Below are 109,050 nucleotides of genomic sequence, written 5' to 3'. Positions count from 1 at the left end.
AAACAGGCGGCCCACATGCTCACCCAACAATTCACAGGTGAACTCTTGCCGGCCTTGCAAGGTGCTGATTTCGGCGATCCCCAAGTCGACTGCGCCGGTGGCGACCTGATGGGCGACTTCGCGCCAGCCGGCGACATGGGCAGTGACCTTGATCTGCGGATGCCGTGCATGCAAACGCGCGATGCTGGCGTATCCGCTGGTGACACTCGGATAGGGACCCAAGGCAACTTTCAGCGCGCCGATATCGCCTCCCGCCAGTAAGGCGATGTCGCGCCGCAGATCCTCCTCGGCCACCAACAGGCGTCGGCTTTTTTCCCGCAGCAACTGACCAAACGCCGTCAGTACGACGCCATCCGTGCGGCGATCAAACAGCGTGACCCCCAGTTCACTCTCCAGCAACTGGATGCTTTTGCTCAGCGCCGGCTGGGAAACCCCCAGCGCTTTGGCCGCTCGACCAAAGTGGGCATGTTCAATCAACGCCAGAAACTGACGTAAGCGACGCGGCGTCATGTCATAACCTTAATGTTATCGGAAGTGGTTGAAACGGAATTTTTCGGAATGAAGTGAATATGCTATTCATGGCCTGGCGGGTCAAGTTGACGCGTACCCAATAAATACAATCGAGCGCACGTTTGCGCATTGACGCTCATGTCACCCCCTTTAGCGCAGGAACCCTTAATGCACAACAAGACCCTTCATCTGGCACTGGCAATCACGCTTGGGAGCGGCATCAGCCCCATCCTCTTTGCTGCCGATGCAAACGGCGCAAGTACTGATCCGGCCGCGACACAACACGCGCACTTCGACAGCAAGGGCAAAGCGCCTTCGTCCTACACCATCGAAGCGCAGAATGCTGTACGCCAGTCACTTCCGTTCACAGACCAACGCGACTTTGAAGAAGCCAGGAAAGGCTTCATCGCTGCACCGTCCTACAACAAGATCATGGCCGATGCCGGGAATGTCGCCTGGAACATGGGCAGCTATGACTTCCTGCTCGGTGGCAAGGACTTTGACAGCATCAATCCTTCCTTGCAGCGCCAGGCAGTGCTCAACATGGCCTTCGGTCTGTATGAGGTCGTTCCGGAAAAGATTTACCAAGTGCGTGGGTTTGACCTGGCCAACATCACCTTCATCAAGGGCGATACGGGCTGGATCGTGTTCGACACCCTGATGTCGAAGGAAACCGCCAAGGCTGCCCTGGATTTCATCAATGAAAAACTTGGCAAGCGCCCGGTCGTGGCGATAGTGATCTCTCACTCCCATGCCGACCATTTCGGTGGTGTCCGCGGTCTGGTCGATGAAGCCGATGTGCGCAGCGGCAAGGTCCCGCTCATAGCACCAACCGGTTTCATGGAGCACGCCGTGGCTGAAAACGTCTATGCCGGCAACGCCATGACCCGCCGCGCCTTCTTCCAATACGGCGTGATGTTGCCGCACAGCCCCTATGGCCATGTCGACATGGCCATCGGAAAAAATGCCTCCATTGGCAACATGGGGCTGATCGAACCCAATCGCTACATCGCGAAAGATTTCGAAAGCCTGACCATCGACGGCGTGGAAATGGAGTTCCAAAGTACTCCCGGCACTGAAGCCCCCGCGGAGATGAACACTTGGTTCCCGCAATTCAAGGCCTTCTGGGCAGCCGAAAACATCGTCGGCACCATCCATAATATCTACACCTTGCGCGGAGCCCTGGTCCGAGATCCGCTGGTCTGGTCGAAGAACATCAACAACGCCTTGTATCGCTACGGACAACAGGCCGATGTCATGTTCGCCGCCCACAGTTGGCCGCGCTGGGGCAATGAGCGAATTCAAGACGTCATGCGCGCGCAACGCGATGCCTATGCCAACCTGAACAACGCCGTACTGCACGCCGCCAACCAGGGCGTCACCATCAACGAGATTCATAACGTCTACAAGTTGCCCGAAAGCCTGAAAAACAACTGGGCGACCCATAGCTATCACGGCTCCGAAGAGCACAACAGCCGTGCCGTGATCAACCGCTACCTGGGTTACTGGGATGCCAACCCGGCGACACTGATGCCGTTGTCGCCGAAAGATTCTGCACCGTTGTACGTGGACATGATGGGGGGCGCGGACAAGATCATGACAAAGGGCAAATCCTTGTTCGATCAGGGCAAATACCGCGAAGCCTATGAAATTCTCAATAAACTGGTGTACGCCGAACCCCAGAACACCCAGGCCAAGGATCTGCTTGCAGACGTCTACGAGCAGGTTGGCTATCAGAAGGAAAGTGCGGGCGTGCGCAACAGCTTTCTCACCGCAGCGAATGAATTGCGCCATGGCATGCCCAAGGGAGTGCCGCCAAAACCCACCGGGCCGGACATGATCCGCGCCATGAGCACCGAGTTGTGGCTGGAATACCTTGGCATCGCACTGGACGGCAGCAAGGTCGCGGACCAACACCTGGTCCTGAATCTCAAGACACCCGACAACGGTGAGCAGTTTGTGGTTGAGTTGAGCAATTCAACGCTGACCACCATCAAGGGGCAGCAAGCGAAAAAGGCTGACCTGACCATCACGCTCAACCGCTCGGATCTTGAAAGCGTGATGGCAAGGAAAACCAACTTCGCTCAACTGGTCGCGGCAGGTAAAGCCACCTTCGAAGGCGACCACAAGCCCTTCGAACGGTTGATGGCCGCCATGACCCCGTTTACACCTACCTTTGAACTGCTGCCCGGCACCCAGCAGTAATTCATCAGGGCCGGGTGCTGCCCTGTTTCAGTCTGAGGCTACCTTGCGCATCCAGTGACACTGTGTGCGCAAGGTGCCAGAAGCTTTCACAGCGGGCCTGTTGCCGACGCTGCCCCCCGTGAATAATGAAACCAGTTTTTCTCACACCACAGCTTTGGCGCCAGCCTTGATAGCTGATTTGCGATACGTCAGCAAAACGATGCCGGTGACCACAATCACCCCACCCAGGATCTGCCCCGCACTGAGCATTTGATCCAGCACAATCCAGCCCATCAGCAACGTCGCCAACGGCTCGATGTTCATGACCGGCGCATTGCGTGGCATGTCCAGGCGAGGCACCGAAATGAACAGCACGATAAAACCGGTGCCGTACAGCACAACCAAGGTGGCCAGCGCCAGCCATCCGGTCGAGGTTGCGGGCAGGTTTAGTCCGCCTGGCAGGGCGCCAGTCAGTCCCGCCAGATTGACGCTGCTGAAGACGATGAAAATGGTCAACAGACTGCGCACCGAACCACGTACCTGAGACAACTTGTGGTCGGTGATCCATAGCGCGCAGGCGAACACGCTGGCGGCGCAGAACGCGAGCGCGACGCCCAGCAGCCATTGCGGGCTGACGCTGGTCGTGGTCGAAAGGCGCCCGGGGACATCCAGCACAAACACCAGCCCCACCAGAATCAAACCCATCAACGTAGCGGTGCGCGCGGTCGGTCTCGGGCCACCCATCGCCCAAGTGAGCAACGCCAGCAGGATGGGAAACACGTTGGCCACCAACAGCGCCAGCGCCACCGGGACGCGAGCGACGGCGGAGTACAGACACAGGCTCTGCGCGGTAATCAGAAGGCCCAACAGTAATTGCCAGCGCCATGCACCGGCCGGCAGACGCAGACTTTGTCTTTGCCACAGTACCAGGCTTGCCAGCACCAGTAAGGTCCCGCCAGAACGCAACAAAATCGCCAGCAACACACCCGCGCCATCATCAAAGGCGACCCGTGCCGCCACATGGTTACCGGCGAACGCGCAACCCATGCACAAAAGAATGATTACGGCGAGATGGCGGGGGAAGGGCGGCGGTACGGTTTGCGCAAATGTAGGGCGGGGCATGGCAGATCTCGAAGGGTGATTGGCCCACTCGGGCATGGTGTGAGCGGTTTTATTATGTTGTCGTACAACTCTGTCGTTTTGTACCCTGTTCGGCTAGGTTGGGCAAGAGAGATTGGAAGGGCGACAGGCTTTAGTACGCGGCTGGAAGGCGATGTTCTGGCGTTTCGGGTGAAGGGTAGAGATCATATGACCTGATCGTTCAGGGCCAAATCATGCAATTTTGCGAGCCTTCTCGCCCAGGGTTGGAATCGGTGTCACCAGGTGAAACGCTCAATGGGTCGGGTGGGCATTCGGGCGTAATTACCCGAGGCGTCAAGAAAACCTGAACTAAGCTCTTCGGGGCCGCCGAGTATCGAGGCGGTTCAACCGCAGTGGTAGGGCACCCTCGATATCGAGAAGGAGCTACTGATGAGCAAAATCTTTCACCTTATGCCCGTCATAGCCCTGGCGATTCTTTGGCCCAGCATCGGTCGAACTGCCGACAGCCAGGCCGAGCTGGCCAAACAATCATTGAATCCGGTAGCGGCGCTCTACAGCGTGCCCATCCAGTACAACTGGAACCAGAAACTCGGCCCCAGTGGCGAGGGCTACCAAAGCGTCACCAATATCCAGCCGGTGCTGCCCTTTACCCTCAATGACGAGTGGAATCTCATATCCCGAACCATCCTGCCGGTTATCGATCAACACGGTCTGGTACCCGGGGGCGAGGCGGACAAATCCGGGGTCGGTGATGTTACCCAGAGTTTCTTTTTTTCACCCAAGCATCCAACCGCGAGCGGCTGGATCTGGGGGGCAGGGCCGGTAATCCTTGTGCCAACCGGCAGTGATGAGCTCTTGAGTGGTGAACAATGGGGGGCTGGACCTACCGTGGTGGCCCTCAAGCAAAGTAACGGCTGGACCCGCGGCATCCTGGCCAATCACATCTGGTCGCTGGACAACAGCCCGCCTGACGACAAAGACAAGATCAACCAGACTTTCCTGCAACCCTTCTTCAGCTACACCACCCATACCTATACGACCTTCGGCATCAACACCGAGTCCACCTACGACTGGCAGACCCGCGAATGGTCGGTGCCCATCAACCTGTTCGTCACCCAGTTGTTCAAGGTGGGGCATCAACCCATGAGCCTGCAAGTGGGGCCGCGCTATTGGGCTGACAGCCCGAAAGATGGCGCGCAGGGCTGGGGGTTTCGGGTGGCGTATACGCTGTTGTTTCCCAAGTAACTGTTCGCAAACCGCAACGGTTCGCACGACAACAGCGTACTGGCCGCAAAGTCGAATGACACATTGACTCCGCAGCCTGGGCCCGCATGCGCCGGCCAATCACGTCCATCAAATCGCAACCGTCGCGCAGCGGAACCTTTCACCTAACATCGCCGGGAAATTAAACACAGCGCCGAAATCATCATTGCCCCTGGCCCGTAACTCGCCGAAGCTATCCTCTTTGAGCCCTCACGCCGTCGAGATGGACCTCTACCCCCATGCAAACCCCAGCCCAACCGCAGCGCGCCCTTTGGAAAACCTACCTGCTTTTCCTCGCCCCCATGGTCCTGTCCAATTTCCTCCAGTCCATGTCCGGCACCGTAAACAGCATCTACATCGGCCAGATGCTCGGCACCCAGGCGCTGGCGGCGGTGTCGGGCATGTTCCCCATCGTATTCTTCTTCATCGCCCTGGTGATCGGCCTGGGCGCGGGGGCGGGGGTGTTGATCGGCCAGGCCTGGGGAGCGCGGGAGACGCATTTGGTGAAGGCCATCGCTGGGTCGACCTTGTTGTTGGGGTTGTTGATCGGGCTGGTGGCAGCGGTGGTGGGGAGTGTGTTTGCGCGGTCTTCCTTGGTGGGGTTGGGGACACCGGGGGATGTGCTGGACGATGCGGTGGCGTACGCGCATGTGATGTTGTGGTTCATGCCGACGCTGTTGGTGTTCGTGTTGTTCACTCAGTTGTTGCGCGGGGTGAGCGATACGTTGTCGCCGTTGTTGGCGCTGGTGGTGTCGACCTGTATCGGCCTGGCGCTGACGCCGGCGTTGATTCGCGGCTGGTTGGGGTTGCCGCCGATGGGGATTCAGAGTGCGGCGTTTGCCGGTTTGGCGGGCAATCTGGCGGCGATGGGTTGGCTGGCGTGGCGCTTGATTCGCAAGGGCCATCCGCTGGCGCCGGACCGGGAGTTTTTCGCGGCGATGAAGCTGGACATGGCGATCCTCGGCAAGGTGTTGCGCATCGGCTTGCCCACCGGCCTGCAGATGGTGGTGTTGTCGCTGTCGGAGCTGGTGATTTTGGCACTGGTGAATCAGCACGGTTCCCAAGCGACGGCGGCGTACGGTGCGGTGACGCAGATCGTCAACTATGTGCAATTCCCGGCGCTGTCGATTGCGATCACGGCGTCGATCCTCGGGGCGCAGGCGATCGGGGCAGGGCGTGTCGAGCGTATCGGGCCGATCCTGCGCACGGGGTTGATGATCAACGTGTGCCTGACCGGTGGCCTGGTGGTGCTGGGGTACCTGCTGTCGCACTGGTTGCTGGGCTCGTTCCTCACCGAGGACGCGACGCGCAGCATGGCCGAGCACCTGTTGCACATCATGCTCTGGAGCCTGTTGGTGTTCGGCTTCCAGGCGATCATCGGCGGCATCATGCGCGCCAGCGGCACGGTGATGGTGCCGGTGGCGATCTCGATTGTGTGCGTGGTGGGCGTGCAGTTGCCGGTGGCGTACGTGTTGGATGCGCGGTTTGGGTTGCAAGGCGTGTGGATGGCGTTTCCGGTGGCGTATCTGGGGATGCTGGCGTTGCAGACGCTGTATTACAAGCTGGTGTGGCAGCATCAGAAGATTGAGCGGTTGGTGTAGGGGGGAGCGCCAGGATCAGCCCAGAATGGATCGGGGGGCCTTGTTTTGGGGCTTGCTGACAGCCTCCGTCGAACCGACAATTGATGATGTGATGCGAACCGTCAGGCGTTGATCGCCTGGGGAGGTTTTCCAATGAATCACTCATCACAAACCATCCTGCAAGACCGCACTGCCGCCGGGCGACGCCTGGTGGAATCGCTGCTCCCGTATGCCCATCGCGCCGATGTAATCGTGTTGGCCTTGCCCCGGGGCGGCGTGCCGGTGGCCTATGAAGTGGCCACGGCGCTCGGCGTGCGCCTGGACCTGCTGCTGGTGCGCAAGCTGGGTGTACCGTCCCATCCGGAGTACGCCATGGGCGCGATTGCCAGTGGCGGAATCGAAATTCGCAATGAGCAGGCACTGCGGGCCCACCCCATTGACAAAGCGGCGTTCGAGGCCGTGGTTGCCCGGGAAACCCGGGAGCTGTTGCGACGTGAGCAGGTCTATCGGGGCGCGCGGGCGCCGGTGCAGCTCAGGGATCAGGTGGTGATTCTGATCGACGATGGCTTGGCGACAGGGGCCTCGATGCTGGCGGCGGTGCAGGCGGTACGTGCGCAGGAACCCGCGCGGATCGTGGTGGCGGTGCCGGTGGCACCGGTGGAAACGGCCGAGGCGTTGCGCAGGGAAGTGGATGAGTTGGTGTGTCCGCTGTGTCCTGAGTGGTTCACCTCGATCGGACATTGGTACATGGATTTTTCCCAGACGTCGGATGCCGAGGTCATCGAGTTGTTGCAGCGGGCGTGGGCAGCGTAGGCGCGGGTGGTCGCAAATCCGCGCGGCCAGTGGCATAACCGGCCGATCTTTGCTTTAGTCCTCCTGTCACTGGCTTGCGTGCGTTCGACACTTTCCCATGAGGGCGCCCGGGCCCGGAGTGTTCCATGAACTCTCGATTGCTGCGTTTTTCAACCCTGTTTGCCATGCTTGCGTTGGGTGTTTCTGCTCAGGCTGGTGCCGTTGAATACGCGGACGTGAATCTCAATGCCAGCACCATCAGTTTCACCTACAACCAGACGGGGTCGCGGGTCTATGGCACTTTCAGCAAGTTCGCCGGCGACCTTGATTTCGATACCGCCCACCCCGAGGCGGCCCACGCCAGCTTGACCATCGATCTGGCCAGCATCGATGCCGGTAGTGACGACGCCAATACCGAGCTGCAAAAGCCCGCCTGGTTCGACACCGCCAGCTATCCGCAGGCGACATTCGAATCGACTCGCGTCAAGGATCTCGCCAACGACCGCTACTTGATCAGCGGCAACCTCACGCTGCGAGGCCTGACACGGGGCGTGGATGTGCCGGTTCTGCTCAAGGCCGAGGACGGTATCGGGATCTTCGTGGGCGAGCTGACGCTCAACCGCAACGACTTCAGGATTGGTGAGGGGGAGTGGGCCGACAGTGTCGTTTCCAACGAAATCAATATCCAGTTCCGCATGGTCGCGCCACAGCGCTAGCGAGCGTGCAGGGTTTGTGAATAGACAGGAGATGAATATGCCAAAGAAAATCATCGTCGCCTTCGACGGCACCTGGAACCTGCCTGATCAGAAGCCTGAGATCGACGGCGACGCCAGCACCAACGTGGTCAAGCTGCATGACGCGATCCTCCCCAGCCAGAAAGACGGCACGCTGCAGAAGAAGATCTATGTCGCCGGCGTGGGCACCGACTGGTACGACAAACTCGAGGGCGGGGCATTTGGGGTGGGGTTGTCGAAGAAAATAAAGGATGGCTATATCGCCCTGGCCAAGCAGTACGAGGAGGGCGACCAGGTGTTCATTTTCGGCTTCAGTCGCGGGGCTTACTCCGCGCGTAGTCTGGTGGGGTTGATCCGCAACGTCGGGCTGCTGACGAAAAAGCACATCGACCGCATCGATGAGGCCTACACCCTGTACCGCACCCGCGATTCGAGCGCGGATACGGAAAACGCCAAGTTCTTTCGCCAGAGTTACTCCCGGGAAATCCAGATCCATTTCCTCGGCGTCTGGGACACGGTCGGCGCCTTGGGGGTGCCGTTCAAATCGGCTGAGTGGTTCAACCACAAGTACTATGAGTTTCACGACACCGAACTCAGCGGGATTGTGCGCAACGCCTTCCATGCCGTCGCCATCGACGAACACCGGGCCAATTACGAATGCACACTGTGGGACCCGATCGCCAAGCCCAATCAGGTGATGGAGCAGGTCTGGTTCTGTGGCGCGCATGCCAATGTGGGTGGCGGCTACGCCGACAACTCGCTGTCGGACATCCCGTTGCGCTGGATGGCGAACAAGGCGATGGAGTGCGGACTGGAGCTCAATTCAAAAAAAATCCCGCGGCTGCCGAGCGATCTGCCGGCGATCACCGACTCCTACCAGGACTTCCTCGGTGGCACTTATCGGTTGTTGAATGCACGTTATTTCCGCACGATCGGCAAGACGTCGTTCGGCCAGGAATGCATCGATGACACCGTGCAGCAACGGGTGATCACGGTGGCGAATTATCGCCCGAAAAATCATGTGGACGTCCATCTGAATGGCACTTATGTGCCGTTGAACAAGATCGGTTGATGGCAGGAGCGGGTGGCTTCGGTGGAGATGACGTACGACTGGTAATTCAGTGCCGTCGCGACGGACGCCATCGCCAGCACAACCGTCAACTGACTTACCAACTGCGATTAAATCATCGGCGGCAATTTATCGAGCATCTTGTCCAGGGTGATCGGGTATTCGCGCACCCGAATCCCGGTGGCGTTGTACACCGCGTTGGCGATGGCTGCACTGACGCCGCAAATTCCCAGCTCGCCAACGCCCTTGGCTTTCATCGGCGAGGAAACCGGGTCGGTTTCATCGAGGAAGATCACCTCCTGGTGAGGGATGTCGGCATGCACCGGCACCTCGTAGCCGGCCAGGTCATGATTGACGAAAAAGCCCAGGCGTTTGTCCACCACCAGGTCCTCCATCAGTGCCGCGCCGACGCCCATGGTCATCGCGCCAATGACTTGGCTGCGCGCCGAAGTCGGGTTGAGAATGCGCCCGGCTGCGCACACCGCCAGCATCCGGCGCACGCGGGTTTCCCCGGTAGCGCTGTCGACCGCGACTTCGACAAAGTGCGCGCCGAAGGTCGATTGCTGGTATTTCTTGCCCAGTTCACCGAATTCGATGCTGTCCTCGGCGACGATCTCGCCGCTTTGCGCCGCATTGCGCAACGGCCTGCTCTTGCCGCCAGCGCGTACCTCGCCACCCACGAACTCAGCCTCTTCGGCGTTCACACCGAGGCGTTGCGCAACGGCTTGGCGAAGTTTGACGCAGGCGGCATACACCCCCGCGGTCGAGCAGTTGCCGCCGAACTGGCCACCTGAGCCAGACGAGACTGGAAAGCTCGAATCGCCCAAGCGCACCACCACCTGGTCGAGGCTGACGCCGAGCATTTCCGCCGCCGTCTGCGCGATGATCGTATAGCTGCCGGTGCCGATGTCAGTCATGTCGGTTTCCACGGTCACGGTGCCCTGATCATTCAGGCGAACGCGGGCGCCGGACTTCACCAGCAGATTATTGCGAAAGGCTGCGGCGACGCCCATGCCGATCAGCCATCGGCCATCGCGCTGGGTGCCCGGTTGCGCAGGGCGCTGGCTCCAGCCAAATCGATCGGCCCCGGTGCGCAGGCATTCGACCAGATGGCGCTGGGAAAATGGTCGATCCGGTTTCGTCGGGTCGACCTGGGTGTCATTGATGATCCGAAACTCGATGGGGTCGAGCTTCAGCTTCTCCGCCATTTCATCCATGGCAATTTCCAGCGCCATCATGCCCGGGGTTTCGCCCGGAGCGCGCATGGCGTTGCCTTCCGGCAAGTCGAGCGTCGACAGGCGCATGGTCACCCGACGGTTTTCCCCGGCGTACAGCAATTTGCTCGGTTGCGCGGCGAGTTCCACTTTGCCGCCGGGCAAGTCGCCGGACCACCCTTCGTGGGCCATCGCGGTGATCTTGCCGTCGCTGCCGGCGCCAATGCGGATGCGTTGGATGGTCGCCGGGCGATGGGTGCAGTTGTTGAAGATCAGCGGCCGGGCCAGCGCCACTTTTACCGGCCTTCCAGCCATGCGTGCGCCCAGGGCGGCAAGGAGCGCGTCGGCGCGGATGAACAGTTTGCCGCCGAAGCCACCGCCGATGTACGGCGAGATCAGGCGCACGTTCTTTTTGGGTATGCCGAGGGTGGTGGCCAGGTCGGTGACCGACCAATCGATCATCTGGTTGGAGGTCCACAGGGTCAGGTGGTCGCCGTCCCAGGCGGCCAGCGAGGCCATGGGCTCCATCATGGCGTGGGCCTGGTCGGGCGTGGTGTAGGTGGCGTCGAGTTGCACCGGGGCCGCCGCGAATGCCGCTGCAAAATCTCCGTGCAGGGTGTCCTCCATCTGATCCTTGGGTTCTACCGCCGAGTCGCGGGAGCTGCCGAGGTCGAAAGCGCCTTCGGTGGTTGAGTACGTGATGTCCACCCGTTCCGCGGCGGCGCGCGCCTGTTCAAAGGTTTGCGCGACCACCAGGGCCACGGCCTGGTGGTAGTGCTGGATCTCCGGCCCGCCGAGCAGACGCGCGGTGTTGTATTTGCCTTTGCCGAGCTTGCCGGCATTGGCGGCGGTGACGATGGCGATTACCCCCGGTGCCGATTGAGCGGCTTGCAGGTTCATCGAGGCGATGCGTCCCTTGGCAATGGCCGAGCCGACCACCACGCCATAGGCCTGGTTCGGCACGGCGTCGTGGTGTTCATAGGCGTAGGGCGCCTGCCCGGTGGTTTTCAGAGGGCCTTCGATGCGCGTGGTGGGCTGGCCGATGACCTTGCCTTGGTCGATGGGGTTGGTGGTGGCCGGGGTTTCGAATTTCATGCCTGGGCCCTCGCGTGTGCCATCACCGAAGCCAGCGTGCGCTCGACCAGGGTCAGTTTGAAGGTGTTTTCAGGGGTGGGTGTGGCGCCGTCCAGCAGCTGTTCGCTGAACGCTTTGGCGCCTTTGGCCATGGCTGCTTCAGCGCTTTCCACGCGCCACGGTTTGTGCGCGACACCGCCCAGCGCAATGCGGCCGGTGCCGTCCGGCTGGATCACCGCGGCCACCGAGACCAGCGCAAATGCGTAGGAGGCACGATCACGGACTTTCTGGTAGAGGTGCGTGCCGCCAAGCGGCGCCGGCAAGGTCACGGCGGTGATCAGCTCGTGCGCGGCCAGGGTGGTTTCGATGTTCGGCGTATTGCCGGGCAAGCGATGCAGGTCGGCGATGGCGATCGCGCGCGTGCTGCCGTCGGGTCGAACCGTCTCGACCTGGGCATCGAGCACACGCATGGCCACGGCCATGTCGCTGGGATGAGTGGCGATGCAGGCATTGCTGACCCCGATAATGCCCAATTGCCGACTGAAGCCGCCGATGGCCGCGCAACCACTGCCAGGCTGGCGCTTGTTGCAGGCTTGATGGGTGTCATAGAAGTACGGGCAGCGCGTGCGTTGCAGCAGGTTGCCGGCGGTCGTCGCCCTGTTGCGCAACTGGCCGGAGGCACCGGCGAGGAGGGCGCGGGAAAGCACGCCGTAGTCCTTGCGGATGCGCGGGTCTGCGGCGAGGTCGGTGTTGCGCACCAGGGCGCCGATTCTCAAGCCGCCTTCGGGTGTGGCTTCGATTCGGTCCAGGGCCAGGTCGTTGACGTCGATCAGTTGCGTCGGCGTCTCGATGTCCAGCTTCATCAGGTCCAGCAGGTTGGTGCCGCCAGCGATGAAGCGCGAGCCATCGACCTGGGCGGCGAGCGAGGCGGCCTCGGCCGGCGACTTGGCGCGTAGATAGGTAAAGGGCCTCATGCGTTGGCCTCCGCGACTTCGGTGATCGCTTCGATGATGTTGGAGTACGCACCGCAGCGGCAGATGTTGCCGCTCATGCGTTCCTGGAGTTCGCTGGCGATCAGCCTGGGTGGTTCGGTTAGGCTCGGGCTTACGTGACTGGGAATGCCGTCGCGGATTTCCCCCAGCACCGCGACTGCCGAGCAGATTTGCCCCGGCGTGCAATAACCGCACTGATAGCCGTCATGCTTGATGAATGCCGCCTGCATCGGATGCAGCTTGTCCGGCGTGCCGAGCCCTTCAATGGTGGTGACCTTCGAGCCTTCGTGCATCACCGCCAGGGTCAGGCAGGAATTGATCCGCCGGCCGTCGACGATCACCGTGCAGGCGCCGCACTGGCCGTGGTCGCAACCCTTTTTGGTGCCGGTGAGCTGCAGGTGTTCGCGCAGCAGGTCGAGCAGGGTGGTGCGAGTGTCGAGCTCCATGGCCTGCTGTGTGCCGTTGACCCAGATCGACACTTTGCTCTTGACCGGCAGCGCGGTGTTGGCGGCCGCTGCCTGCGCAGATATGAACGGTGGCAGGATCACGGCCGCTGCTGTCACCACGCCCACGATCAGCAGTTCTCGTCGGGAAATCGTCATCACGTCGAGCATCGGTGCGCTTCCTATGGTTGATTGGCGATAACAGCCCTCATCCATTGACTGACCCCGGTGCCAAGGGAAATGTTCATGCGGATTTCGGCTATAGACTCATGTGTGTGGCTCATGAATCGATCAAGGCAGGCTCCGGCGCGGTATGATAGGCAGCCGCGCCCCATTCCCCGGAGTCAGTCCCCGCAATGCCCCAGATCACCCACTACAAAACCCCGTGCCCGGAGTCGGTCAACAGTCAGATCCTGCAGCTGGTGGTCGACAACCTGACCGACATCAGCATGGTCGCCATCCCGCCCAGTAACCTGCTGTACAACGTCTACCAGTACGCGATCGGCTACGAGGTGCACCTGTATCTGGAGGCTTTGAACGGGGCGAAAGGGATGGCGGTGGAGTTGATCGTTGCCACCGATCTGGACGATCCGGACAAGGTCGTCGGTTTCCTGCTGTACCTGCCGGTCAAGGACGATCCCGACGCCTGCAGTGTGGCCTACATGGCCGTGGATGGCGGGCATCGGCGCCAAGGCATTGCGCGCCGGATGCTGCGCGAGATGGTCGGCCGCTACCCGCATGCCGAGCTGGCCTGCGCCGTGGCCAAGGTGCCGTATTTCGAGTCGATGGGTTTTCAGGTGGTCGGTGCGCGCAGTACGCAAGTGCTGATGAACACCCGCGACCACGGCAGCGACGGCTTGATGGCGCTGCTGGATGTGGCGCCGATCTACAGCTCGCTGGAGGTGCGGCAGATTCATACCTACCTGCTGCAAAAGCACGGCAAGCGGGCGATGCTCGATGCGGAAAAGCAGCGTGACCGGCATCTGGACCAATTGACGCGCAAGGCCAGCGAATTCGTTCGCGAGCGATTGGGATAAAGACGATCCGGTGGGTTTGGAATGCACAATGCCCGGTCAAGTGTCGTAATGCTGTTCACTTAAGCATGGGGTTGTTAAGAACTGGATTGGGGGGATATCCATTGCTGCGGTAACGGCCACTTAGGGTTTCGCTCTTACAGCGAGTCCCTTTTCCAAACGCCGAAAAGGAACCAAAAGGCTTTGCCCCACCACTCGGTGCCTCGCTGTGGCTCGGCATGCCCTCTCTCCGGCATTGCTCCGTGGGTCGCCGCGATGGGCCATCCCTGGCCCAGCGCGGCTAAACCGGCGTCCTGCCGGTTTACCCACTACGCAATGCCTGCGTTCGGCCATCGTGGTTTAACGGGGCGCCCAAATCTAAAGCCAAAGCGAGGCTTTTGATTTTCTTGTCCCCTCACGCCCTGAGCCTGTCCGTCAACTTGTGAGTGCTTCCATCGGCGCCTCTACCAACGTTGATCCGCGCCGCGTTAAAGCCAGCAAGTAAGTCTTTTCGTCATAAACGGTTCCGTTTTTCCAAGTGACTCGCTGTAAGAGCGAAACCCTAGGTGGCCGTTACCGCAGGAATGGATATACACCTGATCCAAATATGCACCTGGAGCCCTCCAACCTAAAGTGAACAGCATTACGGCCAAGTGCCGGGTTTTTTCAGGTCTGTGTTTCGCGCAGTTAAAAAAGAGCCTCAAAGCTCTTTGATGGGGAGAAGTGGAGCCATTGAGGCTCAAGATGCGCATGAAGCAGGCGGTGAGCTTGATAGGGGTTCAGTGCACTCACCACCTGCGCAACGGCTTGGACAAGCAAGCGGCTGCGCAACTCCATCGTAGGAAGATGGGGGTTGCGCCTCAAGTACCGCTAGTCGAATCCCCCCACAACTGTCAGCTTCGGCGATTGCGCTCCCCCGGCCAACCGGCCTGATTCAGGGCCTTGAGCAGGGTTTCGGCATCCAGGCCCGGCACCGCGTGGCCGTTACCTTCGGTCGTTTCGGCGGCGAGCAGGGCGTTGATGATGGCTTCTTCAACGGCTTCGGTGGCCGCCAGGAACAATTCGCTGATGTGATCGTTGTTGACCATGCTCAGGTTGTCGCAGGTCGGCGCTTTTTTGCTCTCGTACGCCGCCGGTGGTACGTGCTGATTGCCGGTGGCGAACGCGATGAAGATGTCGCCGCTGTGGTCTTCATTGCCGCCGCCGGTGCGGGCCAGGCCGAGGCTGGCGCGCTGGGCCAGGCGCGTGCATTGGTGCGGCAGCAACGGCGCATCGGTGGCCAGGCAGACGACGATCGAGCCCATGCCCGGATGTGGTAGCGACGCCTTGAGAAACGGTGAGTCGACCTGCTCCATGTAGCGCCCGACCGGGTAGCCATCGACGCGCAACTCATTGCGAATGCCGTGGTTGGCCTGGACGATTGCGCCAACGGTCCAGCCGCCCTGGTCACTGCTCAAGCGTCGCGACGCGGTGCCGATACCGCCTTTGAATTCGTGGCAGATCATGCCGCTGCCACCGCCGACATTGCCTTCAGCTACCGGGCCGCCGACCGCCGAATGCATGGCTTCGGCCACATGCTCGACCTTGACGTGAAAGCCGTTGATGTCATTGAGCAAGCCATCGAAGGTCTCCAGCACCACCGGCATGTTCCAGTAGAGCCGTCCGTCATCCGGTTGCTGTTCACGGTCGAGCACGATCAAGGCGTCGCGCACCACGCCCAGGCTGTGGGTGTTGGTGAAGGCGATCGGGCTGGTCAACAGGCCCGCCTCGCGAACCCACTCCAGGCCCGTGGCATCGCCATTGCCGTTGAGCACATGGACGCCGGCGAAGCACGGCTGCTGGCTGGTGGAACCGGCACGCGGCTCGATCACGGTGACGCCGGTGAGTATGTCGCGACCCTTGGCGGTGCGACCGCGCACATTGCTGTGGCCGACGCGCACGCCGGGTACATCGGTGATGGCGTTGAGGGGGCCGGGTTGCAGGTGGCCGAACTGGATGTTGAGGTCGCGGGCACGTGGTTTCATGGTTTCTCTCATCTTCAAATTCAGCTGGAAAAAAGTGGACGCTGAACCTGTGGGAGCGGGCAAGCCCGCTCCCACAGGGGGTAGAGGTGGACTTACTGGCCGTTCTTGACCTTGCTCCAGATCCGCGTACGCACCCGTTCGGTCGCAGGCGGCAGTGGCTGCAAGGTGAACAGGGTGGCCAGGGCCTCGGCCGACGGGTAAACCGCAGGATTGGTCCGTGTCGCCTCGGCCACCAGCGCTGTCGCGTTGCGATTGCCGTTGGGGTAGTTGAGGTGATTGCTGACCGGGGCAATGACCTCGGCGCGCATCAGGTAGTCGATGAACGCCAGGCCTTGCTCGGGGTGCGGGGCGTCCTTGAGCAATACCAGCGTGTCGAACCACACCGGCGCGCCTTCCTTGGGCAGGCTGTAGGCGATCTTCACGCCATTGCCGGCCTGCTCGGCGGTGGTTTTGGCTTCGAGCATCGCGCCGGACCAACCGACGGCAACGCAGATGTTGCCGTTGGACAGGTCGCTGATGAACTTCGACGAGTTGAAGTAGGCAATATGCGGACGCAGCTTCAGCAGGAGCGCTTCGGCCTTCTTGTAGTCCTCGGGATGGGTACTGTTAGGCGGCAAGCCCAGGTAGTGCAGGGCGACCGGCAGCATTTCCGACGGCGAGTCGAGCATCGCCACGCCGCATTGGCCGAGCTTGGCCAGGTTCTCTTCCTTGAACACCAGGTCCCAGGAGTCCACCGGTGCCTTGTCGCCCAGTACGGCGCGTACCTTGTCGATGTTGTAGCCGATGCCGTTGGTGCCCCACAGGTACGGCACGGCGTACTGGTTGCCCGGATCGTTGTTGGCCAGTTTGGCCAACAGATCGGTGTCCATGTTCTTGAAGTCCGGCATCTGCGCGTGGGGCAGCGGGGCGAGAGCGCCCGCCTTGATCAGGGTTGGCAAACTGAAGTTGCTGGCCACCACCACGTCGTAGCCGCTGCCGCTGGTCAGCAACTTGCCTTCGAGCACTTCGGCGCTGTCGAAAGTGTCGTAGACCGGCTGGATACCAGTGTCACGCTTGAAGTCATGCAGGGTGTCCGGACCGATGTAGTCATACCAGTTGTACACGTGCACGGTCGGGCCATCGGCAGCTACCGCTGCCAGCGACACCGCCAGACAGGCGCCAAGCCCCAGATTGAAATACGAGCGGTGACCACTCATGATGCGGCACTCCTGGCCTGCTGCAGGCCGGTGATAATCAGGAGTTTGCAGCGTATCGACCGGGGTGGCCGTTACCCATTCCCATCATGGGTTACTCGAAAGGGGTAGTGCGTGGACGCGTTGTTGAAAGAGTTGCCGCTGCACCAGGGGCTGGCGCGGGTATTTGGCGTATTGGGCCAGGACGGGTTCTGGCGTGCACTGGTCGACACCCTGCGCCTGCTGGTGCCGCTGGACAACGCCTTGGTCGCGGTGATGCGACCGGGGAGGGTGCCGCGCTTGCTGATCGATTTCGACGCCAGGGGCCGCGGCGACGAGCCTGAAGATCTGGCCGACTACAGCGCCGGCATGTACCTGCTCGACCCGTTTTACCTGGCCGTCTGTGCCGGCATCGCCGATGGCTTGCACAGCCTGGAATCGGTGGCGCCCGATCAGTTCCAGCAGAGCGAGTACTACCTGAGCTACTTCCGCACGGTGGTGGGTGGCGACGAATTGCAGTTCATGCTCAACCTCGACGGCGCCGTCCTCGGTCTGTCCCTGGGCCGCTCGACCCGCTTCACCCTGGAAGAACAGGGCCGCTTGCTGTGCGTGCGCGACTGGGTGCTGGCGGCGATGCGTCGGCACCTGCAATTGCTTCCGCCAGAAGGCCCGGTCGCCGAAGCGGTAGCCGGGGATCTGGCGACCTTGCTGGATCGCTTCGACGCACGCCTGTCAGTGCGCGAAATCGAAACCGCGCGCCTGATTCTCCAGGGCTTCTCCAGCAAGGCCATCGCCCAACAGCTGGGCATTTCCCCGGAGACGGTGAAGGTGCACCGGCGCAATCTCTATCACAAGCTCAATGTGAATGGGCATGGTGAGTTGTTTGCGTTGGTGCTCAATCCCCCAGGGTGAACACCAACGCCTTCAACCCGCACTCGACATCGGCATCGGGAAACTCCGGTGGATTGTCCAGCCGCTGCTCAAACTGCAGGCCCGGTGCTTCGCGGGTGACGCCATCGATGAGGAAGTCCGCACCGAAAGCCGGGTCGTTCATGCAGGCCAGCACCGTGCCCTGGGGGGCGAGCAGTTCCGGCAGGCGACGCAGTACCCGCTGGTAGTCCTTGGTCAGCAGGAAGCTGCCTTTCTGGAACGACGGCGGGTCGATGATCACCAGGTCGTAAGGGCCCTTGCCGATCACCTTGCCCCAGGACTTGAACAGGTCGTGGCCGAGAAAGGTCACCTTGCCCAGGTCATGGCCGTTGAGCCGGTGATTGTCGCGGCCTCGGCTCAGGGCCGGGCTCGACATGTCCAGGTTGACTACGTGTGTTGCGCCGCCTTCGATGGCTGCCACCGAGAAGCCGCAGGTGTAGGCGAACAGGTTCAACACGCGTTTGCCTTGGGCGTTGGCCCGCACCCAATCGCGGCCATAGCGCATGTCGAGGAACAGCCCGGTGTTCTGTTTGCGCCCCAGGTCCACCCGGTACTTCAAGCCGCCTTCGACGATCGTCAGCTCGTCGATTTCTTCCCCGAGCAACCATTCGGTGGTGCTTTGCAGCAGGTAGCGATGTTGCAGCAGCAGGGTGTGGGCGCCGGATTGCGTCCATGCTGGTGATTCGGCGATTTCCAGCAGTAATGCTTTCAACGCCTCCAGCTGCGCCGCTTCCGGCTCCTTGAACAGCGCCACCAGCACCACGCCCTGCAACCAGTCGACGGTCACTTGCTCCAGCCCCGGCCAGCAGCGCCCACGCCCGTGGAACAGGCGACGGGTTTCGGTGGGGGCGGCCGCCAGGGCAGTCAGCAGGTGTTCGTTGAGGGTGGCGAGGGCTTCAGGGTTCATCGGTCTGGGTCGGCAATCTTTGGGGGGCGGCATTTAACCATAATTGCACCTGTGGCGGATCACCCAAACAGTGTGGGAGCGGGCTTGCTCGCGAAGGCGGAGTGTCGGTTGAGATCTGTATATCCTGACCCACCGCTTTCGCGAGCAAGCCCGCTCCCACAGTATTTTTGGGTGTAATCAGACGGCAGTTATCACGATTAATTTAACTTTACGTGAGGATTTGGCGATCTTGCGGCTCCCATAATCGGCTCCAACGAACATCAACCGGGAGCCGGACATGTCGCAGCCGACTGCTTCACCCAAGGCCAGCCATCCACGCTGGCTGCGGCTCACCCACTGGCTGAACGCCCTGGCGGTGCTGGTGATGGTCACCAGCGGCTGGCGCATCTACAACGCCTCGCCGCTCTACGAATTCAGCTTTCCCACGTCGATCACCCTCGGCGGCTGGCTCGGCGGCGCCCTGCAATGGCACTTCGCGGCGATGTGGTTCCTGGGCGTTAACGGTCTCATCTACCTGGCCTGCAACCTGTTCAGCGGGCGCCTGAAACGACGCTTTTTTCCGGTCTCGCCCAAAGGCGTGCTGCATGACCTGTGGGCAGCGCTGCGCGGCAAGTTGGGGCATGCGGACCTGAGTCACTACAACCAGGTTCAGCGTGTGGCGTACCTGTTCGTGATGGTCGATATCACGCTGCTGGTGCTCTCCGGGCTGGTGTTGTGGAAGTCAGTGCAGTTCCCGCTGCTGCGTGAATTGCTGTGGGGCTACGAAGGTGCGCGGCGTGTGCATTTCTTCGCCATGGCGCTGTTGGTGGCGTTCGTCGCGGTGCACCTGCTGATGGTCGCGCTGGTGCCAAAAACACTGTTGGCCATGATCGTTGGTCGCAAGGAGCGGGTATGAAAAAGCGCATTCAAGGGGCCGGGCTGGACGAGTCGTCCATCCTCACTGACGCCCGGAAAATCCTCGCCCCGCAGATCGAGGACCGCTCGCGTCGCTCGTTCCTGCTGCGTGGCCTGACCCTCGGCGGCGTGGCCATGTTGTCCGGTTGCAACCTTACCGACAACGACAGCGTCGAGACCGCGTTGTCGTCCATGTCGCGCTTCAACGACCGGGTGCAAGGCTGGCTGTTCAATCCCAACGCCATGGCCCCGACCTACCCGGCGTCGATGATCACCCGGCCATTTCCCTTCAATGCCTTTTATGGCATCGACGAGGCGCCGGCGGTGGAGGAGGAGGGCTATCGGCTGGAAGTCACCGGCCTGGTCGCGGACAAGCGCAGCTGGCGACTCGAAGAGCTGCGCGCGATGGCGCAGACGGAGCAGATCACCCGGCATATCTGCGTTGAAGGCTGGAGCGCGATCGGCCGATGGGGTGGCGTGCGCTTCAGCGAATTCCTCAAACGGGTTGGCGCCGACACCGACGCCAAATATGTCGGCTTCAAATGCGCCGACGATTACTACACCAGCATCGACATGGCCACCGCACTGCATGCGCAAACCTTGTTGACCCTGACCTATGACGGCGCCGTGCTGCCTCGCGAATACGGCTTCCCGATGAAGCTGCGCATGCCCACCAAGCTCGGCTACAAGAACCCCAAACACATCCAGGCGATTTTCGTCAGCAACACCTACAGCGGCGGCTACTGGGAAGACCAGGGCTACAACTGGTTCGGCGGCAGCTGACGAGCATCCGGCAATCCCCCTCGTTCACACCCCATGCATCAAGGAGTTTCATCATGAAAAAGTTGACCACTGTCGTTCTGTCCATGTGCCTGGCCATCGGCGCTGCCAGTGTTTTTGCGGCTGACACCATGAGCAACGATTCGATGTCCAAGGACGCCATGTCGAAAGACGCCATGAAAAAAGACGCGATGTCCAAGGATGCCATGAGCAAGGACGGCATGAAAAAAGACGCGATGGCCAAGGATGCCATGAGCAAGGACGGCATGAAAAAAGATGCCATGTCCAAGGACGCGATGAAAAAAGACGCCATGTCCCAGTAACGCCAATGCTTTCCTTGGGGGGCGCTGGAGTCTTGCCCCCCAAGCACAAAGCCTCGCAAAGACCGATTTCGTCGACCGCCAGTATCAAAAATGAATTTCCGCCGATACCGTTGCTCATACCTGTAGGTAGCGGATTTAAAGCCCGCGTATTTATTTGGTGCGATCAGGGAGCGGCAAGGTCATGAGTCGAGTATCGACGGCGGGCGAACACCTTCCTGGCGGGTTGATTCTGGTGGTTGAAGACGACCCGCTGATCCTGGAATTTCTCTGTGAAATTCTTCAGGAGGAAGGTTATGTGGTGCAGGCGCAATCGAGTGCGGATGAGGCGTGGGTGTACCTGCAGGGGCACGCCCAGGAGGTCGCGTTGTTGCTGACTGACATCACCATGCCGGGCACTCTCAACGGTGCCGAACTGGCGAATCTGTTCGGTGATCGCTGGCCTGGCAAACCCCTCATGATCATGTCCGGTTATGAAACTCCGGAAAGCTCAGGGGTTCGGCATCAAGTGTCGTTCATCAAGAAACCCTGGGCGATTGGGAAATTGCTTGATTGTGTTGATGGCGCCCTGAAATCCCGCCGCACCATGTGATCGTGTACATTGCAGCAAATGCGCTAACCCTTGAGATAGGAAGGCCCCTTTGCCTGCTCCCGAATCCATTTTCAATGTCCCGTACCGTGCCTTTCTGTTCGACATGGATGGCACCATCCTCACCTCGATAGCCGCCGCCGAGCGAGTCTGGGCAGGGTGGGCCGTTCGCCATGGCGTCGATGTCGAGACCTTCCTGCCCACCATCCACGGCGCCCGCGCCATCGATACCATCAATCGCCTGGCCTTGCCCGGCGTCGATGCCGAGGCGCAAGCGGCGTGGATCACCCAAGCGGAAATCGAAGATGTCGACGGGGTTGAGGAGGTGGCTGGCGCGGCGGGATTTCTACGCTCTTTGCCGGCTCATCAATGGGCCATCGTCACCTCTGCACCCAGAGAGTTGGCGTTGCGGCGCATGGCCGCCGCGGGGATACCCGAGCCGGCTGTGATGGTCACGGCTGAAGATGTCAGTGCCGGCAAACCCGACCCTTCCGGTTATCGATTGGCCGCGCAACGGCTGGGTGTCGAGATCAGCCATTGCCTGGTTTTCGAGGATGCGACGGTAGGCATTCTCGCGGCCGAGGCGGCGGGGGCGGATTTGTTGATCGTCACGGCGGCGCATGAACAGCCGATAGTGACGGCGCATGCGACGTTGGGCAGTTATGACAGGGTTGTTGCCCGGTCGGATGTGGACAGTTTCATCCGGCTGCAGAAAATCTAAATGTGGGAGCGGGCTTGCTCGCGAAAGCGCTGTATCCGTCGACCATTTTGTTGTTTGACACACCGCCTTCGCGAGCAAGCCCGCTCCCACAGTGGATGTGTGTGTCTCAGTAAACTCTGGGGATCAACCGCCAGCTGCGGGCGCAATAAGCCTCATACTCACCACCGAATTGTGCCCGTAGCAGCGCCTCTTCCGAGTGGATCCGTGCAATCAACGGAATCACCGTCAACGCCGCCAGCAACAGCCCCACCCCCGAGCGAAAGGCCAGGGCCCAACCCACGGCAATCACCAACATCCCCAGGTAGCTGGGGTTACGCAGCTTGCGATAAATGCCGTCGGTCACCAGGCGGTGGCCCGGCTGGATCGCCACCAGCCCGCTGAAGCGTTTGCCGAGCACGAACACTGGCCAAAGCCGCAGGGCGCCGCCGATGATGAACAGCAGCGCGCCGAGCCAACGTACGCCTTCGCCACCAAAGGTCCAGAAGTCGATCCGGTCGGTGTAGGCCGGCAAGAACCCGCTCAACAATCCGATCACCCCGAAGGCCGGCAGCACCCAGCGATTGGCCCTGTCCTCGCGCTCGCCGGAACTCAAGTTGACCTCGGTAAACAGCGAAGCGAGGACCATGGCGAGGGTCGCCAGTACAACCACCACCAAGGCGGCATGGGAGAAAAACGCTGCAAAACCACCCAGTCCCCAAATCGCCAGCCAAAGATAGGCGAGGGTAGAAACGATGGCGAAAAATGCCAGTTTGGCCGAGATTTTCATGATGTCTCCACCACTCAGAGCACATCTTTCATTGTACCTCTGACCGCGCATTGCGTCTGATCACCTGCGGCGGCTGCCCGAACGCTCGAAGAAAGGCTTCACGCATGCGCCGGGGATCAAGGAAACCGGTTTCCAGGGCGATCTGCTCGAGCGTCAGGCGCCCACGTTCGAGCATCTGCCGTGCCGCTTCCAGGCGCAGGTTTTCGATGGCTTTGGCTGGCGACTGGCCGGTTTCGGCGCGGAATGCCCGGCTGAACTGGCGCGGGCTCAGGCGCGCCACTTGCGCCAGTTGTTCAACCGACAACGTTTGGGCGAGGTGTTCCCTGGCGTAGCCGAGGACGGTCTGGATGCGATCGGATTTCGGCGCCAGCTCCAGCAGCGCCGAGTGTTGTGACTGGCCGCCAGCGCGGCGGTGGTACATCACCAGTTTCTGCGCCACGGCGCGCGCGAGTTCGGCGCCGTGGTCCTTTTCCACCATGGCCAGTGCCAGGTCGATACCGGCGGTCATGCCGGCGGAGGTCCAGATCGAACCGTCGGTCACGTAGATCCGGTCCGCTTCCACCTTGATCGCTGGAAAGCGTTCCTGCAGTTGCCGCGCATAGGCCCAGTGCGTGGTCGCCCGGCGGCCCTCGAGCAGTCCGGCCTGGGCCATGACAAAGGCCCCGGAGCAAATCGAGGCGGTGCGGCGCGCAGTCCTGGCACTGGCCCGCACGTAGTCAAGCACGCCCTCGGGTGCCTGTTCGAGGATGGCGTCGCCGCCCACCACGATCACGGTGTCGAACACCCGCTCACCGAACGCTTCGGTGCCGACACTCAGGCCACCGGAAGCGCGCAAGGTAGACCCGTCTTCGGACAGTACCCGCACGTCATACAAGGCTTCGCCAGCGCTGAAGTTGGCGTATTCGAACACCGGCATGGCCGCCAGCGCCATGGACTGGAAACCCTCGAAAACCACAAACGCCACGCTGATCATCGCCTGGTCCTCAGAACGCCATGTCCGAAAAACGTAGATTAAACGTCATTTGAGACTAGCGCGAGTCAATTTATAACGGTTCCTACCTGGCGATTGTCTCGCCTCACTGTGAAGGAAACTGAACATGGCTCTCTCTCCCAAAGGCACTGCACTGATCACTGGCGCCTCTTCGGGTATCGGCGCGGTGTACGCCGATCGTCTCGCCCGGCAGGGTTATGACCTGATCCTGGTCGCTCGCAGCCAGGCAAAACTCGACACCTTGGCCAATCGCCTGAGCGACCAGACCGGCCGCGCTGTGGAGGTGGTCGCTGCGGATCTGAAAGACAAGGCTGGCTTGCGGCGGGTCGAACAGATCCTGCGCAGCGACGCGAGCATCACGTTATTGGTCAACAACGCCGGCGTCGGCGCGGTCATGCCGTTGCTCGGCAGCCCCGTGGATGACATGGAGGACATGATCACCCTTAATATCACCGCGCTGACACGCCTGGCCTATGCGGTGGCGCCTGGCTTCGTTGCACGGGGCGCCGGCACAGTGATCAACATTTCCTCGATCGTCGCCATTGCCCCGGAAATCCTCAACGGCGTATACGGTGGGACCAAGGCATTTGTCCTCGGCCTGAGCCAATCGATGCACCGCGAACTGGCCGACAAAGGCGTGCGCATTCAGGCCGTACTGCCGGGCGCGACCGCCACCGATTTCTGGAGCGAAGCCGGCAACCCGGTGGAGAACCTGCCGCAGGAGATCGTGATGTCCGCCGAAGACATGGTCGATGCGGCGCTGGTGGGGCTGGAGCAGGGGGAAGTGGTCACCCTTCCGGGCTTGCACGATGGTGAGCAGTGGGCTCGTTATGAAGCCCAGCGCCAGGTGTTGTCCGGGTTGTTTGGCAACTCGACGCCGGCTGCGCGTTATCGTTGATTAAAAGATCGCAGCCTCGCTTCCAGAGGCTGCGATCTTTTGATCTCGGTTATTGGCCTTCCTGGACAAGGATGGCGCGGGCCAGTTCTTCGTCGCTGGCGCTGCTGAGGTCGGGATGTTCCTGGCGAACCCGCTGCAGAACCTGCTCCAGGTAAACGCCGCGAATCGCGCCATCACTGGCCACGAAGCTGGAGGCGTCATCCCGCGCGGGAATCATCAGCTTGTCATCCTTGAACGTCGAATACAGCGAGGCGGAAACCCCGGCCGAGGTGGCGACATCTTTTGCGTCCACATCGGCCATCGCGGAGCCGAACGGTAAGCACAGTGCAAGGGAAGAAATGATAATCAGACGGCGCATGACGGTGTCCTCTGAAGGCGTGATGCAAAAAGGAAGTACCACACCTGTAGGATGCATGACTGTCGTCAGGAGTTCCCGAGTCGATGCCTTGAGCCGTTTTATTAGCGCTACCGCAGTTGCTCGGTTGTCCGCAATTGAGGTGTTCATGGCATGTGGCCGGATAGCCTGAAGTTCGCCCAGTCGTGAAAATCCGGAACAATTGAATTGTCAGTACCTGTCTGTTTCCGAACAAGAGGGCTGTGTACCCTGATGGTTCGCTAGCGAACCTTTTGCCCGCGTCGACGGCGCTCGGCGTGGGCCTTGATGGATCTGCACATTGAATCGAGCACACACAGACAGGGTTCCGTCCCTTGGCAGCATCGCTTCGCGGCTACGCCTCAAACAATTGCGGTTGTTGATCGCGCTGGATGACCGCGGCTCGCTGCACAAGGCCGCCGAGCAGATTTCGATTTCCCAGTCCGGCGCCACCAAGGCCTTGCAGGAGGTCGAGTCGCTGCTTGGCATGCCGTTATTCGATCGCCAGCCCAAAGGCCTGGTGGCCAATGAAATGGGACGTTGCATGATTCGTTATGCGCGGCTGATCTACAGCGATGTGGAGCATCTGCGCGAGGAAATGGTCAGCATCATGCGCGGCCAGGGCGGACGGCTGTCGGTTGGAGTGATCATGGGCGCGGTGCCGTTGCTGACCCGGGCACTGACCGAGTTGCGGCTCAAGCAACCGGAGCTGTCGGTGGAGCTGGTGGAAAACACCAGCGCCACTTTGCTCGGATTACTGGATCAGGGGCGACTGGACCTGGCCATCTGTCGAACCAGTGTCGGCCAGCGTTCGGATGCCTATGATTGTATCGAATTGAGCGAAGAACCCCTGGCCGTGGTCGCCAGCAAGGATCACCCGCTGGCCCGCGCCGAGTCGTTGCAGTTGGCGCAATTGAGCGATTACCGTTGGGTGGTCTACCCCAAGGACATGCCGATGCGCCAGGCCCTGGAGCGGGAAATGAACGAGGCAGGGCTGGAGATACCGCGTTATCCACTGGAAACCTCGTCGACCTTCGCCACCATTTTGCTGGTGCAACAGGACCCGACGTTGCTCGCGGTGATCCCGGTGGAGGTGGCCCGGTTCTGCGAACAGTTCGACCTGCTGGTCAAGCTGCCGGTGTCCTTGCGTGCGCTGATCGAGCCTTATGGCGTGATCAGTCGGGCCGGTGCCAATCTGTCCCCGGCGGCGACCCTGCTGATCAATGAGCTGCAGCGGGACCCATGTCCTGAACGGAACCTGTAGGAGCTGGCTTGCCAGCGAAAGCGGATTGTCAGCCAACACTAGTGTCGACTGGCACGCTCTCTTCGCTGGCAAGCCAGCTCCTACAGGTTTTCGTTTTGCCTGTCAGGTCGGGGCAGGGATTATTGGATGGGTGAAAACGCTGCCGGCATCAGCAGCTTCGATTCCATTTTTTCCAGCATGGGGAAGGCGATGGGCACGAAGCCTTCGAGCCAGTCCGGGTCCTGGTACAGCGCGGCGCGCTTGTTGATTCGCTCGTCCAGGCTCTCGTAGGCCCATAGGTGGATCACCTGGTTCAGCTCGCCGAATTCGCTGTACCACCAGCCCACCAGCGTGGCGTAGCGGGAAATCACCGGCAGGCCGTTTTCCTCGAAGTGCTTGAGGTAGGTCTGCATCGTGCCGATCTTCAGGGTGTAGGTGCGCATCTCGTAGAACATGGGGTTTGTCTCTCAGGAATGAATGCCGTGGAAGGCGTTGCTGATGATTCGCTCGACATCGGCAGCGTTGGTCAGGCGCGGGTTGACCAGCACGTTGCCGCTGCGCATCGAGTCGCTGACCATTTGCGGCATGTAGTCCAGGTCCACGCCCAGGTCCTTGATGTTGTCCGGGATGCCAATGGCCTCGTTCAGCGCCATCACGTGCTCCACCACCTTGCGCCCGGCACTGGCAGTGCTCAGGCCATTGACGTCTTCGCCCATGGCGATGGCGATGTCGCGGAACAACTCCGGGCAGGCCGGCAGGTTGTATTCGATTACGTAAGGCAGCAGCGTGGCGTTGGCGATGCCGTGGGGGATGTTGAACACGCCGCCGAAGGTGTGGGAAATCGCATGGACGTTGCCCAGTTTCGATTGGGCGAACGCGACTCCGGCGAGGAACGAAGCGAGTAGCATCTGCTCCCGCGCGTGCAGGTCCGAGCCGCTGAAAAACGCCTTGGGCAGGTGCGTGCAAATCAACTTGATCGCATGCAGGGCCAAGGCCTGGCTGATCGGGTTGGCCTGCTTCGAAACGTAGGATTCGATGGCGTGAGTCAGGGCATCCATGCCGGTGGCGGCGGTGATCGACGGCGGCAGCTTGAGGGTCAGTTCGGCGTCGAGAATCGCCAGTTTGGGGAACAATGCCGGGCTGATGATCACCGTCTTGAACAGTGTCCTGGTGTTGGTGAACACCGTGGAAGCCGTACACTCGCTACCGGTGCCCGAGGTGGTTGGAATGGCAAAGATCGGCAGCGGCGGGTGCAGTAGTTTGTCGTAGCCTTCGTAGTCGAGAATGTTGCCTGGGTTGGTGGCCATGGCCGCGACACCCTTGGCGGTGTCGATGCTGCTGCCGCCACCGACGCCGATCACCGAGTCGCAATCGTGGTTCTTCAGGAAGGCGACGGCACGTTCCAGCACATCCGTGGTGGGATTCGGTTCGACCCCGGCGAACACTTCGTAGCCAATGTCACTGTCGGCCAGCGAGGCGAAAAAACTTTCCATGACGCCCGATGCCATCAGGCCTTCGTCGGTGACCACCAGCAGTTTTTTTCGAACATGGGGCTTGAGCAATGCGCCGGCCTGACGCACCAGGCCGTTGCCGCTCTTCAAGGTCGTGGGGAAATAAAACTGGAACGGGTTCATGTGGGCCTCCGGTTTTCTTGTTGGTCCCGCAACAGTAATGAGCCCCGCTGGCTGTCGATAATGAAAAGGCCTGATACACCGATCACTCTTTGTCATCCCCCGAACGATGGGGGCTGGGTGGTAACGTGGGCGCTTTGAACCGTCAGGAGCATCGTCATGGATTTGGGTATTTCGGGGCGCTGGGCCATTGTTTGTGCCGCCAGCAAGGGTTTGGGCCTGGCCTGTGCGCGGGCCTTGGCGAAGGAGGGCGTCAACCTGGTGATCAACGCCCGGGGCAACGACACCTTGCAGGCCGCTGCCAATGAGTTGCGCGCCTTGGCGCCGAACATCGAAGTGCGCACCGTGGCCGGGGACATCAGTACACCTGCGGTGCGCGAACAGGTGCTGGCGGCGTGTCCGCAGGTGGACATCCTGGTCAATAACGCTGGTGGGCCGCCACCGGGAGATTTTCGCGACTGGCAACGTGAAGACTGGCTCAAGGCGCTGGATGCCAACATGCTCACGCCCATCGAGCTGATCAAGGCCTGTGTCGATGGCATGGCCGAGCGCGGTTTCGGGCGCATCGTCAACATCACTTCCGGCGCGGTGAAGGCGCCAATCGATGTTCTCGGTCTGTCCAATGGCGCCCGCAGTGGCCTGACCGGGTTCATCGCCGGGCTGGCCCGGCAGGCGCGACTGGCGGGCAACAACGTCACGGTCAACAACCTGTTGCCGGGGCCGTTCGAGACCGAACGCCTGCACAAGACCCTGAATGCCGCCGCCCAGGCCAACGGCACCAGCGTTGAAAGCATCGCCCAACAGCGGCGCAAGAACGTCCCGGCCCAGCGCTTCGGCCAGCCGGATGAATTCGGGGCTTATTGCGCCTTCATCTGCAGCGCCCAATCCGGTTTCCTCACCGGGCAAAACCTGTTGCTGGACGGCGGCAGTTACCCCGGTACGTTCTGATCGCAGGGGGATGACCGTTGGTGATCCCCCAATCAGATCCCATCATTATTCAGCACTCGGGGGCGTGATTAGAGTGGGGCCGCTTGCCTGATTCTGTCTGTCAAAACGCTGTACCTGTGGGAGCGGGCTTGCTCGCGAAGAGGGAGTGTCAGTCGAAGTTGATGTGTCTGACACACCGCATTCGCGAGCAAGCCCGCTCCCACAGGTTCCGCGTCCTGACTGACAGGCATTGGGCAGCTCGTCTCCAGAACAATAAGAGCGCCCCACATGAACAATCCGAGTGCCGAAAGCCTGGCGTTGCCAGCCACGCCCGCAACCGAACGTGCCACCAACGTGCGTTGGCGGATATTCCTCATCATGCTGTTGCTGACCGCGATCAACTACATCGACCGCGCCTCGCTGTCGGTGGCGTTGCCGCTGATTTCCAGCGAGTTCCAGATCCCGCCAGCCCTCGAAGGCTTGATGCTCAGCGCGTTTTTCTGGTCTTACGCCTTGATGCAGATTCCTGGCGGCATGCTGCTGGACCGGTTCCACACCCGTCGCGTCATCGTCGTCGCAACCATCGCCTGGGGCGCGTTCCAGGCCTTGGCCGCCGGGGCGCACAACTGGGTCACCCTGTTGATCACGCGCATGGGCCTGGGCGTCGCCGAGTCGCCGATCATGCCCGCCGGCGCCAAGCTCAACGGCGCCTGGCTGACCCCCAACGAACGCGGCCGCGGTGCGGTGCTGGTCGATGGTGGTGCGCCCCTGGGCAGTGCCTTCGGTGCGATCATCATTGCCGGGCTGATTGGCTGGTTCGACTCCTGGCGCATCGCGTTCGTGATCGCCGGGGTCGGCACCATGCTCGCCGGCGTGCTGGCCTGGAAATACATTCGCAATCACCCCGGCGAACACCCCGGTGTCAATGCCGCTGAACTGGCGCACATCACCGCAGGCAACGCCACGGTCAGCCAGCCAGGTGCAGTCACCAGCATCCCGTTCAAGGAACTGCTCAAGGACCGTTCGGTGCTGGCGATGTTCGCCGGTTACTGCTGCATCCTCAGCGTGTTCTACGGCCTGTTGACCTGGATGCCGAGCTACCTGCACCAGACCCATGGCCTGAATATTTCCGGCATGGGCGGCGCGACCTTCCTGATTTTCATGTGTGGTTTCATCGGCGAACTGGTCGGCGGCTACCTGGGGGACAAATGGAAATCCAGCGGCGCCTCGCCCAACCTGGTGATGCGCAGCATGTTCAGCGGATCGGCGCTGGTCGCGGCACTGTGCATGCTGGCGACGGCCTACACCGCCCAGGCGAGCCAGGCGATCGGTCTACTTTGCCTGGCGATGTTTTTCATTCGCTGGTGCGGCATGTACTGGTGCATTCCGTCGATCCTCGGCGGCACCTCGAAAACCGGTGTACTGGCCGGCACCATGAATTTCTGCGGCAACATGGCCGGGGTGATCGTGCCGATCCTGATCGGCCTGATCGTGCAGTTCACCGGCTCGTATTTCCTGGTGCTGATCTTCTTCGTGGTCATGGCCATGCTGCTGGCGATATTCTCCAGCCTGATCGATTACCGGGAACGAGGGCTGGTTTGATGAGCGTTGATGTCGACTGCGTGGTGGTCGGGGCCGGGGTAGTGGGCCTGGCGGTGGCCAGGGCCCTGGCCATGAGCGGTCGCGAAGTGATCCTGGTCGAGGCCGGCGGAGGGATTGGCGAGGGCATCAGTTCGCGCAATTCCGAAGTGATCCACGCCGGTATCTATTACCCCGGCGGCAGCCTCAAGGCTCAGTTGTGCGTGGAGGGCAAGCAACGCCTCTACGCATTCTGCGACGAACGTGGCGTCAGCTATCAGCGCCTCGGCAAGCTGATCGTGGCCACCGACGATGTGCAGCGCGTGGCGCTGCAGGGTTTGCTGGAGCAAGGCCGGCGCAATGGCGTCGATGACCTGCAATGGCTGGATGCCTGCCAGGCGCATGAGCTGGAACCTGAGTTGGCTTGCGTGGCGGCGCTGTGGTCTCCGTCCACCGGCATCGTCGATTCCCATGGCCTGATGCTGGCGTTGCAGGCCGATGCGCAAGCCTGGGGCGCGTCCCTGGCCTTTCATACGCCGCTGTTGTCGGCCCGCTGCACCGAACCGGGTTTTACACTGCAGATGGGCGGCGCCGAGCCCATGACCCTGAGCTGCAGCGAGCTGGTCAACTGCGCGGGGTTGTCCGCGCCCGAAGTGGCGAGCGGCATCGTCGGCCTGCCAGCGCAATACGTGCCCGAGGCGCGGTTGTGCAAGGGCAGTTATTTCAGCCTCACCGGTCGCGCGCCGTTCCGGCACCTGGTGTACCCGGCGCCGGAAAGCGCCGGGCTGGGTGTGCACATGACCCTCGATCTTGGCGGCCAGGCGCGTTTCGGCCCGGATGTGGAATGGGTCGACAGGCTCGATTACCGCGTGGATCCAGCACGCGCCGACGGCTTTTATCAAGCGATTCGCCGCTACTGGCCAGGCTTGCCGGATGCCAGCCTGCAACCGGCCTACAGCGGTATTCGCCCGAAAATCACCGGCCCGACGGCGCCTGCCGCCGACTTCCGCATCAGCGGATTTACCGAACATGGAGTGCCGGGCCTGGTGAATCTGTTCGGCATCGAATCGCCGGGCCTGACCAGTTGCCTGGCGCTGGCCGAGCGGGTGGTGGCGCACTTGTAGACGCGAGCCTGCTCGCGATGAACCTGAGAGTGCCGCTGGGTGTCAGGTACCCCGCGTTATCGTTGACGACCATCGCGAGCAGGCTCGCTCCCACAGGGGGAGGACCGATGATCAGCGGCTGCGCCACAGCCCGCGGATAGCGCTATCCTTGGAAGATGTGCTCTTCGCCATCGGAGAAGTCTGATGATCAACGTACGCACTGCCTGCATGCTTGCCGATTACAAGCAATGGGCCAACCAGCGCCTGTTCGAGAACCTGGCGCAACTGCCGCCTGGGGAAGTCGAAAAAGAACGCGCCGGGGTCTTCAAGAACATCATCGGCACGCTCAATCATATTTATGTGGTGGACCGAATCTGGCAGGCTCACCTCGAAGGCCGAGGGCACGGCTTCAAGACCTCCCATGATCTGATACACCCTGAACTGGCGGTACTGCGCCTGGCGCAACAGGATGTGGATCGTTGGTACTGCAACTGGAGCGCGAAGCAGACCGATGCCTCGCTGGACAAACCCCTGAGGTTCACCTTCGTTTCCGGCGAAAGCGGCACCATGAGTGCCGGCGCGATGCTGATGCACGTGGTCAACCACGCAAGCTATCACCGGGGCTGGGTGATCCAGATGTATTTCGAAATCCCGGCGATGCCGCCGATGACGGACCTGCCGATCTACCTGCGCGAGACTGACCCGCACTTCAACCCGCTCAATGCCCCGGCAGTGGCGCCGACATGTGCTCCACTATTCGCGAGCGCAACCAACGTTCTGCCGGATCGTTATCGTTGACGCCGTTCCAGACCATGGACAGTTCGGACAGGTTGATATCGAACGGCGGGTCATCGGCACGCAGCTGGCTGCTGCCATCGATCAGCGCGCAGGCGGCGTAGTCGGGCACCGAGGCCAGCATGTCGGTGCCCGCCAGCAACGCCCGCAGGCCCGAGAACTGCGGCACCGCCAACACCACCCGGCGTGACCGGCCGATGCGCGCCAGGTCATTGTCGATGGCGCCGCTCAAATCGCCGGAAAACGACACCAGCGCATGGGGACGCTCGCAGAATTCATCCAGGGTCAGTGGCCCGGGCCGGTCATCGCCGCGCAGGACCTTGACGCTCAAATCCCGCAGTTTCTTGCGCTTGGCATTGGCCGGCAGTTCCGTTGTGTAGCTGATGCCGACGGAAATCTCACCACTGCCGAGCATCGACGACATCAACAGGTAATTGACCCGGCGCACCACCACCACGACGTTCTGCGCTTCCTCGCGAATCTGCTTGAGCAGCGGCGGAAACAGGCCGAACTCGGCATCGTCGGACAGGCCGATGCGAAACACATCGCGGCTGATCGACGGGTCGAAATCCTTGGCCCGGCTCACTGCCCCGGAAATGGTGTCCATCGCCGGCTGCAGCTCCTTGAGAATCACCAGGGCCCGCGGGGTTGGCTCCAGCACCCGCCCGTTGCGCACCAGCAGCGGATCGTCGAACAGATCGCGCAACCGCGCCAGCGCCGCACTGACGGCCGGCTGGCCGAGGAACAGCTTCTCCCCGGCCCGGGTCAGGTTCTTCTCGAACATCAGGGTTTCGAAAATCACCAACAGGTTCATGTCCACGCGGCGCAGGTCGTTGCGGTTCATGGTGGGGGCTCACAGGGCTTTGAAGTCTTTTCAGTAAAGCACCAAACCCTCAGGAGAGATGCGCAACCTGTGGGAGCGGGCTTGCCCGCGATGGCGGTGTGTCAAGCGACATCAGTGTTGTCTGACACTCCCTCTTCGCGGGCAAGCCCGCTCCCACAGGGATTGCATTCAACCGACGGATTTCCGTCAGTCGCACCCGGCTCCGTCAGCACCTTCCTGAACGTTTCCACCAACGGCCGCAAATTGATCCGGTGCCACGCCGCCCACAGCGGCCTCGTGAGGGTAATCCACGGCACTTCTCGCAGCACCACGCCCGGCGGTGCGTTGCGGCTCAAGCCTTTCTGAATCATGGCGATGCCCAAGCCCGAGGCCACCAGGGCCATGGCGGTGAAGGGGCCTGTGGCTTCCATGCGGATATCCGGGGTGAAGCCGGCGCGGATGCAGGCGCTGACGAAGTTTTCGCGGCTGCTGACATTCTGGTGGTGCTGCACGCCGATCCATTCCTGGTGGGCGAGATCGTCCGGGGTCAATACGGCCTGCTGCGCCAGCGGATGGTGCTCGGGCAGGGCCAGCAGCATCGGGTCGTCCAGCACCTGGAAGCCCAGCAGGTCGGGGTCGTCGTCTGTCGGCGGTTCGCTGACCAGGGCGATATCCAGACTACGCTGACGCAGGCCTTCGAGTTGCTCAGCGGAGCTCTGGTTGTACAGTGCGACGTGCACGTTCGGCCGATCGACCCGCAGCACGCGCAAGGCATTGGGCAGGACGCCGGCGTGCATGGCGTTTTCGATGTAGCCGATGCACAGGCCGCCTTCTTCGCCGCGGCCCAGGCGTTTACCCAGGGACTCCAGGCGACTGGCGTGGGTCAGAAAGGCACGCGTTTCGGCGAGGAAGGTCTGGCCGTCGCGGGTCAGGCGGATGCGTTGCTGGCTGCGCTCGAACAGGGTCAGGCCCAGGCGCTCTTCGAGCTGGGCGATCTGCCGGCTCAGGGGCGATTGGGAAATGTGCAGGCGTTCGGCGGCGCGACCGACGTGTTCTTCCTCGGCGACGGCGACGAAGTAGCGCAATTGGCGGATGTCGATCATGTCAGACCTCTGGGGACTCAAGTGCTGCATATTATGTCTTGGACGGTCCGATGATCGCAATCTAGGATCTGCTCATCGGTAAGGCAAATAACCGTTCCCTGTAGGAGCAGGCTTCTGCAGGGTTAACCAGCATTCGAGAGCAATTGATTATGAGCTTGAAAGACAAACTGCCCGGTGCCCTGGGTTTTGGCACCGCGCCATTGGGCAACATGTTCCGCGCCATTCCCGAGGAAGAAGCGCAAGCCACCGTCCACGCTGCCTGGGAGGCCGGCGTGCGGTATTTCGATACCGCGCCGTTCTACGGTTCGGGCCTGTCGGAAATTCGCCTCGGCGAGGCGTTGTCCCGCTACAACCGCGACGACTACGTGCTCAGCAGCAAGGTCGGCCGGGTGATCCTCGATGAAGTCGAAGACGCCGCGGCCCGCGACCTGGGCGAGAAGAACGGGGTGTTCGAACACGGCCGCCCGAACAAGATCGTCAACGACTACAGCGCCGACGCGACCCTGCGTTCGATCGAAGACAGCCTCAAGCGCCTGAAAACCGATCGCCTGGACATCGTCTGGGTGCATGACATCGCCCAGGATTTCTACGGCGATCAGTGGCTGGAGTACTTCAACCAGGCCCGCACCGGCGCCTTCAAGGTGCTGACCCGCTTGCGCGAAGAAGGCGTGATCAAGGGCTGGGGCCTGGGGGTGAACAAGGTCGAGCCGTGCGAATTGACCCTTGATCTGAGTGAAGCGCAGCCGGACGGTTTTCTGCTGGCGGGTCGCTACACTCTTCTCGACCATGAGCGCGCCTTGCAGCGCTTGATGGACGCGGCGCGGGCGCAGAACGTCGAGATCGTGGTCGGCGGCCCTTACAGTTCGGGCATCCTGGCCGGTGGCGCGCATTTCGAATACCAGAAGGCCAGCCCGGCGATCGTCAGCAAGGTCGAGCAGATCAAGCGCATCGCGGCGGCCCATGGTGTCGACATCAAGGCGGCGGCGTTGCAGTTCTCCTTGGCCAACCCGGCCGTGGCCGCGGTGATTCCCGGCGCCAGTCGCCCGGAGCGAATTGCTGAAGATGTGGCGGCCTTGTCGGCGGTGATTCCCGCCGCTTTCTGGCAAGCGATGCGTGAAGCGAAACTGGTGTCCGAGCGCGCACCCTTGCCGATCATTGGAGCTTGAGCATGAAAATCGATCTGAGTGGAAAACTGGCGATTGTCAGCGGCAGCACCGCCGGCATTGGCCTGGGCATCAGCAAGGCACTGGCCGAATCCGGTGCCACCGTGGTGGTGATCGGCCGCGAGTCGGCCAAGGTCGAGCAGGCGCTGGCGAGCCTTCGCCAGCAGGTGCCCGGTGCGCAGCTGCGCGGGCTGACGGCCGACCTCGGTACCGCCGAAGGCGCCGAGAAACTGTTCGCCGCCGAACCACGGGCAGACATCCTGGTGAACAACCTGGGCATCTACAACGCGGTGGATTTCTTCGACACGCCCGACAGCGAGTGGACGCGCTTCTATGAGGTCAACGTGATCTCCGGCGTGCGCCTGTCCCGGCATTACGTGCCGGACATGGTCAAGCAGGGCTGGGGGCGGGTGATTTTCCTGTCTTCGGAATCCGGGATTGCGATCCCCGCGGACATGCTTAACTACGGCGTGACCAAAAGCGCCAACCTGGCGGTGTCCCACGGGCTGGCCAAGCGGCTGGCGGGCACCGGGGTTACGGTCAATGCGATCCTGCCAGGCCCGACCTTGACCGACGGCGTGGAGCTGATGCTCAAGGATGCCATTGCCGCGTCCGGTCGCAGCGTCCAGGAAGAAGCCGACGCCTTTGTACGCAAGGAGCGGCCGACGTCGATCATCCAGCGCGTGGCGAATGTCGAGGAAGTGGCGAACCTTGTTGCGTATATCGCATCGCCGCTATCCTCGGCCACCACTGGCGCGGCATTGCGAGTCGACGGCGGCGTCGTCGACAGCATGGCGATCTGAACCTTATTAATCGAGAGAGTGCTTTACATGGCAACAGCATCAGCAACCATCGACATCCCGGCCTCGGCCGACCAGGTCTGGCAATTGATCGGCGGCTTCAACTCGCTGCCGGACTGGCTGCCGTTCATTCCCAAGAGTGAGCTCAGCGAAGGCGGGCGGGTGCGCAGCCTGCAGACGGCGGACGGCGCGGTGGTGATCGAGCGTCTGCAAACCTTCGACAACGAGGGCAAGACCTACAGTTACTCGATCGAGCAGGCGCCGTTTCCGGCCACTCAGTACCTGGCGACGATCAAGGTCGAAGCACGGGGCGACGGGGCGCGGGTGACCTGGTCCGGTCGGTTTGAGCCGGTGGGTGTTAGCGATGAGGAAGTGGTGGCGTTGTTCACCGGGATCTATCAGGGTGGCCTCGAGGCCCTGCGTGCCAACTATCCCGCCTGACCCCGCACACTTGTAGGCGCTGGCTTGCCGGCGAAGGCGGCGGCACATTCAGCCTCGTGGTGCCAGACAGTCTGTCTTCGCTGGCAAGCCAGCGCCTACAAAGGGGCGCGTTGGGTCAGGCCGGTGGAATCAAACTCTGCCGACAATCGATCATCAACCGCGCGCCACCCAGTTCGCTGCTGCCCACTTCCAGGGTAAACCCGTGCAGGCTGACAATCGCCGCGACGATTGACAGGCCCAGGCCGAAACCGCTTTTCTGGTTGCCCGCCTCGGCGCGATAGAAGCGCTGGAACACCGCCACCCGTTCGGCCTCTGGAATACCCGGGCCGGAGTCCAGTACTTCGATGCGGGTATGCCCGCTTTCATTGACCCCGCGCAAAATCACCTGGCCACCGGGCGGGGTGAATTTGATCGAGTTGCTCAACAAATTGGCCACCGCCTCGAACAGCAAGGCGCGGTCGCCATTGAGTGGCGGCAACCACTCCGGCAGTTGCAGTTCAAATGTCAGGCCGTCGTCTTCCGCCAAGGGCAGATAGAAGTCATGCAGTTCCTGCAGCAACGGCACCGGGTCGAGCTGTACGAACCCGGATCGACGCTGGCGATCCTCCAGCTCGGAAATGCGCAGCAAGCCGCGAAAGCGCGCCATCAGCGTGTCCGCCTCGCCCAGTACCAGGTCCAGTTGTGCCGCTTGGGCCGAGCCTTCGCCGGCCTGTTGTTGCATGCGGTAGAGCTGCGCGCGCAGGCGGGTCAGGGGGGTACGCAGGTCGTGGGCAATGTTATCGCACACGCCCTTGACCTCGTGCATCAGGCGCTCGATGCGTTCGAGCATGGCGTTGACGATGGCGGCGAGCATGTCCAGTTCGTCGCGGCGATTGGACAGCGGCAAACGTCGGGTCAGGTCGCCGGCGACGATGGCTTCGGCGCTGCCCTGGATCGCCCGAATCCGCCTTAAGGGGCGGCGGCGCAACAGGTGCCAACCGACGATGCCTGGCAGGATGGTCAGGGTCACCCCCCAGAACAGCGCGTGCAAAATGATCCGCGTCACGGCAAACAGCGAGCCGTTGTCACGCACCAGTATCAGCCAGAGACCATCGCGGGTCTTGGTCGCCACGGCGTCGCAGCTGTCGTTGGGCAGCGTCGGGTCGTCGGAGTCGGCGCAGTCGCTGAGCATGTGGATCTTGCCGTCGAGCGGCAAGCCGCGCGGGATATGGTTCAGCGCACCGCTGAGGTAGCGATGCTGGCTGTCGAACAGGCCATAGGCGTCGAGACCGCGGATATCGAAGGTCATGCTGACGGCGAGGGCGTCCACCAGTTGCTCACCCTCAAAGCGCGAGAACAGGTGCTGGCGTTGCATCAGCGAATGCTTGGCCAGGTTGTCCAGGTAGGCGGAGACCTCGTAGTACATGACCCCCATGAGAATCCCGCTCCATAGCACGAACAACGCGCTGTACAGCGCCAGCAGGCGACTGCTGGAGGAGCGCCAGCCTTTAGACGGGTTCGGCAATGACATAACCCGAGCCTCGCACCGTCCGAATCAATGGAACATTGCCAGGTGGGTCGATCTTCTTGCGCAGGCGGCCGATGTGCACGTCGATCAGATTGGTGCCGGGATCGAAGTGATAACCCCAGACTTCTTCGAAGATCATCATCCGCGAGAGGATTTGCCCGGTGTTGCGCATCAGGAATTCCAGCAGCTTGTACTCGGTGGGCAACAGCGTCAGCAACTGGCCGTCGCGACTGGCTTCGTGGCTGATCAGGTTCAGTTCCAGATCCGCCACCCGCAGCGTGGTCGCTTGCGCGGTTACGGTGTTCTGGCGGCGCAGCAGGACTTCGACACGGGCGGCCATTTCATCGGTGGCGAAGGGTTTGGTCAGGTAATCGTCACCGCCGGCACGCAGGCCGCGCACGCGCTCGTCGACGTCGGAGAGGGCGCTGATCATCAGGATCGGCGTGGCCACGCCCATGGTGCGCAGCGTGGTGACGATCGCCAGGCCGTCGAGTTCGGGCAGCATGCGGTCGAGGGTGATCAGGTCATAGTTGCCGCTGACCGCACGCTCCAGGCCCTCTCGGCCATTGTCGACCCAATCGACGTCGAGCCCGTGGCTGCTCAGTTCGGCGACTATTTCCCGGGCGGTCACGGCGTCGTCTTCGATGGTCAAGATGCGGGTCATGGAGTTGGCCTGATATTCGATTCAAAACAGAGTGGAGAGCATTTTGCCAAGAATTGCTCGCAGGCTTCCTAAATAAAAGTTCATTTGAAACATATCCCCAGGAGCTGCCGCAGGCTGTGATCTTTTGATCTTCCTGATCAATGCATAAAACCCGCCGAGCATACCCATTCCTTGCATATTGCATGGATCGGGGAAGTTCAAACTTTCTAACTCGCTGAAAAATCAGGATTTATTAAAACCCCGCGACTGGCACGGTGACTGCAATTGCTCTTTCGAGACTTGTAACACCATCTTTCTGCCTGGAGCGATACAACAATGAATAGATCCTCTGAGGGTTTCTATCCCGCCACGGATGAGTCGAGCACGGTGTCTGGCGTGTCCTGGGGGGCGATCTTCGCCGGGGCCGCGGCGGCTGCGGCATTATCGCTGATCCTGGTGCTGCTCGGTTTCGGCCTGGGGTTCTCGGCGGTTTCGCCGTGGGCCAATGAAGGCATGAGCGCCAAGGGCTTGGGCATATCGACGATTGTCTGGCTGGCCGTCACGCAAATCATCGCTTCCGGGGCCGGTGGCTACATCGCGGGCCGGTTGCGGGTGAAGTGGGCTTACATGCATGGCGATGAAGTCTACTTTCGTGACACTGCCCACGGCTTTCTCGCCTGGTGCGTAGCGACCCTGGTGACAGCGACCCTGGTGGCCGGCTCGGTCAGCAGCATCGTCAGTGGCGGGGTGCAAGCCGGGGCGCAGGTCGCCGGTGGCGCCGCCAACGCCGTGACCCAGGCGGCAGGCACCGCGGCAGCCAATACCGACAGCGATCAGTACGGCTACTACATCGACAGCCTGTTTCGCGATGACCGTCCGGCCGCCGTCAGCGATGACGCCGCCCGAGGCACTGTGACGCGCATTTTCGTGCGCTCCCTGAGCGACGGTCAACTGGCCCCTGAAGACCGCACCTACCTGGCACAACTGGTGGCCCAGCGGACCAACCTGACACAAGCGGACGCGGAACGTCGAGTCGACGAGGTTTATGCCCGTACGCAAAAAGCCGTGGCCGACGCCAAGCTGGCGGCGCAACAGGCTGCTGACACCGCCGCCAAAGTCGCTGCCTGGACCACCTTGTGGATGTTTGTAGCGCTGCTGGCCGGTGCGTTCTTCGCCAGCCTTGCCGCGACCTTCGGTGGCCGTCGCCGGGATGCCGTGGTGTATGTGGAAACCGACACCTACGTCACTACTGCTCCGATTCGTTAACCCAGGAGAATCATCATGCGTTCATTACTGTTGTTCTTTCTTGGTGTACCTATCCCGATCATCATCCTGATCGCTCTGTTCATGCACTGATCTACTGGGGCTTGTGCCTCTGCCGCTCCTGCCTTGCGCAGGAGCGGCGTTTTTATTTAGGGATATCCATTTGAATTGATGTTGAATGTCAGTCCCTCTTCGCGAGCAAGCCCGCTCCCACAGGGGGGAATGCGTTCCACTGTGGGAGCGGGCTTGCTCGCGAAGAGGCCAAGTCAGGCGCTATAAATTCATCCATCAATCGGCGTAGCAACAAACGCCTCAAGCCCCTCGGCATAAACGGTAAAGGCAGCAATCCGCGGAAACTGCGCGACATCCACCTGATCCGGCACCACAAGGTTGGTAAAGCTCCACGCCACGGCCAGTGTGATGCCATCCTGACCAATCGAGCCGTCACTCGGCAGCGGCTGCTTTTCCAGCTCCCATTCCAGCGCCGCATAGGCCGCCGCCAATTGCCCCTCGACGCGATCCACCCAAGGCTGGAACTGGATCTCTGCCGGGCGCAGGTTGCGCTCATAATAAAGCTGCACCGACTTTTCACTGGCCGCGAGTGCCAGGCCAATCAGGCGCAGTGCGCGCAGGCGTTGCTCGATGCCCTGGGGCATCAGGCTGCGGCCAGGTTCGGCCAGGGCTTCCAGGTAGTCGATGATCAGCGTCGAATCCATCAACACCTCGCCATCGTCGAGCACCAGGGTAGGCGCCTTGACCACCGGGTTGATCTGCTGGAACTGCTCGAAGGTCCTGAACACCGACACCGATTGCTGCTCCAGGGCGATGCCCAGGCGCTTGGCCGAAATGGCAACGCGTCGAACGTAAGGTGAATCCAGCATGCCGATCAGCTTCATGTAACCGCTCCTTTAGATAGCCATTTGCCGAGCCACAACCTTAGCTGAGCCCGGTCGACCTGCAACCAGGGGGCATGCAGCTCAGCGGTTTGTCTTGCATATACCTGTGCAGGATTGAATTTCTTGCTATAAACGCACTCCGATATCCGCCTGGATGCCTGCCTTAGAGCATTTTCGAGGCTTTGTCGGACAAATTCGCTGTCTTTTCAGTTGCTGAGGCCTCAAGTCGGCCTTAGACTGCCGCCCCTCGTAAATTGAGTGCCGGGTGGCGCTTGGTATAAACGGCGCCTTTGCGATGACCTTCGATGGTCCGCCGCAACGCTCCCTAATTCGCCTTAATGCACGTTTTTTTATAGAGATATCAATGACAAAGGACAAGTTGCTGGCCATGCCGGCGGATGACTACATGAATGCCGAGCAACATGCTTTTTTCTCTGAGCTGTTGCAGAACATGAAAGTCGAAACCCACGAGCGCATCGAGCAGAACCGCATCGCCATCGAAAGCCTGGACACCCCGGCGGACCCGGCTGACGCCGCTTCCGTCGAAGAAGAGCGCACCTGGCTGGTGAACGCGATCGACCGTGATCAGCGCATGCTGCCCCAGTTGGAACAAGCCCTGGAACGCATCAAGGAAGACAGCTTCGGCTGGTGCGATGACAGCGGCGAGCCGATCGGCCTCAAGCGCCTGCTGATCAGCCCGACCACCAAGTACTGCATCGAAGCTCAAGAACGTCACGAGCAGATCGACAAGCACCAGCGTCAGGCCTGATTCTGTAAAAAAGATCGCAGCCTTCGCCAGCCCTGTGGGAGCTGCCGTAGGCTGCGATCTTTGCTTTGCGACATCTACAAATCCCCCCAGTTTCTATTGATCTGCTGCAACGTCCCCTACTAAAGGCTCATGGATAATGGCCTTATGCTGGCGTTTAATGCGAAGACAACAACTAGAATATTGGCGGGGTGACAAAGATGACGAGAGACGGATCTCGGGTGGCGGCAGTGCCTGCACCAATGCTTTTGCCGAAAAACCGCTGGCTGACACCGACACTGCAAAGTATCGCCCTGATGCTGTTGCTGTGTGGCATGACCCTGGGCGGCTGGTCGCTCTACCTGGGCCTGCCTGTGGCGGTCCTGATCATCTGGCTACCGCGCCTGCGCTCTCGCGAAACGCCCGAAGCCGTGCCCGCCGATACCTCCAGCGCGCTCTCGGCACTTACCCGCGAACTTTCCTACACCACCAGTCATAACGCCCTGTCAGCCGCTGGCGTGGCCTTCTCGGTCAAGCAACTGGCCGACAAATTGCAATCGCAACTGGGCGCGGCGGCGCGAATCGTCGGCAATGCCGAAGTCATGATTGCCACCGAGCAGGCCACCTCGACCCTCAGTCGCCAGGCGCTCACTGCCGCGAGCGAAGCGCACCAGAGCGGTGTGGCAGGGCGCACCGAATTGGTCGAGTCGATCGCCCGCATGCACCAGCTCAGCCAGCGCGCGAGCAACAGCCGTGAATTGATCGAGGCCCTGAGCCTGCGCAGCGATGAGATTCAGCGGGTCACGCTGGTGATCCAGTCCATCGCCAGCCAGACCAACTTGCTGGCCTTGAACGCAGCGATCGAAGCGGCACGGGCCGGGGAGCACGGCCGCGGTTTTGCGGTGGTGGCTGACGAAGTGCGAGGGCTTGCCGCGCGCACGGCGACCGCTACCGGAGAAGTTGGCGATATGGTGGCCGATATCCAGCAACGCACCGCGCAAGTGGTCGAGCAGATCCGCCAGCTATCCGCAGACCTTGACACCGGGGTCGAGCAGGTCGAACAGACGGGCCAGCACCTGGAAAACATTGCCCGCCTGGCCGCCAGTGTGGAAAGCCAGGTTGGTGAAATCGCCCGTGGTGCTGAAACCAACCGCGAACAACTCGACAGCCTGTTTCACGCCATCGAGCAGATGCGCAGCGACCTGGCCATCAGCGACCAACAGACCCAGCGCCTGGCCCAGGCAGCGGTGCAAATGGAAGGCCAGGCCGAGACCATCAGCGAGCGCCTCGCCGAAGTCGGCCTGGATGACTACCACCAGCGGATCTACGACCTGGCCCGGGAAGGCGCGAGCCAGATTGCCGCGCGTTTCGAAGCAGACATCGATGCAGGCCTCATCAGCCTCGAAGACCTGTTCGACCGCCAGTACCAGGCGATCCCCAACACCCACCCGACCAAGTTCCACACGCGTTTCGATCGTTACACCGATCAGGTCTTGCCGGCGATCCAGGAACCGCTGCTGCCACGCCACGAAGGCCTGGTATTCGCCATCGCCTGCACCCAGCAAGGCTATGTGCCGACGCATAACAAGGCGTTCAGCCAGCCACTGAGCGGCGACGTAGAGCGCGATACCCTGCACAACCGCAGTAAACGCAAGTTCGCCGACCGAACGGGGATCCGCTGTGGCAGTCATCAGCAGGCAGTACTGTTGCAAACCTACACCCGCGACACCGGCGAACTGATGCACGACCTATCAGTGCCGATCATGCTCAAGGGCCGTCATTGGGGTGGTTTGCGCCTGGGGTACAAGCCGGAAAACCCTCGATGATGGACGGCTATTGTTACAACTTTGGTAACTGAGCTGTACAAAGTCGATATTGTTTCCGCGCCTGGGGAATCGTTACCATACCTCTATTAGTTAGGCAGCTAACGGAATTGGAGGCGCAGCATGCACAATAAAGTTGATGTCGCGGTCATGATCGGCAGCGGGGTACCCGCCAATTTGCGAGCCGTGGGGCAGAGCATCTGCTGGGTGGTGCTGCTCAATGGCGAACGCCGTGGCACCGCCTATTCCAGTCGCAACGAAGCGGAAGAATGCAAGGCTGCCTGGCTGGCGCAATTACGCGCCGAATCGATCGGCAGCCTGCACTGTGCCTGAGGTTAGTGAACCTGATGCATGCGCAGGTTCAGGTCGTCGACCACCCGCGCCCAGTCGGCATCTTCACGCAATTGTTCTTTGAGGAAGCCTGCCTGTTGCGGGGTCCAGAACTCGGCATCGATGAGTTTCTTGTCGTCGGGCAGGGGGGAATGGCTGGCAATGAAATCGTCTATGCCTTTCTGGCTGGAATCCAGGCCGAGTTGGTCGAACAAGCCTTTCAAGTCGTGGGTCGGTGATTCCATCTTGATCTCCTTGCAGGTCATCGGTCGTGTCGAGTGAAAGATTTGAAGAGCGTCTGCGTTACATCTGAGGCAGCCGTGCTTCAGTAAGTTCGAAAACGATGTTCAAACGCAGCAGTGAGCATAGACCGCAAATCCGCGTGTCAGCTTTTAAGGGCGCCAGCATCGACGGCGGCCTTGAGTTCCAGGGCCGATTGCTGGGCGGCGAGGGCTGCGATGTCGGAGGATTTGAACCAGCGATCTTTCTCGACCTGATGATAGGTCACGGTTTTCAGCGGCGGTTTGGCGCGCATCACGATCACGGCCTGGAATTCGCCGTCGATTTCCCTGGCTTCGCCCCTGATGAAAAACTCGCCGATATCAAATTCCGTCACGTTGCAGCCTTCCCATGAAAAATATTGTTGTTTAACGCACCCGCCACAGGCCGGCGCGTTTGATTGGTCGGGCAGTATGGCAGCAGTTGCAAGCCGGCGGCGGAGTAAAGTCGCCGGCCTGACGAAACCTTCAAGGGAAAGCGGAACGAAAGTGTCACCTACGTGACTCAAGTGCGCGGGCGAGGGCGCAGGCCTGGTTATGATCGGCGCGGAAACCTCTTACGTGTCCCGTGGAAGTTTCCTTGATATGAAAGAAAGCGTTACCCGCCAGAACCACCTGAAATCTTGGCGGCGCGGCATCGGCTTCGGCAGCAAGCAACACCGCAGGGTGCAGGACAGGATGAGTGTTGGAGTAAGATGCCTGGGGGTGGGCAAAGTGTGTCAGTGTGCACATATGAAGTCCTTTTCGTGGTTTGCCGACGTAATGAACGTCGTTATGGGTAGTCTCGATGAGCATCGCTGCTCTAGAATCAGCCTTATTGGTGGGTGGACAAGGGTTATCTAAAGCAATTTTCGCCTGGCGATATGTCAGAAAAGTGCTTTTTTATAAGAGTTTTTTCCCTAAAGTTGATAGTCCGTATTTCTCTGGCCGTTCCAAGGGCGTTTTCCTTCAGCCTTTGTCGAATGCCGGGCGAGACGATGTGAGCGGCATCCAGTAATCTTCTCAAGCCTCGAGAGGGATGAGTGCTCTGCTCATCCAGGATCTCAACCCGGGTTATCTGGCTTCACCTCGGCATTGCCGCTTTTTTTGGCTGTGCGCTTTTTTCGCGTGCGGCATCATTTTCAGATGTGGGGATGTTTCCTTGGCAGTAAGTAATCTCGATATGCATGCTTTGTTTGTGCTGGGTGATTTGCGCGCAAAGCTGGTTAAACAGTTTCAGTCACGTTTCGTTTACCTTACCGAACAGAGTGCCGAAGGCATTTACATTGCCGAAATCGACACCGAGGCCGCGCTGGTGGTGGACGATAAGCCGGGGCTCAAGCTCAAGGTCGGCGATCATTTCAGCGCGTCGGTATTGCCCAGTCGTGAAGGCGGCAAGCTGGAAATCAAGTTTCGCGACATCAAGCACACGGTCTATGGCCTGGGCGACTACGCCTTCGTGACCACCGCCGATGGCCATGCGATCCTGTTCAAGGAAGGCCACAGCGTGGTGACGGTGTTCGCCGCCCACCAGCAGTTGCAGGAAGGCCTGACCAAGACCCTCAAAGCCGTGACCGGCAAGGCCGCCAAATGGCGCAAGGGTGAGTTGGTGACGTTCAAGGCCAGTGAGTAGTGAACCTGCCCCGCGCCGATTTCCACCAACAGCATGAGGCCAGCGCGCGAGCCGAGGCCCTGCGCCTGTTTGAACACAAAGCTCTTCTGCAGGGTGCCTGGCTGACCTGGGTGGCCTCTCAGATCTACGCGTTGCGACCCGCGGCATACGCCAGCATGGTCAGGCGAGAGCTGGCGCTTCTACAGGAAAAATCCGGAAACTGATCCACTTCCCTCGAAAGCAGGAACCTCTACTACAGTCAGTTGACTGAGTATTCAGAGGCTTTGCAGTCGTCTGCCAGGCCATCCTGCCATTGCTGTGAACAGCACGAGGTGCACAAGCATGAAAGGCATTTGCCAGTTGCTGGCCGCTGTCGTGGCCACGTTCGGATTGTTGGCGTCACCCGCTCCGGTGCTGGCTGCCAGCGCTCCGATCCACTTTGCCGACCTCAACTGGGAAAGCGGCAGCCTGATCACCGATATCCTGCGGATCATCGTCGAGAAGGGTTATGGGCTGCCGACCGACACCTTGCCGGGCACTACCATCACCCTGGAAACCGCGCTGGCCAACAATGACATCCAGGTCATTGGCGAGGAGTGGGCCGGACGCAGCCCGGTCTGGGTCAAGGCAGAAGCCGAAGGCAAGGTCGCGAGCCTGGGCGATACGGTCAAGGGCGCCACCGAAGGCTGGTGGGTGCCGGAGTATGTGATCAAGGGCGACCCGGCCAAGGGCATCAAGGCGATGGCGCCGGACTTGCGCAGTGTCACCGACCTGCCCAAGTACAAGGACGTGTTCAAGGACCCTGAAGCCCCGAGCAAGGGGCGCTTCCTCAACAGCCCCATCGGCTGGACCTCGGAAGTGGTCAACAAGCAGAAGCTCAAGGCCTATGGTCTCGATGACAGCTATGTGAATTTCCGCAGCGGTTCGGGAGCGGCGCTTGATGCGGAGATCAGCTCGTCGATTCGCCGTGGCAAACCAGTGCTGTTCTATTACTGGTCGCCCACGCCGCTGCTCGGTCGCTTCAAGCTGATCCAGCTGGAGGAGCCGCCCTTCGATGCACAAGCCTGGAAAACCTTGACCGACGCCGACAACCCGAACCCGCAACCCACCCGCTCGCTGCCATCGAAGCTGTCCATCGGCGTGTCCACGCCGTTCCAGAAGCAATACCCGCAGATTGCCGAGTTCTTCGCCAAGGTCGATTTTCCCATCGACCCGTTGAACCGGGCGCTGGCCGAGATGAGTGAAAAACACACGCCACCGCGTCAGGCCGCCGAAGCGTTCATGAAGGCGCATCCCGAAGTCTGGAAGGCCTGGTTGCCCAAAGACGTCGCGGACAAGGTGTCTGCCGCCCTGTAGACACTGGCTGCAAATGGCCATGTATCTCGTTGGTCGGGTCGTTGGCATCAGTGCGTGCACGGCAAAAAAAGCCAACTAGGATGAGTCTGTTCAAATCCCTTTCAAGGATTGCAGACCATGACCTTCGTGTTGGCTCAATGGCTGGCGACGGTAATTGCGGTGATCGCTCTGGTACACGTGTATTGGGCGTTTGGCGGCGAATGGGCCGCCGTGGCGGTGGTGCCACAGGTGCCGGTGGAGGGTGGTGCGCGGTTGCAGCCGGCCTTCAAGCCACGGGGCTGGATGACGATGCTGGTGGCGGCGGCGTTGCTGGTCATTGCCCTGTTGGTGTGCTTGCGGGTTGGCTGGTGGCTGCCGCAGGTGGATCATAAAGGGTTGCAGTGGGTGATCAGCGCCATTGCGCTGTTGCTGTTCGCCCGGGCCATTGGCGATTCGGAGCTGGTGGGGTTTTTCAAGGAGGTCAAGGGCTCGGGGTTTGCGCAGCTGGATACCTGGGTCTACTCGCCGTTGTGTGTTTTGCTGGGGGCGGGGTTGTTGGCGGTGGCCTGGGCCTAGATCGCAGCGATGGCGTCCTGACAGGGCGGCAAGGAAGATCAAAAGCCAAATCAAAACCAAAGCGAGGCGAGCTGACGCTCGACCTCGTTGTTTGATGATACGCGTTCCCCCTGCAGGAGCTGCCGAAGGTTCGGGCCGCGTTCGGACGATCTTTTGATCTTTCGTTCTTTTGATCAGCCCCCACTTTCCATACGCCGGCTCGATACCTCAGCCGGCACATCATCCCCAGCCATGCGCTTGCGAAACAACGCCGCCCGGGCCAACAGCAATGTAGTCACCGGCACAGTGATCGCCAGCAGGATCGGGATCAGCCAGGCATGCAGGACCGGTCCGGACTTGAGCGCCGAAAAGAAGATGATCGAGGCCAGGGCCACGCACCAGGCGCCCAGGGTCGAGGCCAGGGCCGGCGGGTGCATGCGCTGGAAGTAATCCTTCATCCGCACCAGGCCGATGGCGCCCACCAACGCAAACAGGCTGCCGAGCACCAGCAGGATGGCCACGGGAATTTCGACCCATAGGGACAATGGCGTGCTCATTCGATCACCTCGCCACGCAGGAGGAATTTGGCCAGGGCAAAGGAGCCGACGAAACCGAACAGCGCGATCAGCAACGCTGCCTCGAAGTAAGTGTCGCTGGCGTACCGAATGCCCAACGTCAGCATCATCAGCATCGCCACGATGTACAGGTAATCCAGGGCCAGGACCCGGTCTTGGGCCGAGGGGCCGTTGAACAGGCGGATCAGGGTCAGGATCATCGCCACGCAAAACAGGAACAGGCTCAGAAGAATCGCGTTCGCCAGCAAACTGCTCATTCGAAAATCTCCATCAGGGGCCGCTCGTAGGTCGCCTTGAAGTGCTGGATGAACAGCGCTTCGTCATCCAGGTCGAAGACGTGCAGCAACAGGATGCTGCGGTCCAGCGCCAGTTCCGACCAGACCGTGCCGGGTACCACCGTGCAGATCATCGACAGCGCGGCCAGGCCGTTGGCGTCGCGCAGGTCCAGTGGCACCTTGATGAAGGCAGAGCGCGGTGGCCGGCGCCCGGCATTGAGCACGCCAAAGGCGACCGCCAGGTTGGACACCAGCACATCGCGACCGACCAGCAGGAACAGGCGCAGGATCACCCCGGGCCGGCGGATGCGGATCGGTAGCGGGCGCAGCTTGCGCATCATCAAGGGTGCGCAATAGCCCAGCAGGGCGCCCAGCAGTAAATTGCCGGGGCTGAGCGACAGGTTCAGCAGCAGCCACAACAGCCACAGGACCAGCGACAGCCATGGCGCAGGCAACAGGCGCTTCATGGTTGCACCTCCAACAACGCCGCCTTGGCTTGTGGGCCTGGTACCGCGCGGGTACCGAGCACGGCCATCACATATTGCTGCGGGTTGTTCAAGGCGTTGGCGGCCGCTTGTGTGTAGCGCAATAGCGGTTCGGCCTTGAACGTCAGCAGGATGCTCAGGCCCAGCAGGGCGAAAATCGGTACGCACTCCAGGCGCCGGAGCGCGGGCGAGGGGCGTTCTGCAGGGGTCCAGAAACGCTGGATGCCCACGCGGGAAAAGGCCACCAGCGATGCCAGTCCCGAGAGGATCAGCAACGCCAGCAAGCCCCACGCGGCATTCGATACCGGCGCTTCGGTGCCGTTGCCCAGCCCCATCGGGTTGAGCAGGGCGCTGAGCAGGCTGAGCTTGCCGATGAACCCGGAGAGCGGTGGCATGCCGATGATCAACAGGGCGCAGGCGATAAAGCTCAGGCCGAGGAACGCCATGGTCCAGGGAATCACTTGGCCGACCATGGCTTTCTGGTCGTCGTCGAGGTTGATGCCCTTGACTGGATGCAACGATTCCAGCGGCCGTGGCAGCATCTCGTTTTCATCTTCCAGGGGTATTTCGTTGGCCGAGCGCGAACGTTCGATCAGCTCCGCCAGCAGGAACAGCGCGCTCAGCGCCAAGGTCGAGCTGATCACATAAAACAGTGCCGCACCGATCAAGTTGGGCTGGGCGAAGCCGATGGCCGACAGCAGGATCCCCGCCGACACCAGGATGCTCAGGCTGGCCATGCGCTCCAGGCGCTGTGCCGCGAGGATCGCCAGTGCCGCGCAGACGATGGTGGCCATGCCGCCGTAGATCAGCCAGTCGCCACCGAAGTACGCCGAGGCACCGGCCTGACCGGAAAACAGCAGGGTCCACAGGCGCAGCAGGGTATAGATGCCGACCTTGGTCATGATCGCGAACATCGCCGCCACCGGCGCGCTTGCCGAGGAGTACGCCGGCACCAGCCAGAAATTCAGTGGCCACATCCCGGCCTTGGCCAGGAACGCCACCGCCAGGATGCCCGCGCCCGCGTGCAGCAGGCCGCGATCGGCCTCGGGCACCAGCGGGATCTTCAGCGCCAGGTCGGCCATGTTCAGCGTGCCGGTGACGCCGTAGATCAGCGCCGCGCCGATCAGGAACAGGGTCGAGGCCAGCAGGTTGATCGAGATGTAATGCAGCCCCGACGATACCCGCGCGCGCCCCGAGCCATGCAGCATCAGGCCGTAGGACGCGGCCAGCAGCACTTCGAAGAACACGAACAGGTTGAACAGGTCCGCCGTGAGGAAGGCGCCATACAAGCCCATCAACTGGATCTGGAACAGTGCGTGGAAGCTCGAACCGGCGCTGTCCCAGCGGGCCATGGCGAACAGCAGGGCGCAAACGCCGATGATGCCGGTCAGCACCAGCATCAGCGCCGACAGGCGATCGACCACCAGCACCAGGCCGAACGGCACTTGCCAGTTGCCCGGCAGGTACACGCCGATGGAGCCGGCGATGCCGGTGGTTTGTGTCCATTGCAGCAGCACAACGGAAACGCCGAGCCCGAGCAGGCTGGAGAACAGGTTGATTTTCGCCTTGAGCGGGCGATGTTTTTCGCCGAGCATCAGCATCACCGCGGCGGTCAGCAGCGGCAGCAGGATGGGCGCGACGATCAGGTGCGACAACGGATTCATTCCTTAGGCTCCCGGCCATCCACATGGTCGGTGCCGGTCAGGCCCCGGGAGGCCAGCAAGACCACCAGGAACAGCGCAGTCATGGCGAAGCTGATGACGATCGCGGTCAGTACCAGCGCTTGCGGCAACGGGTCGGTGTAGTGCAGCAGGTCCTGGGGCACGCCGTCCTTGATGATCGGTTCCTTGCCGATGAACAGGCTGCCCATGCTGAAGATGAACAGGTTGACCCCATATGACAGCAGGCACAGGCCCATGACCACCTGGAACGTCCGTGGGCGCAGGATCAGCCAGACGCCGGACGCGGCGAGGACGCCGATGGCGATGGCAATGACTTCTTCCATCAGACAGCCTCCTTCATGACGGCGGGTTTGGGCTGGGCCGCGGTCTTGTGGCCCCGGACGGATTGGTGGGCGAGGGCGGTGAGGATCAACAGCGTCGAACCGACCACCACGGCGTACACGCCAACGTCGAAGAACAAGGCGCTGGCGATGTGAATGTCACCCAGCAGCGGCAACTCGAAGTGCCAGGTGTGGGTGGTCAGGAACGGATAGCCGACGAGCATCGCGCAGAGGCCGGTGACGGTGGCGAACAGCAGGCCGACGCCCATCCAGCGCAGCGGTCGCAAGCTCATTTGCGCTTCGACCCACTGGGTGCCGGCGACCATGTATTGCAGGATGAATGCCACCGACATCACCAGGCCGGCGACAAAACCGCCGCCCGGCTGGTTGTGGCCACGCATGAACAGGTAGAACGAGACCACCAGCGCAATCGGCAGCAACAGGCGCACCAGCACCGCCGGGACCATCATGAAGCCGAGCGCGGTGTCGCTGGCGTGGCGCGGATTGACCAGGTCGGTGACCACGTCGGGCGCGAGCAAGCGCTGCTGGGCCGGCAACTGCAGGCTTTCCTTGGGCGGGCGGAAACGCCGCAGCAGGGCGAACACGGTCAGGGCCACCGCCACCAGCACGGTGATTTCACCCAGGGTGTCGAAGCCGCGGAAGTCCACGAGCATCACGTTGACCACGTTGCTGCCACCGCCTTCGGGCAGGGCGCGGCTCAGGTAGAACGAGGAAATGTCGTTCGGTGTCTGCCGCGTCAGCATCGCATAGGCCAGCAATGCCATGCCGCCGCCGACCACGGCCGACAGCAGCAGGTCGCGGATGCGGCGGATGCGCGCCTTGCGCAGGCTGCTCGGCAGCGGCGAAACCTCTTCTATCCGCCGTGGCAGCCAGCGCAGGCCCAGCAGGATCAGCACCGTGGTCACCACTTCGACCACCAGTTGCGTCAGCGCCAGGTCCGGTGCCGAGAACCAGACGAAGGTCACGCAGGTCATCAGGCCGCAGACGCTGACCATGGTCAGGGCGGCCAGACGATGGTACTTGGCCTGATACGCGGCACCGAGGGCGCAAGCAATCGCCAGCAGCCAGAGGGTGACGAACACGATCGAGCCCGGGATCTTGGGCCGATCGCCCCACTGCAGGCTGCTGTGCAGCATCGGAATCAACCCGGCCAGCACGGCGGCGAGCACCATCAGGAACAATTGGGTTTGCAGGCGACGAGTGCTGACCCGTCGCTCCAGACGCCGGGCCAGGCGCATCTTGATCACCAGCAGGCGTTCGAACAGTCGCTTGCCGTTGAACCGGCCAATCAGCGGTGGATAGCGGAAACGGCCACGCTTGAGCTGATTGCGCAGCAAGAGATACAACAAAATGCCGCCGGACATGGCGATCAGGCTCATGATCATCGGCGCGTTCAAGCCGTGCCAGATGGCCAGGCTGTACTCCGGCAGGGTACCGCCCACGACCGGCTGCGCAGCGGCAGCGAGCAACGGGCCGACCACTTGCGCCGGGAAGATCCCCACCACCAGGCACGCGAATACCAGCAACTCGACCGGCGCGCGCATCCAGCGCGGCGGTTCGTGCGGGGTGTGCGGCAGGTCGGTGGCGGTCGGGCCGAAGAACACGTCTACGGTAAAACGCAGGGAGTAGGCAACGCTGAAGGTCCCGGCGATGGTCGCGACGATCGGCAGGGTGGCTTCAATCCAGGCCGTGGCATTGATGAACACGGTTTCGGCGAAGAACATCTCCTTGGACAGGAAACCGTTGAGCAGCGGCACGCCGGCCATCGAGGCGCTGGCGACCATGGCCAGGGTGGCGGTGAACGGAATCAGCTTGAACAGGCCACTGAGCCGGCGAATATCGCGGGTGCCGCTTTCGTGGTCGATGATCCCGGCGGCCATGAACAGCGAGGCCTTGAAGGTGGCATGGTTGAAGATGTGGAACACCGCCGCCACGGCGGCCAGCGGGCTGTTGAGGCCCAGCAGCAGGGTGATCAGGCCCAGGTGGCTGATGGTCGAGTAGGCCAGCAGGCCCTTGAGGTCGTTCTGGAACATCGCGCAATAGGCACCGAGCAACAGGGTGCAGGCACCGGCGCCACTGACGATGTAGAACCATTCTTCGCTACCGGACAACGACGGCCACAGCCGGGCCAGCAGGAACACCCCGGCCTTGACCATGGTCGCCGAGTGCAGGTAGGCCGACACCGGAGTCGGTGCAGCCATGGCGTGGGGCAACCAGAAGTGGAAGGGGAATTGCGCACTTTTGCTCAGGGCGCCGATCAGGATCAGGGGTAGCAGGATGGGGTAGAGGGCATGCGCGCGAATCATGTCGCCGGCGGCCAGGACCTTGTCCAGGTCATAGCTGCCGACCACATGGCCAAGCAGCATGACCCCCGCCAGCAGGCACAGGCCGCCCGCGCCGGTGACCATCAGCGCCATGTAGGCGCCGCGCCGGGCGTCGGCGCGGTGGTGCCAATAGCCGATCAACAGGAACGAGAAGAGGCTGGTCAGCTCCCAGAAAAATACCATCTGGATCAGGTTGCCGGAGATCACCAGCCCGAGCATGGCGCCCATGAACGCCAGGAAAAACGCGAAGAACCGCGGCACCGGATCGTCCGGTGACATGTAGTAGCGGGCATACAGCGACACCAGCGTGCCGATGCCCAGCACCAGCATCGAGAACAGCCAGGCGAAACCGTCCATGCGCAGGACGAAGTTCAAGCCAAGGCTTGGCAGCCAGAAGAATTCTTCGCGGATCACACCGCCATGGGCGATTTGCGGGTACAGGAGGGCGACCTGGACAGTGCCGATCAAGGCAACCAGGCCCGCCAGAAGCGATTCGGTATTACGCGCGTTGTGTGGCAGCACCGCTGCCAGACAGCTGCCTAAAAAAGGCAGAAGCAGTAGAACTATCAGGGACATAGGCTTCTAATCTGCGGAAGTTTATGAAGCATCATACGTGCCAGCTCCCGGATCGCCAAACGCCAAGCTGTCGCAGAATCCTACAAGGTAGACGGAAAAGTCTTGCTTCACATTTTTTCAGGGATATGGATTTAGCCTGTGCCGGCCCCTTCGCGAGCAGGCTCGCTCCCACAGGGGAATGCATTCCAACTGGGGGAGCGAGCCTGCTCGCGAAAGCTGTTTATTAAACGTCGCAAATATTGCGGCTCAACCCTGGGTTTCCCGCTCCAACTCTTCCTCAACCGCAGCAGCCTTACCTTTGGTCTTCAACTCACTGACAATCACCGCCGCCACGATCAACCCGGCCCCGAGCAACGCAATGGCCGGCAGCCGCTCCCCGGCGATCCGCCCGACAATCCCGGCCCACACGGGCTCACCGGCATAAATCAAGGTCGCCCGGGTCGGCGAAACACTCTTCTGTGCCCAGTTCATCGCCACCTGGATCGCCGCGCTCGCCGCGCCCAAGCCCAATGCACTGCACAGCAGCAGCCAGGAAAAATCCGGAATATGTTCCTGGGTCGGCACCACCATCAGGAACGACAGCAGCGACGTTACGGCCAATTGCACCACGGTGACCCGTTTCACATCGACCTGACCTGCAAAGTTGCTGATCAGGATGATCTCTGCCGCAATGGCAATGGCGCTGATCAACGTGGCGATTTCACCAGGGCTGAAGTTCAATGCCGCACCGGATGGCCCCGACAGCAACATCAACCCGGTAAAGGCCAGCATGATGCCAATGCTTGGCATCAGCCCCGGGCGACGTCCCAGCACCAGCCATTGCAGCAGCGGCACGAAGGGCACGTACAACGCGGTGATGAAGGCCGACTGGCTGCTGGGAATGGTCTGCAACCCCACCGTCTGCAAGCCGTAACCGAGCATGATCGCCACGCCGATAAAGGACCCGGCCTTGAGCTCGAACAAGGTCAATTGGCGCAGGCTGCGCCAGGAGAACAGGGCGACGATGGCGGCGGCGGCGGCAAAGCGCAGGCCGACGAAAAACATCGGGCCGCTGACGGTCATCGCATGCTGGACCAGCAAAAAGGTGCCGCCCCAGACCATGGTGATCAGCACCAGCACGCACTCGGCCTTGCTGAGCCGCAGGAAACGGGAGGAAGCCTGGGAGGAGTTCGCCGACGTCATGATCTTGCACACTGTTTGAGGGGGACGCACAATGCGTCGCAAGTTGGGCAGTATACTGCGCAACACCACCGAGTGAGCAATATAGTGCACAAAGATTCCTCGCCCCGGGCTTCGGTCCTGCAGCACGTCAGTCAGAACATTCGTCGGTTGCGCCATGCCGCCGACATGAGCCAGACCGCGTTGGCGGAAAAATCCGGGGTCAGTCGCCGGATGCTGGTGGCCATCGAGGCCGGTGAAAAGAATGTCAGCCTGACGACCCTCGACCGGGTCGCCGAAGCACTGGACGTGGCCTTCAGCGACCTGATCCAGGCCCCCGATGTGCGCGACCATAGCCGCATCAACGAGCTGGCCTGGGCCGGTACCATCCCCGGCAGCAAGGCGGTGCTGCTGGCCAAAGCCAACGCCACCCGGGAAGTCGAACTCTGGGAATGGCGCCTCGAACCAGGCGAGCACTACCCGTCGGAGCCGGATGCCGACGGCTGGAGCGAACAGTTCTACGTCTTCGAAGGCTGCCTGACGGTGATGGTCGGCGATGTGCCGCACACCATCAGTGCCGGCGAGTTCTTCATGTTTGCCAGCAACCAGCCTCACTCCTATCGCAACGATGGGCCGGTGGCGGTACGGTTCGTGCGCAACGTGGTGATTTGACTGTTGGCCCATCAACAGCGGATCGACAGTTTGCTGTTTCAAAGCTGTAAAGGTTTCTTTGATTGTCTATTAACCTGTTGAAAAATATATAAATTATATTCAGGCATGACTCCTGCAATGCTCTGGGTACCTGTCCACCAGGCTTTCGGAGTGCCGTTTGATGGCCCGTGAAATTCCGATCGTGAGCGGCTGATCCCTGGACGCCGCCGGCAAGGGCCCTCCCATGATCTCGAGCGACGTATCCTACTTTGGTACTGCTCGATGAAACTTCCATGGGTTCGGCGCCTATTATCGTCGAGGATAAACACTGATCAGTGAGAACGGCATGAGTGAAACCCGAAACGGGCAGGCGACCGACGCCATCCGTCACGCGGACATCCTGATCATCGGCGGCGGCCTCAGCGGCACGATGCTGGCGGCGCAATTGTTGCGTCTGCCGGGCAAGCGCCGGGTGCTGGTCATCGAGCCGCGCGCCGAACTGGGGCGCGGCGAAGCCTATAGCGCTGTGGAGCTGGGGCATACGCTCAATGGCAACGCGGCGCGCATGAGCGTCGATCCGGACAATGCCGATGACCTGACCCAATGGCTCACCGACTACATTGCGGCCGGCGGTTGGCCGGAGTCGGATGAGCAGCCTGTACCGATCAGCGAGCTGTTCCCGCCACGGGGGATTTTCGGCCTGTACGTGCAGCAGCGTCTTGCCGAGGCGCAAGCGGTGGGGGCGTTGAACGGCTCAACGGTCGAGCATGTGCAGGCCGAGGTGGTTGATCTGCAAACCGATGCGCAGTCGGTGCACTTGACCTTGAGCGAGGGCCAGCACCTGCAGGGTTCCTTCGCGGTGCTCGCTACGGGGATGTTCCCGGCCGCGCGCACGCCCCAGACTGAGTCCAGCGGCTTGAACGCGGCGGCGCTTGACCCTTGGGATGTGGCGGCGATGCAGCAACTCGATCCGCAGTCGACGGTGCTGATCATCGGCTCGGGCCTGACCATGGTCGATGCCGTGGTGTCACTGGAGCAGGCCGGGCATCGCGGGCCGATCGAAGTGTTTTCCCGTCACGGCCTGCTGCCCCATGTGCGGCGGCAGCCACCAGCGTGGGTCGATTTTCTGGCCGAGGATCACAGCATACGCACGCCGCGACAGCTGGTACGTGAACTGCGCCGGCATTGCCGCGTGGCCATTGCCCAGGGGATCGACTGGCAAGCGCCGCTGGACACGGTGCGGGCGCACATCGGGCGCTTGTGGAATCAGGCCACCGACGTGCAACGCCGTCAGTTCGTCAGGCATGTTCGGCCGTGGTGGGAAAGTCATCACCATCGCTCGCCGCCGTTGAGCGCCGAGTTGGTGGAGCGTTTGCACGGGGAAGGGCGGTTGCGGATTCAGGCGGCGTCGTTCAAAGGGCTGCAACCCACTTCGGGCAATGGAGTGAGCATCCGTATCCGCCGTCGGGGTGAAGCGCAAACGGTGGTGGTCAGTGGCGCGGCGCTGATCAATTCCAGTGGCATCGAATATGACTGGCGCCGGGTAGCTCGCCCGTTGCCCCGGCAATTGCTGGCGCGCGGGCTTATCCGGCCGGGACACCTGGCACTGGGCATTGCCGCAGAGGTCGACGGCGCGGTGTTGAGTGCCGATGGCCAGGCTGCCAGCCGATTGTTTGCCATGGGGCCGCCATTGCGCGGGATGTGGTGGGAGAGCACCGCCGTGACGGACGTGGCCAGTCAGGCCAAGGCGTTGGCTGCGCGGCTGGTAACGCCTTAGTGCTCAAATGAAAGAAACCCCGCATTTGGCGGGGTTTCTTTTTTCAAACAGCCCAAGGCCGTTGATCAATAGCGCTGATATTTGGAACCGAACTCCGGACGATTTTCCGCGACGTAGAGTTTGCTCGCCTGGCTGTCCTTGTGGTCATCACTGACGGTGTTCATGTTCAGGGTGGCCGGTTGGCTGACCTTCACAGCGGCAACCATGGGTGCAGTGGTGTGTGGGGCGGCGATGGCGCAAGTGCTGCCAAGAACTGCAAGAGCGAAGCCGATACCGATGATGCTTTTCATGATGTTGCTCCAGAGCGTGGGAAGAAGATGTGGCCACTGTAGTGCTGGAGCACCGTGATGAAAAAACACCACTGCGCATAGTCGTTATCGAGCGCGTTGATCTGTGGGCGCGGGATACGACGATTCAAGCCTGTGCGTCGAGCATCTGCACCGGGTAGGAGAACACATAACCCTCGCTGCGCACGGTCTTGATGTAGGTCGGTTCCCGGGAGTCATCCTTGAGCCGTTGGCGCAGGCGGCTGACCAGCAAGTCGATCGAGCGGTCGAACAGGTCGGCGTCGCGGCCCTGGGTCAGGTTGAGCAACTGGTCGCGACTGAGCACCCGCTGCGGGTGATCGAGGAATACCCGTAGCAGCCGGTATTCGGCGCCACTGAGGGCCACCAGGGTGTCGTCTTCGTCCAGCAGATGACGGGCGGTGGTGTCCAGGCGCCAGCGGCCGAAGCCGAGCATCCGGCCGCTTTCACTGATCAGCAGGTTGGGTGGGAGCATGCGCGTGCGACGCAGTACGGCGTTGATTCGCGCCAGCAGTTCGCGGGCGGCGAAGGGCTTGGTCAGGTAGTCGTCGGCGCCCATTTCCAGGCCGAGGATACGATCGGTTTCGTCGTTGCGTGCAGTGAGCATCAGGATCGGCGTGGCTTTGTGCTTGCCCGCACGTAGTTCACGGCACAGGACCAGGCCGTCGTCGCCGGGGAGCATGATGTCGAGCACGATCAGGTCGACCTGGTTGGATTCGAGGAAGCTGCGCATGTGCCGGCCGTCGGGAACCACGGTGCTGCGCAGGCCGTTTTTTTTCAGGTAGTTGCCGACCAGCTCGCGAATTTCACGGTCGTCATCGACGACCAGGATGTGGTTGACGTGGTCCATCGGTCGATCCTCTTGTATCTGCCTCAAAGCCAACCATACATTCTGTAGGAGCTGGCTTGCCAGCGAAGGCGGCATCAGTTTCACCATCGCAATGGCCAGCAAGCCGGCTCCTACAGATTTGTGTATCCCTGGAAACAACAAGCCGAAGCATTTGGCTTCGGCTCGCGTTCAACAATTTACAGCAACTTGATCACGCAACCACTCGATAACACGGCACATAAGCCGCGCCACCCGGCAGTTTCATCCGGTGCTGGGCGACGAAGGCCTTGAGCAGTTGATCCAACGGTTGCATGACGGCCGCATCGCCGCGGATCTGGTATGGCCCGTGTTTTTCGATCAGGCGGATGCCCTTGTCCTTGACGTTGCCGGCGACGATGCCGGAGAACGCACGGCGCAGGTTGGCGGCCAGTTCGTGGGCCGGCAGGTCGCGGCTCAGCTTGAGGTTGGCCATGTTTTCGTGGGTCGGGTCGAACGGACGCTGGAAACCTTCGTCGATCTTCAGCAGCCAGTTGAAATGGAACGCGTCGTTGCGTTCGCGGCGGAACTGTTTGACTGCCTTGAGGCCCTGGGTCATCTGCCGGGCGACTTCTGCCGGGTTGTCGATGATGATCTGGTAATGCTTCTTGGCGGCTTCGCCCAAGGTGGCGCCGACGAACGCGTCAAGCTGTTCGAGGTAGGGCGCGGCATGTTTCGGTCCGGTGAGGATGACCGGGAAGGGCAGGCCTTCGTTGTCCGGGTGCATCAGGATGCCGAGCAGGTAGAGGAACTCTTCGGCGGTACCGGCGCCGCCGGGGAAAATGATGATGCCGTGGCCGACGCGAACGAAGGCTTCCAGGCGCTTCTCGATGTCGGGCAGGATCACCAGTTCGTTGACGATCGGGTTCGGCGCTTCGGCGGCGATGATCCCCGGTTCAGTCAGGCCAAGGTAGCGCCCACCGTGGATACGCTGCTTGGCATGGGCGATGGTGGCGCCCTTCATCGGGCCTTTCATCACGCCAGGGCCGCAACCTGTGCAGACGTCCAGGCTGCGCAGGCCCAGTTCGTGGCCGACCTTCTTGGTGTATTTGTATTCTTCGGTGTTGATCGAGTGGCCGCCCCAGCACACAACGATCTTCGGCTCGACGCCGGGGCGCAGGGTGCGGGCGTTGCGCAGCAGGTGGAAGACATAATCGCTGATGCCCTGGGAGGTGCTCAGGTCGATGCGTTGGCTGTCGAGTTCGTTTTCGGTGTAGACGATGTCGCGCAGGGCGCTGAACAACATCTCACGGGTACTGGCAATCATTTCGCCGTCGACGAAGGCGTCGGCCGGGGCGTTCAGCAGTTCCAGGCGTACGCCGCGGTCTTGCTGGTGGATGCGGATTTCGAAGTCCTTGTAGGCTTCGAGGATGGTCTTGGCGTTATCGACGTGGGCGCCGGTGTTGAGGATGGCCAGGGCGCATTGGCGGAAGATGTCGTAGGTGCTGCCGGATCCGGCTTCGCTCAGTTGCTGGACTTCCCGTTGAGAGAGTGTTTCCAGGCTGCCTTTCGGGCTGACCGAAGCATTGATTACTTGTCGTTGGGTCATTCAATGATCCTTAAAACGATGCCATTCACGCGCAAACAACGAATGGCATCCGAATAGAGAGTATCCATGAAAGAAGATGGCACGAACTGCGCGGTCTCGCCACGTCCTCCTTTTGATGATGTATAGATGAAAAGGAGCCCCAGCATAGCTAAATCCGTCGCAGAGGCGATAATGGCCCGCGGTCTTTTTAACCTGTGACCTTTTTTACCATTGAAGCAAAGGAATCCCGACGTCATGTTCGAAATCCAGCCGATGAACGCCGACGACTATCGGCAGCGGACGCGGCGCAGCACGGTGATGATCGCGCTGATCTTCCTGGCGCTGGCGATGGCCCTGTCCACCGCGGCGGTGACCTTGTTCGGCGAGCCCGGAGGGGACAATCTGCGCTTCAACATCGGCGGGGTGTTCGCCGCGGTATTGATCATGGCCGGATTGATGCGCAAGGTGTTCTGGCACCAGGCGTGGATGGCGCCGGCGGTCTACAGCTGGCAGCTCAAGCGCAGCCTGATGAGCATCACCAACGTCATGCACCACCTCAAGGCTGCCGTGGAGGCGGGAGACCCGGACGCCATGAGGCTTCTGCGCTTCTATCACCTGGGATTGAGCCAGATGCATCAACTGGACGGTAACTCCAGCGATGATGCGCAATTACACCGGGATATGCAGGAGCATCAAGCGAGAATGGAAGCGCTGGGTATCGATACCCGGCAGACGCGACTTGACCCAGCCTGGCTGGACGCTTTAAAGGGCGCAGCGCGATAAGCAATGGAGAAAGCAAGGCCTTTATATTCGATTCAAGGAGCGAACGTCATGAGGCATCCATCCACTAACGGGCGTATCGAAAAAAACCGGTACGGTATCGCAAGGCTCAAGACTCGATCGGCCGTGACGCTGATGATTGCCGTCTGCCTGTCGATGGTGGTGATCGTGAGCTGGGAAACCTGGAACTCGCGCCAGTACCATCTGCATGACAAGGAAGTGGCGATGTCCAACCTTGCGCAGACCCTGGCCTCGCAGGCCCAGGCGGCGATCAAGCAAGCCGACACGCTGCTGTTCACCCTGGTCGATCGCCTGGAGAACGACGGAATCGAACAGGGTCGGCTCGATCGCCTGCAACGCTTGCTCCGCGCCCAGCGCAGTGAGTTGCGCCAGCTCCACGGGCTGTTCGTCTATGACGAAACCGGCAAATGGATCGCCAACTCCAATGGTGCCGAGGTGGGGGGCGCCAACAATTCCGACCGAGAGTATTTCATTTATCACCGCGATCATCCGGACCGCGGACCGCACATTGGCCCTTCGATCAAGAGCCGTTCCAGCGGCGAATGGATCATGACGGTGTCACGGCGGATCAATTATCCGGATGGCCGTTTCGCCGGCGTGGCCCTTGCCACCCTCTACCTCAGCCATTTCCTGCAGCTTTACGATGGCATCGACATGGGCGAGAACGGCGTGATCAACCTGATCGCCGACGATGCCAGCATCATCGTCCGTCGGCCGTTTCACGAAGCGGACATCGGTACCAGCCTGGCCAGGAGCCCGCTGTTCACCCGACTTTTGCCCCAGGGCAGTTCGGGGACGGCAACCGTCCGCTCGATCATGGATGGCGTGGAACGGGTCGTGGGTTTTCGCCGGGTCGAGGGTTACCCGCTGATCGTCTTTGCCGCGCTCAACAAGGATGAGGTGCTGGCCGGCTGGCGCCAGCAGTCCTTGCTCAGTGCGGGTATCGTCGCGCTGCTGCTCGGGGTACTGGGGGCGCTCGGCTATCGCCTTATCAGGTTGATGAAGAAGCAGGACCGCATCCAGGGGGATTTGCTCGGTACCCAGGAGAGGCTGCTTGAGCTCAATCGCAACCTTGAATTGCTGGCACTGGAGGACGCGCTCACGGGCCTGGCCAACCGACGCCAGTTCGACCTGTTCATCCAGGCGGAAATGAGCCGCGCCCGACACAACGTCACGGGGTTGGCCCTGCTGATGATCGATGTCGATCATTTCAAGCCGTTCAACGATCGCTATGGCCACTTGGCCGGCGATGAGTGTCTGCGCAAGATCGGTGCGATCATTACCGAGCACATCAAGCGCCCGGGCGATATGGCTGCGCGCTTTGGCGGCGAGGAATTTGCCGTGGTGCTGCCGGGGACTGACTACGTTGGCGCATTCCTGCTGGCGGAGAAAATCCGTCATGCGGTGCAGGCCTCCGGCTTGCCGCACAGTGAAAGCCCTGATGGCAAGGTCACGGTCAGCGTGGGGGTTTGCGGCTACGATCCGGCGTCACAAGCCCAGACCGGCGAGCTGATCGAGGCGGCCGACAAGGCTCTGTACGTGGCCAAGGCCAGCGGACGGAACATGAGCGTGATCGCCAACTGAGGTTCAGGCAAAGCGGTCGTTGCCTTGTACCAGTCGGGTGCAAAGGTACGATTGCTTGAGCTTTTCCAGCCACCAGCCCAGCGCCCGCCCGTCGTGATCGCCGCGCCAGCCGGCATACAGGATGTTCGGTTCGCGCGGGTCTGCCATCTGCTTTTCAACCAGCGAGCCATTGCGCAGTAACGAGCCGACCCGGTGCCTGGGCAGCCAGCCCACACCGAGGCTGTCGCACTGGGCGAGGATTTTCGCGCGCATGCTCGGCACGGCCAGCACCGACTGGCCCCCCGAGACGCCGTAGGTACTGCCTTCGCTGGCCCGCGACGAGTCGGCCACGACAATCGCCCGGTGCTGCGCCACCTCGGCGCGGCTGATCGGTTCCCTGGCCTTGGCCAGCGGGTGCCTGGGCGAGACGGCGAACACCCATTCCATTTCCCCCAGTTGCATCCAGCGCAGGGATGCGATGGCCGGCGGTTCGTTGGTGGCGCCGATGATCAGGTCCGCGCGGCCTTCACGCAGGGCCTCCCAGACACCCCGGAGCACTTCCTGGGTGATGCGCAGCGGTACGCCGGAACCCAGTGCATCGAATTCGTGGATGACCGGGATCAGTGTCTCGAACTCCAGTAGTTCATCGGTGACGATCCACAGTCGACTCTCCCAGCCACTGGCCACTTGCTGCACCCGCTGGGTCAGGCGCGAGACGTCTTGCAGCAGTCGGGCCGCTTCGTTGACCAATAATTCACCGGCCGGGGTGAGTTGCAGGCGGTAGCGCCGGCGATCGAACAGCAAGGCATCGAAGCGTTCTTCCAGTTGCCGCGCGGCATAGGACACCGTAGAGGGCGCCTTGCCGAGGTAGGCCGCGGCCCGCGACAGGCTGCCGGTTTCGCGGATCGCCTGCAGCAGCGTCAGGTCGTCAGTCGACAGCATGGGCCGAGTCCTCGGTTTGACGGGAGTTACAATAGTCGTTGGCGTTTTCTGTGCCGGAACAATCGCAGATAGACCAGTACGTTCACCAGCAGTACCACAGCGCCCAGTCCCAACTGGATGGCCGGTGTCAGCCCTGCCGGGTAAATGATCGGCCACACGTAATGTTCGATGAAACCCGCGCCGTAGCCGCTTTGCCCTGCGGCCTGGCGCATGCTGTTTTCCCAGCGTGTCAGCGGGCAGGGCAGGTGGAAAACCTCCACCGCCACGCCCCAAATGGCGGCGGGCAGGTGCCACGGCATCACGCGCGGCCATTTGAGGACCAGCAGCCCGCCGCCCACCACGAACACAATGAACGCCAGGTGCAACAGCACCAGGCCATCGGCGGCGATTCGATAGAGCATGTCGACCCCCCCCTGGCGCGTCAGTCCAATCGTTGCATGGTACTCGGGCGGCTGCCGGGCGTTCTATCGATTGTCGCTGCCCAGCGCGCTGAGCACCTTTTTTAAACGCGTGCCCATGGCAGCGCTGCTGCGTTGCATCGGTGCGCGTAGCTCATCGCCGATCAAGCCTTGCAGGGCCAGCGCGGTTTTCACCGGTGCGGGGTTGGGTTCGATAAACAAGCTCTGGATCAGCGGCAGCAGCTGGAAGAACGTGGCACGGCCGGCCGCCAGTTGGTGGTCGCGAATCTGTCGGTACAACGCCACGAAGCGCTCGGGGTGGACGTGCGCCGACGCGGCAATCGCGCCCTTGGCGCCCAGGCACAGGGCATTGAAGATCTGGTTGTCTTCACCGCACAGCACGTCGACCTTGCCGCTGGCCAGCAATGCCAGGGTGTTACCGAGGTTGCCGCCACAGTCCTTGATCGCGACGATTCGCTCGTGGGCGACAATGTTGAGCAAGGTGGCCTGGTCGAAGGTCACACCGGTGCGGTAGGGAATGTCGTACAGGATCAGCGGCACGCTGGAGGCGTCGGCGACCGTCTGGAAAAAGGCTTCGAGCCCGGCCTGGGACGGCCGGATGTAATACGGCGGCGGCACCAGCAGGCCGGCCACCGGGCGCTTGAGAATCTCGGCCTGAAAGTGCAGCAGCTCGATCAGGTTGTTGCCGGCCAGGCCCATGGCGACCTGTTGGGCAGGCACTTGTTCCAGCACCGCATCGAGCACCGCCAACTGCTCGTGCTTGCTCATCGCCGCCGGCTCGCCAGTGGTGCCACAGACAATCAGACCGTCGACGCCGCTTTCCAGCAGATGACTGACCAGCCGGCGCAAGCCGATGAAATCGATGGCGCCATTGTGGAACGGCGTGACGAGGGGAACCCAGATACCTTGAAACGATGACATGCACTTTCTCCTGATGGTTGACCGATGTCGTCACCGTCAGAAGCGCAGGAGGAAGTAAGCAAGGGGAGGGTGGTCCGTCGCGCTCAATGTCCTGTCAGCTCATCTGACGGGACAGCGCGCCCCGGTCACATGAGCGACTGTTTCTTCGATTTGAGGGTGCGCGCAACACGAGCCTGGGCCTTGGCAGTCAAGCCAATGACACACGCGTCGAGATTGAAGGTTGCGGACATCTTTGTTTACACCCTGAATGAGGCGCCCAGTTTTAAAAGCCGGCGGGTAGTTTGTCAATCAGGAAAATGCAACGTCGTCATGTTGGGCACCACAACCGCACTGCAACCAGCACAAGTGCGCAAGATTGTTCAAGCCATCAGCCGTGAGTGCTGGCAAAGTCTCGGGTCTTTCCCTGGTTGCAGAGCGTTATGTCCAACTCACTCATGCCGCGCAGCGCATTCCTGCGTGGCGCCGTGGCGATCATGCCGTTATCCCTGGCGACGGCGCCCTGGGGCCTGCTCGCCGGTTCCATGGCCATCGAAGCCAATCTCACACCGCTGCAAGGCCAGGGCTTGTCGAGCATCGTGTTTGCCGGCGCCGCGCAATTGGTCGCCATCGGCATGCTCAAGGGCGGGGCGGGGATCTTTTCGATCCTGCTGACCACCTTGCTGCTCACCTCCCAGCATCTGCTCTACGGCATGAGCCTGCGTTCGGTGATCTCGCCGTTGCCGGGGCGCTGGCGCGCGGGCCTGGGCTTTTTGCTCACCGATGAACTGTTCGCCCTGGTCAGCCAGCACGACAGGCAGCAGTTCAATCGCTGGTACGCGCTGGGTGTGGGCCTGACGTTCTACATTGCCTGGAACCTCTTCACCCTGGCGGGCATCGTGCTGGGCAGCAGCATCCCGGGCCTGGAGCACCTGGGGCTGGACTTCTCCATCGCGGCCACCTTCATCGCCCTGATCACCCCGGTGGTGCGCAACGTGCCAACTGTGGTCTGTGTCGCGGTCGCGCTGTTTTGCTCGGTACTGTTCAGCTACTGGCAATGGGGCTCGGCCCTGGTGCTGTCGGGACTGGCAGGCATGACCGCCGGTTTTATCTGCAACAAATTCCAGGGAGCGCGCACATGATGGTCTGGGCAGTGATTATCGGCATGGGCGTGCTGGTGTTTCTCAACCGCTATGTGTTCCTCGAACCGCGCCTGCCGGTGCGTCTGAGCAGCAATGCCCGGCAGTTCCTCGGCTTCGCCGTGCCTGGCATGTTGACCGCGATCTGCGGCCCTATCGTGTTCATGCCGGACAAGCAACTGAACCTGCAATGGGACAACCCCTACCTGATCAGCTCGCTGGTGGCCGTCGGCCTGGTGCTGTACACCCGCAACACCTTGCTCAGCATGCTGTTGAGCATGGGCTTTTTCTTTTTGCTGCGCTGGTGGCAGTGAGCCGGGTACACGAAATTGTTCTACGCTTGAAGTTGATGACCAATCCCTTTTCAGGAAGAGAGGTGAGCACATGGCAACAGAGCAAAAACAACCGGATTCGGACGTAGACGAGGATGAACCGACGGAAGAAGAAATCGAACAGCAGAAGCGTTCGACACCGGACTGGAAACATCCCGACGATGGCAAGGAATTGTCGGAACCTGACCGCAAGTTCTGAGCGACCTGCGAACATCGTAACTGCTGTAGGAGCGAGCTTGCTCGCGAAAAACTCGATGACGCCGTGGGGCATCTGGTACCCCGCGTCATCGTTGACGACCCTCGCGAGCAAGCTCGCTCCTACGGTGGCAAATCGGTTGAGATTATTCCAGCAACGGTGGGTACTCGGGGTGCGTGGCTCGATAACCCAGGTTCTTGTCGATCCAGGCGTTCAGTTCGTTGACCATCACCGGGGGCTTTCCCGGATAGCTCTCGAGGATTGAACTCAGGATCTCTTTGATATTGGGGATTGAAAGTAAGTTACGGGTTTGTATGTACTGGCCGATGAAACAGTCGAGTTGGTAGTGCTCAGTCTTTGTAAGATAAATGCACGCCAGACTCGCGACTTGATTACTTGTAAAATCGTCGCGCAATTGAATTCTCTGCAAGGCTTGGTGTATGGGATTTCCTTAATTGTTGACTCTTTGGTCAATCTGGTATGCCACTCGGAAATGCGGCGCGAATCCTAGCGGCAGTGTTAACAAATGTATGTAAGCGCCTGTAGTTGTCTGACAAGCGGTGGAAGTATCAAAGTGCCATGTTTCTACAGGTGATTATTCCTTCAAAACATCAATCAACCCAGGCCCCTGATTCCTGACGTTCCCTACGGCCTTGTCGACCCTGTACCACTCAAAAGCATCACTGTCTTCCCCCTGTAGAAGCGCCATCTGTTCGGCACGTTCCCTGGGCGTCGCCGGGTCCAGCCATTCCCGTGCCAGATCTGCGTTGAACACCACCGGTCGGCGGTCATGGACGTCCAGCATGCCGCCCGCGCTATCGGCGGTGATGATGACAAAGCCATCGTCGGCCCTGGGCGCTGCACCGCCCTCCGGGAATTGCCCGATCGCCGCACAGAAGATCGGCCCTTGGTCGCGCCGACGAATCAGCCAGGGCCGCCTCGTGCCGTCCCCGGCATCGACCCATTCGAACCAGTTGTCGACCGGGCAGATGGCACGATGGGGCCAGATCGCGCGAAAGAACGGGCCGTGGGCGACTTTCTCGACCCGGGCATTGATCGGCGCCGCGCGATCCTTCGCCCAGTGCGGGCGCCAGCCCCAGCGCTGCGTGTCGGCGTGCAGGCCGTCATTCTCCAGGTGCAACAGCGCGAGCTGGGTGGTGGGCGCGGCGTTGTAGCGCCCCAGCGGCTGATCGCCGACCTGGTTGAGCAAGGCATCGGGAATGCTCAACACCGCCACGAAGTCATGGATGCCCCGGTATTGCGACAATCGTCCACACATCGATCGAACCCTCCTGCTGGCTTGTTGAGCATAGATGTTTGAAATGATGCAGAGGTGGCAAGTCGGATCACCGCAGAGCTGGCCAGCGCACCGATCATCGATCATTCGTTCCATCAGGCCCTGGCGAACTGAGCCAACACCCGGGCGAGCGCCGGAACCAAACACTGTGTACCTTATCCAACCTCGGCCCGCCGCTCTGTGCGGGCCGGCGAAGGTTGAAAGGGGCTACCCCAAGGCGAAACATGAAACAGTTGTTCAAGGTTCTATCGGTGTGCGCCCTGGCAGTCGGCCTGCTGGGTTGTATCGCCGCGCCCATTGAAATGACGCCGCAAACCGAACAGGCTTTGCGCACGCAACCACCGATCCGCTTTTTGCTGACGTTCGACGATGGCCCCAGCGCCTCGAGTTTCTGGAACCCGACCGAGACCGTGCTCGACAGCCTGGCGATCAATGCGCTGCAACCGGGCATCAAGGCGGTGTTTTTCGTCCAGACCCGCGCCCCACGGGCCGGCAACAGTGATATCGGGCGGGCGGTCATGCATCGCGAACGCGATGCCGGGCATATCCTGGCCTTCCACACGGCCACGCCTTCGCACACCAATCACCGTTCGCTCGACGATCAGGCGCTGGAGCAGGCGCTCACCGAGGGTTGTGCCGACATCGCCGCGATCACAGGTGCGCCGCCGACCCTGTTGCGTCCGCCATTCTGGAGCTATGACAAACGCACGTTCGCCGCGTACCAGCAGCATGGCCTGCATGTGCTGCTGACCGACCTGAGCGCCAACGACGGCAAGATCTGGGGCTTCAACGCCAGCCCCCGGCGCCGCGCCCACATGCTGCGTTCGCTGTCCGAAGTGCGCGAGCGCATTGCCCGCGGCGAGCTGCCGGTGGTGGACGGGGTGATTCCGGTGGTGGTGACCTTCCACGACCTCAATCGCTATACCGCCCGGCATACCCGCGAATACCTGCAGATCCTGCTCGACAGTGCCCGGGCGACGGGTGTGAGCACCGCTCCTGTGCCGTTTTACGACGACACCGCCGCGCTGCAACGGGCCGCCATGGCGCGTACGCTGCGCGACAGTTCACAGCCGGCGCAACTGCCGGGCATCTGGAACTGGATCTGGAAAGACAACAGCCATTGAACAAAGGCTGGAAAATGAGAAGCAGATAACATTAATCACTGCAGCAGAATCGGAGAATCGCCTCTATTCTCATTGGGTCCGTTTCGATCAATTGCCACGGAGGCATCGGCCATGGTTCCCATTTCAGTGCTTTGCAACATCGTAGAGTCCGGTTTCGAGCCCCTGGCTTGCGAGTGCACGGAGAGCGGCGGGCTGCTGCGCATCGAGGTCTTTGAGCCCGCCAGCGGGCAAGTCAAGTTGATGATCGCCGGTGTTTCGACCGAGCGGTTGACCAGCGTACGGACCATTTCCGACTTTATTGCTGAATTGCGCACCGAGATCAGCGCCGGGCGCCGGGCTTTTGCCGGTTGAGGCTCGGCGCTACAAGGGCGTGATTGTCTGAGGCAACAGGTCGTCGATCACCCGCAAGCAATGATTCAACCCTGGTGACACGTCGCCCACCCGCCGGCTGAGAATGATCGGCGAGGTGGCGTTGTCTTCCAGCAGCGGGGTGAAACCGATGTCGTCGCGGTGCACCAACTGCACCGAGGCTGGCACCAGCGTGATCCCGATCCCGGCTCCCACCAACCCGATCGCCGTTTGCAGCTCATTGGTCCATTGCGCCACATGGATGCTCACCCCATAGGATTCGAACAGCGCGATCACGTGGTCGGCATAGCTGGGGCGCGGGTTGCCGGGGTACAGCACGAAGGGCTCCCGGGCCAGGTCGCGCAGGCTCACGGGGCCAGCCAGCAGCGGGTGCCCGGCGGGGAGGGCAGCCACCAGACGGTCTTCGGTGAGCACGCTCTGGATGATGGCCGGATCGTCGATGCGAATGCGACCGAAGCCGACATCGATGCGCCCCGCCTTGAGCGCCTGGACCTGCTGCAACGTGGTCATCTCCGACAGCCCGAGTTCCAGCTCCAGCGGTTCTCCGCTGCGCAAGCGGCGAATCAGTTGCGGCAGTACGCCGTACAGCGTCGATGGCGCAAAGCCGATCCCCAGCCAGGTCTTCTCCCCCAGGCCAATGCGCCGCGTGTTGTCGCAGACCTTGTGCAACTGGTCGAGCAGGGCGGTCGAGTGCTCATGGAAAAACCGTCCGGCGTCGGTCAGCCTCAGCGGCCGGCCACGCTCGAGCAGCATCACCCCCAGTTCATCCTCCAGTTGCTGGATCTGCCGGCTCAAGGGCGGCTGGGCGATGTGCAGCCGTTCAGCGGCGCGGGTGAAATTGAGGGTTTGAGCCAACACCTGAAAGTAACGTAGGTGACGCAGTTCCATGGAGCCTCCGGATCTTCAGTGGTTGCATACCTTCAAGGTATCAAACCAGACCAATTCTATATTGGCCGCCCGGAAAAAGCCGTATGAGAATCGGACCCAGAACTTCAAGAACCTGACGGGTATCGAAATGCTTGCTACAGCCATTGAATCGATCGAGACGATTATCGTCGATCTGCCGACCATCCGCCCGCACAAGCTGGCGATGCACACCATGCAGAACCAGACCCTGGTGGTCATTCGCGTGCGCTGCGCCGATGGCATCGAAGGTATCGGCGAATCCACCACCATTGGTGGCCTGGCCTATGGCAACGAAAGCCCCGACAGCATCAAGACCAACATCGACAAGCACTTCGCACCGCTGTTGATCGGCCAGGACAGCGCCAATGTCAACGCGGCGATGTTGCGCCTGGAGCGCAGTATCCGTGGCAACACCTTCGCCAAATCCGGCCTGGAAACCGCGCTGCTCGACGCCCAGGGCAAGCGCCTTGGCCTGCCAGTCAGCGAATTGCTGGGCGGTCGCGTGCGTGACTCGCTGCCCGTGGCCTGGACCCTGGCCAGTGGCGATACCGAGAAGGACATCGCCGAAGCGGAAAAAATGCTCGACCTGCGCCGCCATCGCATCTTCAAACTGAAAATCGGTGCCGGCGAAGTCAATCGCGACCTGGCCCACGTGATCGCGATCAAGAAAGCCCTCGGCGATCGCGCGAGCGTCAGGGTCGACGTCAACCAGGCATGGGACGAAGCGGTGGCCTTGCGTGCCTGCCGGGTCCTGGGAACCAACGGCATCGACCTGATCGAACAGCCGATCTCGCGTAACAACCGCGCTGGCATGGCACGCCTGAATGCCATGAGCCCGGCGCCGATCATGGCCGACGAATCCATCGAGTGCGTGGAAGACGCCTTCAACCTGGCGCGCGAAGGCGCGGCCTCGGTGTTTGCCCTGAAGATCGCCAAGAACGGCGGCCCGCGCGCCGTGTTGCGCACCGCCTCGATCGCCGAAGCGGCCGGTATCGCCCTGTACGGCGGCACCATGCTCGAAGGCGGGATCGGCACCATGGCCTCGGCCCATGCTTTCGTCACCCTGAACAAACTGGCGTGGGACACCGAGCTGTTCGGTCCGCTGCTGCTGACCGAGGACATTCTCAGTGAGCCGCTGGTCTATCGCGATTTCGAACTGCATGTACCCATCACGCCGGGTCTGGGCCTGAGCCTGGATGAGGAGCGCCTGGCGTTCTTCCGTCGCGACAAGACTATTCATCAAGCCTGAGGAGAGCATTATGCTGTTCCACGTAAAAATGACCGTGAACCTGCCGGTCGACATGAATCCTGAAGCGGCGGCCAAGCTCAAGGCCGACGAAAAGGCCCTGGCCCAGCGCCTGCAAGAGCAGGGCAAGTGGCGTCACCTGTGGCGCATCGCCGGCCACTATGCCAACTACAGCGTGTTCGATGTCGACAGCGTCCAGGAGCTGCATGACCTGCTGATGCAACTGCCGCTGTTTCCGTACATGGCCATCGAGATCGACGCGATGTGCCGGCATCCTTCTTCCATCCGTGACGATGACCGCTGAGCCCAGCCTGTCCAGCGCGCTACGCTAATAATTACAAGATGAGGAACCCAGAATGAACGTCAAGATTTCCCACACTGCCGAAGTCCAGAAATTTCTCGAAGAGGCCAGCGGCCTGCACAATGATGCCGGCAGCCCACGCACCAAGGCCTTGATCTACCGCATCCTGCGTGACTCGGTGAACATCATCGAAGACCTGGCGGTTACCCCGGAAGAGTTCTGGAAAGCGGTCAACTACCTGAACGTGCTGGGTGCACGCCAGGAAGCCGGGCTGGTGGTGGCCGGTCTCGGCCTGGAGCACTACCTCGACCTGCTGATGGACGCCGAAGACGAGCAGGCCGGCAAGTCCGGCGGCACCCCGCGCACCATCGAAGGCCCGCTGTACGTGGCCGGCGCACCGCTGTCCCAGGGCGAAGCGCGCCTGGACGACGGCGTCGATCCAGGTGTGACCCTGTTCATGCAAGGTCGCGTGTTCAACACCGCCGGCGAACCCCTGGCCGGTGCCGTGGTGGACGTGTGGCACGCCAACACCGGTGGTACCTACTCGTACTTCGACCCAACGCAATCGGAATTCAACCTGCGTCGCCGCATCGTCACCGACGCCGAAGGCCGCTACCGTTTCCGCAGCATCGTGCCGTCGGGCTACGGCTGCCCACCGGATGGTCCGACCCAGCAACTGCTCGATCAACTGGGCCGTCATGGCCAGCGCCCGGCGCACGTGCACTTCTTCATTTCCGCGGCGGATCATCGCCACCTAACGACCCAGATCAACCTGGATGGCGAGAAGTACCTGCATGACGACTTCGCCTACGCCACCCGTGATGAGCTGATCGCCAAGATCACTTTCAGCGACGATCAACAGCGCGCGGCGGCCCATGGTGTCAGCGGTCGTTTTGCCGAAATCGAATTCGATTTCACCCTGCAGTCGTCCGCCCAGCCGGAAGAGCAACAGCGCCACGAGCGGGTTCGCGCACTGGAAGACTGATCGCACGACCCTGTGGGAGCGAGCCTGCTCGCGAAGACGGAGTCAGCGTCAACATCAATGTTGACTGACATTCCGCTTTCGCGAGCAGGCTCGCTCCCACATGGGTTTCGGTTAGCTGTCTGGAAAATCTCTGGCGACTGATGCAGTGTTCTAGAATGGCTCGATGCAATCCATAATAACAATGAGAGTGACCCGATTATGCAAACTCAACTGTTGAGTCAGCGCAGCAGAGTATTCGACCATGCCGACCCCTACGCGGTGTCGGGCTACGTCAATCAGCACGTCGGTAATCACTGCATCCTCATGCCCCGCGCCGGTCGCCCCCTGGCCAGCCTCGATCATCGTAAATTCGCCAGTCTCGACCTGTGCCGCATCAGCTACGGTGCCAGTGTGCGGGTGACGTCCGGCGCGCTGGAGAGCATCTACCACCTGCAAGTGCTGCTGCGCGGCAACTGCCTGTGGCGTGGTCACGGCCAGGAACACTACTTCGCCCCCGGCGAACTGTTGCTGATCAACCCAGACGATCCGGTGGACCTGACGTATTCTGCCGATTGCGAAAAATTCATCCTCAAAGTCCCGACCCGCTTGTTCGAGTCCGTCTGCGATGAGCAGCGCTGGCGCTATCCGGGGCAGGGCGTGCGGTTCCTGGAAAACCGTTATCAGCTCGATGAACTGGAAGGATTCGTCAACCTGCTGGCAATGATCTGCCAGGAGGCCGAGTCCACCGAGCAGATTCCCAGGGTGCAGGAACATTACACGCAGATCATCGTCAGCAAGATGCTCAGCCTGATGAAAACCAATGTCTGCCGCCTTGAACTGGGCTCGCAGACGGCGACCTTCGAGGCGATTGCCGATTACATCGCCAATAACCTCAAGCAGGACATCGACAGCGAAGAACTGGCGCGCCAGGCGCACATGAGCCTGCGTTCGCTGTACGGCCTGTTCGAACGCAACGCCGGCGTGACGCCGAAAAACTACCTGCGCCAGAAACGTCTGGAGCGCATCAACGCCTGCCTGAGCGACCCGACCTGCAACGTGCGCAACGTTACCGAGGTGGCGATGGACTACGGCTTCCTGCACCTGGGCCGGTTCTCCGACAGCTACCGCAAGCAGTTCGGCGAGTTGCCGTCCGACACCCTCAAGCGCCGCCACTGAGTCAACCCGACCCCCTGTAGGAGCTGGCTTGCCAGCGAAGGCGGCGTATCAGGCGACATTGAAGTTGCCTGACCCACCGCTTTCGCTGGCAAGCCAGCTCCTACAAAGGGGGGGCGGTGTCCATCCCAAGCCCCTGCACAAAACGGATAAAGGTCTGCACCCCGCGGATAGTCCGCCCCATCGCCCCGTCCTAGCATGACCCCTGCCTGAACAATAACAATGGAGGCGGCGGCCATGACCCTGCGACCTGAATATTTGCAATCCCTGCTTGAAGACGACCCAGAGCAGGGCATCTATCGCTGCAAGCGCGAGATGTTCACCGACCCCCGGTTGTTCGATCTGGAGATGGAACACATCTTCGAAGGCAACTGGCTGTACCTGGCGCACGAAAGCCAGATCCCCAACATCAACGATTTCTACACCACCACCATGGGGCGCCAGTCGATCTTCATCGCGCGCAACAAGGACGGTGTGCTGAACGCGTTCATCAACGCCTGCAGTCATCGCGGCGCGACCCTGTGCCGGCATAAATCCGGCAACAAAAGCTCGTACACCTGCCCGTTCCACGGCTGGACGTTCAACAACTCCGGCAAGCTGCTCAAGGTCAAGGATCCGGCCCAGGCGGGCTACCCGGCGAGCTTCAACTGCGAAGGCTCCCACGACCTGACCAAGGTTGCGCGCTTCGAGTCCTATCGCGGCTTCCTGTTCGGCAGCCTCAAGGCTGATGTGGTGCCGCTGGTCGAGCACCTGGGCGAGTCGGCGAAGATCATCGACATGATCGTCGACCAGTCCGCCGACGGCCTGGAAGTGCTGCGCGGTTCTTCCAGCTACATCTACGAAGGCAACTGGAAACTCACCGCCGAAAACGGTGCCGACGGTTACCACGTCAGCTCCGTGCACTGGAACTACGCAGCCACCCAGAACCAGCGCAAACAGCGCGAAGCCGGTGACACCAACCCGACCATGAGCGCCGGTAGCTGGGCCAAGCAGGGCGGTGGTTTTTACTCCTTCGACAAAGGCCACATGCTGCTCTGGACCCGCTGGGCCAACCCCGAGGACCGTCCACTGTACGAACGTCGCGACGAGCTCGCCCAGGACTTCGGCAAGGCCCGCGCCGACTGGATGATCGAGAACTCGCGCAACCTGTGCCTGTACCCCAACGTGTACCTGATGGACCAGTTCAGCTCGCAGATCCGTATCGCCCGGCCGATCTCGGTCAACCGCACGGAGATCACCATCTATTGCATCGCCCCCAAAGGCGAAAGCGACCACGCGCGTTCGAGCCGGATTCGTCAGTACGAAGATTTCTTCAACGTCAGCGGCATGGCCACGCCGGACGACCTGGAAGAATTCCGCTCCTGCCAGACCAGCTACCAGGGCAGCGTCACCACCTGGAACGACATGTCCCGTGGCGCCGAGCACTGGATCGAAGGCGCTGACGAGGCGGCCAAGGAAATCGACCTGCACCCGCTGCTCAGCGGCGTGCGTACCGAAGACGAAGGCCTGTTCGTGCTGCAACACAAGTACTGGCAGCAGACCATGCTCAAGGCCTTGGCGGCCGAGCAGTCGAAACTGATCGCCGTGGAGGACGTGCAATGACCCTTTCCTATGAAGCGGTGCGCGACTTCCTCTATCGTGAAGCACGCTACCTCGACGACCGCCAGTGGGACGAATGGCTGGAAATGTACGCCCCCGACGCGACGTACTGGATGCCGTCCTGGGACGACAACGACGAACTGACCGAGGACCCGCAGCGGGAAATCTCGTTGATCTGGTACGGCAACCGCACGGGCCTGGAAGACCGCGTGTTCCGCATCAAGACCGAGCGTTCCAGTGCCAGCGTGCCGGACACCCGCACGTCCCACAACATCAGCAACATCGAGCTGCTCGAACAAGCCGACGGCCTGTGCAAGGTGCGCTTCAACTGGCACACCCTGAGCTTTCGCTACAAGACCGTCGACAGCTATTTCGGCAGCAGTTTCTACACCCTCGACGTGCGCGGTGAAAACCCGCTGATCAAGGCCAAGAAAGTGATCCTGAAGAACGACTACGTTCGCCAGGTCATCGATGTTTACCACTTGTGAGGCAGCCGTCATGACCCATTCCATTGCGTTCAATTTCGAAGACGGCGTCACCCGGTTCATCGACGCCAATGCCGGCGAAACCGTGGCCGATGCCGCTTACCGCCAGGGCATCAATATTCCGCTGGACTGCCGCGACGGCGCCTGCGGCACCTGCAAGTGCTTTGCCGAAGCGGGCAGCTACGATCTGGGTGAGGAATACATCGAAGATGCCCTCAGCCCCGAAGAGGCCGGGCAGGGTTATGTCCTGACCTGCCAGATGCGCGCCAAGAGCGATTGCGTGGTGCGGGTGCCGGTGTCCTCGGATGTCTGCCGTACAAGCCAGGCCAGCTATGACGCCACCATCAGCGCCGTGCGCCAGTTGTCCGACAGCACCATCGCCCTGTCGATCAAGGGCGAGTCCTTGAGCAAATTGGCGTTCCTGCCAGGCCAATATGTGAACCTCGGCGTTCCCGGCAGCGAGCAGACCCGCGCCTATTCGTTCAGTTCGCTGCAGCGCGACGGTGAAGTCAGCTTCCTGATTCGCAACGTGCCTGGTGGCCTGATGAGCAGCTTCCTTACCGGCATGGCCAAGGCCGGCGACAGCATGAGCCTGGCAGGTCCTTTGGGCAGTTTTTATCTGCGCGATATCCGTCGGCCGTTGTTGCTGCTGGCCGGCGGCACCGGGCTGGCGCCGTTCACCGCGATGCTGGAGAAGATCGCCGAGCAGGGCAGTGAGCACCCGCTGCACCTGATCTACGGCGTGACCAACGACTTCGACCTGGTGGAACTCGACCGCCTGGAAGCCTTCGCCGCGCGCATCCCCAACTTCACCTACAGCGCCTGCGTGGCCAACCCGGACAGCCAGCACCCGCGCAAGGGCTACGTGACCCAGCATATCGAGCCCGGGCACTTGAACGACGGCGACGTCGATGTGTACCTGTGCGGTCCGCCGCCGATGGTCGAGGCGGTCAGCCAGTTCATTCGTGAGCAGGGCATTGCGCCGGCCAATTTCTACTATGAGAAATTCGCCGCCAGCGCGGCCTGAGACCCAGAAAACCCACGAGGTACACATGAACAGATTCCACGACAAAGTCGCGCTGATCACCGGGGCTGCACAAGGTATCGGTCGGCGCGTTGCCGAGCGCATGGCCGCTGAAGGCGCGAAGCTGATCCTGGTCGATCGCTCCGACCTGGTGTTCGAGGTGCAGGAGCAATTGGCCCTGCACAGCCAGGTCCTGGCCCTGACCGCCGACCTTGAGCAATACGAGGAATGCAATCGGGTCATGCAAGCGGCCGTCGAGCGTTTTGCTCGTCTCGATGTGCTGGTCAATAACGTCGGCGGGACCATCTGGGCCAAGCCGTTCGAGCACTACGAAGCGTCGCAGATCGAGGCCGAGGTGCGCCGTTCGCTGTTTCCGACCCTGTGGTGCTGCCATGCCGCCTTGCCGTACATGCTGGAGCAGGGCAGTGGTGCGATCGTCAACGTGTCGTCGATCGCCACCCGCAGCGTCAACCGTGTGCCCTACGGTGCAGCCAAGGGCGGGGTGAACGCGCTGACCGCTTGCCTGGCGTTCGAAACCGCCGGTCGTGGTGTCCGGGTCAATGCCACTGCCCCCGGCGGCACCGAGGCACCGCCACGGCGAGTGCCGCGCAACGCGGCCGAGCAGACTGAGCAAGAGAAGGACTGGTACCAGCAGATCGTCGATCAGACCCTCGATAGCAGCCTGATGAAGCGCTACGGCACCCTCGACGAGCAGGCCGCTGCGATTCTGTTCCTGGCCAGCGACGAGGCGTCCTACATCACCGGCATGGTCATGCCGGTGGGCGGTGGCGACCAGGGCTGAAGCGCGAGGCCTAAAGGCGACGCCGAAATGCGCTGATGATTCGCAGCGTGGCGTCGCTGGGGTTGAGGTTCTGCACCGAGTCCAGCGGGAACCAGAGGCAATCGAAGATCTCGTTTTGCGGTCGCGCCTGATCTGGACTCGACAACGATGCTTCGTAGACATGGTGTCGGGTACCCCCCGATTCCAGTTCCATCAGGTACAGCATATCGTCGGCACCCAGTCCGGTTTCTTCCTGCAACTCGCGCGCGGCGGCATCCTGCGCGGTCTCACCGGGTTCAACCTTGCCGCCGGGCAACATCCAGCGACTCCTGGGCTTGCGCACCATGAGGACGTGCCGGTCTTGCTCGCAAATGACGGTTGCGCGTACTTTCATTTGTAAGTTCAATCCAGGGCTGTCACAAAATGGTAACAAAAATGCAATATACGGGCCGCAACCCATTGCCTGTTTCCTGGACATTTGGAGTTGCATAGTTGTCTAAAAGTGCAATCCCGTTGCCGCAGTCCTGATTCGACGTCTGGTCGGCATCTTCACGGCAGGGGGTGTAAGGTAGGCAAGTCAATCCTGATCACTGCCAAGGTGGAGGTGACTATGAGCGTTCCGATGTTGAACAAGATGCACATGAACGGTTACGACGTACTAAGTGTGAATAACGGCCCGTGGCGCGTCTGCACCCAAGGCGACCGGCTTGGCTCGTTTGCCAGTCGGGAAGAAGCGCTGGCTTTTGCGGCTGCGCTGCCTGGTTATAAAACCCGTTCAAACAAGCCTCGCAATCAGCAAGCGACATGAAGGCAGGTGCAAAGCCCCGGTTCACCGGGGCTTTTTCTTTAGGATAACGACGCGATAGCCGTCGCTGCTGCGGGACGGTTGCCTTGCTCATCCCGGTCTCGACCTTTGCCACCAGCGGCTGATCCTGATAGACCTGCGAATCGGTGCTGCAGCCCGCCAGCACCGTGACCAGTGCCTTGTTCACGGCATGACACCCGCTATTTATCCTTGTTTCGACTGATGATCTTGGCCTTCACTTCCTCGGCATAACCCGACAGCCGTTGTTCATCGCCCTGAAACAAATCGCACAGGCGCCTCACGGCTTCTGCGTCGACATCGTTGCCCGACAGGCGCAGTTGTTCGGCGATGCGCAGCAGCTCTACCGCCGACCAGCGCAGGTCCGATGCCAGCCCTTGCAGATCACGCCGAAGCGTCTGTTCATGTTCGTTGAGCCACATGATGATCTCCCGTAAGGTTGTGCTACCCAATTTTAGACCCTATCCCGTGGCGGGGCGTTGTGTTCGTCTGATGCCAAAGGGCTACCTTCGGTCGGGAATTTTGCGCGGTCCGGAAGATTGGCCGTCGTTTGCTGTCGTAGTGAAGTGCCGACATTTTACCAGGGCAGGGTCCGTTCAAAATGACGACAACCGATGACTTCCGGGCGCATGCCCAGGCACTGAAAGCCGATCTGGATGCGGCCACCAGCGAGATGATGAATCTCATTTCCGGGCACCAGTTCAGCGGGCCGGAGTGGGAGAGGGTCAGTCAATGGCAGCACGACGCCTTCGAACGATGGACGACCTATCTCAACAAGCGCTCCTACCCGGATCCCGGCGATAACGGCATGAGCCCTTGAGGCTCGATGCAACAAAATGGCTGTCAGTGCGACAACAGGCTACATTTTATTTTTTCAGGTTTAAGGATGTTTCATGAGTCGAATGTTGATGGGGGGAGTGGTAATGGCGTTGTTGTCGGGGTGTTCGTTGCCGGCGTCCCTGGTGCCAGGGGAGCCGAACTACAACAAGCCGAGCGACAAGGTACCCAAGGACGTCGCCGCGTGTGTATTGCCGGCATGGCAAAAGGATGTAGCCAAGACGACTCAGACATCGATTTCCAACGGCTACCGGATCACCGCGCCGAGCATCATAACGGCCGATGAGGTGCTGGATATCGTCAAGTACAAGGATGGCAGCCGGGTTTCGCTATACCAGGGGCCGCCTTGGGCAAAGTCAGCGGCAATGCGCCAGGCAGTGCGGGACTGCCTGTAGGGGTTAGTCGCCGATCTCGGTGACCTTGATTAGCTGAGCGTCATTGTCCTGGGCATTGGCGGTACCTTTCTTTTCTCGCCGATCACTCATCCAGTTTTCGACCTGCGCACTGAACTGCGCCGGTGCCTTTCGTCCGACCCTCCTGGCGATATCCAGGATGGTCTGTTGGGCGAGGGCTTCTTCCATGCGCTTCTGCGCAGTCAACATGGCGGCGTGTACCGAGCAAGGGCCGTCCAGCGCCCATTCGGGAGCCTGGCCTTCAAATAACGCGCAGCGACCGCGGATTTCCCGGCATTCGAAAATCGCCTTGCGCCCGTCGATGGCATTGACGATGTCCAGCAGGCTGATCTCATCGGCCGGCCGCGCCAGCTTGAAACCACCCCGCACGCCTTCGGTGGCGACCACCAGTTTTGCCTTGGCCAGTTTGGTGAAGATTTTCGCCAGATAGTCCAGCGGCACGCCTTGCAACTCTGCAAGGTCGCGCACGCTTGCCTCGCGGGTCTCACCGCCGTTGCCCACCAGGAAAATCAGGCAGTGAATACCGTACTCGACGCCCGCGCTGTAAAGAGACATATCTATATCCGACAAATGTTGTCGCAAATACTAGCAGTTGAGCCTTATGCCGGGCAACGATTGCGATTTTCTCCAGGCGCTGCAAAAGCCTCGGCAGCATCGGATTCAGTGCGGTTTGGCCGGTGTATCGATGGCGTCGATTCGAACCATTGAAAAAAACACCTTGCCCGATTTAACTACGATCAATAAAGTCGTAGTTATCAGGTCGGGAGCGCAGACGCCTCCGAGAGAACGCGAGTGCCTACCCCTGAGCCCATTTCATTGCCTGGTTTTTCCCCTGGAGTAAAAAATGAAACAACGCATTCTGGTCATTGGCGCAGGTTTTGGTGGCATGTGGAGCGCTTTGAGCGCCACTCGCCTGTTCGATATCCACGGCCACCATGACGTTGAGGTGACGGTACTGGCACCTCAGGCCGAACTGCGTGTGCGACCACGCTTCTATGAGCCAAACGCCCATCAACTGGCGGCGCCCATCGGCGAGCTGTTTGATGAAGTCGGTGTCAAGTTCATCAAGGGGGCTGCCGAGACCATCGATGTCGAGCAGAAACGAGTGGGTTACGTTGACGCCCAAGGCGAAAAACACCTCTTCATCTACGACAAACTCGTTCTGGCCACCGGCAGCCGTCTCGCACTGCCTGGCACCCCGGGTGTGGCCGAACATGCGTTCGACGTCGATCAGATCGAGCAGGCCATGCGCCTGGAAGCCCACCTCAAGTCCCTGGTCAACCAACCGCAGAGCCAGGCTCGCAACACGGTGGTGGTGGCCGGCGGTGGTTTTACCGGCATCGAAACGGCGACTGAAATGCCCACTCGCTTGCGCGCCATCCTCGGCGAGGGGGCGGACTTCAAGGTGATCATCGTCGATCGTGGCAGCAAGGTTGGCGGCTCCATGGGCCCGCAAATCGCTGAGAAGATCGTCGAAGCCAGTGAGGAAACCGGCGTCAATTGGTACCTCAACGCCTCGGTGGTCGCCGTCGACGAAAACGGTGTGACCCTGTCCGACGGCCAGCGCATCGACGCCCGGACCGTGATCTGGACCACCGGCGTGCGTGCCAGCTCGCTGACCGAGCAGATCCCCGCCGAACGCGACCACCTGGGCCGGCTGCACGTCGATGCTCATTTGCAGGTCATCGGTCAGCCCGACATCTTCGCCACCGGCGACGTCGCCTACGCCGCCTCCGATGACATCGGCAACTACGCGCTGATGACCTGCCAGCACGCCATCGCGCTGGGCCGGCATGCCGGCAACAACGTTGCCGCGCAGATCCTCGGCGTGGACCCGACGCCGTACAGCCAGCCCAAATACGTGACCTGCCTGGATCTGGGGACTTGGGGAGCGGTCTACACCGAGGGTTGGGATCGCCAGGTCAAGCTGACCCGCCAGGAAGGCAAGTCGCTGAAGACCCAGATCAACACCGTGTGGATCTACCCGCCGGCGGCCAACCGCGAAAGCGCATTGGCGGCAGCGGATCCGTTGATTCCGGTTGCGTGAAGGCGGTGAGGTTGGGTAATTAAAAAAATCCCGCCTGGCGAGATCCGGGCGGGGATCGTTCCCACGGAGCGTGGGAACGATCATGTGTTCACTTGGGATCAGGTCGGCTCGTAGGCTGCCTCGCCTTGGCTGATCCTACGAGTCGTTCCCATAGTTCATGATCGACAGCAACCGGATCGGCACCTGCACCAACTCCTCCGGCCCATGGGGAATTTCCCCTTCGAAGGTCAGGCTGTCCCCAGCCTCCATGCGATACAGCTGATTGCCATGGCGATAAATCAGCTCGCCTTCCAGCAAATGCAAAAACTCCGTCCCCGGGTGGGAAAAGGTCGGAAACTCTTCGCTGGCGTCATCCATGCTCACCATATAGGCCTCGAAACTTTTCTTCGGTCCACGGGTGTGATTGAGCAAATGGTAGGTATGACCTTTCTCGGTCCCGCGGCGAACCACCTCCATCCCCTGATCGGCCTTGACCAATAACGCGCTGCCATCCTGCTGGTCGTACTCGCTGAACAGTTTCGACATAGGCAGGCCCAGCACGTCACACAGGCGGCTGAGGGTGTCGAGGCTGGTGGAGACCTGGGCGTTTTCGATCTTGCTCAACATGCCCTGGCTGATATCGGCAATCTTCGCCACATCGGCCAGTTTCAGGTCCTGGGCCTGGCGCTGGCGCTTGATCTGCAAACCCAGGTATTGCTCAAGCTTGAGGCGCGGGGCAGTTTCGGTCGGCATAGTCATCGGATCCTGCACACTTTCCGTTCAGTAATATTAGTTTCGCACTGAGAAAGTGCAAGTCGCGGCGTCGGGGGATGCTGCATCCGCCGGGCAATATTCCCATGGGGAAAAGAATTTTCCCATATAAACAGCGCAGATAACATTTTTCGCCCACTGCTCGCGAAGCTGGCAAGGGCCTTGCATTCCTATAGGGAAACAAACTTTCTTTTCAGGAATAAAGAGAAAGTCAGGGCCAACCCACAACTGATTTGCCTTTCGCGAGGAGTGACGAGCAATGTTGCCAGCAGAAACCCAGCGCATCATCGACAAGCACGGGATCAAGTACGTGCTTGCGCAGTTTGTCGATATCCACGGAGCGGCCAAGACTAAATCGGTGCCGATCTGTGGGCTCAAGACGGTGGCCGAAGAGGGCGCCGGTTTTGCCGGGTTCGCGATCAGTGGCATGGGCATGGAGCCGCACGGTCCGGACTTCATGGCCCGCGGTGACCTGTCCACGCTGACGCCCGTGCCTTGGCAGGCGGGGTATGGCCGGGTGGTGTGCGTCGGTCATGTCGACGGCAAACCCCATCCCTATGACAGCCGTTATGTATTGCAGCAGCAGATCCGCCGCCTGGAGGATAAGGGTTGGACCCTCAATACCGGCCTGGAGCCTGAGTTCAACCTGATGCGTCGCGACGAGCAGGGCAAGCTGCAACTGGTCGATCTCAGCGACAACCTGGACAAGCCTTGCTACGACTACAAAGGCCTGTCGCGTTCCCGGGTATTTCTCGAGCGCCTGACCGAAGCCTTGCAGGCGGTGGATTTCGAGGTCTATCAGATCGATCACGAAGACGCCAACGGCCAGTTCGAGATCAACTACACCTACAGCGACGCCATGACCTCGGCAGATCGCTTCACCTTCTTTCGCATGGCCGCCGGCGAGATCGCCAATGACCTGGGCATGATCTGTTCGTTCATGCCCAAGCCCGACCCGAAACGCGCCGGCAACGGCATGCACTTTCACCTGTCGATCAGCAGCGCCGAGAACAAGAACCTGTTCTTCGATGCCAGCGACCCGAGTGGCATGGGCCTGTCGAAAATGGCCTATCACTTCGCCGCCGGCTTGCTCGCCCACGGCCCGGCGCTCTGCGCGTTCGCGGCGCCGACGGTGAACTCCTACAAGCGTCTGGTGGTGGGCAATTCGTTGTCCGGCGCGACCTGGGCCCCGGCGTTCATTGCCTTCGGTGCCAACAACCGTTCGGCGATGGTTCGCGTGCCGTACGGCCGCCTGGAATTCCGCCTGCCGGACGCCGGTTGCAACCCCTATCTGGTCAGCGCCGCGATCATCGCCGCGGGCCTGGACGGCATCGACCGCCAGCTGGAAATCGACCAGGTGTGCAACGAAAACCTCTACAGCCTGAGCCTGGAGCAGATCGCCGCGCGCGGCATCAAGACCCTGCCGCAGTCGCTCAAGGAAGCCTGCGATGCGCTAGAGGCCGACCCGTTGTTTGCCGAGGTGTTGGGCCCGCAGATCGTCGGCGAGTTCATCAAGCTCAAGCGCATGGAGTGGGTGGAGTACAGCCGCCATGTTTCCGACTGGGAAGTACAGCGCTACACCGAATTTTTCTAAGCGCCATACGGCGATCTCAAACGAACCATCTCGCCGCTTGAAACTGGCGGCTGCCGAACGCAGTGAGGACTGTTATATGTGTGGAATCGTAGGTCTTTACCTGAAAAACCCGCAGTTGGAATCCCGGCTGGGCCAACTTTTCGAACCGATGTTGCAGGCCATGACCGACCGTGGACCGGACAGTGCCGGCTTCGCCATCTACGGCGATGAAGTGGCCGATGGCTGGGTCAAGTTGACCCTGCAGGCCACCACCGAAAGCTTCGACTGGAGCGCCCTGATGGGTGAACTGGAAGGCCGTCTGGGCTGTTCGCTGGATTGGTTTCAAAACGCCAGCGCCGCCGTCTTGAAGATCCACGCCGAGGAGGCGCCAGTACGCCTGGTCCTCGCCGAACTGGCGCCGGGCGTGCGCATCATGAGCGCCGGGCAGAGCATCGAAATCCTCAAGGGCATGGGCTTGCCCCAGGAAATCTCCCAACGCTTCGGCCTGGCCGGCATGCAGGGCAGCCACATCATCGGCCACACCCGCATGGCCACCGAGAGCGCGGTGACCATGGAAGGCAGCCACCCGTTTTCCACCGGTGCCGACCTGTGCCTGGTGCACAACGGCTCGCTGTCCAATCACTTCCGCCTGCGCCAGGAACTCAAGCGTGAAGGCATCCAGTTCGAAACCGACAACGACACCGAAGTGGCCGCCGGTTACCTGACCTGGCGCCTGCAGCAAGGCGACTCGCTAAAAGAAGCGCTGGACCATGCACTGGAAGACCTCGACGGGTTCTTCACCTTCGCCATCGGCACCCGCAACGGCTTTGCGGTGATCCGCGACCCGATTGCCTGCAAGCCGGCGATCCTCGCCGAGACCGACGACTACGTGGCCATGGCCTCTGAGTATCAGGCGCTGTCGAGCCTGCCGGGCATTGAAAACGCCAGGATCTGGGAGCCGGCACCGGCCACCTTGTACATCTGGGAACGCGAGTCAGCTTAAGGAGCGCACACATGAAAACCATCGATCTTTCCATCGCCAGCGTGCGCGACCTCAACCAGGCGCTGCATGACCAGGTTCACAACGTAGAAGACCGCGAATGGGTGGTGACCCACTCCAACGGCAAGCACAACCTCGCCGTCGGGGTGAACCAGGCCGTGTCCATCGATATCCAGGGGCATGCCGGTTATTACTGCGCGGGCATGAACCAGAAAGCCAGCATCACCGTGCACGGCAACGCCGGTGTCGGTGTCGCGGAAAACATGATGTCCGGCTGCGTGCGCATCAAGGGCAGCGCGTCCCAGGCGGCCGGCGCCACCGCCCATGGCGGTTTGCTGGTGATCGAAGGCGATGCCGGGGCCCGTTGCGGGATTTCCATGAAAGGCATCGACATCGTGGTCGGCGGCAGCATTGGCCACATGAGTTGCTTCATGGGCCAGGCCGGGCGCCTGGTGGTGTGCGGCGACGCCGGCGATGCGCTGGGCGACTCGCTGTATGAAACCCACATCTACGTGAAGGGCAGCGTCGCGTCCCTGGGTTCCGATTGCATCGAGAAAGAGATGCGTGCCGAGCACCTGGAAGAACTGCAGGTGCTGCTCAATCGCGCCGGTTTCGAGCACAAGGCGGCTGACTTCAAGCGCTATGGGTCGGCCCGTCAGTTGTACAACTTCAAAGTCGATAACGCGTCCGCGTACTGATCCACGCGAGGAGAACAGATATGAGCGAGAAAAATACTCCGGTGCTGCGCGAGTCCGCGACCTTCGACCGCCTGACCATCCAGGAAATCCAGCGCGCCGCCGAGACCGGCATTTATGACATCCGCGGCGGTGGCACCAAGCGCAAGGTCCCGCACTTCGATGATTTGCTGCTGCTGGGCGCCAGCGTGTCGCGCTACCCGCTCGAAGGCTATCGGGAAAAGTGCGGCACCGATGTGATCCTCGGCAATCGCTTCGCCAAGAAGCCGATCCACCTGAAGATCCCGGTGACCATCGCCGGCATGAGTTTCGGTGCGTTGTCGGCCAATGCCAAGGAAGCCCTGGGCCGTGGCGCGACCATCGCCGGTACCAGCACCACTACCGGTGATGGCGGCATGACTCCGGAAGAGCGCGGGCAGTCGCAGCACCTGGTCTATCAGTACCTGCCGTCGCGCTACGGCATGAACCCGGATGACCTGCGCAAGGCGGACGCCATCGAAATCGTCCTGGGGCAGGGTGCCAAACCCGGTGGCGGCGGCATGTTGCTGGGCATGAAAGTCACCGAGCGGGTGGCCGGCATGCGCACCTTGCCGATCGGCGTCGACCAGCGCAGCGCCTGCCGTCACCCGGACTGGACCGGCCCGGATGACCTGGCGATCAAGATCGCCGAGCTGCGCGAAATCACCGACTGGGAAAAACCGATCTACGTGAAGATCGGCGCGAGCCGGCCTTACTACGACGTCAAGCTGGCGGTGAAGGCCGGGGCCGACGTGATCGTGCTCGATGGCATGCAAGGGGGCACGGCGGCGACCCAGGAAGTGTTTATCGAGCACGTGGGCATCCCGATTTTGCCGGCGATCCCGCAAGCGGTACAGGCTTTGCAGGAGATGGGCATGCACCGCAAGGTCCAGCTGATTGTTTCAGGGGGGATTCGCAACGGGGCCGACGTGGCCAAGGCCATGGCGCTGGGCGCGGACGCGGTGGCCATTGGCACGGCGGCGCTGATTGCGCTGGGCGACAACCACCCGCGCCTGGATGAAGAGCTGCACAAGATTGGTTCGGCCGCCGGTTTCTATGACGACTGGCAGAACGGCCGCGATCCGGCCGGGATCACTACCCAGGACCCGGAGCTGTCCAAGCGCCTGGACCCAGTGGAAGGCGGTCGTCGACTGGCCAACTACCTGCGGGTGCTGGTGCTGGAGGCGCAGACCATGGCCCGGGCGTGCGGCAAGTCGCACTTGCACAACCTGGATCCGGAGGACCTGGTGGCGTTGACGGTGGAATCGGCGGCCATGGCGCGGGTGCCATTGGCGGGGACCAGTTGGATTCCGGGTTCCGGTTATTGAGGTGACCCCTTGTAGGAGCCGGCTTGCCGGCGAAGCGATCTTCAGGACGCCTTCGCAGGCAAGCCTGGCTCCTACAGGTGCGGTGTTTGCACTAGATATTCGAAGAGGCCCAGACGGCCCATTGTTTTGCTGCTTGCTCGCTGCCCGACACTTCCGATTTCCATTGCAGGAGCTTTGAACATGGTCAATCGTCTTCTCGGCAAATCCCTTCTGGGCCTGGTGGCGGCCGGTGTGCTGGTGCCCCTGGCGCAGGCCGCCGATGCACCCACATTGAACACCGGCAGCACCGCCTGGATGGTCACCGCCACGGTCTTGGTGCTGTTCATGTGCCTGCCCGGTCTCGCCCTGTTTTATGGCGGCCTGGTGCGGGCGAAAAACATGTTGTCGTTGTTCACCCAGTGTTTCGGCATCGCCGGCCTGGTGGGCGTCCTGTGGGTGATGTACGGCTACAGCATGGTGGTCGACACCACGGGCATGGTCGAGGGCGAGGTGAGCTTCAACAGTTTCGTCGGCGGCCTGAGCCGGGCCTTTCTCGCCGGCATGACCCCGCAAAGCCTGGTGGGCGAGATTCCGGAAGGGGTGTTCGTGACCTTCCAGATGACCTTCGCCATCATCACCCCGGCGCTGATCGCCGGTGCCTTCGCCGAGCGCATGAAGTTCTCGGCGGCGCTGCTGTTCATGGCGCTGTGGTTCACCCTGGTGTACGCCCCGGTGGCGCACATGGTCTGGGGCGGGGCCGGGGCCTTGATGCATAACTGGGGTGTCCTCGATTTTGCCGGTGGCACCGCGGTGCACATCAATGCCGGCGTCGCCGCGCTGGCCGCCTGCCTGATCCTGGGTAAACGCAAGGGCTATGAAAATACACCAATGCCAGCGCACAACCTGAGCCTGACCATGGCCGGTGCCGCCATGCTCTGGGTTGGCTGGTTCGGCTTCAACATCGGTTCCGGTGGCGGCCTCAGCGGCACGTCGGGCGTGGTCATGCTCAACACCCAACTGGGCGCGTGCGCCGGGATTCTGGGCTGGATGTTCACCGAGTGGTTCAAGGTCGGCAAACCGAGTGCGCTGGGTCTGGCCAGCGGTGCCCTGGCCGGCCTGGTGGGGATTACGCCGGCGTGTGCCTATGTAGGCGTGGGTGGTGCCCTGGCCATCGGCTTGTTGTGCGGAGTGTTCTGCTACCTGAGCGTCACCGTGCTCAAGCGCCGCTTCGGTTATGACGACAGCCTCGACGTGTTCGGCCTTCACGGCATTGGCGGGATGATCGGCGCAGTCTTGACCGGGGTGTTTTGCGTGCCGTCCCTGGGCGGGCTGGTGGAAGGCGTGAGCATGGGTGGTCAGGTGCTGGCGCAGATCAAAGGCGTGGCGCTGACGACTGTGTACTGCTTCGTCATCAGCTGGGTCATCCTCAAAGTGGTGAATGTCGTGGTCGGCCTGCGTGCCGATGAGTCGGTGGAAGAAATGGGCCTGGACTTGGCCGAGCACAATGAGCGTGCCTACAACCACTGATCGACGGGAACCCTGTAGCCCTGCAGGAGCGAGCAAGCTCGCTCCTGCATGTACGCGTACACCAACATCAGACGAAGGCCGGTTCCGCCTGTCGAGTCCGCGCCGCCCGCTGCAACTGGCTGGCGACCAGGGTGTTTTTCAGCAGATAGGCAATGGTCATCGGCCCGACGCCACCGGGCACTGGCGTGATTGCGCTGGCAACCATGCGCGCACTGGCGTAATCGACATCGCCAACCAGTCGATTGCCCGACTCGCCGGTAATGCGATTAATCCCCACATCAATCACGACCGCTCCGGGCTTGAGCCAGCTGGCATCGATCAGTTGTGGTCGACCCACCGCTGCAACCACGATGTCCGCCAGCCTGCACAATGCCGGCGCATCGACACTGCGCGAGTGCACCACGCTGACCGAGCAGTTGGCCTGCAGCAGCAGCGTTGCCATGGGTTTGCCAACAATGTTCGAGCGGCCGATGACGACGGCGTGCAGGCCACTCAAGTCCCCGCAGGTTTCGTGCAGCAGGCGCATGCAGCCGCTGGGTGTGCAGGGCGTCAGTACTTCGACACCCTGGACCAGGCCACCGACGTTTTCCCGATGAAAACCGTCCACGTCCTTGATCGGGTCAATGGCATGGATCACCGCCGCTTCATCGATGTGGGCCGGCAACGGCAATTGCACCAAGATGCCGTTCACGGTGGCGTCGGCGTTCAGCTGCGCGATCAGCTCCAGCACCTCCGCCTGACTGGCGTTTTCCGCCAGACGGTACTCCAGCGAGCGGATGCCAACCTCCCTGGCCCGCAGCAGCTTGTTGCGCACATACACCTCACTGGCCGGGTCAGCACCCACCAGCAGCACGGCCAGGGCGGGGAAAATCTGTTGTCGGGCCAGGACCTCAACCTCTTCTCGAACCTCGTCGAGAACCAGGGCCGAGATGGCTTTGCCGTCGATATCGCGGGCAGGTGCGGGGGTGGCGTTGAGCAAAATAGTCACCGTTGTCTGGATTGAGTGAGTAGTGAAGCGATCATCGAGGCGCCGTTGCGCCCCGATGATTGATCAGAGACCTGCGGGCAAGGACGCTCAGGCTACCAGTTGATGGCAGCCATACACCACCAGCACGCCCGCGATCAGCGTGGCATAGGGCAACCAGCCGGCGCGTTTCAGCCCGGCATCGGCCTGCACGTGCAGCTCGTTGAGCATCGCTTGCGGGAAGCGCCCCTTGTCCTGCACATAGTGGCGATAGCAGAACACCGGCAGGATCAGGAGTGCCAGCAGCAGGCCCGTCACCAGGGTGCCGGCGCCCCAGATGTCGGCGCCCAGGCCCATGCAGGCCAGGTTGACGAAACTCAGCACACCTCCGGCCGCCAGCAGCACGGTGGGCGCCTTGTACGGGCGGACCCAGTCCGGACGATCCAGGCGATGGATCCAGCCGGCGTTGAGGTTGAGGAAGTTGAAGATGATGTAGCTGACGTTCGATGCCGCGAGCACAAAGACATAGTCGGACATCAGCAACAGCAGCAGGTTGAACGACAGGTCGGTCCACATGGCGGCGGTAGGTGCGCCATGTTCGTTGGTGCGGCCCAGATATTTCGGCAGCCAGCCATCCACCGACGCCTGGTAGAGAGTGCGCGAGGAGCCGGACATCGAGGTCATGATCGCCAGCAACGTGGCCAGCACCAACATGATCAACACAATGTTGGCCACCACCTGGCCGCCGCCGATGCTGTCCGCCATGACCTGGCCCACGCCCATGCCACTGTAGATCGCGGGCGACAACAGGCCGCTGTAGACCGCCGGAGTGACCACCGCGCCACTGCCATCGAGCACGGCCGGCGTCACCAGCTGGCCCAGGCCCAGGCTGCCCTGGAACGCCAGGGGCACCAGGGTGAACACCAGGATGCACAGCAGGCCGGCATAGAAGATCGCCTTGAAGGTGTCGCGCTTGGGGTCCTTGAATTCGCGGGTGTAACACACCGCCGTTTCGAAACCGTAGGTCGACCACGCGGCCATGAACAGCCCGCCGGCCATCAGCGACCATCCTGAAATATCCCAAGGCCCGTCGATGACCTGGCCAGCCGCATCATGGGCCAGGGGGTACAGCGGCAGGAAGTTGGCCTGGGCCGCGTCCCCGGTGAACAACGGCACGACGCCCACCAGCAGCAACGGAATCAGCGAGGTCACACCAAGCACCAGGGTCAGGCGTGCCGAACGCAGGATGCCGCCATGCTGCACGGCAAACACCGTCAGCAGGATCAACAGGCCGATGGCGAAGGTCGCGTTGATCCGCAGCGACAGGCCGCTCTTTATCCAGCCCAGGTCGAGCAAGGTCACTTGCCAGGTATTGATCAATGCATCGGCGGGAAACAGCGCGGTGAGGATGTAGCCGGCCGCCAGCCCGGAGCCGATCGACAGCACCGGCGACCAGGCCAGCCAGTTGCACCACACCGACACCGGGGCAATCAGCTTGCTGTAGCGCACCCAGGCCACCGCGCCGTAGACCGAGGCGCCCCCGGACTTGTGCGGGAACAGCCCGGCAATTTCGGCATAGGTGAAGGCTTGGATGAAGCCGAACACAATCGACACGATCCAGACGATCCAGGCCGGTTTGCCAACCGTGGCGGCGATGGCGCCGATAGAGAACAACACCAGGGCGGGCACGCCACTGGCGACCCAGAAAGCCCCGCGCCAATCGATCTTGCGGTGCAGGCTGCCCACCGAGCCGGCGGCCTGCGGTACGGCCTCGAACGTAGTCGCTTCCATCTTCGTATTCCCATGTCTTGAGTAAAGCGGGACCTGTAGGAGCCGGCTTGCCAGCGAAAACGATGTGATGTCCAGTATCGTTTTCGCTGGCAAGCCAGCGCCTACAGGTGCGGGTATGGGCAGCAAACAATGAGTGTGAAGGCGATCAACTGCGTACCCGGCGCTTGTCCGGGTCGTAGAAAATCGCTGCGCTGACCGTGGCGCTGATGCGCTTCTGCAGGCCATCGACTTTGCCGATTTCCAGTTCCGTACCCGCGTCGGCACAGGCCACATCGAGCCGGCACAACGCGATGTTGCTGGCCAGCAGCGGCGAGCGACAGGCACTGGTGATGACGCCGACCCGGGCCCGACCGCGGTAGACCGGGTCGCCGTGGTGGGCCGCTTCGTTGCCGCTCAGTTGCAGGCCCACCAGCTTGTGGGCGGGATGGGCGCTGCGGCGCAGCAGGGCGTCGCGTCCGATGAAGTCATCGGTCTTGCTTTTCAGCGGTACGCAAAAACCGATGCCCGCCTCGAAGGGATCGGTCTGGTCGCTGAACTCGTAGCCGGCAAAGATCAGCCCGGCTTCGATGCGCAGCATGTCCAGTGCTTCCAGGCCCAGTGGCACCACACCCAGGGGTTGGCCCAGCGCCCAGATGCGGTCCCAGACTTTTTCCGCATCCTTGGGGTGGCACCAGACCTCATAACCCAGCTCGCCGGTGTAGCCGGTGCGGGAAATCATCAGCGGGCAGCCGTCATGCCCATCCATCCGGCCGACCAGGAAACGGAACCAGCCCAGGTTTTGCAGATCGGGCTGGCCCGGTGCCGTCCAGATCATCTGCTTGAGCAGGTCGCGGCTCAGCGGGCCTTGAACGGCCAGGTTGTGGATCTGCTCGCTGGCGGACTTGATCCAGACTTTCATGCCGAGTTTCTGTGCCTGCTCGCGCAGCCACTCGCCGGCGTAGTCGTCGCCGCCAATCCAGCGAAAATTGTCCGGGCCCAGGCGCAGCAAGGTGCCGTCGTCGAGCATGCCGCCGTGCGCGTGACACATCGCCGAGTACACCACTTGCCCCACCGCCAGGCGCCGCACGTCGCGGGTCAGGCAGTACTGCAACAAGGCTTCGGCGTCGGGGCCGATGATCTCGAATTTGCGCAGGGCGCTCAGATCCATCACCGCCACCCGTTCGCGGCAACCCAGGTATTCCTCGATCGCGCCATAGCCGTCGTAACGCAGGGGCAGCCACCAGTTACGGTAATCGACGAAGCTGCGGGTCAGGGCGCTGGTTCGTGAATGGAAGGCCGATTCACGGGTGAGGATCGGGTCGGCATCAGCCGTGGTTCGAGTGCTCATGGCGATGGAAAAACGCTCCTTTTCACTGTAAATGCGCACATGGATATCGGTCGGGTTCCAGCCGTTGGCCGGGTCGATGTCATCCGGGCACGAGGTACTGCCGCACAGCAGGTCGGTCATGGCCCGCAGCAGCACATAGTCACCGGGGCGCGACCAGGGTTCGTCGAGGGTCATCTGCTGGTGCGCGTCGATCCCGGTATTGAAGAAAAAATTGATCGCCGGCCAGCCGTTGCGCGGCTTCACCCCGTGGGGTGCCAGCACCCGGCTGAGGTTGTCGCTGCAGTTGTCGTGCCCGAAGTAGCCGTGGCTCTCGTAGTAGCGAGCGGCGCAGGCCAGGGCGAAAGAGTCGTGGCGGCCGACGGTGTCTTGCACCACTTCGAGCATCGGTTGCATGTGCCGGTCGAAAAACTTCGAAAACAGCCCCGGTGCCGGGTAGGCGCTGCCGTTCAAGGTGCGGGTGACGGTCTGGTCCAGGTCCAGTTCCTCACCGCGATCCAGCGCGCGCCGATCCAGGGCGACGAAGTCCGAGCACTGGCGTCCGGCGACGTCCAGCACTTGCACGTACTGGCCCTTGCCGACTGCGTAGCTGCGGGCAGTGCCGGGGCTCAGGGTGAACTCGTCCAGCAGTTCACCCAGGGGTTCCGGGAGGGCGGGCAGCAACAGTGCCGAGGGATTGGCCCGGGTCACCCACAGCCTGAGTTCGCTGGGCCGGTATTGTCGGTCGACCGAAGTCAGCCCGGCGGGTGCTGCGACGATCACCAGCAACTCAGCGCCGGCCACGAAATGCCGGCTGTAGCCGGCGGGGCTGTCGTCGTCCCACAGGGAGGCGGCGGCAGGCAGCTGTCGGGGGTCGACACCGCGTTGTACCAGTGCCTGTCTCACCCGACGTGCCTGCGCGCTCCCGTCGACCAGGCGTGAAGCGATGAACCGGCAACTTGGCGAACCGCTCAGCACCCAGTCGGGGAGCGCGCTGCGGCCGTTGGCGGTCAACGCCAGCAACTCGCAGGGTTGCTGGCCTTCAAGGTCGATCACTTGCAGGCTGTCGCCGGGCTGCAGTGCGACCAGGGTCAGGCCACCGGCCGCCACCCGGTAGCGCTCAAGGTCAGGGGCGCGGGCATACAGGCCGGGCTCCCGGGGTCGCGAAAAACGAGGTGCTTGCATGACAGGCTCCAGGGTCAGCCGACCGACTTGATGGCGGCGGGCGGTTCACCGAGGTACGCCGCCATGGAGTCGTCCAGGGCCTGCAACCACGGGGTGTGGTGGGGCGGCGACTGGGTGCCGGTCATCAGCGAGCGGTAGGACTTGTCGCGATAACCCATGATGTTTTGCGCCTTGTCATGCTTCCAGTGCAGAAAGGTCTGGTTGACCGCGGCGATGTCGAAATCGGGGTAGTCGGTGGCATCCACCAGGTGCTGGATGTAGGCGCCCTGGTACTCGAACATCTGCTGGTTGGTTTGCAGCGTCTGTTCCCGTTCATGCCACTGGTGGCTGTCGGCAACCATCTCGGCCTGGGCTGGCAGGTCTATGCGCCCGAGGATGACGTCGCGGGCGTACCAGGCCTGGGCATCGAACATGTTGAAGGAGTACCACTGGTCCTGCATGCCGAGGTAGATCAGCCGCGGGTTGGCTTCCCAAAACACGCCTTTGTAGAGGTTCATGGGCCACAGGCGGTTGTCGGTCTTGAGGCTCAATTCGTCTGGCAGGAACGGGAAGTGATGCTTGTAGCCGGTACACAGAATCACCGCATCGATGTGCTTGCTGCTGCCATCGATGAACCAGGCACGGTTGTTTTCCAGGCGCTGCAGCAGCGGTTTTTCTTCCCAGTTGTCCGGCCAGGCATAACCCATCGGCGCGCTGCGATAGCAGCTGGTGATGCTGCGCGCGCCGTACTTGTAGCATTGCGAGCCGATGTCCTCGGCCGAATAGCTGCTGCCGACGATCAGCAGGTCCTTGCCCTTGAACTCCAGTGCCTCACGGAAATCGTGGGCGTGCAGGATGCGTCCGGCGAACTGTTCGAAGCCCTCGAAGTACGGCACCTTGGGCGTGGAGAAGTGGCCGCAGGCGTTGATCACATAGTCGAACTGCTCGCAGGTCAGCGTATCGTTGTTATAGTCGTGGGCGTGCAGGGTGAAGCGTTGGCTTTGCTCATCGAAAGTGACCTGGCGCACCACATTGTTGAAGCGGATGTAGTCACGCACGCCGGCCTTTTCGACCCGACCCTTGATGTAGTCCCACAGCACTTCGCGCGGCGGGTAGGAGCCGATGGGGCGGCCGAAATGCTCTTCGAAGGTGTAGTCGGCGAACTCCAGGCATTCCTTGGGGCCGTTCGACCACAGGTAGCGGTACATGCTGCCGTGCACCGGCTCACCGTTCTCGTCCAGGCCGGTGCGCCAGGTGTAGTTCCACATGCCGCCCCAGTCATTCTGCTTCTCGAAGCAGACCAACTCGGGGATGTCGGCGCCCTTGTCGCGGGCCGACTGGAAAGCGCGAAGTTGGGCCAGGCCGCAAGGTCCGGCGCCGATGATTGCCACGCGTAAAGTCATGATCGTGCCTCGTAATGGCTCTTGGGATAAAGGGCAGGCGCGCTCAGCGAAAGATCACTGTCTTGTCCTGGTTGATGAACACCCGGTGTTCCAGGTGGTATTTGAGGGCTTTGGACAGGGCCACGGTTTCGGTATCGCGGCCGATGGCGACCAGGGAGTCGGGCAGATGGGTGTGGTCGACCCGCTGGATTTCCTGCTCGATGATCGGTCCCTCGTCGAGGTCGCTGGTGACGTAGTGCGCCGTGGCCCCGATCAGTTTCACGCCGCGGTCGTAGGCCTGGTGATACGGCTTGGCGCCCTTGAAGCCCGGCAGGAACGAGTGATGAATGTTGATGGCGCGCCCGGACAGCTGTTGGCACAGGCCATCCGAGAGGATCTGCATGTAGCGGGCGAGTACCACCAGGTCGGTGCGGGTGTCCTCGACAACGCGCATCAGTTCGGCTTCCTGGCTGGCCTTGCTGTCCTTGCTGATGGGCAGGTAGATGAAACGAATGCCTTCGCGTTCGGCCATCGCCCGCAGGTCCAGGTGGTTGGAGACCACGGCCGTGATGGTCATGTCCATCTCGCCCTTGCGGTGCCGATACAGGAGGTCGGTCAGGCAGTGGTCGAACTTGCTGACCATCAGCAGCACCCGGGTCGGCTGGCTGCTGCAGAAGAGCTGCCACTGCATGTCGAAGCCACCGGCCAGGTCGCCCAGGTCTTTGCGCAGGGCAGCGACATCGCCGCTGACGCCGGCGTTGAAACGAAACACCGCGCGCATGAAAAACTGCCCGGTGAATTCGTCGTCGAATTGGGCGAGCTCGCTGATGTAGCACTGTTGCGCCGCCAGGCAGGTGGTGATCGCGGCGACGATGCCGGAGGATGCCGGGCAATTGATCTTCAGAATGTAGTGTTCGGGGGTGTCCATCATCGGCTCCTGGATGCAATGAAAAAAGCGGCTCAGCCCTTGGCCGTGCGCTTGGTTTTTTCCGGGTCATCGAAGGGTAGGGCATGGGTCAGCGCCGCGCTTTCCAGGCTGCCGCGAACCTGCAGGGCAACACCGGGCATGGCGCAGGTCGGGTGCATGCGGGCGAGGGCCATGGAACGTTTGCTCAGGCGCGAATACATGCCACAGGTGATCACGCCCACTTGTTTGTCGCCTTGCCAGAGGGTGTCGCCGGCCTCGGCGGGGCGCACGCCTTCGAGCAATACGCCGGTGATCCGGAAACGCTCCTGGCCGCGCAGGCGAAAGTGCTCGTCGGCGCCGCGGAATTCGCGTTTGTCCGGGGACACGGTGAAATTCAGTCCCATTTCCCACAGGGTGTCGCCGGCTTTCTGGTCGGCGAAGGGGTACATCTGCGAGTTGTCGTAGGGAAAGAACATCAGCGAGCTTTCCACCCGCAACCAGTCCAGCGCGGTGAAGGCGCAGGGAATGATGCCCAGGCTCGCGCCCTGTTCGAGGATCGTGTCCCACAGCGCCGGGGCATCGGCGGCCTTGCAGAAAATCTCGTAGCCGCGTTCGCCGGTGTAGCCGGTCCGGGAGATCATCACCGGGCGGTCGAACAGGCGGGTCTGCAGGTGGTGGAAGTAGGGCAGCTGGCGAATGCCGGGGACGTGCTCGGCGAGAAAGTCCACGGCCAATGGCCCTTGCAGCGAGAGGTCGTGCAGATCGTCGTCGAACAGCACAGCCACCTGCCGGCCCTGGGCCGAGCGCACCAGCATTTCATGCCCGTTGCCGGCCCCGTGCACCACCATGAAGGCATTGGGTCCGGTGCGGTAGACGATGCAGTCATCGACGAACTTGCCATCTTCGTCGAGCATCGAGGCGTATACCGATTTGCCGGGGTAGAGCTTGGCGATGTCGCGGGTGGTGGCCCACTGCAACAGGCTTTCGGCGTGGGGGCCGACGTAGTGGACTTTCTTCAACCCGGAGACATCCATCAAGCCGGCCCGGGTGCGGATCGCCTGGTGGTGATCGGCCAGTTCACTGCTGTAGGTCCAGGCAGTGCCCATGCCGTTCCAGTCTTCCAGGTTGGAGCCGAGTGCGCGGTGCCGTTCGGCCAGTGCAGAAATACGCCATGAGTGAGCCATGTGGGGATCCTTGTCGGGAGAAAGTGGTAAGGGGTCAGGCTTGCGGGTCGAAGCGGCTCAGCCACTGGACCAGGGTCTGTCGGTAGCGGCTCATGCCTTTGTACTCGGCGATCGGCTCGGGCAGGTCGCGCAGCACGCGGTGCAGGCGACAGCCCCAGCCGGGCTGGGTGACCAATTCGTCCATGCTGATCAGGTAGGTGCGGATGCTGAACATCACCGCGTTGCTGCGGGGCAACCGGGCCATCACTTGCAGTTCGACCCGCAGGTGCACTTGCTGCCCGACGTTCTCGGCCGTCATGCGGCCTCGGTCGGCGCCCCATTCGTGGAACGTCTCGGGTGAGGAGTCGAGGCGCGGTTTGATGGTCAGCGTCCAGTTCAGGCGGCGTACCGGCTGCCCGACCTGCAGGGCCAGCAGGTACTTGAGTGCGCGGTCGAACACGCCCATCTGGTGAGCCATGGGCACCGGCGAATGCCACTGCTTGAAGCTCATTCCGGCGTCGAACGCCAGGGACCAGTCGGCGGGGCTGGTGACCATGCCGGCGTCCATGTACAGGTCACCGTCGCGCTGGTCGAGCAGGGCGAAATCGCCCTGGACCTGGCGGGTGATGAACTCCAGCGGCTCGCAGGGCAGGCTTGCGGCATCGCCGAAGACAAAGTGCTGGTCGATGTCCAGCAGATGATTGCGCCAATGCCAGTGCTCGCCGTCACGCTCCAGCACGAACCACTGCGGATAATCGGCGGCAAGCTGTTCCATGAGCATCTGCAGGGCATCCCACGCCGCCACTTGCATGTGCGGCATCACCAGGTAGCGGCGCGGATCCTTGTCCAGTACCAAGGCGCGTTCGGCCATTTCCGAACGGTAGTGCTCGTCGATGTCGAAACCGTGCTGGTAAATCGAGCCGGGGTCCCGGGACGTGGCCGGTTCGATGTTCACCGAATACAGGTAGCTGTCCTCGGTGAACGGAAAGGGAAAGCGGCGGATGGCGGCGGGGCTGTTGCGGAAACTGAAGTCGTTGCGGTAGCTCAGCACCGGGCTGGATGGAATGGTCATGGTCGACTCCTAGAGGTCTAGCGAAACGCAGGGCCCGCGGCCGCGAGAGACGCAGGGCATGAGAAATTCGCCCTGCTCGGCTGGGCTGAGGAAGCTGTCGCGGTGTTCGATGTCGCCGCGCACATGGCGGGTGATGCATTGGCCACAGACCCCGCCGCGACACAGGTTGGGGACATGCAGGCCGGTGGACTCCAGCGCTTCGAGCAGACTCTGTTCGGCCCCGACCCGCAGGCGCTGCCCGCTGCGCAGCAGTTCCAGGTCGAAGGCTTGCCCAGGTTCTGCGGCCTTGAAGGCTTCCCAGTGCACTCGCGTCAGGGGCCAGCCCAGGGCCCTGGCCTGTTGCCGGACCGCATCGAGCAAGGGCTGCGGGCCGCAGGCATAGACATGGCTGCCCAGCGGGCGGTCGCGTAGGATGGTGTTCAGGTCCGGGCGGCTGCTGTAGGTGTGCAGGCGCGATCCCAGCCGTTGTTGCAAGGGCTCGACATAGGCATCGCTCAGGCCAGGGCGATACAGATAATGCAGTTCGAAATCGGCCTGGCGTCGCTCCAGCTCGGCGATGTGCGCCATGAACGGCGTGATGCCGATGCCGCCGGCGATGAGGATGTGCAGGCGGGCGGTGGAGTGCAGGGCGAACAGGTTGGCCGGCGGCGAGATCTGCAGCGTGTCACCCACCTGGACGTGCCGGTGCAGGTAAAGCGAGCCGCCGCGGGAGGCGTCCTGCAGGCGTACGGCGATGCGGTAGTGGCGGCGGTCCGCCGGGTCGCTGGTCAACGAATAGGCATTGCGCACCTGGCCACTGTCCAACGGCAGGTGCACTTGCACATGACTGCCGGCGGAGAATCCCGGCAGGGCGCCGCTGCAGGGTTCCAGGGTGAGTTCACGCACCCCCTGGGTGAGCATGTCGGCCGCGCTCACCCGGACCTTCAGCGAGGCGCTCATGGCTGGACTCCGGCACAAGGCTGGTCGGGGTTGCTGCATACGCCGAGGTAAGCCCCCAGGCGTCGGGAAAAGTGCTGGCGCACCTCCAGCCCGACTGCACAGCGCACGCAGGTCATCGCCGGCTGCGGTCCACACGCCTGGGTCAGGCCGCAATGCACGCAGTACACCTGGCGCTGGCCGACGGAGGTGTGGGTGATGTCGATCTCGTCGTCTTCCAGCCCGGCGGCGCGAGCCTGGGCATGAATGTGCCAGACGAAGGCCTCGTCGCCCATGATGTACAGGTGACTGCCCACGGTGGCGCTGCCCAGCACCTGCTGCAGGCGGGCCTGGAAGTCGCTGTTCTGCTGGTTCAGCACCAGGGGCTGTTGCAGGTCGCCGACAACGGACGCGCAGGCGGCCGCCGATTGCATGACCACGATATGGCGGGTGGCGGCTTCACGAGGCTGCGGCTGGCGATAGCGCGGGAGGCTGTGAAGTCGATCCGTGGCGGCGCTGTGTCTATCCGTCATGTTGGCTTTCCTGTTGATCCGCCCCTGTTGGCAGGGCGGGAAAGGTGGCGTTGCACAGGGCGTGTTGTTTCTTGTTGAGGAAGATAATTTCCTACGGGGAAAAATCTCTCAATCCAGAAAAAGCGCTACCTCTTTGGGGGTAGGCCGTGCACAGCGACCATTCGGGGCATGGAAGTTGCTCGTCCTTGCCAACAGCCGAGCAAGCGACGGGGAGTGATCGAGAGTGCGAACACGAGTGCAGTGGTGGCCGCTCTGGTTGGGGCGTGTCCGTCCCGAACAGGCGCGCAGCGTGCGCCAGCTGTTGGCCGGGTTGCCCTTGAGCCTGGTGCACGCTGACGGTGCCCTGGCGGTTTTCCTGGACCGTTTCGAAGCACTGATGCCCGGTTGCCAGCTGAACCTGATCCTGGCCGGTGTCGAGCCGACACCGGCTCGGCGCGGCGTGATCGAGGGTTGCCAGGGCGTGGCGCACTGTCCGCGGCGTGCCTCGGCAGCGAGCCAATCAGCCCAGGCCTGTGGCCCTTGTCGGCAAAGGGGCGTGCAACGCCTGCTGTGTGCCGTACCCAACGGCGACCAACCCGGCAGCGGCTGGTTGCTGCTCGATACGCCACGCGCCGCCGGCTCAAGCTGGCGCCAGTTGCTGGAGGAGGCCGCGCAGGCCGTGGACGTCAGCGTGCGTCTGCTCTGTCACAGCCGTGAACAGCAGCGTCGGCAGGCGACTTTCCGGCACGGTGCGTTGGCCCGTGAACTGCACGATTCGGTGGCGCAGCAGTTGGGTTACTTGTCGTTCCAGGCGAGCCTGCTGCAGTCGCAACTGGGCGTGCCTGCGCAGGCGGCTGAGGTGTTGCAGGAACTGCGCGGCGGCTTGAGCCAGTTGCAGCGCCAGGTCCGGGAATTGATCACCAGCGCCCGCCTGACCATGGACGGGCGCTCCCTGCGCCAGGCCCTGGCCGACTCGGTCGCGGAGTTCTCACGGCGCTGCATCATCGTGTTCGAACTGGACAACCGCCTGGCCGACGATGCCTTGGGCGCGGAAACCGAATTGCAGGTATTGCAGATCATCCGCGAGGCGCTGGCCAACGCGGTGCGTCATTCCCATGCACGCCATGTGCGCATCGAGCTGCGGCAAGACCAGCACGGTGATGTATCGGTGTCGGTGGAGGATGACGGCATCGGCCTGAGCCCGGCGTCAGGGGAGGACAACCATTTCGGCCTGGCGATCATCCGCGAGCGGGCCGCGAGCATTGGCGCGCGGCTGGCGATCGAGGCCATCCGTCCGCACGGGGTACGCGTACACCTTGGCCTTTGCCGTCACCAGGATTTGCCTGAGGGGAGTTTCGATGGATTGCACGACCTTGTTACTGATCGATGATCACCCATTGTTTCGCAAGGGCCTGGCCCAGCTGTTCAGTACCAGCGACGACTTTGAAGTGGTGGGGCAGGCCGCCAGTGGCCGCGAAGGCATCAACCTGGCCGTGAGCCTGGCGCCGCAACAGGTCCTGCTTGACCTGCACATGCCCGGCCTGAGCGGCTTGCAGGTCCTCGATGAGCTGCGCCAGTTGCGCCTCGACTGTCAGGTGGTAGTGCTCACCGCGTCGATGGATCGCGCCGAACTGCTGATGGCCCTGCGCCTGGGGGCCAGCGGTTATGTGCTCAAGGAAACCGAGCCCGATGCACTGCTGGACTACATGCGCAATTGCAACCGCGGCGCGATTGTCCTGGATTCGAGCCTGATTGCCTTGCTGGCCGACCAGGACGCGCCGACGCCTCGGCCCGGGCACGATCTCGATCAGGCCGACACCCGCAACCTGACCGAACGCGAAGGCCAGACGCTGGCCCTGATCGCCGCCGGCATGAGCAATAAGCAGATCGGCCGGGAACTGGGGATCAGCGACGGCACGGTTAAGATCTATGTGAAGAATCTCTTGCAGAAGCTCAGTCTGCACTCGCGCCTGGAACTGGCGGCCTGGGTGCATAACGGCGCATCGGTGAGACACGAGGAGCGGCATTAGATGATCGATCATCCAGAGGCAACCCTCCCGGCAGCGCCTGTGCAGCGGATGGATCACTTTCCGGCGGCGTTACTTGAACTGGCCGACGACGGCCGCATTGTTCACTTCAACCTGGCATGGGTCGAGCTGATGGATCGACCCCAGGGCGAGCGTTACCTGATTGACCATGTGCACCACGAAGACCGTTCGATGTGGCGCCAGGCGTTGCATGAATTACGGCGGCGGCCCGAGACCTCGTTCAACCAGCGCCTGCGTTTTGTCCACCCGTCGGGGGAGTTGCGCTGGTTCGAGGTCAGCCTCAAGCGCGGTGACCAGGGGTTCTACCTGGTGGCGGGGGACATCACCGTGCACAAGCGGCGCGAGATTGCCTTGCTGGCCAGCCAGCGCAGTTGCACGAGCCTGCTCGACAGCATGCCGGGGCTGATCTATCGCGGCCGCAACAACCGGGACTGGACCATGGAGTTTGTCAGCGCCGGATGCCTGCAACTGACCGGCTATCCAGCGGAGCGGCTGGTGGACAATCACGAGTTCACCTACAACAGCCTGATCCTGGCGCAAGACGCCGATTATGTCTGGCGCGAAGTGCAATATGCCCTGTCCCGGCGCGAGCCGTTCGAACTCAACTACCGGATTCGCTGCGCCGATCATTCGATCAAGCACGTCTGGGAGAAGGGGGTGGGGATCTATGCCGATACCCGAGAAGTGCTGGGCATCGAGGGGGCCATTTTCGAGCGCAACGCCGGGCATTGAGTCCGGCGTTGGGCTCTCCAGTGATGGCTCAGGACAGTCCAGCGACTCGTTCGCCGCGCTTGCCCAACTTCATCAACCAGTAGTAACTCAGGGCCGGCACCAGCAAGCCCACCAGCCAGGCCAGGTCGACACCTTCGAGCGCCGTGGCCACCGGGCCGACATAGAGCGTGGTGTTCATGAACGGGATCTCCAGGGCAATCGCCAGGACGAAGCTGCCGCAGGCGATCCAGTTGAACCGGCCATAGATGCCGTTGAGGTCGAAGATGTCCTCGATCCGGTATTCACCTTTGCGCAGGCAATAGAAGTCCACCAGGTTGATCGCCGTCCAGGGGATCAGGAAGTAGCTCATGAAGAAAATGAAGTTGAGGAAGAAGGTGATGAAGTCGTCCTGACTGATGGTGCACAGGCCGGTCGCTACCACGCTGATCACCAGCATGAACAGGCCGCGTACCCGTGGCGTCACCTTGATGCGGGCGAAGGGTTCGATCACGGTGATGGTCGACATGAACGCCCCGTACAGGTTGAACACGTTGATCGACACCTGGCCATAGACGATGAAGGCGAACAGCAGGATCGCGCCGCTGCCGAACAGACCTGCGACATGGCCGCCGACGTTGCTGGAAAAATCGCCGATGCCGACGCTCAGGATCGCTCCCAGAATCATCATCCATGCGCCGCCGCTGACCGTGCCGGCGTAGCTGTACCAGAACACCTGTGCGGTTGACGTTTGGCTCGGCAGATAGCGCGAATAGTCGGCGACATAGGGCGCATAGGACAGCTGCCAGGTCACGGCAATGCTGACCGCCACCAGGAACTTCGACAGCGAGAACCCCGTCGGCAGCCATTGCTCGGCCGGGATCGACAGTTGCAGGGCGAACAGCGTGGCGGCGGCGAACACCAGCAGCGAGAGAATCGACAGCAACTTCTGCAAGCGGTGAATCAGCCGGTAGCCATACAGCGCCACCACGAAACACAGGGCGCCGATCAGGTAGATGTTGCCGCTGGCCGGCAGCGGGCTGACCGACTCCAGCGCCTGGGCCGCCAGCAGGGTATTGCTGACGAAGAACCCCAGGTAGATCAGCATCACGAACAGCAGCGGCAACACCGCCCCGAGCACGCCGAACTGCGCGCGGCTCTGGATCATCTGCGGAATGCCCAGTTTCGGCCCCTGGGCGGAGTGGGAGGCCATGAAAATCGCCCCCAGCAACGAGCCGACGATGATTGCCAGGGCGCTCCAGAACAGGTTGAGCCCCATCACCACCGGCAGTACGCCGGAGGCGATGGTGGTGATGTTCATGTTGGCGCCGAACCAGATGAAGAACAGCGACCCCGGGCGGCCATGGCGTTCGGCTTCGGGGATGAAATCTATGCTTCTTTTTTCGACTTGCATGGCGATTACTCCTGAGTCCGGACGAGTTGGGTTTGCAGACGGGCAATGGTGCCTGGCAGCTCATGGGGCTGGTGGGCGAACAGGTCCGGGTGCTTGGGGTTCAGGCTCAGGTAGTCGCGGTTTTCCAGGGCGCGTTGGCATTCGCAGCAGGTGAGGATTTCCAGGGAATAGACCCAGTTGGCCATGATCAACAGGGCCGAGTAGTGACCGGCCAGGGTGGTCGTGGTGCAGGCGTCGCTGACCAGGCGAATGTGATAACCCAGGGCGAAGGCATCGAACACCGTGGTCAGCACGCAGACATCGGTGAGCACGCCGCAAAGGATCAGCGTTTCGACGCCCATCGCCTTGAGCCGGGCATCCAGGTCGGTTCGGTGGAAGGCACTGTAGCGGCCTTTATCGACAATCGTTTCATCCGGTCGCGGGGCGAGACTTTCGATGATCTGCACCTGGCGGGTGCCGGCGCGATAACCGCTGGGACCGCCATCGGGTGCGAGGGGTTCGCCGCGCGGCAGGTCGTTGCCATCGGCTTGATTGACATGACGGGTGTAGATGATCGGCACCCGCTGCTGGCGGGCGGTTTCGAGCAGCGACGCGGTGTTGCTGACCACTGCGTCGAAGTGTTCGAGGACGAAACCGTCCTCCTGTTGCATGTCGATGATCAACAGTGCGTTTTTATTGTTCATGAGCAAACCTGATCATGGCCGGACGCTGGTGCGTCCCGAAGCGCAATGCAGCGCAAGCGTGAGGCTATCGCCTGACGTTCGACTGCGTGGATTCCTGTTCGGGTGGGCTCAGTGAACTATTTGCCAGAAGCCGTTCTGCTTGGCGGTAACGCTGGCGCGCAGGCGCTTGAAATGCAGGTGCGAAGACGTCCAACCGCCGCGCAGGTAAGCCCGCGCAGCGCTGGAGGGAAGGGCGAGTGATTGGAGACGACCATTGGACATGGGAATCGGCCTACACATCAGACATCAATCCTTGTGGGAGCGAGCCTGCTCGCGAAACCGGCGTGGCAGGCATATCAATTTCGACTGTCAGTGCGCAATCGCGAGCAGGCTCGCTCCCACAGGGGAAGGGGTAATCAGCGGAACGCCGGGACCACGTGCTTGATAAACAGCTCCAGGGACTTTTTCTTCTCGGCGTGCGGCAGGCTGTTGTCGCACCAGAAGCTGAACTCGTCGACGCCCAGTTCCTGATAGTACTTTATGCGCGGGATGATTTCTTCCGGGGTGCCGATCATGGCGGTCTTGTGCAGACTCTCCAGTTCGAACTCCGGACGGCCGGCGAATTTCTCTTCCGGGCTCGGTGCCAGGAAGCCGTTGACCGGGGTTTCCTTGTTGCCGAACCAGGCATCGAAGGTGCGGTAGAACTTGGCGATCGCCTTGGCCCCGACTTTCCAGCCTTCGGGATTGTCGGCCGAGTGCACGTGGGTATGACGCAGCACCATCAGTTGCGGGCGCGGCACGTCCGGATTGTTGTCCAGGGCGGTCTGGAACTTGTTCTTCAGGTCGAGGACTTCTTCGTCGCCTTTCATCAGCGGTGTGACCATCACGTTGCAGCCATTGGCGACGGCGAAGTTGTGCGAGTCCGGGTCACGGGCAGCGATCCACATCGGCGGGTTCGGCTTCTGGATCGGCTTGGGTACGCTGGTGGACGTCGGGAATTTCCAGATATCGCCATCATGGGCATAGTCGCCTTGCCACAGGGCACGCACCACCGGGACCATCTCCCGCAGTGCCTGGCCGCCGCTGGAGGCTGGCATGCCGCCGGCCATGCGGTCGAATTCAACCTGGTAAGCGCCACGGGCCAGACCCACTTCCATGCGCCCGTTGCTGATGACGTCCAGCAGGGCACATTCACCGGCGACCCGGATGGGGTGCCAGAATGGCGCGATGATGGTGCCGGCGCCCAGGTGGATGGTGGTGGTCTTGCCGGCCAGGTAGGCCAGCAACGGCATCGGGCTTGGCGAAATGGTGTATTCCATGGCGTGGTGTTCACCGATCCATACGGTGCTGAAACCACCGGCCTCGGCCATCAGCGTCAGTTCGGTCAAGTCTTCGAACAACTGGCGGTGGCTGACGCTCTCGTCCCAACGTTCCATGTGTACGAACAGGGAAAATTTCATGACGCTACCTCGAATCTCTTGTGGTCGACCCGTCGACTGCGGGGCTGTTGATTATTGGTATACCATAATACGAAACTGCTGCAAAATTTTTCGATTATTGGCAGGTGTCATGCCAGAACGGGCAGCGCGCCCATCTTGCCGTGGCAATACACCAGCGGCCCGGCGTTCTGCTGGGGCACGATCAGGTTCTTCACCGCGCCGACCATGATCGCGTGATCGCCCCCTTCATATTCGCGCCACAACTCGCATTCGATGACCGCCGTGGCGTTGGCCAGAATCGGATTGCCCCGTTCGCTCAACGTCCACTCGATGCCCTGCGCCTTGTCCTTGCCCTTGCGTGCGAAGGCATAGGCTTCGCTCTGTTGGCCGCCGGACAATACGTGAATGGCGAAGCGCTTGTTCTTGATCAGGACCGGGTAGGAGTCTGAGCTGTAGTTAGGGCAGAACAGCACCAGGGCCGGGTCCATCGACAGCGAGCTGAAGGCGCTGGCGGTCAGGCCGACGATCTGGCCGTCGTCATCGAGAGTGGTGATCACGCAGACACCGGACGGGAACGAGCCCATGACTTGTTTGTAGATGGCGGCATCGATCATTGGACTGTCCTCGGGAGTGAACGTGGTTTTTATGTGTTTGTAGGTCTGATGGTATACCGTAATACATCGTTTGCAAGGTCTTTTTCGGTGAACCGATAAACGTAGGGTCATCGTCGCAAAGGCAATGTTTACGGGGCTTTAAGCGGCTCATCAATGCAGCATGTCGGGCAGGATGACGGATCAGATGGGCATTCAAAGACCGGATCAGTCTTGTGAAAATGTTGGAATACCATAATATGGTGCGCATCTGAGGGGCGGCCAGAGAGTGCCCCCGGTTTGGCTTCATACAAAGATAAGAACAGACAAACTCGAGTTCATGCATATGTCCCAGATGTCCCGGCAAGACCCGTTGATCGAGAATCACACGGTCGACTACGTTCCACTCGCAGAGCGCCACGGGAAGGCCCGCGATCTTTTCACCCTATGGTTCAGCACCAACATTGCGCCGCTGCCCATTGTCACCGGTGCCATGGTGGTCCAGGTGTTCCACCTCGACCTGTTGTGGGGGCTGCTGGCGATTGCGCTCGGGCACATGATCGGTGGACTGGTGATCGCCCTGGCATCGGCCCAGGGGCCACGGATGGGCATTCCGCAGATGGTCCAGAGTCGGGGTCAGTTCGGTCGTTATGGCGCGTTGCTGATCGTGTTTTTCGCCGCACTGATCTACGTCGGCTTCTTCATCTCCAACATCGTGCTGGCGGGCAAGTCGATCGTCGGCATCGCCCCCTCGGTGCCGGTGCCGGCGAGCATCCTGATCGGCGCCCTGAGCGCCACGGCGATCGGCGTGATCGGTTACCGCTTCATCCATACCCTCAACCGCATCGGCACCTGGGTCATGGGCAGTGCCTTGCTCGCCGGGTTCCTCTACATCTTCGCCCATGACCTGCCGGCGGACTTCTTCACCCGTGGCAGTTTCAACCTGTCCGGCTGGTTGGCCACCGTGTCCCTGGGGATCATCTGGCAGATCAGCTTTTCGCCCTACGTGTCGGACTATTCGCGCTACCTGCCGGCCGATATCGGCATCGCCAAGCCGTTCTGGGCCACCTACCTGGGGGCCACCCTGGGCACTATCCTGTCCTTCACCTTCGGCGCGGTGGCTGTACTGGCGACCCCGCAAGGCACTGAAGCAATGGCTGCGGTGAAGCAATCCACCGGCTGGCTGGGGCCGATCCTGATGGTGCTGTTCCTGCTCAATATCATCAGCCACAACGCCTTGAATCTGTATGGCGCTGTGCTGTCGATCATCACCTCGATCCAGACCTTCGCCAGCCAGTGGACGCCGAGCGTCAAAGTGCGCGTGGTGTTGTCGACGGTGGTGCTGGCGGGCTGCTGTGTGGTGGCGCTGGGCGCCTCGGCGGACTTCATCTCGCAGTTCATCGGGCTGATCCTGGCGTTGCTGCTGGTGCTGGTGCCATGGGCTTCGATCAACCTGATCGACTTCTATGTGATCAAGCGCGGGTCCTATGACATTGCCTCGATCTTCCGTGCCGATGGCGGGATTTATGGGCGCTTCAATCTGCATGCGATCGTGGCGTATTTCATCGGGATCATTGTGCAGTTGCCGTTTGCCAATACGTCGTTGTATGTCGGGCCTTATGCCAATCTGGTCGAGGGTGCGGATTTGTCGTGGCTGGTGGGGTTGGTGGTGACTTGCCCGCTCTACTATTGCCTGGCTACCCGTGGGCGGGCTGAGCAGGGCAGGGCTTCGAGGTTGGGTTATACCGATTGATGGTTTTTGTTTGTCTGGAATGCCCGGCTTTTGGCCGGGCATTTTTGTTTTGGTGAGCTTTGAATATATTCGGGTTCCTACCTTATCGCGGCTATACACGATCTACTGTAGGAGCTGGCTTGCCAGCGAAGGCGGCCTTACAGCCGACCTATGTTTTGTTGACCGCGTACATATCCATTGCTGCGGTAACGGCCACCTAGGGTTTCGCCCTTACGGCGAGTCCCTTTGGCAAACGCCCCAAAGGAACCAAAGGTCTTGCCCCACCA

Annotated in this window: 117 protein-coding genes and 1 pseudogene (1 of these 118 only partly in view); 61 read left to right on the top strand and 57 right to left on the bottom strand. The window is 61.6% G+C overall.

Annotated elements, in window-relative coordinates; translation table 11 throughout:
* Window positions 1-510, bottom strand: the 5' portion of a protein-coding gene (locus NQL71_RS26010) for a LysR family transcriptional regulator (RefSeq protein ID WP_046817628.1). 468 nt of this gene lie to the left of the window's left edge; the window shows 510 of its 978 coding nt (coding positions 1-510); the start codon lies at window positions 508-510; the stop codon falls past the left edge of the window.
* A gap of 168 nt (window positions 511-678) precedes the next feature.
* Here NQL71_RS26010 and NQL71_RS26005 point away from each other — a divergent pair, with 168 nt between their 5' ends.
* A complete protein-coding gene (locus NQL71_RS26005) occupies window positions 679-2,715 on the top strand; it encodes an alkyl/aryl-sulfatase (RefSeq protein ID WP_274643576.1) in 2,037 nt (678 codons plus the stop codon).
* Window positions 2,716-2,856: 141 nt separating this feature from the next.
* Here NQL71_RS26005 and NQL71_RS26000 read toward each other — a convergent pair whose 3' ends face one another.
* Window positions 2,857-3,816 carry an EamA family transporter gene (locus NQL71_RS26000; RefSeq protein WP_274643575.1) on the bottom strand — a complete coding sequence of 320 codons (960 nt, stop codon included), beginning with the start codon at window positions 3,814-3,816 and terminating at the stop codon, window positions 2,857-2,859.
* A gap of 408 nt (window positions 3,817-4,224) precedes the next feature.
* Here NQL71_RS26000 and NQL71_RS25995 point away from each other — a divergent pair, with 408 nt between their 5' ends.
* From NQL71_RS25995 to NQL71_RS25975, 5 genes are all read left to right on the top strand, one after another.
* A complete protein-coding gene (locus NQL71_RS25995; RefSeq protein WP_274643574.1) occupies window positions 4,225-5,040 on the top strand; it encodes a transporter in 816 nt (271 codons plus the stop codon).
* 257 nt (window positions 5,041-5,297) lie between these two features.
* On the top strand, window positions 5,298-6,659 hold the full coding sequence (locus NQL71_RS25990; protein ID WP_274643573.1) for an MATE family efflux transporter: 1,362 nt from the start codon (window positions 5,298-5,300) through the stop codon (window positions 6,657-6,659).
* Between the two features lie 132 nt (window positions 6,660-6,791).
* Window positions 6,792-7,451: a phosphoribosyltransferase gene (locus NQL71_RS25985; RefSeq protein WP_046817623.1), complete on the top strand. Its 660-nt coding sequence runs from the start codon at window positions 6,792-6,794 to the stop codon at window positions 7,449-7,451.
* Window positions 7,452-7,576: 125 nt separating this feature from the next.
* Window positions 7,577-8,146: a YceI family protein gene (locus NQL71_RS25980; protein WP_046817622.1), complete on the top strand. Its 570-nt coding sequence runs from the start codon at window positions 7,577-7,579 to the stop codon at window positions 8,144-8,146.
* Between the two features lie 37 nt (window positions 8,147-8,183).
* Entirely contained in the window at window positions 8,184-9,236 is a 1,053-nt protein-coding gene (locus tag NQL71_RS25975) for a T6SS phospholipase effector Tle1-like catalytic domain-containing protein (RefSeq protein ID WP_274643572.1), read from the top strand.
* A gap of 107 nt (window positions 9,237-9,343) precedes the next feature.
* Here NQL71_RS25975 and paoC read toward each other — a convergent pair whose 3' ends face one another.
* From paoC to paoA, 3 genes are read right to left on the bottom strand one after another with little or no spacing between them, the layout of a single operon-like run.
* Window positions 9,344-11,542, bottom strand: coding sequence for an aldehyde oxidoreductase molybdenum-binding subunit PaoC (gene paoC, locus NQL71_RS25970; RefSeq protein WP_274643571.1), 2,199 nt, complete (start codon window positions 11,540-11,542; stop codon window positions 9,344-9,346).
* A complete protein-coding gene (locus NQL71_RS25965) occupies window positions 11,539-12,495 on the bottom strand; it encodes an FAD binding domain-containing protein (protein ID WP_046817619.1) in 957 nt (318 codons plus the stop codon). The genes paoC and NQL71_RS25965 overlap by 4 nt, the downstream gene beginning before the upstream one ends.
* Window positions 12,492-13,115 (bottom strand): aldehyde dehydrogenase iron-sulfur subunit PaoA, encoded by a 624-nt coding sequence (gene paoA, locus NQL71_RS25960; protein ID WP_046817639.1) that lies wholly within the window; start codon window positions 13,113-13,115, stop codon window positions 12,492-12,494. Before paoA ends, NQL71_RS25965 begins: the two co-directional genes overlap by 4 nt.
* Before the next feature lie 197 nt (window positions 13,116-13,312).
* On the opposite strand from paoA, the gene NQL71_RS25955 reads away from it, so the two are divergent.
* Entirely contained in the window at window positions 13,313-13,993 is a 681-nt protein-coding gene (locus tag NQL71_RS25955; protein ID WP_046817618.1) for a GNAT family N-acetyltransferase, read from the top strand.
* Window positions 13,994-14,862: 869 nt separating this feature from the next.
* Here the strand turns inward: NQL71_RS25955 and NQL71_RS25950 are convergent.
* Window positions 14,863-15,993, bottom strand: coding sequence for a DmpA family aminopeptidase (locus tag NQL71_RS25950; protein ID WP_274643570.1), 1,131 nt, complete (start codon window positions 15,991-15,993; stop codon window positions 14,863-14,865).
* Between the two features lie 92 nt (window positions 15,994-16,085).
* Window positions 16,086-17,189, bottom strand: a complete 1,104-nt coding sequence (locus NQL71_RS25945; RefSeq protein WP_046817616.1) for a polyamine ABC transporter substrate-binding protein — start codon at window positions 17,187-17,189, stop codon at window positions 16,086-16,088.
* A 111-nt stretch (window positions 17,190-17,300) separates the two neighbouring features.
* Between NQL71_RS25945 and NQL71_RS25940 the strand changes: the two genes are divergently transcribed.
* Window positions 17,301-18,077 carry a helix-turn-helix transcriptional regulator gene (locus NQL71_RS25940; RefSeq protein ID WP_274643569.1) on the top strand — a complete coding sequence of 259 codons (777 nt, stop codon included), beginning with the start codon at window positions 17,301-17,303 and terminating at the stop codon, window positions 18,075-18,077.
* Here the strand turns inward: NQL71_RS25940 and NQL71_RS25935 are convergent.
* A complete protein-coding gene (locus tag NQL71_RS25935; protein WP_274643568.1) occupies window positions 18,061-19,002 on the bottom strand; it encodes a class I SAM-dependent methyltransferase in 942 nt (313 codons plus the stop codon). The genes NQL71_RS25940 and NQL71_RS25935 overlap by 17 nt on opposite strands.
* Window positions 19,003-19,279: 277 nt before the next feature.
* On the opposite strand from NQL71_RS25935, the gene NQL71_RS25930 reads away from it, so the two are divergent.
* From NQL71_RS25930 to NQL71_RS25910, 5 genes are all read left to right on the top strand, one after another.
* Window positions 19,280-19,897, top strand: a complete 618-nt coding sequence (locus NQL71_RS25930) for a cytochrome b/b6 domain-containing protein (protein WP_248687357.1) — start codon at window positions 19,280-19,282, stop codon at window positions 19,895-19,897.
* Entirely contained in the window at window positions 19,894-20,679 is a 786-nt protein-coding gene (locus NQL71_RS25925; protein WP_077186038.1) for a molybdopterin-dependent oxidoreductase, read from the top strand. Before NQL71_RS25930 ends, NQL71_RS25925 begins: the two co-directional genes overlap by 4 nt.
* 53 nt (window positions 20,680-20,732) lie before the next feature.
* Entirely contained in the window at window positions 20,733-20,999 is a 267-nt protein-coding gene (locus tag NQL71_RS25920; protein WP_046817611.1) for a pentapeptide MXKDX repeat protein, read from the top strand.
* Window positions 21,000-21,180: 181 nt separating this feature from the next.
* Complete coding sequence (locus NQL71_RS25915; protein ID WP_077186039.1) at window positions 21,181-21,588, top strand: response regulator; 408 nt, start codon at window positions 21,181-21,183, stop codon at window positions 21,586-21,588.
* A gap of 49 nt (window positions 21,589-21,637) precedes the next feature.
* Entirely contained in the window at window positions 21,638-22,306 is a 669-nt protein-coding gene (locus NQL71_RS25910; RefSeq protein ID WP_274643567.1) for an HAD-IA family hydrolase, read from the top strand.
* Between the two features lie 106 nt (window positions 22,307-22,412).
* On the opposite strand, the gene NQL71_RS25905 is transcribed toward NQL71_RS25910, so the two are convergent.
* The gene (locus NQL71_RS25905; protein WP_046817608.1) at window positions 22,413-23,072 is read right to left on the bottom strand and encodes a methyltransferase family protein; all 660 of its coding nucleotides are present in this window, start codon (window positions 23,070-23,072) and stop codon (window positions 22,413-22,415) included.
* Window positions 23,073-23,100: 28 nt separating this feature from the next.
* Complete coding sequence (locus NQL71_RS25900) at window positions 23,101-24,045, bottom strand: GlxA family transcriptional regulator (RefSeq protein WP_077186042.1); 945 nt, start codon at window positions 24,043-24,045, stop codon at window positions 23,101-23,103.
* A gap of 124 nt (window positions 24,046-24,169) precedes the next feature.
* On the opposite strand from NQL71_RS25900, the gene NQL71_RS25895 reads away from it, so the two are divergent.
* Window positions 24,170-24,961 (top strand): SDR family NAD(P)-dependent oxidoreductase, encoded by a 792-nt coding sequence (locus NQL71_RS25895; RefSeq protein WP_248687359.1) that lies wholly within the window; start codon window positions 24,170-24,172, stop codon window positions 24,959-24,961.
* 49 nt (window positions 24,962-25,010) lie between these two features.
* On the opposite strand, the gene NQL71_RS25890 is transcribed toward NQL71_RS25895, so the two are convergent.
* Window positions 25,011-25,319 (bottom strand): DUF2388 domain-containing protein, encoded by a 309-nt coding sequence (locus tag NQL71_RS25890; RefSeq protein WP_046817605.1) that lies wholly within the window; start codon window positions 25,317-25,319, stop codon window positions 25,011-25,013.
* Between the two features lie 316 nt (window positions 25,320-25,635).
* Here NQL71_RS25890 and NQL71_RS25885 point away from each other — a divergent pair, with 316 nt between their 5' ends.
* A complete protein-coding gene (locus tag NQL71_RS25885; protein WP_077186044.1) occupies window positions 25,636-26,598 on the top strand; it encodes a LysR family transcriptional regulator in 963 nt (320 codons plus the stop codon).
* Between the two features lie 119 nt (window positions 26,599-26,717).
* Here NQL71_RS25885 and NQL71_RS25880 read toward each other — a convergent pair whose 3' ends face one another.
* Together NQL71_RS25880 and NQL71_RS25875 are read right to left on the bottom strand one after the other, a co-directional pair.
* Complete coding sequence (locus NQL71_RS25880) at window positions 26,718-27,032, bottom strand: NIPSNAP family protein (RefSeq protein WP_046817603.1); 315 nt, start codon at window positions 27,030-27,032, stop codon at window positions 26,718-26,720.
* A gap of 12 nt (window positions 27,033-27,044) precedes the next feature.
* Complete coding sequence (locus tag NQL71_RS25875) at window positions 27,045-28,211, bottom strand: iron-containing alcohol dehydrogenase (RefSeq protein ID WP_166619283.1); 1,167 nt, start codon at window positions 28,209-28,211, stop codon at window positions 27,045-27,047.
* Window positions 28,212-28,367: 156 nt separating this feature from the next.
* Here NQL71_RS25875 and NQL71_RS25870 point away from each other — a divergent pair, with 156 nt between their 5' ends.
* From NQL71_RS25870 to NQL71_RS25855, 4 genes are all read left to right on the top strand, one after another.
* Entirely contained in the window at window positions 28,368-29,156 is a 789-nt protein-coding gene (locus NQL71_RS25870) for an SDR family oxidoreductase (protein ID WP_248687361.1), read from the top strand.
* Window positions 29,157-29,423: 267 nt separating this feature from the next.
* Window positions 29,424-30,737, top strand: coding sequence for an MFS transporter (locus NQL71_RS25865; protein ID WP_274643566.1), 1,314 nt, complete (start codon window positions 29,424-29,426; stop codon window positions 30,735-30,737).
* Window positions 30,737-31,837: an NAD(P)/FAD-dependent oxidoreductase gene (locus NQL71_RS25860; protein ID WP_274643565.1), complete on the top strand. Its 1,101-nt coding sequence runs from the start codon at window positions 30,737-30,739 to the stop codon at window positions 31,835-31,837. Before NQL71_RS25865 ends, NQL71_RS25860 begins: the two co-directional genes overlap by 1 nt.
* A gap of 183 nt (window positions 31,838-32,020) precedes the next feature.
* Window positions 32,021-32,614 (top strand): DinB family protein, encoded by a 594-nt coding sequence (locus NQL71_RS25855; RefSeq protein WP_046817598.1) that lies wholly within the window; start codon window positions 32,021-32,023, stop codon window positions 32,612-32,614.
* Here the strand turns inward: NQL71_RS25855 and NQL71_RS25850 are convergent.
* Complete coding sequence (locus NQL71_RS25850; protein WP_077186050.1) at window positions 32,535-33,455, bottom strand: LysR substrate-binding domain-containing protein; 921 nt, start codon at window positions 33,453-33,455, stop codon at window positions 32,535-32,537. The genes NQL71_RS25855 and NQL71_RS25850 overlap by 80 nt on opposite strands.
* Before the next feature lie 101 nt (window positions 33,456-33,556).
* Window positions 33,557-34,537, bottom strand: a complete 981-nt coding sequence (locus tag NQL71_RS25845; RefSeq protein ID WP_248687363.1) for a LysR substrate-binding domain-containing protein — start codon at window positions 34,535-34,537, stop codon at window positions 33,557-33,559.
* A 149-nt stretch (window positions 34,538-34,686) separates the two neighbouring features.
* On the opposite strand from NQL71_RS25845, the gene NQL71_RS25840 reads away from it, so the two are divergent.
* Genes NQL71_RS25840 through NQL71_RS25830 form a run of 3 tightly spaced genes read left to right on the top strand, consistent with a single transcriptional unit; the run spans window position 34,687 to window position 36,941 of the window.
* On the top strand, window positions 34,687-35,703 hold the full coding sequence (locus NQL71_RS25840) for an aldo/keto reductase (protein WP_046817589.1): 1,017 nt from the start codon (window positions 34,687-34,689) through the stop codon (window positions 35,701-35,703).
* Window positions 35,704-35,705: 2 nt separating this feature from the next.
* Window positions 35,706-36,503 carry an SDR family NAD(P)-dependent oxidoreductase gene (locus NQL71_RS25835; protein ID WP_046817588.1) on the top strand — a complete coding sequence of 266 codons (798 nt, stop codon included), beginning with the start codon at window positions 35,706-35,708 and terminating at the stop codon, window positions 36,501-36,503.
* 27 nt (window positions 36,504-36,530) lie between these two features.
* Complete coding sequence (locus NQL71_RS25830; protein ID WP_077186054.1) at window positions 36,531-36,941, top strand: SRPBCC family protein; 411 nt, start codon at window positions 36,531-36,533, stop codon at window positions 36,939-36,941.
* Window positions 36,942-37,056: 115 nt separating this feature from the next.
* Here the strand turns inward: NQL71_RS25830 and NQL71_RS25825 are convergent, their stop codons facing one another.
* Together NQL71_RS25825 and NQL71_RS25820 are read right to left on the bottom strand one after the other, a co-directional pair.
* Window positions 37,057-38,451 carry a sensor histidine kinase gene (locus NQL71_RS25825; protein WP_046817586.1) on the bottom strand — a complete coding sequence of 465 codons (1,395 nt, stop codon included), beginning with the start codon at window positions 38,449-38,451 and terminating at the stop codon, window positions 37,057-37,059.
* Entirely contained in the window at window positions 38,429-39,112 is a 684-nt protein-coding gene (locus tag NQL71_RS25820) for a response regulator transcription factor (protein ID WP_020796732.1), read from the bottom strand. The genes NQL71_RS25825 and NQL71_RS25820 overlap by 23 nt, the downstream gene beginning before the upstream one ends.
* Before the next feature lie 315 nt (window positions 39,113-39,427).
* On the opposite strand from NQL71_RS25820, the gene NQL71_RS25815 reads away from it, so the two are divergent.
* On the top strand, window positions 39,428-40,357 hold the full coding sequence (locus tag NQL71_RS25815; RefSeq protein ID WP_166619279.1) for a hypothetical protein: 930 nt from the start codon (window positions 39,428-39,430) through the stop codon (window positions 40,355-40,357).
* Between the two features lie 278 nt (window positions 40,358-40,635).
* On the opposite strand, the gene NQL71_RS25810 is transcribed toward NQL71_RS25815, so the two are convergent.
* On the bottom strand, window positions 40,636-41,250 hold the full coding sequence (locus tag NQL71_RS25810; RefSeq protein ID WP_274643564.1) for a glutathione S-transferase: 615 nt from the start codon (window positions 41,248-41,250) through the stop codon (window positions 40,636-40,638).
* A gap of 364 nt (window positions 41,251-41,614) precedes the next feature.
* On the opposite strand from NQL71_RS25810, the gene NQL71_RS25805 reads away from it, so the two are divergent.
* The 3 genes from NQL71_RS25805 (at window position 41,615) to NQL71_RS25795 (ending at window position 44,151) form a co-directional block, all read left to right on the top strand.
* Entirely contained in the window at window positions 41,615-42,019 is a 405-nt protein-coding gene (locus tag NQL71_RS25805) for a TraR/DksA family transcriptional regulator (RefSeq protein WP_007935965.1), read from the top strand.
* A gap of 197 nt (window positions 42,020-42,216) precedes the next feature.
* A complete protein-coding gene (locus tag NQL71_RS25800; protein ID WP_046817583.1) occupies window positions 42,217-43,821 on the top strand; it encodes a methyl-accepting chemotaxis protein in 1,605 nt (534 codons plus the stop codon).
* Window positions 43,822-43,941: 120 nt separating this feature from the next.
* Window positions 43,942-44,151, top strand: coding sequence for a hypothetical protein (locus NQL71_RS25795; protein WP_046817582.1), 210 nt, complete (start codon window positions 43,942-43,944; stop codon window positions 44,149-44,151).
* Between the two features lie 2 nt (window positions 44,152-44,153).
* Here NQL71_RS25795 and NQL71_RS25790 read toward each other — a convergent pair whose 3' ends face one another.
* The 3 genes from NQL71_RS25790 to NQL71_RS25780 form a co-directional block, all read right to left on the bottom strand.
* Window positions 44,154-44,393 (bottom strand): DUF2789 domain-containing protein, encoded by a 240-nt coding sequence (locus NQL71_RS25790; protein WP_046817581.1) that lies wholly within the window; start codon window positions 44,391-44,393, stop codon window positions 44,154-44,156.
* 140 nt (window positions 44,394-44,533) lie between these two features.
* Complete coding sequence (locus NQL71_RS25785) at window positions 44,534-44,764, bottom strand: hypothetical protein (protein ID WP_046817580.1); 231 nt, start codon at window positions 44,762-44,764, stop codon at window positions 44,534-44,536.
* A 154-nt stretch (window positions 44,765-44,918) separates the two neighbouring features.
* Window positions 44,919-45,158 carry a hypothetical protein gene (locus NQL71_RS25780; RefSeq protein ID WP_248687395.1) on the bottom strand — a complete coding sequence of 80 codons (240 nt, stop codon included), beginning with the start codon at window positions 45,156-45,158 and terminating at the stop codon, window positions 44,919-44,921.
* A gap of 55 nt (window positions 45,159-45,213) precedes the next feature.
* On the opposite strand from NQL71_RS25780, the gene NQL71_RS25775 reads away from it, so the two are divergent.
* The 5 genes from NQL71_RS25775 (at window position 45,214) to NQL71_RS25755 (ending at window position 47,928) form a co-directional block, all read left to right on the top strand.
* The gene (locus tag NQL71_RS25775; protein ID WP_143512483.1) at window positions 45,214-45,423 is read left to right on the top strand and encodes a hypothetical protein; all 210 of its coding nucleotides are present in this window, start codon (window positions 45,214-45,216) and stop codon (window positions 45,421-45,423) included.
* Between the two features lie 144 nt (window positions 45,424-45,567).
* Window positions 45,568-46,038: a hypothetical protein gene (locus tag NQL71_RS25770; protein ID WP_077186126.1), complete on the top strand. Its 471-nt coding sequence runs from the start codon at window positions 45,568-45,570 to the stop codon at window positions 46,036-46,038.
* Entirely contained in the window at window positions 46,038-46,241 is a 204-nt protein-coding gene (locus NQL71_RS25765; RefSeq protein ID WP_179092186.1) for a hypothetical protein, read from the top strand. The genes NQL71_RS25770 and NQL71_RS25765 overlap by 1 nt, the downstream gene beginning before the upstream one ends.
* A 118-nt stretch (window positions 46,242-46,359) precedes the next feature.
* Window positions 46,360-47,373 (top strand): ABC transporter substrate-binding protein, encoded by a 1,014-nt coding sequence (locus tag NQL71_RS25760; RefSeq protein ID WP_077186057.1) that lies wholly within the window; start codon window positions 46,360-46,362, stop codon window positions 47,371-47,373.
* Between the two features lie 117 nt (window positions 47,374-47,490).
* Complete coding sequence (locus NQL71_RS25755; RefSeq protein ID WP_046817576.1) at window positions 47,491-47,928, top strand: DUF3995 domain-containing protein; 438 nt, start codon at window positions 47,491-47,493, stop codon at window positions 47,926-47,928.
* Window positions 47,929-48,101: 173 nt separating this feature from the next.
* Here the strand turns inward: NQL71_RS25755 and NQL71_RS25750 are convergent, their stop codons facing one another.
* From NQL71_RS25750 to NQL71_RS25720, 7 genes are all read right to left on the bottom strand, one after another.
* Window positions 48,102-48,464 carry a Na+/H+ antiporter subunit G gene (locus NQL71_RS25750; protein WP_046817575.1) on the bottom strand — a complete coding sequence of 121 codons (363 nt, stop codon included), beginning with the start codon at window positions 48,462-48,464 and terminating at the stop codon, window positions 48,102-48,104.
* A complete protein-coding gene (locus tag NQL71_RS25745) occupies window positions 48,461-48,739 on the bottom strand; it encodes a K+/H+ antiporter subunit F (RefSeq protein ID WP_274643563.1) in 279 nt (92 codons plus the stop codon). Before NQL71_RS25745 ends, NQL71_RS25750 begins: the two co-directional genes overlap by 4 nt.
* Window positions 48,736-49,224 (bottom strand): Na+/H+ antiporter subunit E, encoded by a 489-nt coding sequence (locus NQL71_RS25740; RefSeq protein WP_046817573.1) that lies wholly within the window; start codon window positions 49,222-49,224, stop codon window positions 48,736-48,738. The genes NQL71_RS25745 and NQL71_RS25740 overlap by 4 nt, the downstream gene beginning before the upstream one ends.
* The gene (locus NQL71_RS25735) at window positions 49,221-50,906 is read right to left on the bottom strand and encodes a monovalent cation/H+ antiporter subunit D (RefSeq protein ID WP_166619276.1); all 1,686 of its coding nucleotides are present in this window, start codon (window positions 50,904-50,906) and stop codon (window positions 49,221-49,223) included. Before NQL71_RS25735 ends, NQL71_RS25740 begins: the two co-directional genes overlap by 4 nt.
* Window positions 50,903-51,247 carry a Na+/H+ antiporter subunit C gene (locus tag NQL71_RS25730; RefSeq protein ID WP_007986256.1) on the bottom strand — a complete coding sequence of 115 codons (345 nt, stop codon included), beginning with the start codon at window positions 51,245-51,247 and terminating at the stop codon, window positions 50,903-50,905. The genes NQL71_RS25735 and NQL71_RS25730 overlap by 4 nt, the downstream gene beginning before the upstream one ends.
* Complete coding sequence (locus tag NQL71_RS25725) at window positions 51,247-54,165, bottom strand: monovalent cation/H+ antiporter subunit A (RefSeq protein WP_077186059.1); 2,919 nt, start codon at window positions 54,163-54,165, stop codon at window positions 51,247-51,249. Before NQL71_RS25725 ends, NQL71_RS25730 begins: the two co-directional genes overlap by 1 nt.
* 246 nt (window positions 54,166-54,411) lie before the next feature.
* The gene (locus tag NQL71_RS25720; RefSeq protein ID WP_274643562.1) at window positions 54,412-55,437 is read right to left on the bottom strand and encodes a DMT family transporter; all 1,026 of its coding nucleotides are present in this window, start codon (window positions 55,435-55,437) and stop codon (window positions 54,412-54,414) included.
* Between NQL71_RS25720 and NQL71_RS25715 the strand changes: the two genes are divergently transcribed.
* Window positions 55,432-55,995 carry a helix-turn-helix domain-containing protein gene (locus NQL71_RS25715; RefSeq protein WP_077186061.1) on the top strand — a complete coding sequence of 188 codons (564 nt, stop codon included), beginning with the start codon at window positions 55,432-55,434 and terminating at the stop codon, window positions 55,993-55,995. The two genes, NQL71_RS25720 and NQL71_RS25715, sit on opposite strands and share 6 nt — an antisense overlap.
* 325 nt (window positions 55,996-56,320) lie before the next feature.
* Entirely contained in the window at window positions 56,321-57,751 is a 1,431-nt protein-coding gene (locus tag NQL71_RS25710) for an FAD/NAD(P)-binding protein (RefSeq protein WP_166619273.1), read from the top strand.
* Window positions 57,752-57,816: 65 nt separating this feature from the next.
* Here NQL71_RS25710 and NQL71_RS25705 read toward each other — a convergent pair whose 3' ends face one another.
* From NQL71_RS25705 to NQL71_RS25690, 4 genes are all read right to left on the bottom strand, one after another.
* The gene (locus NQL71_RS25705) at window positions 57,817-58,041 is read right to left on the bottom strand and encodes a hypothetical protein (protein WP_046817567.1); all 225 of its coding nucleotides are present in this window, start codon (window positions 58,039-58,041) and stop codon (window positions 57,817-57,819) included.
* 124 nt (window positions 58,042-58,165) lie between these two features.
* A complete protein-coding gene (locus tag NQL71_RS25700) occupies window positions 58,166-58,906 on the bottom strand; it encodes a response regulator (RefSeq protein WP_274643561.1) in 741 nt (246 codons plus the stop codon).
* Window positions 58,907-59,096: 190 nt separating this feature from the next.
* Window positions 59,097-60,470, bottom strand: a complete 1,374-nt coding sequence (ppnN, locus tag NQL71_RS25695; protein WP_046817566.1) for a nucleotide 5'-monophosphate nucleosidase PpnN — start codon at window positions 60,468-60,470, stop codon at window positions 59,097-59,099.
* Window positions 60,467-60,706: a hypothetical protein gene (locus tag NQL71_RS25690; protein WP_046817565.1), complete on the bottom strand. Its 240-nt coding sequence runs from the start codon at window positions 60,704-60,706 to the stop codon at window positions 60,467-60,469. Before NQL71_RS25690 ends, ppnN begins: the two co-directional genes overlap by 4 nt.
* Here NQL71_RS25690 and NQL71_RS25685 point away from each other — a divergent pair.
* Together NQL71_RS25685 and NQL71_RS25680 are read left to right on the top strand one after the other, a co-directional pair.
* Complete coding sequence (locus NQL71_RS25685; protein ID WP_046817564.1) at window positions 60,705-61,232, top strand: DUF3087 family protein; 528 nt, start codon at window positions 60,705-60,707, stop codon at window positions 61,230-61,232. The genes NQL71_RS25690 and NQL71_RS25685 overlap by 2 nt on opposite strands.
* Before the next feature lie 48 nt (window positions 61,233-61,280).
* Window positions 61,281-62,834 carry a sensor domain-containing diguanylate cyclase gene (locus NQL71_RS25680; RefSeq protein WP_274643560.1) on the top strand — a complete coding sequence of 518 codons (1,554 nt, stop codon included), beginning with the start codon at window positions 61,281-61,283 and terminating at the stop codon, window positions 62,832-62,834.
* 3 nt (window positions 62,835-62,837) lie between these two features.
* On the opposite strand, the gene NQL71_RS25675 is transcribed toward NQL71_RS25680, so the two are convergent.
* From NQL71_RS25675 to dapA, 3 genes are all read right to left on the bottom strand, one after another.
* Complete coding sequence (locus NQL71_RS25675) at window positions 62,838-63,755, bottom strand: LysR family transcriptional regulator (RefSeq protein WP_046817562.1); 918 nt, start codon at window positions 63,753-63,755, stop codon at window positions 62,838-62,840.
* Window positions 63,756-63,781: 26 nt separating this feature from the next.
* A complete protein-coding gene (locus NQL71_RS25670) occupies window positions 63,782-64,156 on the bottom strand; it encodes a DUF2784 domain-containing protein (protein WP_046817561.1) in 375 nt (124 codons plus the stop codon).
* A 63-nt stretch (window positions 64,157-64,219) separates the two neighbouring features.
* Window positions 64,220-65,095 (bottom strand): 4-hydroxy-tetrahydrodipicolinate synthase, encoded by an 876-nt coding sequence (gene dapA, locus NQL71_RS25665; protein WP_166619271.1) that lies wholly within the window; start codon window positions 65,093-65,095, stop codon window positions 64,220-64,222.
* Window positions 65,096-65,514: 419 nt separating this feature from the next.
* Between dapA and NQL71_RS25660 the strand changes: the two genes are divergently transcribed.
* The 3 genes from NQL71_RS25660 (at window position 65,515) to NQL71_RS25650 (ending at window position 66,741) form a co-directional block, all read left to right on the top strand.
* The gene (locus NQL71_RS25660) at window positions 65,515-66,213 is read left to right on the top strand and encodes an AzlC family ABC transporter permease (RefSeq protein WP_046817559.1); all 699 of its coding nucleotides are present in this window, start codon (window positions 65,515-65,517) and stop codon (window positions 66,211-66,213) included.
* Window positions 66,213-66,524, top strand: coding sequence for an AzlD domain-containing protein (locus NQL71_RS25655; protein WP_166619293.1), 312 nt, complete (start codon window positions 66,213-66,215; stop codon window positions 66,522-66,524). Before NQL71_RS25660 ends, NQL71_RS25655 begins: the two co-directional genes overlap by 1 nt.
* 70 nt (window positions 66,525-66,594) lie before the next feature.
* Complete coding sequence (locus NQL71_RS25650) at window positions 66,595-66,741, top strand: hypothetical protein (RefSeq protein WP_162837835.1); 147 nt, start codon at window positions 66,595-66,597, stop codon at window positions 66,739-66,741.
* A gap of 142 nt (window positions 66,742-66,883) precedes the next feature.
* Here the strand turns inward: NQL71_RS25650 and NQL71_RS25640 are convergent, their stop codons facing one another.
* Entirely contained in the window at window positions 66,884-67,153 is a 270-nt protein-coding gene (locus NQL71_RS25640; RefSeq protein WP_077186128.1) for a hypothetical protein, read from the bottom strand.
* A gap of 180 nt (window positions 67,154-67,333) precedes the next feature.
* The gene (locus tag NQL71_RS25635) at window positions 67,334-68,017 is read right to left on the bottom strand and encodes an SOS response-associated peptidase (protein WP_274643559.1); all 684 of its coding nucleotides are present in this window, start codon (window positions 68,015-68,017) and stop codon (window positions 67,334-67,336) included.
* Window positions 68,018-68,259: 242 nt separating this feature from the next.
* Between NQL71_RS25635 and NQL71_RS25630 the strand changes: the two genes are divergently transcribed.
* Window positions 68,260-69,159, top strand: a complete 900-nt coding sequence (locus NQL71_RS25630; protein ID WP_046817556.1) for a polysaccharide deacetylase family protein — start codon at window positions 68,260-68,262, stop codon at window positions 69,157-69,159.
* A gap of 111 nt (window positions 69,160-69,270) precedes the next feature.
* On the top strand, window positions 69,271-69,510 hold the full coding sequence (locus tag NQL71_RS25625) for a DUF1652 domain-containing protein (protein WP_274643558.1): 240 nt from the start codon (window positions 69,271-69,273) through the stop codon (window positions 69,508-69,510).
* Window positions 69,511-69,519: 9 nt separating this feature from the next.
* Here NQL71_RS25625 and NQL71_RS25620 read toward each other — a convergent pair whose 3' ends face one another.
* Window positions 69,520-70,416, bottom strand: a complete 897-nt coding sequence (locus NQL71_RS25620; protein WP_046817554.1) for a LysR family transcriptional regulator — start codon at window positions 70,414-70,416, stop codon at window positions 69,520-69,522.
* A gap of 127 nt (window positions 70,417-70,543) precedes the next feature.
* On the opposite strand from NQL71_RS25620, the gene NQL71_RS25615 reads away from it, so the two are divergent.
* The 8 genes from NQL71_RS25615 to NQL71_RS25580 all read left to right on the top strand — a co-directional run bounded on the left by NQL71_RS25615 (window position 70,544) and on the right by NQL71_RS25580 (window position 78,028).
* Complete coding sequence (locus tag NQL71_RS25615) at window positions 70,544-71,683, top strand: muconate cycloisomerase family protein (protein ID WP_274643557.1); 1,140 nt, start codon at window positions 70,544-70,546, stop codon at window positions 71,681-71,683.
* A 10-nt stretch (window positions 71,684-71,693) separates the two neighbouring features.
* Window positions 71,694-71,984, top strand: coding sequence for a muconolactone Delta-isomerase (catC, locus tag NQL71_RS25610; protein WP_008053771.1), 291 nt, complete (start codon window positions 71,694-71,696; stop codon window positions 71,982-71,984).
* A gap of 52 nt (window positions 71,985-72,036) precedes the next feature.
* A complete protein-coding gene (gene catA / locus NQL71_RS25605) occupies window positions 72,037-72,966 on the top strand; it encodes a catechol 1,2-dioxygenase (RefSeq protein WP_046817553.1) in 930 nt (309 codons plus the stop codon).
* Between the two features lie 195 nt (window positions 72,967-73,161).
* A complete protein-coding gene (locus NQL71_RS25600; RefSeq protein ID WP_046817552.1) occupies window positions 73,162-74,121 on the top strand; it encodes an AraC family transcriptional regulator in 960 nt (319 codons plus the stop codon).
* 234 nt (window positions 74,122-74,355) lie between these two features.
* Window positions 74,356-75,720 carry a benzoate 1,2-dioxygenase large subunit gene (gene benA / locus NQL71_RS25595; protein WP_274643556.1) on the top strand — a complete coding sequence of 455 codons (1,365 nt, stop codon included), beginning with the start codon at window positions 74,356-74,358 and terminating at the stop codon, window positions 75,718-75,720.
* Window positions 75,717-76,205 carry a benzoate 1,2-dioxygenase small subunit gene (gene benB, locus NQL71_RS25590; protein ID WP_046817550.1) on the top strand — a complete coding sequence of 163 codons (489 nt, stop codon included), beginning with the start codon at window positions 75,717-75,719 and terminating at the stop codon, window positions 76,203-76,205. The genes benA and benB overlap by 4 nt, the downstream gene beginning before the upstream one ends.
* A 10-nt stretch (window positions 76,206-76,215) precedes the next feature.
* Window positions 76,216-77,229, top strand: a complete 1,014-nt coding sequence (gene benC, locus NQL71_RS25585) for a benzoate 1,2-dioxygenase electron transfer component BenC (RefSeq protein ID WP_046817549.1) — start codon at window positions 76,216-76,218, stop codon at window positions 77,227-77,229.
* Window positions 77,230-77,254: 25 nt separating this feature from the next.
* Window positions 77,255-78,028 (top strand): 1,6-dihydroxycyclohexa-2,4-diene-1-carboxylate dehydrogenase, encoded by a 774-nt coding sequence (locus tag NQL71_RS25580; protein ID WP_046817548.1) that lies wholly within the window; start codon window positions 77,255-77,257, stop codon window positions 78,026-78,028.
* Between the two features lie 10 nt (window positions 78,029-78,038).
* Here the strand turns inward: NQL71_RS25580 and NQL71_RS25575 are convergent, their stop codons facing one another.
* On the bottom strand, window positions 78,039-78,401 hold the full coding sequence (locus tag NQL71_RS25575; RefSeq protein WP_046817547.1) for an NUDIX hydrolase: 363 nt from the start codon (window positions 78,399-78,401) through the stop codon (window positions 78,039-78,041).
* Between the two features lie 216 nt (window positions 78,402-78,617).
* Here NQL71_RS25575 and NQL71_RS25570 point away from each other — a divergent pair, with 216 nt between their 5' ends.
* Window positions 78,618-78,815 (top strand): hypothetical protein, encoded by a 198-nt coding sequence (locus NQL71_RS25570; protein ID WP_046817546.1) that lies wholly within the window; start codon window positions 78,618-78,620, stop codon window positions 78,813-78,815.
* Window positions 78,816-78,882: 67 nt separating this feature from the next.
* On the opposite strand, the pseudogene NQL71_RS25565 reads toward NQL71_RS25570, so the two are convergent.
* A pseudogene (locus NQL71_RS25565) lies at window positions 78,883-78,999 on the bottom strand (osmotically-inducible lipoprotein OsmE); the annotation flags it as partial.
* Window positions 79,000-79,012: 13 nt separating this feature from the next.
* The gene (locus NQL71_RS25560; protein ID WP_046817545.1) at window positions 79,013-79,252 is read right to left on the bottom strand and encodes a hypothetical protein; all 240 of its coding nucleotides are present in this window, start codon (window positions 79,250-79,252) and stop codon (window positions 79,013-79,015) included.
* A gap of 179 nt (window positions 79,253-79,431) precedes the next feature.
* Between NQL71_RS25560 and NQL71_RS25555 the strand changes: the two genes are divergently transcribed.
* Together NQL71_RS25555 and NQL71_RS25550 are read left to right on the top strand one after the other, a co-directional pair.
* Complete coding sequence (locus NQL71_RS25555; RefSeq protein WP_046817544.1) at window positions 79,432-79,650, top strand: hypothetical protein; 219 nt, start codon at window positions 79,432-79,434, stop codon at window positions 79,648-79,650.
* A gap of 73 nt (window positions 79,651-79,723) precedes the next feature.
* The gene (locus NQL71_RS25550; protein ID WP_046817543.1) at window positions 79,724-80,062 is read left to right on the top strand and encodes a hypothetical protein; all 339 of its coding nucleotides are present in this window, start codon (window positions 79,724-79,726) and stop codon (window positions 80,060-80,062) included.
* Window positions 80,063-80,065: 3 nt separating this feature from the next.
* On the opposite strand, the gene NQL71_RS25545 is transcribed toward NQL71_RS25550, so the two are convergent.
* Window positions 80,066-80,635, bottom strand: a complete 570-nt coding sequence (locus tag NQL71_RS25545) for an RrF2 family transcriptional regulator (RefSeq protein WP_046817542.1) — start codon at window positions 80,633-80,635, stop codon at window positions 80,066-80,068.
* Window positions 80,636-80,924: 289 nt separating this feature from the next.
* Here NQL71_RS25545 and NQL71_RS25540 point away from each other — a divergent pair, with 289 nt between their 5' ends.
* The gene (locus NQL71_RS25540; RefSeq protein ID WP_077186072.1) at window positions 80,925-82,127 is read left to right on the top strand and encodes an NAD(P)/FAD-dependent oxidoreductase; all 1,203 of its coding nucleotides are present in this window, start codon (window positions 80,925-80,927) and stop codon (window positions 82,125-82,127) included.
* A 135-nt stretch (window positions 82,128-82,262) separates the two neighbouring features.
* On the opposite strand, the gene NQL71_RS25535 is transcribed toward NQL71_RS25540, so the two are convergent.
* The gene (locus tag NQL71_RS25535) at window positions 82,263-82,865 is read right to left on the bottom strand and encodes a helix-turn-helix domain-containing protein (protein ID WP_077186073.1); all 603 of its coding nucleotides are present in this window, start codon (window positions 82,863-82,865) and stop codon (window positions 82,263-82,265) included.
* Between the two features lie 271 nt (window positions 82,866-83,136).
* On the opposite strand from NQL71_RS25535, the gene glnT reads away from it, so the two are divergent.
* The 5 genes from glnT (at window position 83,137) to NQL71_RS25510 (ending at window position 88,997) form a co-directional block, all read left to right on the top strand.
* Entirely contained in the window at window positions 83,137-84,471 is a 1,335-nt protein-coding gene (gene glnT, locus NQL71_RS25530; RefSeq protein WP_046817539.1) for a type III glutamate--ammonia ligase, read from the top strand.
* A 76-nt stretch (window positions 84,472-84,547) separates the two neighbouring features.
* Window positions 84,548-85,453 (top strand): class II glutamine amidotransferase, encoded by a 906-nt coding sequence (locus NQL71_RS25525; protein ID WP_274643555.1) that lies wholly within the window; start codon window positions 84,548-84,550, stop codon window positions 85,451-85,453.
* A gap of 11 nt (window positions 85,454-85,464) precedes the next feature.
* Window positions 85,465-86,148, top strand: coding sequence for a GltB/FmdC/FwdC-like GXGXG domain-containing protein (locus NQL71_RS25520; protein WP_046817537.1), 684 nt, complete (start codon window positions 85,465-85,467; stop codon window positions 86,146-86,148).
* A gap of 20 nt (window positions 86,149-86,168) precedes the next feature.
* Window positions 86,169-87,491 carry an FMN-binding glutamate synthase family protein gene (locus NQL71_RS25515; RefSeq protein ID WP_046817536.1) on the top strand — a complete coding sequence of 441 codons (1,323 nt, stop codon included), beginning with the start codon at window positions 86,169-86,171 and terminating at the stop codon, window positions 87,489-87,491.
* A gap of 180 nt (window positions 87,492-87,671) precedes the next feature.
* The gene (locus NQL71_RS25510; protein WP_046817535.1) at window positions 87,672-88,997 is read left to right on the top strand and encodes an ammonium transporter; all 1,326 of its coding nucleotides are present in this window, start codon (window positions 87,672-87,674) and stop codon (window positions 88,995-88,997) included.
* Between the two features lie 67 nt (window positions 88,998-89,064).
* Here NQL71_RS25510 and NQL71_RS25505 read toward each other — a convergent pair whose 3' ends face one another.
* From NQL71_RS25505 to NQL71_RS25465, 9 genes are all read right to left on the bottom strand, one after another.
* On the bottom strand, window positions 89,065-89,976 hold the full coding sequence (locus NQL71_RS25505; protein ID WP_274643554.1) for a bifunctional 5,10-methylenetetrahydrofolate dehydrogenase/5,10-methenyltetrahydrofolate cyclohydrolase: 912 nt from the start codon (window positions 89,974-89,976) through the stop codon (window positions 89,065-89,067).
* A 96-nt stretch (window positions 89,977-90,072) separates the two neighbouring features.
* Window positions 90,073-91,752, bottom strand: a complete 1,680-nt coding sequence (locus tag NQL71_RS25500) for an APC family permease (RefSeq protein WP_046817533.1) — start codon at window positions 91,750-91,752, stop codon at window positions 90,073-90,075.
* A gap of 145 nt (window positions 91,753-91,897) precedes the next feature.
* Entirely contained in the window at window positions 91,898-94,240 is a 2,343-nt protein-coding gene (locus NQL71_RS25495; RefSeq protein ID WP_046817532.1) for a trimethylamine N-oxide demethylase, read from the bottom strand.
* A gap of 14 nt (window positions 94,241-94,254) precedes the next feature.
* Window positions 94,255-95,622 (bottom strand): trimethylamine monooxygenase, encoded by a 1,368-nt coding sequence (locus NQL71_RS25490; protein WP_046817531.1) that lies wholly within the window; start codon window positions 95,620-95,622, stop codon window positions 94,255-94,257.
* A gap of 43 nt (window positions 95,623-95,665) precedes the next feature.
* Entirely contained in the window at window positions 95,666-96,532 is an 867-nt protein-coding gene (gene purU / locus NQL71_RS25485) for a formyltetrahydrofolate deformylase (protein WP_166619259.1), read from the bottom strand.
* Window positions 96,533-96,561: 29 nt separating this feature from the next.
* Window positions 96,562-97,692 (bottom strand): aminomethyl transferase family protein, encoded by a 1,131-nt coding sequence (locus NQL71_RS25480; RefSeq protein ID WP_274643553.1) that lies wholly within the window; start codon window positions 97,690-97,692, stop codon window positions 96,562-96,564.
* A gap of 34 nt (window positions 97,693-97,726) precedes the next feature.
* Entirely contained in the window at window positions 97,727-98,743 is a 1,017-nt protein-coding gene (locus tag NQL71_RS25475) for a heme-dependent oxidative N-demethylase family protein (RefSeq protein WP_046817528.1), read from the bottom strand.
* A gap of 9 nt (window positions 98,744-98,752) precedes the next feature.
* Window positions 98,753-99,682: a PDR/VanB family oxidoreductase gene (locus tag NQL71_RS25470; RefSeq protein ID WP_077186077.1), complete on the bottom strand. Its 930-nt coding sequence runs from the start codon at window positions 99,680-99,682 to the stop codon at window positions 98,753-98,755.
* Window positions 99,679-100,191 carry a dimethylamine monooxygenase subunit DmmA family protein gene (locus tag NQL71_RS25465; RefSeq protein ID WP_274643552.1) on the bottom strand — a complete coding sequence of 171 codons (513 nt, stop codon included), beginning with the start codon at window positions 100,189-100,191 and terminating at the stop codon, window positions 99,679-99,681. The genes NQL71_RS25470 and NQL71_RS25465 overlap by 4 nt, the downstream gene beginning before the upstream one ends.
* Window positions 100,192-100,414: 223 nt before the next feature.
* On the opposite strand from NQL71_RS25465, the gene NQL71_RS25460 reads away from it, so the two are divergent.
* The 3 genes from NQL71_RS25460 to NQL71_RS25450 are packed head-to-tail and all read left to right on the top strand — an operon-like array spanning window position 100,415 to window position 102,950.
* Window positions 100,415-101,560 carry an ATP-binding protein gene (locus tag NQL71_RS25460; protein ID WP_274643551.1) on the top strand — a complete coding sequence of 382 codons (1,146 nt, stop codon included), beginning with the start codon at window positions 100,415-100,417 and terminating at the stop codon, window positions 101,558-101,560.
* A complete protein-coding gene (locus NQL71_RS25455) occupies window positions 101,529-102,200 on the top strand; it encodes a response regulator (protein WP_046817524.1) in 672 nt (223 codons plus the stop codon). Before NQL71_RS25460 ends, NQL71_RS25455 begins: the two co-directional genes overlap by 32 nt.
* A complete protein-coding gene (locus NQL71_RS25450; protein WP_077186080.1) occupies window positions 102,201-102,950 on the top strand; it encodes a PAS domain-containing protein in 750 nt (249 codons plus the stop codon).
* Between the two features lie 28 nt (window positions 102,951-102,978).
* Here NQL71_RS25450 and NQL71_RS25445 read toward each other — a convergent pair whose 3' ends face one another.
* The 5 genes from NQL71_RS25445 to NQL71_RS25425 all read right to left on the bottom strand — a co-directional run bounded on the left by NQL71_RS25445 (window position 102,979) and on the right by NQL71_RS25425 (window position 107,055).
* Complete coding sequence (locus NQL71_RS25445; RefSeq protein WP_046817522.1) at window positions 102,979-104,340, bottom strand: purine-cytosine permease family protein; 1,362 nt, start codon at window positions 104,338-104,340, stop codon at window positions 102,979-102,981.
* A 5-nt stretch (window positions 104,341-104,345) separates the two neighbouring features.
* A complete protein-coding gene (locus tag NQL71_RS25440) occupies window positions 104,346-105,023 on the bottom strand; it encodes a cysteine hydrolase family protein (RefSeq protein ID WP_077186082.1) in 678 nt (225 codons plus the stop codon).
* 108 nt (window positions 105,024-105,131) lie between these two features.
* Entirely contained in the window at window positions 105,132-105,284 is a 153-nt protein-coding gene (locus NQL71_RS25435; RefSeq protein ID WP_162837834.1) for a hypothetical protein, read from the bottom strand.
* Window positions 105,285-105,418: 134 nt separating this feature from the next.
* A complete protein-coding gene (locus NQL71_RS25430) occupies window positions 105,419-106,462 on the bottom strand; it encodes an LLM class flavin-dependent oxidoreductase (protein WP_046817520.1) in 1,044 nt (347 codons plus the stop codon).
* 107 nt (window positions 106,463-106,569) lie between these two features.
* Entirely contained in the window at window positions 106,570-107,055 is a 486-nt protein-coding gene (locus NQL71_RS25425) for a flavin reductase family protein (RefSeq protein WP_046817519.1), read from the bottom strand.
* A 322-nt stretch (window positions 107,056-107,377) separates the two neighbouring features.
* Between NQL71_RS25425 and NQL71_RS25420 the strand changes: the two genes are divergently transcribed.
* Entirely contained in the window at window positions 107,378-108,784 is a 1,407-nt protein-coding gene (locus NQL71_RS25420; protein ID WP_046817518.1) for a purine-cytosine permease family protein, read from the top strand.
* Window positions 108,785-109,050: the final 266 nt, after the last annotated feature.

The sequence above is a fragment of the Pseudomonas serbica genome (genome assembly GCF_028823535.1).
In the GTDB taxonomy this organism is placed as follows: domain Bacteria; phylum Pseudomonadota; class Gammaproteobacteria; order Pseudomonadales; family Pseudomonadaceae; genus Aquipseudomonas; species Aquipseudomonas serbica.
This window is presented reverse-complemented; position numbering and strand designations above follow the sequence as displayed.

What these genes read in the sequence shown, in the direction of transcription:
- NQL71_RS25900 (WP_077186042.1), bottom strand. Translation starts at nt 24,045, where the DNA reads ATGATCAGCGTGGCGTTTGTGGTTTTCGAGGGTTTCCAGTCCATGGCG.
- NQL71_RS25740 (WP_046817573.1), bottom strand. Translation starts at nt 49,224, where the DNA reads ATGAAGCGCCTGTTGCCTGCGCCATGGCTGTCGCTGGTCCTGTGGCTG.
- NQL71_RS25865 (WP_274643566.1), top strand. Translation starts at nt 29,424, where the DNA reads ATGAACAATCCGAGTGCCGAAAGCCTGGCGTTGCCAGCCACGCCCGCA.
- NQL71_RS25630 (WP_046817556.1), top strand. Translation starts at nt 68,260, where the DNA reads ATGAAACAGTTGTTCAAGGTTCTATCGGTGTGCGCCCTGGCAGTCGGC.
- NQL71_RS25475 (WP_046817528.1), bottom strand. Translation starts at nt 98,743, where the DNA reads ATGACCATTCCATCCAGCCCGGTGCTGAGCTACCGCAACGACTTCAGT.
- NQL71_RS25895 (WP_248687359.1), top strand. Translation starts at nt 24,170, where the DNA reads ATGGCTCTCTCTCCCAAAGGCACTGCACTGATCACTGGCGCCTCTTCG.
- NQL71_RS25735 (WP_166619276.1), bottom strand. Translation starts at nt 50,906, where the DNA reads ATGAATCCGTTGTCGCACCTGATCGTCGCGCCCATCCTGCTGCCGCTG.
- purU (WP_166619259.1), bottom strand. Translation starts at nt 96,532, where the DNA reads ATGATGGACACCCCCGAACACTACATTCTGAAGATCAATTGCCCGGCA.
- NQL71_RS25745 (WP_274643563.1), bottom strand. Translation starts at nt 48,739, where the DNA reads ATGAGCAGTTTGCTGGCGAACGCGATTCTTCTGAGCCTGTTCCTGTTT.
- NQL71_RS25575 (WP_046817547.1), bottom strand. Translation starts at nt 78,401, where the DNA reads ATGAAAGTACGCGCAACCGTCATTTGCGAGCAAGACCGGCACGTCCTC.
- NQL71_RS26000 (WP_274643575.1), bottom strand. Translation starts at nt 3,816, where the DNA reads ATGCCCCGCCCTACATTTGCGCAAACCGTACCGCCGCCCTTCCCCCGC.
- NQL71_RS25495 (WP_046817532.1), bottom strand. Translation starts at nt 94,240, where the DNA reads ATGCAAGCACCTCGTTTTTCGCGACCCCGGGAGCCCGGCCTGTATGCC.
- NQL71_RS25855 (WP_046817598.1), top strand. Translation starts at nt 32,021, where the DNA reads ATGATCAACGTACGCACTGCCTGCATGCTTGCCGATTACAAGCAATGG.
- NQL71_RS25835 (WP_046817588.1), top strand. Translation starts at nt 35,706, where the DNA reads ATGAAAATCGATCTGAGTGGAAAACTGGCGATTGTCAGCGGCAGCACC.
- NQL71_RS25810 (WP_274643564.1), bottom strand. Translation starts at nt 41,250, where the DNA reads ATGAAGCTGATCGGCATGCTGGATTCACCTTACGTTCGACGCGTTGCC.
- NQL71_RS25815 (WP_166619279.1), top strand. Translation starts at nt 39,428, where the DNA reads ATGAATAGATCCTCTGAGGGTTTCTATCCCGCCACGGATGAGTCGAGC.
- NQL71_RS25840 (WP_046817589.1), top strand. Translation starts at nt 34,687, where the DNA reads ATGAGCTTGAAAGACAAACTGCCCGGTGCCCTGGGTTTTGGCACCGCG.
- NQL71_RS25950 (WP_274643570.1), bottom strand. Translation starts at nt 15,993, where the DNA reads ATGAAACCACGTGCCCGCGACCTCAACATCCAGTTCGGCCACCTGCAA.
- NQL71_RS25470 (WP_077186077.1), bottom strand. Translation starts at nt 99,682, where the DNA reads ATGAGCGCCTCGCTGAAGGTCCGGGTGAGCGCGGCCGACATGCTCACC.
- NQL71_RS25915 (WP_077186039.1), top strand. Translation starts at nt 21,181, where the DNA reads ATGAGTCGAGTATCGACGGCGGGCGAACACCTTCCTGGCGGGTTGATT.
- NQL71_RS25615 (WP_274643557.1), top strand. Translation starts at nt 70,544, where the DNA reads ATGCTTGCTACAGCCATTGAATCGATCGAGACGATTATCGTCGATCTG.
- NQL71_RS25655 (WP_166619293.1), top strand. Translation starts at nt 66,213, where the DNA reads ATGGTCTGGGCAGTGATTATCGGCATGGGCGTGCTGGTGTTTCTCAAC.
- NQL71_RS25675 (WP_046817562.1), bottom strand. Translation starts at nt 63,755, where the DNA reads ATGCTGTCGACTGACGACCTGACGCTGCTGCAGGCGATCCGCGAAACC.
- NQL71_RS25650 (WP_162837835.1), top strand. Translation starts at nt 66,595, where the DNA reads ATGGCAACAGAGCAAAAACAACCGGATTCGGACGTAGACGAGGATGAA.
- NQL71_RS25870 (WP_248687361.1), top strand. Translation starts at nt 28,368, where the DNA reads ATGGATTTGGGTATTTCGGGGCGCTGGGCCATTGTTTGTGCCGCCAGC.
- benA (WP_274643556.1), top strand. Translation starts at nt 74,356, where the DNA reads ATGACCCTGCGACCTGAATATTTGCAATCCCTGCTTGAAGACGACCCA.
- NQL71_RS25780 (WP_248687395.1), bottom strand. Translation starts at nt 45,158, where the DNA reads ATGTGCACACTGACACACTTTGCCCACCCCCAGGCATCTTACTCCAAC.
- NQL71_RS25820 (WP_020796732.1), bottom strand. Translation starts at nt 39,112, where the DNA reads ATGACCCGCATCTTGACCATCGAAGACGACGCCGTGACCGCCCGGGAA.
- NQL71_RS25450 (WP_077186080.1), top strand. Translation starts at nt 102,201, where the DNA reads ATGATCGATCATCCAGAGGCAACCCTCCCGGCAGCGCCTGTGCAGCGG.
- glnT (WP_046817539.1), top strand. Translation starts at nt 83,137, where the DNA reads ATGTTGCCAGCAGAAACCCAGCGCATCATCGACAAGCACGGGATCAAG.
- NQL71_RS25510 (WP_046817535.1), top strand. Translation starts at nt 87,672, where the DNA reads ATGGTCAATCGTCTTCTCGGCAAATCCCTTCTGGGCCTGGTGGCGGCC.
- NQL71_RS25440 (WP_077186082.1), bottom strand. Translation starts at nt 105,023, where the DNA reads ATGAACAATAAAAACGCACTGTTGATCATCGACATGCAACAGGAGGAC.
- NQL71_RS25990 (WP_274643573.1), top strand. Translation starts at nt 5,298, where the DNA reads ATGCAAACCCCAGCCCAACCGCAGCGCGCCCTTTGGAAAACCTACCTG.
- NQL71_RS25525 (WP_274643555.1), top strand. Translation starts at nt 84,548, where the DNA reads ATGTGTGGAATCGTAGGTCTTTACCTGAAAAACCCGCAGTTGGAATCC.
- NQL71_RS25965 (WP_046817619.1), bottom strand. Translation starts at nt 12,495, where the DNA reads ATGAGGCCCTTTACCTATCTACGCGCCAAGTCGCCGGCCGAGGCCGCC.
- NQL71_RS25795 (WP_046817582.1), top strand. Translation starts at nt 43,942, where the DNA reads ATGCACAATAAAGTTGATGTCGCGGTCATGATCGGCAGCGGGGTACCC.
- benC (WP_046817549.1), top strand. Translation starts at nt 76,216, where the DNA reads ATGACCCATTCCATTGCGTTCAATTTCGAAGACGGCGTCACCCGGTTC.
- NQL71_RS25435 (WP_162837834.1), bottom strand. Translation starts at nt 105,284, where the DNA reads ATGTCCAATGGTCGTCTCCAATCACTCGCCCTTCCCTCCAGCGCTGCG.
- NQL71_RS25825 (WP_046817586.1), bottom strand. Translation starts at nt 38,451, where the DNA reads ATGTCATTGCCGAACCCGTCTAAAGGCTGGCGCTCCTCCAGCAGTCGC.
- NQL71_RS25500 (WP_046817533.1), bottom strand. Translation starts at nt 91,752, where the DNA reads ATGGAAGCGACTACGTTCGAGGCCGTACCGCAGGCCGCCGGCTCGGTG.
- NQL71_RS25670 (WP_046817561.1), bottom strand. Translation starts at nt 64,156, where the DNA reads ATGCTCTATCGAATCGCCGCCGATGGCCTGGTGCTGTTGCACCTGGCG.
- NQL71_RS25995 (WP_274643574.1), top strand. Translation starts at nt 4,225, where the DNA reads ATGAGCAAAATCTTTCACCTTATGCCCGTCATAGCCCTGGCGATTCTT.
- NQL71_RS25580 (WP_046817548.1), top strand. Translation starts at nt 77,255, where the DNA reads ATGAACAGATTCCACGACAAAGTCGCGCTGATCACCGGGGCTGCACAA.
- NQL71_RS25980 (WP_046817622.1), top strand. Translation starts at nt 7,577, where the DNA reads ATGAACTCTCGATTGCTGCGTTTTTCAACCCTGTTTGCCATGCTTGCG.
- NQL71_RS25560 (WP_046817545.1), bottom strand. Translation starts at nt 79,252, where the DNA reads ATGTGGCTCAACGAACATGAACAGACGCTTCGGCGTGATCTGCAAGGG.
- paoC (WP_274643571.1), bottom strand. Translation starts at nt 11,542, where the DNA reads ATGAAATTCGAAACCCCGGCCACCACCAACCCCATCGACCAAGGCAAG.
- NQL71_RS25480 (WP_274643553.1), bottom strand. Translation starts at nt 97,692, where the DNA reads ATGGCTCACTCATGGCGTATTTCTGCACTGGCCGAACGGCACCGCGCA.
- NQL71_RS25445 (WP_046817522.1), bottom strand. Translation starts at nt 104,340, where the DNA reads ATGCAAGTCGAAAAAAGAAGCATAGATTTCATCCCCGAAGCCGAACGC.
- NQL71_RS25880 (WP_046817603.1), bottom strand. Translation starts at nt 27,032, where the DNA reads ATGTTCTACGAGATGCGCACCTACACCCTGAAGATCGGCACGATGCAG.
- NQL71_RS25430 (WP_046817520.1), bottom strand. Translation starts at nt 106,462, where the DNA reads ATGAAATTTTCCCTGTTCGTACACATGGAACGTTGGGACGAGAGCGTC.
- NQL71_RS25690 (WP_046817565.1), bottom strand. Translation starts at nt 60,706, where the DNA reads ATGACGTCGGGATTCCTTTGCTTCAATGGTAAAAAAGGTCACAGGTTA.
- NQL71_RS25425 (WP_046817519.1), bottom strand. Translation starts at nt 107,055, where the DNA reads ATGATCGATGCCGCCATCTACAAACAAGTCATGGGCTCGTTCCCGTCC.
- NQL71_RS25935 (WP_274643568.1), bottom strand. Translation starts at nt 19,002, where the DNA reads ATGAACCCTGAAGCCCTCGCCACCCTCAACGAACACCTGCTGACTGCC.
- NQL71_RS25830 (WP_077186054.1), top strand. Translation starts at nt 36,531, where the DNA reads ATGGCAACAGCATCAGCAACCATCGACATCCCGGCCTCGGCCGACCAG.
- NQL71_RS25725 (WP_077186059.1), bottom strand. Translation starts at nt 54,165, where the DNA reads ATGTCCCTGATAGTTCTACTGCTTCTGCCTTTTTTAGGCAGCTGTCTG.
- NQL71_RS25755 (WP_046817576.1), top strand. Translation starts at nt 47,491, where the DNA reads ATGACCTTCGTGTTGGCTCAATGGCTGGCGACGGTAATTGCGGTGATC.
- NQL71_RS25945 (WP_046817616.1), bottom strand. Translation starts at nt 17,189, where the DNA reads ATGAGTGGTCACCGCTCGTATTTCAATCTGGGGCTTGGCGCCTGTCTG.
- NQL71_RS25845 (WP_248687363.1), bottom strand. Translation starts at nt 34,537, where the DNA reads ATGATCGACATCCGCCAATTGCGCTACTTCGTCGCCGTCGCCGAGGAA.
- NQL71_RS25700 (WP_274643561.1), bottom strand. Translation starts at nt 58,906, where the DNA reads ATGGACCACGTCAACCACATCCTGGTCGTCGATGACGACCGTGAAATT.
- NQL71_RS25660 (WP_046817559.1), top strand. Translation starts at nt 65,515, where the DNA reads ATGTCCAACTCACTCATGCCGCGCAGCGCATTCCTGCGTGGCGCCGTG.
- NQL71_RS25635 (WP_274643559.1), bottom strand. Translation starts at nt 68,017, where the DNA reads ATGTGTGGACGATTGTCGCAATACCGGGGCATCCATGACTTCGTGGCG.
- NQL71_RS25705 (WP_046817567.1), bottom strand. Translation starts at nt 58,041, where the DNA reads ATGAAAAGCATCATCGGTATCGGCTTCGCTCTTGCAGTTCTTGGCAGC.
- NQL71_RS25920 (WP_046817611.1), top strand. Translation starts at nt 20,733, where the DNA reads ATGAAAAAGTTGACCACTGTCGTTCTGTCCATGTGCCTGGCCATCGGC.
- NQL71_RS25540 (WP_077186072.1), top strand. Translation starts at nt 80,925, where the DNA reads ATGAAACAACGCATTCTGGTCATTGGCGCAGGTTTTGGTGGCATGTGG.
- NQL71_RS25710 (WP_166619273.1), top strand. Translation starts at nt 56,321, where the DNA reads ATGAGTGAAACCCGAAACGGGCAGGCGACCGACGCCATCCGTCACGCG.
- catA (WP_046817553.1), top strand. Translation starts at nt 72,037, where the DNA reads ATGAACGTCAAGATTTCCCACACTGCCGAAGTCCAGAAATTTCTCGAA.
- NQL71_RS25420 (WP_046817518.1), top strand. Translation starts at nt 107,378, where the DNA reads ATGTCCCAGATGTCCCGGCAAGACCCGTTGATCGAGAATCACACGGTC.
- NQL71_RS25730 (WP_007986256.1), bottom strand. Translation starts at nt 51,247, where the DNA reads ATGGAAGAAGTCATTGCCATCGCCATCGGCGTCCTCGCCGCGTCCGGC.
- NQL71_RS25555 (WP_046817544.1), top strand. Translation starts at nt 79,432, where the DNA reads ATGACGACAACCGATGACTTCCGGGCGCATGCCCAGGCACTGAAAGCC.
- NQL71_RS25455 (WP_046817524.1), top strand. Translation starts at nt 101,529, where the DNA reads ATGGATTGCACGACCTTGTTACTGATCGATGATCACCCATTGTTTCGC.
- NQL71_RS25800 (WP_046817583.1), top strand. Translation starts at nt 42,217, where the DNA reads ATGACGAGAGACGGATCTCGGGTGGCGGCAGTGCCTGCACCAATGCTT.
- paoA (WP_046817639.1), bottom strand. Translation starts at nt 13,115, where the DNA reads ATGACGATTTCCCGACGAGAACTGCTGATCGTGGGCGTGGTGACAGCA.
- NQL71_RS25570 (WP_046817546.1), top strand. Translation starts at nt 78,618, where the DNA reads ATGAGCGTTCCGATGTTGAACAAGATGCACATGAACGGTTACGACGTA.
- NQL71_RS25680 (WP_274643560.1), top strand. Translation starts at nt 61,281, where the DNA reads ATGAGGCATCCATCCACTAACGGGCGTATCGAAAAAAACCGGTACGGT.
- NQL71_RS25465 (WP_274643552.1), bottom strand. Translation starts at nt 100,191, where the DNA reads ATGACGGATAGACACAGCGCCGCCACGGATCGACTTCACAGCCTCCCG.
- NQL71_RS25955 (WP_046817618.1), top strand. Translation starts at nt 13,313, where the DNA reads ATGCCCCAGATCACCCACTACAAAACCCCGTGCCCGGAGTCGGTCAAC.
- NQL71_RS26005 (WP_274643576.1), top strand. Translation starts at nt 679, where the DNA reads ATGCACAACAAGACCCTTCATCTGGCACTGGCAATCACGCTTGGGAGC.
- NQL71_RS25520 (WP_046817537.1), top strand. Translation starts at nt 85,465, where the DNA reads ATGAAAACCATCGATCTTTCCATCGCCAGCGTGCGCGACCTCAACCAG.
- NQL71_RS25775 (WP_143512483.1), top strand. Translation starts at nt 45,214, where the DNA reads ATGAGCATCGCTGCTCTAGAATCAGCCTTATTGGTGGGTGGACAAGGG.
- NQL71_RS25925 (WP_077186038.1), top strand. Translation starts at nt 19,894, where the DNA reads ATGAAAAAGCGCATTCAAGGGGCCGGGCTGGACGAGTCGTCCATCCTC.
- NQL71_RS25875 (WP_166619283.1), bottom strand. Translation starts at nt 28,211, where the DNA reads ATGAACCCGTTCCAGTTTTATTTCCCCACGACCTTGAAGAGCGGCAAC.
- NQL71_RS25550 (WP_046817543.1), top strand. Translation starts at nt 79,724, where the DNA reads ATGAGTCGAATGTTGATGGGGGGAGTGGTAATGGCGTTGTTGTCGGGG.
- NQL71_RS25535 (WP_077186073.1), bottom strand. Translation starts at nt 82,865, where the DNA reads ATGACTATGCCGACCGAAACTGCCCCGCGCCTCAAGCTTGAGCAATAC.
- NQL71_RS25515 (WP_046817536.1), top strand. Translation starts at nt 86,169, where the DNA reads ATGAGCGAGAAAAATACTCCGGTGCTGCGCGAGTCCGCGACCTTCGAC.
- NQL71_RS25620 (WP_046817554.1), bottom strand. Translation starts at nt 70,416, where the DNA reads ATGGAACTGCGTCACCTACGTTACTTTCAGGTGTTGGCTCAAACCCTC.
- NQL71_RS25860 (WP_274643565.1), top strand. Translation starts at nt 30,737, where the DNA reads ATGAGCGTTGATGTCGACTGCGTGGTGGTCGGGGCCGGGGTAGTGGGC.
- NQL71_RS25890 (WP_046817605.1), bottom strand. Translation starts at nt 25,319, where the DNA reads ATGCGCCGTCTGATTATCATTTCTTCCCTTGCACTGTGCTTACCGTTC.
- NQL71_RS25850 (WP_077186050.1), bottom strand. Translation starts at nt 33,455, where the DNA reads ATGAACCGCAACGACCTGCGCCGCGTGGACATGAACCTGTTGGTGATT.
- NQL71_RS25790 (WP_046817581.1), bottom strand. Translation starts at nt 44,393, where the DNA reads ATGGAATCACCGACCCACGACTTGAAAGGCTTGTTCGACCAACTCGGC.
- NQL71_RS25760 (WP_077186057.1), top strand. Translation starts at nt 46,360, where the DNA reads ATGAAAGGCATTTGCCAGTTGCTGGCCGCTGTCGTGGCCACGTTCGGA.
- NQL71_RS25685 (WP_046817564.1), top strand. Translation starts at nt 60,705, where the DNA reads ATGTTCGAAATCCAGCCGATGAACGCCGACGACTATCGGCAGCGGACG.
- catC (WP_008053771.1), top strand. Translation starts at nt 71,694, where the DNA reads ATGCTGTTCCACGTAAAAATGACCGTGAACCTGCCGGTCGACATGAAT.
- NQL71_RS25975 (WP_274643572.1), top strand. Translation starts at nt 8,184, where the DNA reads ATGCCAAAGAAAATCATCGTCGCCTTCGACGGCACCTGGAACCTGCCT.
- NQL71_RS25905 (WP_046817608.1), bottom strand. Translation starts at nt 23,072, where the DNA reads ATGAAAATCTCGGCCAAACTGGCATTTTTCGCCATCGTTTCTACCCTC.
- NQL71_RS25490 (WP_046817531.1), bottom strand. Translation starts at nt 95,622, where the DNA reads ATGACTTTACGCGTGGCAATCATCGGCGCCGGACCTTGCGGCCTGGCC.
- NQL71_RS25805 (WP_007935965.1), top strand. Translation starts at nt 41,615, where the DNA reads ATGACAAAGGACAAGTTGCTGGCCATGCCGGCGGATGACTACATGAAT.
- NQL71_RS25625 (WP_274643558.1), top strand. Translation starts at nt 69,271, where the DNA reads ATGGTTCCCATTTCAGTGCTTTGCAACATCGTAGAGTCCGGTTTCGAG.
- ppnN (WP_046817566.1), bottom strand. Translation starts at nt 60,470, where the DNA reads ATGACCCAACGACAAGTAATCAATGCTTCGGTCAGCCCGAAAGGCAGC.
- dapA (WP_166619271.1), bottom strand. Translation starts at nt 65,095, where the DNA reads ATGTCATCGTTTCAAGGTATCTGGGTTCCCCTCGTCACGCCGTTCCAC.
- NQL71_RS25930 (WP_248687357.1), top strand. Translation starts at nt 19,280, where the DNA reads ATGTCGCAGCCGACTGCTTCACCCAAGGCCAGCCATCCACGCTGGCTG.
- NQL71_RS25985 (WP_046817623.1), top strand. Translation starts at nt 6,792, where the DNA reads ATGAATCACTCATCACAAACCATCCTGCAAGACCGCACTGCCGCCGGG.
- benB (WP_046817550.1), top strand. Translation starts at nt 75,717, where the DNA reads ATGACCCTTTCCTATGAAGCGGTGCGCGACTTCCTCTATCGTGAAGCA.
- NQL71_RS25750 (WP_046817575.1), bottom strand. Translation starts at nt 48,464, where the DNA reads ATGAGCACGCCATTGTCCCTATGGGTCGAAATTCCCGTGGCCATCCTG.
- NQL71_RS25545 (WP_046817542.1), bottom strand. Translation starts at nt 80,635, where the DNA reads ATGTCTCTTTACAGCGCGGGCGTCGAGTACGGTATTCACTGCCTGATT.